The sequence below is a fragment of the Aquimarina sp. 433 genome, assembly GCF_054054605.1.
Genome location: NZ_JBSWZK010000004.1, coordinates 230687 through 346029, shown reverse-complemented (window position 1 = coordinate 346029; position 115343 = coordinate 230687). Strand labels below are relative to the sequence as shown.

103 protein-coding genes and 3 tRNA genes (1 of these 106 cut by a window edge) are annotated in these 115343 nt (G+C 32.9%); 64 read left to right on the top strand and 42 right to left on the bottom strand.

Annotated features, from left to right (window positions below; all coding sequences use genetic code 11):
- Positions 1-411 precede the first annotated feature (411 nt).
- Positions 412-4257, top strand: a complete 3846-nt coding sequence (locus tag ACWNT5_RS10935; protein WP_456517342.1) for a hypothetical protein — start codon at positions 412-414, stop codon at positions 4255-4257.
- Positions 4258-4619: 362 nt separating this feature from the next.
- Here ACWNT5_RS10935 and ACWNT5_RS10930 read toward each other — a convergent pair whose 3' ends face one another.
- Positions 4620-5228 (bottom strand): hypothetical protein, encoded by a 609-nt coding sequence (locus ACWNT5_RS10930; RefSeq protein WP_456517341.1) that lies wholly within the window; start codon positions 5226-5228, stop codon positions 4620-4622.
- A 291-nt stretch (positions 5229-5519) separates the two neighbouring features.
- On the opposite strand from ACWNT5_RS10930, the gene ACWNT5_RS10925 reads away from it, so the two are divergent.
- The 3 genes from ACWNT5_RS10925 (at position 5520) to ACWNT5_RS10915 (ending at position 8504) form a co-directional block, all read left to right on the top strand.
- Positions 5520-6341, top strand: coding sequence for a LytTR family transcriptional regulator DNA-binding domain-containing protein (locus ACWNT5_RS10925; RefSeq protein WP_456517340.1), 822 nt, complete (start codon positions 5520-5522; stop codon positions 6339-6341).
- Positions 6342-6435: 94 nt separating this feature from the next.
- Complete coding sequence (locus tag ACWNT5_RS10920; RefSeq protein WP_456517339.1) at positions 6436-7266, top strand: cupin domain-containing protein; 831 nt, start codon at positions 6436-6438, stop codon at positions 7264-7266.
- Between the two features lie 191 nt (positions 7267-7457).
- Positions 7458-8504, top strand: a complete 1047-nt coding sequence (locus ACWNT5_RS10915; RefSeq protein WP_456517338.1) for a succinylglutamate desuccinylase/aspartoacylase family protein — start codon at positions 7458-7460, stop codon at positions 8502-8504.
- A gap of 6 nt (positions 8505-8510) precedes the next feature.
- Here the strand turns inward: ACWNT5_RS10915 and ACWNT5_RS10910 are convergent, their stop codons facing one another.
- From ACWNT5_RS10910 to ACWNT5_RS10885, 6 genes are all read right to left on the bottom strand, one after another.
- Positions 8511-9857 (bottom strand): DUF3526 domain-containing protein, encoded by a 1347-nt coding sequence (locus ACWNT5_RS10910; RefSeq protein ID WP_456517337.1) that lies wholly within the window; start codon positions 9855-9857, stop codon positions 8511-8513.
- Complete coding sequence (locus tag ACWNT5_RS10905; RefSeq protein ID WP_456517336.1) at positions 9854-11305, bottom strand: DUF3526 domain-containing protein; 1452 nt, start codon at positions 11303-11305, stop codon at positions 9854-9856. The genes ACWNT5_RS10910 and ACWNT5_RS10905 overlap by 4 nt, the downstream gene beginning before the upstream one ends.
- 4 nt (positions 11306-11309) lie before the next feature.
- Positions 11310-13808: a TonB-dependent receptor domain-containing protein gene (locus ACWNT5_RS10900; RefSeq protein WP_456517335.1), complete on the bottom strand. Its 2499-nt coding sequence runs from the start codon at positions 13806-13808 to the stop codon at positions 11310-11312.
- Between the two features lie 24 nt (positions 13809-13832).
- The gene (locus ACWNT5_RS10895) at positions 13833-14528 is read right to left on the bottom strand and encodes an ABC transporter ATP-binding protein (protein ID WP_456517334.1); all 696 of its coding nucleotides are present in this window, start codon (positions 14526-14528) and stop codon (positions 13833-13835) included.
- A 247-nt stretch (positions 14529-14775) separates the two neighbouring features.
- Complete coding sequence (gene folE, locus ACWNT5_RS10890; RefSeq protein WP_299602571.1) at positions 14776-15438, bottom strand: GTP cyclohydrolase I FolE; 663 nt, start codon at positions 15436-15438, stop codon at positions 14776-14778.
- A gap of 22 nt (positions 15439-15460) precedes the next feature.
- Positions 15461-15871 carry a MerC domain-containing protein gene (locus tag ACWNT5_RS10885; RefSeq protein WP_456517333.1) on the bottom strand — a complete coding sequence of 137 codons (411 nt, stop codon included), beginning with the start codon at positions 15869-15871 and terminating at the stop codon, positions 15461-15463.
- 99 nt (positions 15872-15970) lie between these two features.
- Here ACWNT5_RS10885 and ACWNT5_RS10880 point away from each other — a divergent pair, with 99 nt between their 5' ends.
- The 5 genes from ACWNT5_RS10880 to ACWNT5_RS10860 all read left to right on the top strand — a co-directional run bounded on the left by ACWNT5_RS10880 (position 15971) and on the right by ACWNT5_RS10860 (position 20212).
- The gene (locus tag ACWNT5_RS10880; protein ID WP_456517332.1) at positions 15971-16603 is read left to right on the top strand and encodes an ABC transporter ATP-binding protein; all 633 of its coding nucleotides are present in this window, start codon (positions 15971-15973) and stop codon (positions 16601-16603) included.
- Positions 16604-16605: 2 nt separating this feature from the next.
- Entirely contained in the window at positions 16606-17997 is a 1392-nt protein-coding gene (locus ACWNT5_RS10875) for an ABC transporter permease (RefSeq protein ID WP_456517331.1), read from the top strand.
- The gene (locus tag ACWNT5_RS10870) at positions 17990-18433 is read left to right on the top strand and encodes a hypothetical protein (RefSeq protein WP_456517330.1); all 444 of its coding nucleotides are present in this window, start codon (positions 17990-17992) and stop codon (positions 18431-18433) included. Before ACWNT5_RS10875 ends, ACWNT5_RS10870 begins: the two co-directional genes overlap by 8 nt.
- A 129-nt stretch (positions 18434-18562) precedes the next feature.
- Positions 18563-19288: a 5'-nucleotidase C-terminal domain-containing protein gene (locus tag ACWNT5_RS10865; RefSeq protein WP_456517329.1), complete on the top strand. Its 726-nt coding sequence runs from the start codon at positions 18563-18565 to the stop codon at positions 19286-19288.
- 9 nt (positions 19289-19297) lie between these two features.
- Positions 19298-20212: a bifunctional metallophosphatase/5'-nucleotidase gene (locus ACWNT5_RS10860; protein ID WP_456517328.1), complete on the top strand. Its 915-nt coding sequence runs from the start codon at positions 19298-19300 to the stop codon at positions 20210-20212.
- Positions 20213-20299: 87 nt separating this feature from the next.
- On the opposite strand, the gene ACWNT5_RS10855 is transcribed toward ACWNT5_RS10860, so the two are convergent.
- The 5 genes from ACWNT5_RS10855 to ACWNT5_RS10835 form a co-directional block, all read right to left on the bottom strand.
- A complete protein-coding gene (locus ACWNT5_RS10855) occupies positions 20300-21130 on the bottom strand; it encodes a hypothetical protein (RefSeq protein WP_456517327.1) in 831 nt (276 codons plus the stop codon).
- A gap of 210 nt (positions 21131-21340) precedes the next feature.
- Positions 21341-21925: a HupE/UreJ family protein gene (locus ACWNT5_RS10850; protein ID WP_299600420.1), complete on the bottom strand. Its 585-nt coding sequence runs from the start codon at positions 21923-21925 to the stop codon at positions 21341-21343.
- A gap of 42 nt (positions 21926-21967) precedes the next feature.
- Entirely contained in the window at positions 21968-22486 is a 519-nt protein-coding gene (locus tag ACWNT5_RS10845; protein ID WP_456517326.1) for a DUF6702 family protein, read from the bottom strand.
- 12 nt (positions 22487-22498) lie between these two features.
- Positions 22499-22810, bottom strand: a complete 312-nt coding sequence (locus ACWNT5_RS10840) for a cation transporter (protein ID WP_456517325.1) — start codon at positions 22808-22810, stop codon at positions 22499-22501.
- 251 nt (positions 22811-23061) lie between these two features.
- Positions 23062-23301: a hypothetical protein gene (locus tag ACWNT5_RS10835; RefSeq protein WP_299600427.1), complete on the bottom strand. Its 240-nt coding sequence runs from the start codon at positions 23299-23301 to the stop codon at positions 23062-23064.
- A 481-nt stretch (positions 23302-23782) separates the two neighbouring features.
- Between ACWNT5_RS10835 and ACWNT5_RS10830 the strand changes: the two genes are divergently transcribed.
- Positions 23783-25051 carry a S8 family serine peptidase gene (locus tag ACWNT5_RS10830; RefSeq protein ID WP_456517324.1) on the top strand — a complete coding sequence of 423 codons (1269 nt, stop codon included), beginning with the start codon at positions 23783-23785 and terminating at the stop codon, positions 25049-25051.
- 69 nt (positions 25052-25120) lie between these two features.
- On the opposite strand, the gene ACWNT5_RS10825 is transcribed toward ACWNT5_RS10830, so the two are convergent.
- On the bottom strand, positions 25121-25510 hold the full coding sequence (locus tag ACWNT5_RS10825) for a Fur family transcriptional regulator (protein WP_456517323.1): 390 nt from the start codon (positions 25508-25510) through the stop codon (positions 25121-25123).
- 166 nt (positions 25511-25676) lie between these two features.
- On the opposite strand from ACWNT5_RS10825, the gene ACWNT5_RS10820 reads away from it, so the two are divergent.
- The gene (locus tag ACWNT5_RS10820) at positions 25677-26186 is read left to right on the top strand and encodes a hypothetical protein (RefSeq protein WP_456517322.1); all 510 of its coding nucleotides are present in this window, start codon (positions 25677-25679) and stop codon (positions 26184-26186) included.
- 102 nt (positions 26187-26288) lie between these two features.
- On the opposite strand, the gene ACWNT5_RS10815 is transcribed toward ACWNT5_RS10820, so the two are convergent.
- The 4 genes from ACWNT5_RS10815 to ACWNT5_RS10800 form a co-directional block, all read right to left on the bottom strand.
- Complete coding sequence (locus ACWNT5_RS10815; RefSeq protein ID WP_456517321.1) at positions 26289-27215, bottom strand: GTP-binding protein; 927 nt, start codon at positions 27213-27215, stop codon at positions 26289-26291.
- Between the two features lie 125 nt (positions 27216-27340).
- Positions 27341-27838: a hypothetical protein gene (locus ACWNT5_RS10810; protein WP_456517320.1), complete on the bottom strand. Its 498-nt coding sequence runs from the start codon at positions 27836-27838 to the stop codon at positions 27341-27343.
- Positions 27839-27888: 50 nt separating this feature from the next.
- A complete protein-coding gene (locus ACWNT5_RS10805) occupies positions 27889-28602 on the bottom strand; it encodes a hypothetical protein (protein WP_299600440.1) in 714 nt (237 codons plus the stop codon).
- Positions 28603-28784: 182 nt separating this feature from the next.
- Positions 28785-30011: a GTP-binding protein gene (locus tag ACWNT5_RS10800; protein ID WP_456517319.1), complete on the bottom strand. Its 1227-nt coding sequence runs from the start codon at positions 30009-30011 to the stop codon at positions 28785-28787.
- Between the two features lie 165 nt (positions 30012-30176).
- Between ACWNT5_RS10800 and mog the strand changes: the two genes are divergently transcribed.
- Together mog and ACWNT5_RS10790 are read left to right on the top strand one after the other, a co-directional pair.
- Positions 30177-30707: a molybdopterin adenylyltransferase gene (gene mog, locus ACWNT5_RS10795; protein WP_299600444.1), complete on the top strand. Its 531-nt coding sequence runs from the start codon at positions 30177-30179 to the stop codon at positions 30705-30707.
- A 212-nt stretch (positions 30708-30919) separates the two neighbouring features.
- The gene (locus ACWNT5_RS10790) at positions 30920-31138 is read left to right on the top strand and encodes a hypothetical protein (RefSeq protein ID WP_456517318.1); all 219 of its coding nucleotides are present in this window, start codon (positions 30920-30922) and stop codon (positions 31136-31138) included.
- 223 nt (positions 31139-31361) lie between these two features.
- Here the strand turns inward: ACWNT5_RS10790 and ACWNT5_RS10785 are convergent, their stop codons facing one another.
- The 4 genes from ACWNT5_RS10785 to ACWNT5_RS10770 form a co-directional block, all read right to left on the bottom strand.
- Positions 31362-31772: an arsenate reductase family protein gene (locus ACWNT5_RS10785; protein ID WP_456517317.1), complete on the bottom strand. Its 411-nt coding sequence runs from the start codon at positions 31770-31772 to the stop codon at positions 31362-31364.
- 238 nt (positions 31773-32010) lie between these two features.
- Positions 32011-32084: transfer RNA gene (locus ACWNT5_RS10780), tRNA-Arg, on the bottom strand.
- 23 nt (positions 32085-32107) lie between these two features.
- Positions 32108-32182 (bottom strand) — tRNA-Pro (locus ACWNT5_RS10775).
- Between the two features lie 29 nt (positions 32183-32211).
- Positions 32212-32295, bottom strand: a tRNA-Ser gene (locus ACWNT5_RS10770).
- A 285-nt stretch (positions 32296-32580) separates the two neighbouring features.
- Here ACWNT5_RS10770 and ACWNT5_RS10765 point away from each other — a divergent pair.
- Together ACWNT5_RS10765 and ACWNT5_RS10760 are read left to right on the top strand one after the other, a co-directional pair.
- Entirely contained in the window at positions 32581-34176 is a 1596-nt protein-coding gene (locus ACWNT5_RS10765) for a hypothetical protein (protein WP_456517316.1), read from the top strand.
- Positions 34177-34444: 268 nt separating this feature from the next.
- Complete coding sequence (locus ACWNT5_RS10760; RefSeq protein ID WP_456517315.1) at positions 34445-36139, top strand: hypothetical protein; 1695 nt, start codon at positions 34445-34447, stop codon at positions 36137-36139.
- Positions 36140-36218: 79 nt separating this feature from the next.
- Here the strand turns inward: ACWNT5_RS10760 and ACWNT5_RS10755 are convergent, their stop codons facing one another.
- Complete coding sequence (locus ACWNT5_RS10755) at positions 36219-37460, bottom strand: NAD(P)/FAD-dependent oxidoreductase (RefSeq protein ID WP_299600459.1); 1242 nt, start codon at positions 37458-37460, stop codon at positions 36219-36221.
- 102 nt (positions 37461-37562) lie between these two features.
- Between ACWNT5_RS10755 and ACWNT5_RS10750 the strand changes: the two genes are divergently transcribed.
- From ACWNT5_RS10750 to ACWNT5_RS10590, 33 genes are all read left to right on the top strand, one after another.
- On the top strand, positions 37563-39092 hold the full coding sequence (locus ACWNT5_RS10750; protein ID WP_456517314.1) for an HAL/PAL/TAL family ammonia-lyase: 1530 nt from the start codon (positions 37563-37565) through the stop codon (positions 39090-39092).
- A 100-nt stretch (positions 39093-39192) separates the two neighbouring features.
- Entirely contained in the window at positions 39193-40332 is a 1140-nt protein-coding gene (locus ACWNT5_RS10745; RefSeq protein ID WP_456517313.1) for a WG repeat-containing protein, read from the top strand.
- A gap of 141 nt (positions 40333-40473) precedes the next feature.
- Positions 40474-41205, top strand: a complete 732-nt coding sequence (fabG, locus tag ACWNT5_RS10740; RefSeq protein ID WP_299600465.1) for a 3-oxoacyl-ACP reductase FabG — start codon at positions 40474-40476, stop codon at positions 41203-41205.
- Between the two features lie 3 nt (positions 41206-41208).
- A complete protein-coding gene (locus ACWNT5_RS10735) occupies positions 41209-42432 on the top strand; it encodes a beta-ketoacyl-[acyl-carrier-protein] synthase family protein (RefSeq protein ID WP_299600466.1) in 1224 nt (407 codons plus the stop codon).
- 26 nt (positions 42433-42458) lie between these two features.
- Positions 42459-42704 (top strand): phosphopantetheine-binding protein, encoded by a 246-nt coding sequence (locus tag ACWNT5_RS10730; protein ID WP_027392758.1) that lies wholly within the window; start codon positions 42459-42461, stop codon positions 42702-42704.
- Between the two features lie 9 nt (positions 42705-42713).
- A complete protein-coding gene (locus tag ACWNT5_RS10725; protein ID WP_299600468.1) occupies positions 42714-43604 on the top strand; it encodes an LpxL/LpxP family acyltransferase in 891 nt (296 codons plus the stop codon).
- Positions 43605-43607: 3 nt separating this feature from the next.
- On the top strand, positions 43608-44531 hold the full coding sequence (locus tag ACWNT5_RS10720; protein WP_299600471.1) for an NADPH-dependent FMN reductase family protein: 924 nt from the start codon (positions 43608-43610) through the stop codon (positions 44529-44531).
- A 12-nt stretch (positions 44532-44543) separates the two neighbouring features.
- Positions 44544-45677 (top strand): beta-ketoacyl-ACP synthase III, encoded by a 1134-nt coding sequence (locus tag ACWNT5_RS10715; RefSeq protein ID WP_299600474.1) that lies wholly within the window; start codon positions 44544-44546, stop codon positions 45675-45677.
- Entirely contained in the window at positions 45677-46135 is a 459-nt protein-coding gene (locus tag ACWNT5_RS10710; RefSeq protein ID WP_299600477.1) for a hypothetical protein, read from the top strand. Before ACWNT5_RS10715 ends, ACWNT5_RS10710 begins: the two co-directional genes overlap by 1 nt.
- Positions 46136-46171: 36 nt before the next feature.
- Complete coding sequence (locus ACWNT5_RS10705; RefSeq protein ID WP_456517312.1) at positions 46172-46573, top strand: hypothetical protein; 402 nt, start codon at positions 46172-46174, stop codon at positions 46571-46573.
- Positions 46570-47568, top strand: a complete 999-nt coding sequence (locus ACWNT5_RS10700; RefSeq protein ID WP_299600483.1) for a BtrH N-terminal domain-containing protein — start codon at positions 46570-46572, stop codon at positions 47566-47568. Before ACWNT5_RS10705 ends, ACWNT5_RS10700 begins: the two co-directional genes overlap by 4 nt.
- 7 nt (positions 47569-47575) lie before the next feature.
- Entirely contained in the window at positions 47576-48334 is a 759-nt protein-coding gene (locus tag ACWNT5_RS10695; protein WP_299600485.1) for an ABC transporter ATP-binding protein, read from the top strand.
- On the top strand, positions 48327-49619 hold the full coding sequence (locus tag ACWNT5_RS10690; protein ID WP_299600488.1) for an ABC transporter permease: 1293 nt from the start codon (positions 48327-48329) through the stop codon (positions 49617-49619). Before ACWNT5_RS10695 ends, ACWNT5_RS10690 begins: the two co-directional genes overlap by 8 nt.
- The gene (locus tag ACWNT5_RS10685; RefSeq protein ID WP_299600491.1) at positions 49597-50043 is read left to right on the top strand and encodes an acyl-CoA thioesterase; all 447 of its coding nucleotides are present in this window, start codon (positions 49597-49599) and stop codon (positions 50041-50043) included. The genes ACWNT5_RS10690 and ACWNT5_RS10685 overlap by 23 nt, the downstream gene beginning before the upstream one ends.
- Positions 50040-51182 (top strand): beta-ketoacyl synthase, encoded by a 1143-nt coding sequence (locus ACWNT5_RS10680; RefSeq protein WP_456517311.1) that lies wholly within the window; start codon positions 50040-50042, stop codon positions 51180-51182. The genes ACWNT5_RS10685 and ACWNT5_RS10680 overlap by 4 nt, the downstream gene beginning before the upstream one ends.
- A gap of 5 nt (positions 51183-51187) precedes the next feature.
- The gene (locus ACWNT5_RS10675) at positions 51188-51796 is read left to right on the top strand and encodes a hypothetical protein (protein WP_456517310.1); all 609 of its coding nucleotides are present in this window, start codon (positions 51188-51190) and stop codon (positions 51794-51796) included.
- Positions 51797-51798: 2 nt separating this feature from the next.
- The gene (locus ACWNT5_RS10670) at positions 51799-52056 is read left to right on the top strand and encodes a phosphopantetheine-binding protein (protein ID WP_299600498.1); all 258 of its coding nucleotides are present in this window, start codon (positions 51799-51801) and stop codon (positions 52054-52056) included.
- 1 nt (position 52057) lies between these two features.
- Entirely contained in the window at positions 52058-53254 is a 1197-nt protein-coding gene (locus ACWNT5_RS10665) for a beta-ketoacyl-[acyl-carrier-protein] synthase family protein (RefSeq protein ID WP_299600501.1), read from the top strand.
- The gene (locus tag ACWNT5_RS10660; RefSeq protein ID WP_299901613.1) at positions 53254-54318 is read left to right on the top strand and encodes a beta-ketoacyl synthase chain length factor; all 1065 of its coding nucleotides are present in this window, start codon (positions 53254-53256) and stop codon (positions 54316-54318) included. The genes ACWNT5_RS10665 and ACWNT5_RS10660 overlap by 1 nt, the downstream gene beginning before the upstream one ends.
- Positions 54319-54362: 44 nt before the next feature.
- Positions 54363-55085 (top strand): polysaccharide deacetylase family protein, encoded by a 723-nt coding sequence (locus tag ACWNT5_RS10655; RefSeq protein ID WP_299600507.1) that lies wholly within the window; start codon positions 54363-54365, stop codon positions 55083-55085.
- A 25-nt stretch (positions 55086-55110) separates the two neighbouring features.
- On the top strand, positions 55111-55707 hold the full coding sequence (locus tag ACWNT5_RS10650) for a LolA family protein (protein WP_456517309.1): 597 nt from the start codon (positions 55111-55113) through the stop codon (positions 55705-55707).
- Complete coding sequence (locus ACWNT5_RS10645; protein ID WP_456517308.1) at positions 55688-56308, top strand: hypothetical protein; 621 nt, start codon at positions 55688-55690, stop codon at positions 56306-56308. Before ACWNT5_RS10650 ends, ACWNT5_RS10645 begins: the two co-directional genes overlap by 20 nt.
- A 1-nt stretch (position 56309) precedes the next feature.
- Positions 56310-56675 (top strand): 3-hydroxyacyl-ACP dehydratase, encoded by a 366-nt coding sequence (locus tag ACWNT5_RS10640; RefSeq protein WP_456517307.1) that lies wholly within the window; start codon positions 56310-56312, stop codon positions 56673-56675.
- Positions 56676-56685: 10 nt separating this feature from the next.
- On the top strand, positions 56686-57156 hold the full coding sequence (locus tag ACWNT5_RS10635) for a hypothetical protein (protein ID WP_456517306.1): 471 nt from the start codon (positions 56686-56688) through the stop codon (positions 57154-57156).
- An 84-nt stretch (positions 57157-57240) separates the two neighbouring features.
- Positions 57241-58449 (top strand): DUF2062 domain-containing protein, encoded by a 1209-nt coding sequence (locus tag ACWNT5_RS10630; protein WP_456517305.1) that lies wholly within the window; start codon positions 57241-57243, stop codon positions 58447-58449.
- Entirely contained in the window at positions 58442-62119 is a 3678-nt protein-coding gene (locus ACWNT5_RS10625) for a 1-acyl-sn-glycerol-3-phosphate acyltransferase (RefSeq protein WP_456517304.1), read from the top strand. The genes ACWNT5_RS10630 and ACWNT5_RS10625 overlap by 8 nt, the downstream gene beginning before the upstream one ends.
- Before the next feature lie 3 nt (positions 62120-62122).
- Complete coding sequence (locus tag ACWNT5_RS10620; RefSeq protein WP_456517303.1) at positions 62123-63664, top strand: phytoene desaturase family protein; 1542 nt, start codon at positions 62123-62125, stop codon at positions 63662-63664.
- Positions 63665-63690: 26 nt separating this feature from the next.
- Entirely contained in the window at positions 63691-65331 is a 1641-nt protein-coding gene (locus tag ACWNT5_RS10615) for a C45 family autoproteolytic acyltransferase/hydolase (protein WP_456517302.1), read from the top strand.
- Positions 65332-65335: 4 nt separating this feature from the next.
- Positions 65336-66640, top strand: a complete 1305-nt coding sequence (locus ACWNT5_RS10610) for a phenylacetate--CoA ligase family protein (protein WP_299600529.1) — start codon at positions 65336-65338, stop codon at positions 66638-66640.
- Between the two features lie 240 nt (positions 66641-66880).
- On the top strand, positions 66881-67345 hold the full coding sequence (locus ACWNT5_RS10605; protein WP_299600531.1) for a hypothetical protein: 465 nt from the start codon (positions 66881-66883) through the stop codon (positions 67343-67345).
- A gap of 58 nt (positions 67346-67403) precedes the next feature.
- Positions 67404-67829 carry a hypothetical protein gene (locus ACWNT5_RS10600; RefSeq protein ID WP_299600533.1) on the top strand — a complete coding sequence of 142 codons (426 nt, stop codon included), beginning with the start codon at positions 67404-67406 and terminating at the stop codon, positions 67827-67829.
- Between the two features lie 607 nt (positions 67830-68436).
- A complete protein-coding gene (locus tag ACWNT5_RS10595; protein WP_299600537.1) occupies positions 68437-69243 on the top strand; it encodes a sensor histidine kinase in 807 nt (268 codons plus the stop codon).
- A complete protein-coding gene (locus tag ACWNT5_RS10590; protein ID WP_299600540.1) occupies positions 69240-69908 on the top strand; it encodes a response regulator transcription factor in 669 nt (222 codons plus the stop codon). The genes ACWNT5_RS10595 and ACWNT5_RS10590 overlap by 4 nt, the downstream gene beginning before the upstream one ends.
- A 274-nt stretch (positions 69909-70182) precedes the next feature.
- On the opposite strand, the gene ACWNT5_RS10585 is transcribed toward ACWNT5_RS10590, so the two are convergent.
- From ACWNT5_RS10585 to ACWNT5_RS10570, 4 genes are all read right to left on the bottom strand, one after another.
- Positions 70183-71376 carry a THUMP-like domain-containing protein gene (locus ACWNT5_RS10585; protein WP_299600542.1) on the bottom strand — a complete coding sequence of 398 codons (1194 nt, stop codon included), beginning with the start codon at positions 71374-71376 and terminating at the stop codon, positions 70183-70185.
- A 3-nt stretch (positions 71377-71379) separates the two neighbouring features.
- Positions 71380-72468, bottom strand: coding sequence for an AI-2E family transporter (locus ACWNT5_RS10580; protein ID WP_299901579.1), 1089 nt, complete (start codon positions 72466-72468; stop codon positions 71380-71382).
- A gap of 84 nt (positions 72469-72552) precedes the next feature.
- Positions 72553-73071: a TrmH family RNA methyltransferase gene (locus ACWNT5_RS10575; protein WP_299600546.1), complete on the bottom strand. Its 519-nt coding sequence runs from the start codon at positions 73069-73071 to the stop codon at positions 72553-72555.
- 4 nt (positions 73072-73075) lie between these two features.
- The gene (locus tag ACWNT5_RS10570) at positions 73076-73723 is read right to left on the bottom strand and encodes a DUF4159 domain-containing protein (RefSeq protein ID WP_299602573.1); all 648 of its coding nucleotides are present in this window, start codon (positions 73721-73723) and stop codon (positions 73076-73078) included.
- Between the two features lie 43 nt (positions 73724-73766).
- Between ACWNT5_RS10570 and ACWNT5_RS10565 the strand changes: the two genes are divergently transcribed.
- The 3 genes from ACWNT5_RS10565 (at position 73767) to ACWNT5_RS10555 (ending at position 77068) form a co-directional block, all read left to right on the top strand.
- Entirely contained in the window at positions 73767-74486 is a 720-nt protein-coding gene (locus tag ACWNT5_RS10565; protein ID WP_299600549.1) for a DUF1223 domain-containing protein, read from the top strand.
- Positions 74487-74708: 222 nt separating this feature from the next.
- Complete coding sequence (locus ACWNT5_RS10560; RefSeq protein WP_299600551.1) at positions 74709-76577, top strand: DUF885 domain-containing protein; 1869 nt, start codon at positions 74709-74711, stop codon at positions 76575-76577.
- Positions 76578-76690: 113 nt separating this feature from the next.
- Complete coding sequence (locus ACWNT5_RS10555) at positions 76691-77068, top strand: nuclear transport factor 2 family protein (RefSeq protein ID WP_299600553.1); 378 nt, start codon at positions 76691-76693, stop codon at positions 77066-77068.
- 99 nt (positions 77069-77167) lie between these two features.
- Here ACWNT5_RS10555 and ACWNT5_RS10550 read toward each other — a convergent pair whose 3' ends face one another.
- The 3 genes from ACWNT5_RS10550 to tsaD all read right to left on the bottom strand — a co-directional run bounded on the left by ACWNT5_RS10550 (position 77168) and on the right by tsaD (position 81170).
- Positions 77168-79285, bottom strand: a complete 2118-nt coding sequence (locus ACWNT5_RS10550; RefSeq protein ID WP_299600555.1) for a T9SS type A sorting domain-containing protein — start codon at positions 79283-79285, stop codon at positions 77168-77170.
- 152 nt (positions 79286-79437) lie between these two features.
- On the bottom strand, positions 79438-80142 hold the full coding sequence (locus ACWNT5_RS10545) for a 16S rRNA (uracil(1498)-N(3))-methyltransferase (RefSeq protein WP_456517301.1): 705 nt from the start codon (positions 80140-80142) through the stop codon (positions 79438-79440).
- A gap of 5 nt (positions 80143-80147) precedes the next feature.
- A complete protein-coding gene (gene tsaD / locus ACWNT5_RS10540; RefSeq protein ID WP_456517300.1) occupies positions 80148-81170 on the bottom strand; it encodes a tRNA (adenosine(37)-N6)-threonylcarbamoyltransferase complex transferase subunit TsaD in 1023 nt (340 codons plus the stop codon).
- Between the two features lie 204 nt (positions 81171-81374).
- Between tsaD and ACWNT5_RS10535 the strand changes: the two genes are divergently transcribed.
- The 4 genes from ACWNT5_RS10535 (at position 81375) to ACWNT5_RS10520 (ending at position 89617) form a co-directional block, all read left to right on the top strand.
- The gene (locus ACWNT5_RS10535) at positions 81375-85679 is read left to right on the top strand and encodes a translocation/assembly module TamB domain-containing protein (protein ID WP_456517299.1); all 4305 of its coding nucleotides are present in this window, start codon (positions 81375-81377) and stop codon (positions 85677-85679) included.
- 25 nt (positions 85680-85704) lie between these two features.
- Positions 85705-86691 (top strand): 6-phosphofructokinase, encoded by a 987-nt coding sequence (gene pfkA, locus ACWNT5_RS10530; protein WP_299600563.1) that lies wholly within the window; start codon positions 85705-85707, stop codon positions 86689-86691.
- A gap of 7 nt (positions 86692-86698) precedes the next feature.
- Positions 86699-87061 (top strand): methylglyoxal synthase, encoded by a 363-nt coding sequence (locus ACWNT5_RS10525; RefSeq protein ID WP_299602575.1) that lies wholly within the window; start codon positions 86699-86701, stop codon positions 87059-87061.
- A 363-nt stretch (positions 87062-87424) separates the two neighbouring features.
- Complete coding sequence (locus tag ACWNT5_RS10520; protein WP_299600565.1) at positions 87425-89617, top strand: alkaline phosphatase D family protein; 2193 nt, start codon at positions 87425-87427, stop codon at positions 89615-89617.
- Between the two features lie 73 nt (positions 89618-89690).
- Here the strand turns inward: ACWNT5_RS10520 and ACWNT5_RS10515 are convergent, their stop codons facing one another.
- A complete protein-coding gene (locus ACWNT5_RS10515) occupies positions 89691-90071 on the bottom strand; it encodes a RidA family protein (RefSeq protein ID WP_299600567.1) in 381 nt (126 codons plus the stop codon).
- 117 nt (positions 90072-90188) lie between these two features.
- On the bottom strand, positions 90189-92969 hold the full coding sequence (locus ACWNT5_RS10510; protein ID WP_299600569.1) for a putative LPS assembly protein LptD: 2781 nt from the start codon (positions 92967-92969) through the stop codon (positions 90189-90191).
- A gap of 199 nt (positions 92970-93168) precedes the next feature.
- Here ACWNT5_RS10510 and ACWNT5_RS10505 point away from each other — a divergent pair, with 199 nt between their 5' ends.
- The 9 genes from ACWNT5_RS10505 (at position 93169) to ACWNT5_RS10465 (ending at position 103563) form a co-directional block, all read left to right on the top strand.
- Positions 93169-94305: an N-acetylmuramoyl-L-alanine amidase family protein gene (locus ACWNT5_RS10505; protein WP_299600571.1), complete on the top strand. Its 1137-nt coding sequence runs from the start codon at positions 93169-93171 to the stop codon at positions 94303-94305.
- Between the two features lie 86 nt (positions 94306-94391).
- Entirely contained in the window at positions 94392-95342 is a 951-nt protein-coding gene (locus ACWNT5_RS10500) for an MlaD family protein (RefSeq protein WP_299600574.1), read from the top strand.
- Positions 95343-95355: 13 nt separating this feature from the next.
- Positions 95356-96675, top strand: coding sequence for a (Fe-S)-binding protein (locus tag ACWNT5_RS10495; protein WP_299600576.1), 1320 nt, complete (start codon positions 95356-95358; stop codon positions 96673-96675).
- A 66-nt stretch (positions 96676-96741) separates the two neighbouring features.
- Positions 96742-97188 carry an LNS2 domain-containing protein gene (locus tag ACWNT5_RS10490; protein WP_299600578.1) on the top strand — a complete coding sequence of 149 codons (447 nt, stop codon included), beginning with the start codon at positions 96742-96744 and terminating at the stop codon, positions 97186-97188.
- Between the two features lie 57 nt (positions 97189-97245).
- Complete coding sequence (locus tag ACWNT5_RS10485; RefSeq protein WP_299600580.1) at positions 97246-98037, top strand: (Fe-S)-binding protein; 792 nt, start codon at positions 97246-97248, stop codon at positions 98035-98037.
- Positions 98038-98157: 120 nt separating this feature from the next.
- Positions 98158-98643, top strand: a complete 486-nt coding sequence (locus ACWNT5_RS10480) for an ABC transporter ATPase (protein ID WP_299600583.1) — start codon at positions 98158-98160, stop codon at positions 98641-98643.
- Between the two features lie 170 nt (positions 98644-98813).
- Complete coding sequence (locus tag ACWNT5_RS10475) at positions 98814-101660, top strand: glycoside hydrolase family 3 N-terminal domain-containing protein (protein WP_456517400.1); 2847 nt, start codon at positions 98814-98816, stop codon at positions 101658-101660.
- A gap of 38 nt (positions 101661-101698) precedes the next feature.
- Positions 101699-102601, top strand: a complete 903-nt coding sequence (locus ACWNT5_RS10470; protein ID WP_299600587.1) for an aldo/keto reductase — start codon at positions 101699-101701, stop codon at positions 102599-102601.
- Positions 102602-103110: 509 nt separating this feature from the next.
- Positions 103111-103563: a hypothetical protein gene (locus ACWNT5_RS10465; protein ID WP_299600590.1), complete on the top strand. Its 453-nt coding sequence runs from the start codon at positions 103111-103113 to the stop codon at positions 103561-103563.
- Positions 103564-103576: 13 nt separating this feature from the next.
- Here ACWNT5_RS10465 and ACWNT5_RS10460 read toward each other — a convergent pair whose 3' ends face one another.
- The 11 genes from ACWNT5_RS10460 to ACWNT5_RS10410 form a co-directional block, all read right to left on the bottom strand.
- The gene (locus tag ACWNT5_RS10460; RefSeq protein ID WP_299600592.1) at positions 103577-104707 is read right to left on the bottom strand and encodes a type II secretion system F family protein; all 1131 of its coding nucleotides are present in this window, start codon (positions 104705-104707) and stop codon (positions 103577-103579) included.
- Between the two features lie 2 nt (positions 104708-104709).
- Positions 104710-105174 carry a PulJ/GspJ family protein gene (locus ACWNT5_RS10455; RefSeq protein WP_299600594.1) on the bottom strand — a complete coding sequence of 155 codons (465 nt, stop codon included), beginning with the start codon at positions 105172-105174 and terminating at the stop codon, positions 104710-104712.
- A complete protein-coding gene (locus ACWNT5_RS10450) occupies positions 105171-105485 on the bottom strand; it encodes a hypothetical protein (RefSeq protein WP_299600595.1) in 315 nt (104 codons plus the stop codon). The genes ACWNT5_RS10455 and ACWNT5_RS10450 overlap by 4 nt, the downstream gene beginning before the upstream one ends.
- Entirely contained in the window at positions 105473-106741 is a 1269-nt protein-coding gene (locus ACWNT5_RS10445) for a hypothetical protein (protein ID WP_456517298.1), read from the bottom strand. Before ACWNT5_RS10445 ends, ACWNT5_RS10450 begins: the two co-directional genes overlap by 13 nt.
- On the bottom strand, positions 106738-107205 hold the full coding sequence (locus ACWNT5_RS10440) for a hypothetical protein (protein WP_299600600.1): 468 nt from the start codon (positions 107203-107205) through the stop codon (positions 106738-106740). The genes ACWNT5_RS10445 and ACWNT5_RS10440 overlap by 4 nt, the downstream gene beginning before the upstream one ends.
- 4 nt (positions 107206-107209) lie before the next feature.
- Complete coding sequence (locus ACWNT5_RS10435; protein ID WP_456517297.1) at positions 107210-108139, bottom strand: hypothetical protein; 930 nt, start codon at positions 108137-108139, stop codon at positions 107210-107212.
- Between the two features lie 79 nt (positions 108140-108218).
- Positions 108219-108953, bottom strand: coding sequence for a hypothetical protein (locus tag ACWNT5_RS10430; protein WP_299600605.1), 735 nt, complete (start codon positions 108951-108953; stop codon positions 108219-108221).
- Between the two features lie 680 nt (positions 108954-109633).
- Entirely contained in the window at positions 109634-110251 is a 618-nt protein-coding gene (locus ACWNT5_RS10425) for a hypothetical protein (RefSeq protein ID WP_299600607.1), read from the bottom strand.
- Positions 110252-110475: 224 nt separating this feature from the next.
- The gene (locus ACWNT5_RS10420; protein WP_299600610.1) at positions 110476-110898 is read right to left on the bottom strand and encodes a hypothetical protein; all 423 of its coding nucleotides are present in this window, start codon (positions 110896-110898) and stop codon (positions 110476-110478) included.
- Between the two features lie 7 nt (positions 110899-110905).
- Positions 110906-115267 carry an RHS repeat domain-containing protein gene (locus tag ACWNT5_RS10415; protein ID WP_456517296.1) on the bottom strand — a complete coding sequence of 1454 codons (4362 nt, stop codon included), beginning with the start codon at positions 115265-115267 and terminating at the stop codon, positions 110906-110908.
- Positions 115268-115293: 26 nt separating this feature from the next.
- A protein-coding gene (locus ACWNT5_RS10410; RefSeq protein WP_456517295.1) for a hypothetical protein crosses the window boundary here: on the bottom strand, positions 115294-115343 show its 3' portion. The gene runs 5497 nt beyond the window's last position; the window shows 50 of its 5547 coding nt (coding positions 5498-5547); the start codon falls outside the window, past its right edge; its stop codon occupies positions 115294-115296.

Here is a 115343-nt window from a genome sequence, read left to right as displayed (position 1 = left end):
TGTTTTGATGGTTTTTTTTCGAATAGACTGTCCAATAATAACCTTTGAGTTAGATGTTTGAGTGATATTTTTCGATGAAATGTAATCTTTTTAAGAAAAGTAAGTCTTATACTACAATTTAACACTTATTAAGAGATTTTAACATTTTATAGGAGGAATCTGTTATTCAACGTTTTTCGTTTTTTTTTCTTCTCAGACATATCATAATTTATAATATTTGCGCTGGGGATAGGGGTTAAACTTCATAATGTTATTGCTTTAGCATAACATTAAAAACTAGTGCTTAGTTTTTAGATTTTCACTGTATTTCCAATTTTCATTATTACATTTTTTTACTCTTCATTTTTTACATGTAGAGTATAATTTATGTAAAGACAAACTAACTTAAAATCATTAACAAAAACCAACCTTATGATGAAAATTACTTTAGAAAAGTACAAATCAAAAAGGCGTAATATCACTAGTGTATTACTAGCCTTGTTATGTTTTGTGTCTTTATCCACACAAGCCAAAAATGAAGAGAAGGCTTTTGAAGCTTTTGAAACGTATACGGATGTTCCTATTGGAGCAACAATCGTATTAATTGCCAATAATGGTAAATATGTTTCTTCAGAAAACGGGAAGAAACCTATTAACGCTAATAGAACTAGAATTGGTTCTTGGGAAAAATTTGTAGTAGTAGATGCTGGAAATGGTAAAATTGCTTTAAAAGGAAACAATGGGAAATACCTTTCTTCAGAAAATGGAGAAAAAAGAATGTATTGCAACGTAAATAACGTTTGGGCTTGGCAAAAGTTTAAAGTTGTTAAGTTAGGAAATGGTAGAATTGCCTTAAAAGGAAGTAATGGTAAATATGTTTCTTCTGAAAATGGTAAGAAACCGATGATCTGTAACAGATCAAGAATAGGTTCTTGGGAGAAATTTAAAGTAAAAGTTCTTCATTATAACAACTGCGAATTGAATGCTGGTAAGATCGAAAAAACACAGTGGAACTGTGGTGGTTTTACGCCACAAGAGTTTATGGGTACTGCAGTAAGTAGTGGAGATCAAAGAAATGTGAAATACCAATGGCAAATAAAAGAGAATATCGGAGGACAATGGCAAAATATCCAAGGAGCTAATGCTAAAAATTACCAACCTCCATTTAGAGATTCTGGTTCGGTTTGGTACAGAAGAGCTGTAAAAATAGAAGGATGTAATACTTACAAATATTCTAATGTAGTTGATATTCATGTAAAAGAAGTGCCAAATGTAGATGTTAGTGTAAAGAATGCTAATTGTGAAAAGAATGACGGTAGCATTACTTTCACTTTTGGAGATACTAACGGAAGAACTCATATCGAATTTTCTAAAGATGGAGGTACAACTTATAAGACAGTACCAGACGATTCTGCAATCTTTTCCTTTACAGGATTAGGAGCAGGAAGTTATGATCTTTGGGTACGTTGGGGTAATAATCAATGTCCTGTTGATTTAGGAGTAGTAACTATTGAAGATCAAACGATTACTGTAGATGCTGGAGAAGACGTAGAAATTTGTAAAGGTGAGGAAGTTACCTTAACAGCAACTGTAGAAGGGAATCAAAATTGTAGCGATTGTATTGGATACACTATTTTAGATACCGATCACTGTAATAGAAATGAAAATTATGTGATGTGGTTAACAGATGGAGCGAATCCAAGATGGTTTTCTAATGTAGACCTTCAGTGGGAAGAGTTTGCCGATGGTACTGCTAAACTTTCTGGAACAGTGTATGATCACACTTTAGAACAAAAAACATATGAAGTAGATGCCTTATTTACTGGAAAAGTAGAGAATACACCTGCTGATAGTCCAAAAGATCATATCTGTAATGATGAGGATAGTTCTGATTGGATATACTACACAGGATTAGTAGGTACAGTAAAAAGTACAGATGGTTCTTGGTCTGTTAATTTGTCCAGAAGAGGACCAGCTTTTCAAATGGGTAATGGAGCAAATCAAACAGAAGCTGAAAAAGGTAAATTTGGTGCTTGTGGATGGTTTGATACTACTGACCAAACATACGATAGAGGTGATTTCAACATTAATTTTGGTGATTGTATCGCTACAGATGAAAATGATCTAACGTATTTATGGTCAACAGGTGAAAATACATCAAGTATTACTGTGACTGAAGCTGGGGAATATTCAGTTACGGTTAAAAATTGTAACGATTGTGAAGCAACAGATGTTGTTACAGTAACCTATAAGAACGAGCTTGAAGATGGAGGAGAAATAGAAGAAACGCAAATCAACTGCGAAGCTTTTGATCCAGAAGAGTTAACAGGAACCGACCTTGCCGAAGAAACTGGTTTAACAGTGGTATATCAGTGGCAGGTAAAAAGAGAACAAGGACAAGCTTGGGAAGATATTGATGGGGCAAACGGAATAAACTATTTACCACCAAGAATTGAGTCAGGTTCTTTATGGTATAGAAGAGCGGCAAAAAGCGAAGAGTGTGGAGAATATGTATATTCTAACAGCGTAGATTTACATGTAAGACAAGCGCCTGTTGCCGAAGTAATTCTTACCAATGCAGACTGTACTAATCCAACAGGAGATATACAACTTGTTTTTGAGGATACTGTTGATCGTACACATATTCAATTTTCCATTGATGGAGGTCTTACATATACTGAAGTACCAGATGATTCAGGTTCTTATAGTTTTAATGATTTAGAAGTTGGAGATTATAACTTATGGGTACGTTGGGGTAATGAAGACTGCCCAGTTGATCTAGGGACGTTTACAATTGAAGAAGTTGAAGTATTGATTGTAGATGCAGGTACGGATGAATTTATGTGTAAAGGAGACGAAATTACATTAACGGCTGAAGTTACAGGAGAAGGTGAGTGTGAAGAATGTGTTGGATATAGTATCAAAGACACAGATTATTGTAGGGGAAGACATCATCAATTTGTAGTATTTATAAATGATCAAGGAAAGAGATTATGGTTTAGAAACGTCGATTTAGTTTGGAGTGAGAATGCAGATGGAACTGCAACCTTAAAAGGAGAAGTTTTTGAATATAATTCTACCAATACTTCTTTTATGGTGGATGCTACTTTTACAGGATTTACGACAGTACCACCAGTGGGAAGTCCAAAAGCTAGTTCTTGTCAAACAGAAGATCCAACAGGTTGGGTATATTATACAGAGTTAAGTGGTACGGTAACTCAAATTAATGGGGCTTTAAGTTATGATATCTCTAGAAGAGGAGAAGCATTTCAGCTAGGAAATGGAGCAAATACTTTCGAATATACTCCAGCAGTTTATGGAGGTTCTGGATGGTTTAATATTGAAGGAGATCCTACTTCTTTCGGAGATTTTAATATAAATATTGGAGAATGTGTTGATGTACAAACCAATGGTGTAGAATATCTATGGTCTACTGGAGAAACAACTTCTAGTATTACAGTATCGCCAACAGAAGATACTACCTATACAGTAACTGTTTCGAATTGTGCAGACTGTGTAAATACAGATGAGGTAACAGTATTTGTTAATGAAGCAAACGTAGATTTAGGAGCTGATCAGTATATCTGTGTAGAAGAAACAGTTCAGTTAGATGCGGGAATTGCAGATGCATATCTATGGTCTACCGGAGAAACTACAAGATATATTACCGTCGCTCCTTTAGTGGATACCATATATTCAGTAACAGTTACTCAAAATGGTTGTGAAGCTTCTGATGAGGTAGCAGTTATGGTAACAGAGATCTCAGTGAATGCTGGAGATGACATTACAATAGAATTTGGAACAATTCAAGTTCCGCTAACCGCAACAGTATCTGGTGATGTAGACTCATATCTTTGGTCTACAGGTGAGACTACAAATACGATCAATGTTTCGCCTTCGAAAACAACTACTTATAGTGTTACTGTAACCAAAAACGGTTGTACAGTGGAAGATACGGTAACTGTATCTGTAACATCAGATCCTTGTTTAAGTAGTGCTTTTGAGGCTACTGCATTCCCAGTACCGGTTAGCAGAACCGGACAAATGAATGTTGATATTAAAGTAGATAGAGCGCAAACTGTGACATGCGAAATTTATACCATGGAAGGTAATGCAGTAGGACCATTAATGACCGATAGTCTAGATCCTGGTTGTAATACACTTACTATAGATATGGCTTCACAAGCAAACATTCAACCAATGATGAACTATATTTTAGTACTGAAAGGTGATACTTCTGAAAATACAGAAACAATCCAATTTTCTACGATCAATTAAGTAGTGAATTGTGATCATCTAATAAGAAAACCTGTAGCATGTGCTACAGGTTTTTTTATTGATTGTTTTTTAAATAAAGATATCTTGTATCCAACTTGATTAAATTTTTTTGGAATTTTTAGATGTATTCGGAATTATATAATTGAGATTGCTATTAAAATAACAGAAGTGATAACTCAAATGTTTTAAGCCATATTTTTTTCTATGTCTGATCGCAATCGATAATCGTAATGATATTAATAATTGTAATTGAATGTATTATTTGTTCTTTTCCTTTTATCTTTTGATATCCATTAAAAACTGTAATAAAAAAAGCTGTAGTAACCTCTTACTACAGCTTTTCCTTTATGTCGAATAAATGTTTATTTCGCCTTTTTCTTGATATATTTTGCAAGTTCTTTTGCAAGTTTAGCATATCCTTCAGAAATTCTATAACCAGAGTTATAGTCATTACCAAAAGCACCTCCACCAGGAACTTTTATATAATTAGTAGAGAATAAGATTTTATCAGGATTTGCAGTTTCATAAACAATAATAGTAGCATTTAATTTTGCCGGTTGTCTAGAAACACCAACATTGTAACCTGGATATATCCAAGTTGTCTTTACCTTCATAGTATGCGTAGCACTAGAAAGGTCTTTTCCAACTTTTACTTCACCATCTTCAAAACGCTTGTTGAAAGATTCAATAAATTTTGGCTCATATCTTTCTTCTCTATCACCAAACCATGATTTTTTGAATTTTTCACCTCTTCCTTCTCCTGGATGTTTCTTTTCTCTTTTTTCCATTTTATCTTTTAGGAACTCTTCTTCAGTATCGAACTTATGAACCTTAAGGTTGTCATAGTTAAATACAAGTGTGTATTCAGAAATTCCTTTTAGATTTTTGATGCTTCCTTCTTGATCTTTTCTCTTTTGGGCAAAAGCAACAGTCGTGGCCATAAGAACAGCTACTAGTAATAGTTTTTTCATAATTAGGTTTTTTAACTGGGTTAAAGATATTTATTTTTTTAAAATAAGAACTCTAATGTTATTATTTTATAATACCACTCTGCGATATCAACTTGTATGCCAAGAATGATTTATATGTTTTGGGAGAATTATTCTCTTATTTGTTGTTATATGATTTGGCTTGTTCTTTTATAAAGAAAGGTTTTTAAAATATGCATTTTTGGAAGATTAATATATTCTTGTTTATCTTCATTGCGGCACAAAATATATTCTTAGTTGCAAAAGAAAGGAAAATGGTAAATAGCAATTCTAATGTTTAAATTATTTCGAACTCCCTTTCCAAGACCAAAAATGACTACCAGAAATATTGTTTGGGTATTTTTAATAGGATTTTTGGCCAGTGTATTCGTTATTCTCTTTAAACCATTTAATATAATTAATCAAAATGGTATTTGGTACTATAACCTTATTGCTATCAGCATGGGAGTTGTTTTTTCCTCTGCTATTTTTTTTATAGAGTTTTTGATTCCTAAGTTTTTTAATAACTTTTTCAAAAAATGGAATATTGCCAAAGCACTATTGTGGTATTCCTTGGTAATACTTTTTGTCGGAGGAGTAATGTTCTTATACAAGAGTTTTTTGGGTGGTTTTAGAGATTTTACTTTTACCGAGTATTTCCTCGTGATAGGAAGACTTTTAGGAATAGGTATTATTGTGTCCTTTTTTGTTGTTGGGATTTTTAGTTATTTCAATCGCCAGAGTATAGCCTCTATATCTTCAAAAGAAACGTATCGCATAACTTCTTCCAATGGAAAACAGTTAGATCTAAGTCTTAATGAGATTTTATACATAAGAAGTGATGATAATTATGTAGATATTCATAAAATAGAAGATGGACTTCGTAAAAAAATTGTTCTTAGGTCTAGTCTAAAGAATATAGAAGATCAAATAGTAAATCCAATATCACCAGTTTATCGTTGTCACCGAAGATATTTAGTGAACATAAATTGCTTTAGTATTAAAAATGATAAGCGAAGAAATACGATTATAAAGCTTCTGGATTACGAAGATGAAATTCCAGTTTCTGAAAAGTATTATGAGAGCATCTTAAATCTATTGCGAATTAACCCCTAAAACTTGTAGTTTCCCCACAAACCCCTATAAATACTGATTTTTGCAGTTGTTTTTGTATTCATTTGCCTTGTGTAATTTTAAAATCATTAATCAAATGAAAACATTAAAAACTTATTTATTTACCGTACTATCATTGATAGGTGTTTACAATTTACTAGCTATCGAGAATTCAATTTCTAATGGAGGACTTGGACACTCTTACAATATTACAGATAATGATGCCGAATTAATTTTGAGGTCTTTTATAGATGATTATACAAAAGATCGATATGCATCAGAACGCAGAATTGTTGGAATTGAAGTTTCCGATTATGGCTCTTGGACCGTTGAGATTACAGGTCAGAAAATCAAAGAGAAATGGGGAGTGACTCTGGAAAAAGGTTTGCCTAAAAAACCAACATATGTATACTCCATAGAATTTGAAACTTTACAAGCAATTCATAATGGTACGATCAATGCGTTAACTGCACAAGGAAAAGCATTTGCAGGAGATTATACACCAATGAGTGTACGAGAAATGGATGGATTTACGCCATCAGAAATTGATGATAGTAATCTTAATGCCTTTTCTTTTCATTTTTGGACAAAAGGGTTTCCTGAAATCATTCCCTTTAAAGAGAGTACCACTAGAAAGGCACATGGTTCTAATTTTACAATTTTTTATTATGAAAAAGGCTTAAGAACAGCTTGGTACAGAATTTTACCAGGCGAACGAGTACGAGATGATGCTAGAGAACAAGCAGCTCCGTTTCCAATGTTGGGAGTTACCATTAAAGGTACTATTGAAGGAGAAGTCGATGGAGAAAGAATAACGGTATCTGAAGGGAATACAGTATTTATTCCTGCCAATGTAAATCATAAATGGTGGAATGAAAAGGATGAGGCAGTAGAAGTAATATTAATCATGTTTGGAAAAGGAGCATAAAAAATAGACATGATACATCAATTTGGATTCGATTTTCTAATAAAGAAAGGTTCTTTTTAATAGAGAGAATCTTTCTGTTTTATTATAAGTATATAGGTCATTATCTTAACTGTTAATGTTAAAAATGAGCGCTTTTATTTCTAAGTTTTAGCCAATAAAACCAGTACCTTTAGATGCTAAAATATATCTTTATGAAAAGAGCATTTTCCATAAGTTTACTTGTAATACTACATATTCATGCTTTAGCACAAAGTCCTTTTTCTTTTCAAAATAAATCAATTGCTCCTGGAACCAAAAGTCATATTAAAGTTCCCGTAAGATCTGATAAGGATAGTACATTTGTGCCTGTTACCATATTTCATGGCATAAAATCTGGACCTGTATTAGGAATAACAGCAGGAGTACATGGATATGAATATCCTCCGATATTAGCAGCTCAAGAATTAAATAGGAAAATAGACCCTCAAAAATTGTCTGGGACAGTCATTTTAGTACAGTTAGCTAATATGCCAGCTTTTTTAGGAAGAAGTCCCTATGTAAATCCTATGGATGGAAAAAATTTAAACCGTTCTTTCCCAGGAGATCCTAATGGAACAATTACTCAACGTATCGCGCATATGATTACGACTGATATAATAGCTAAATCTGATTTTTTTGTGGATATGCATGCTGGAGATGCTCCAGAAGATTTACGCGCTTATAATGCTTGGTATCAGAGCGAAGCACTACCAGAAGTTTCTAAAAAAGGTAAAGAAATGGCGTTAGCTATGGGATTTGATTATTCTATAATTTTTAATATCAAAGAAGAGAGATTGAAAACTCCAAGTATATATTGTTCTCAAGAAGCTTTTCATCGTAAGATCCCATCAGTAGATATAGAGTGTGGTCGACTTGGTATTCCTGGTAAAGTAGAAACAAAAAGAATTGTAGATGGTATGATTTCTTTATTAAAGCATTTGCAAATGTTTGATGGCATATCCTCCGAATCTAAAATAAAACCAACAATTATTGCAAAAAGAGTAAGCCTGAAAAGCAAATCAACCGGCCTCTTTTACACAGAAAAAAAAGCCGGTGATCTTATTAAAAAAGGAGAACTTATGGGCTATACAACTGATTTTTTTGGTAATACCTTAGAAAAAATAATAGCTTCAGAAAGTGGAGTAATCCTTTATATGATTGGTACTCCACCGATTAATAAAGATGAAACACTTATGAGTGTAGGCGTGTTACCTGAATGATCTTAGCTACATTTTTTTTATCATGGGTATCGAAATTAATATCATCAATATCGATGCAATAAGCAACGGAGCAATACCTTTTATAGGACTCAATGACGTTTTTGTGGTATAATATTCAGGAACAAATTGCTTCCAATCTATAGTCTCGGCATATTTGCCTTCAAATATCTTTGGATAGAAAAATAAACGTAATTTTTCATGAAATTCATCAGTGGCATTTAAGTATCCCATTTGTTGCTTCATACTGGTTCCTGCTAATTGGTTAAATGCCAATTGCAAATGCATATTTGGAATTATAGATGCAATTTGGTCACTAGTTTGTTCGCGCAATTTAATTTTTTCATTAAAAGCATCTCTTTGTTTTTTAGAATCATCATCTCCCATTTGTTGCATAGCATAGTACCATAACCAATTAAAACCATCTGTTGGATACCCATAGTTTTTAAACTGAGGATAATGCTTGTAAAATTTCTCTATAGTTTCCTTTTTATCAGTATCCCATTTTACATGATAACCATCTCTTTGTGCTATAGCAGTACTTAACGCTTCTGGCAAAGGGTATTTAGAAGAAACATAGGCATTTATTCCTGCTGGTACAAGGATGATTAATATTAACCAAACTGATAAAAGTAATAGGGCGTTAAATCCAGAAGATTTCTTAAAACTTATGATAAAAAAACTTACAGTAAACCAAAAAACAACATAAAGCAAGGATAATCCAAACATCCAAAAAAAATGTAGATTCAAGGGTAGATCCAGAGTTAATTTTGCTACAGTAAAAAGAATGACTAACACTACTGATAATAAGATGAACCTAATCAGAAGCTTGGAAATAATAAAACCAAGTTTTGATCTAGATTGAATGGCAACAAGTCTCCAAGTTCCTGTTTCTGTTTCTTCAGAAAGCACATTAAAACTAAGAACAATTACGAGTAGCGGAAAAAGATAAATAATCACAAAAGAAAGATCTAGATTACCGGATTGCAGGTTCATAGGATTTATGAGATCGGTATCATATTTTTGTGCCTCAAAAGTTTTAATTGTAATTCGTTTTACGGTAGGATTAACATCTGATTGTCCAATGGATAATCCTGCCAACGGATCTAATGAGTTTATATAAGCAAACTTGGCATAATATAATAAGAGGCCTAAATCATCATTGTGCAACGATACCTGTCGATCGAAGTGTTGCTCTTGGTATGTTTTCACTTCATTAATAGCGTCTTGTTGTCTCTTAAGGTGTTTATCTCCAATAATAATTCCTACAACACCTAATAAAATTAGTAGTACAAGGCTTATCCAAACTTCTTTGGATCGAATACATTGCTGAAATAATAATTTATATAACGTCATATGGCTCTTGCTCTTTTAGAAGTGAATACCAATAAACCGATTGCAGCTATTGTCCAAAAAATAATGGATATTAGGGCAGGAAGCGCTTCTTTCATAGATTTAGAAAAAGTTATGGGCTCGTGTTTAAAATCTTCAAACTCTTCCCAATGCTCGTGATCTACTACATGTGTTTTTCCTTCAGAACCACTTTCTTTTTTTGGACTGATATATTCCATCTGTAATTCATTCATGGTTTGTGCCAAAGTATATCGATAGTCATCAGCTTTATCCTGAAAATCCATGTACGATGAAAAATCCGTACTAGACATGGTCATGGATACTAATTTGATTGCAGTAAACGGATTGATAAAGGATGAAAATTTCGTGACATCATTTTGACTTTTATAAATATCAACTAATCTTGCTTGATGTTTTTTGTAAAGAGCTGAAGTGATTTTCTCACCTTCACGCATGACAAAACCTGAATAGTTAAAAGGAAGATCGGTAACTTTACTAACATTATGAACGGTTAATACCGAATCCCTTAAACCATTGTAATGAAGATCATTTGGATTATGGCTATCTCCTTTTTGAATAACTTCTTTTTCAATAGCGGATTGAAAAGCTAATTTACTTGGTGTAGGAAACCAATAATTTCCCATAGCTTGTGCAGATTTTGGTAATAAAATAACCAAGAGTAACCAAATACCTAATAAACGTAATAAAGCATTTTTAGGAGAATTACTAGAAGTCGATATTGTGATAGTGATAGCAGATAAAATAAATAGGAAAGCCAAATAGCTTACCGCAATGATTATCAAGCGTAACCATCTATAATCTTGTGATATTGGACTTTCTAAAAAGAACAGAGCAATAATTACCAATAATAAGATAGGTGCAAAAAACAATAAAGAAATCATGAAAAGACCGATAGATTTCCCAAATAATATCTCTTTCCAGCGTGCTCCTTGAGATAATAGTATTTTCAAAGTTCCGTTCTGTTTATCTCTTGCAACTCCAGAAAAACCAATAAAAAATAAAATAATAGGTAATACCAATTGTAATAATAGAGCAAGACTTAACTCACCGAATCGTAACATTCCTGTAGAAAATGTAGCTTCGGAAAAATTAACACTATTCTGTCGATGCGCTTCTAAAAAAACCGTATTCCCAGTAAAACTTTCTAATCCATAATCAAATATTCCTAAGGTGGAAGGGATCCGAAAGGCAAAAGTTCCAAAATGTGCCATTCTATGCGGATGCTTATCTGGATTAGCTTCCCAACTTTGTCTCGCTTTTTCCTGATGTTCTTGTCGAATCTCATTTTGCGTGATATAGTTGTTTATACCACTAACAGCGGAATACGCTGTTAGTAGTATAAAAATTGCATACAATACATAAAAAGTTTTGGGAGTAGTCGCATTACGCCAAAAGTGAATTGCGAATAATCGAATATTAGCCCATTGCATCTTTTTAGAATTTATAGGTTGCGGTTAACAAAAAGTTTCTGGGAGCACCAGGTCCTAATCTATTTGGACTAAGACCACCTAACCAATATGTGTCATTAAAGATGTTATTAACTTTTAAAGTTAACTGCATATTTATGATATTTGGCTTGTAATAAATCGCTCCATCAAATACTGTATATTCTGGTAATAATACTCTACTGGTATTATAAGTAGGATTATACCAAGTAAATCTCTCGTCTACATATTGAGCACCGAAACCAATTCCTATTCCTTTTAATAGTGGAGTAGTGGTAAAATCATATCTACCCCAAAAATTAGCATTATGCTTAGGAGCACCTCCAATTCGTTGTCCTACAAATTCTGCAATGGCATCTTCTTCAATAGTAGCATCCGTATAACCATAAGAAGCAGTTAATTGGAAATTTGGTAATACATAACCCGAAATATCCGCCTCAAAACCTCTACTTCGTTGTTCTCCTCTTGTGGTTAAGTTATCTAAATCAAAAGTGTCTCCAAGTAAAATATTCTTTTGAGTAATGTTAAAGATGGCTAGGTTGGCAAATATTTTTCCATTTAAAAATTCTCCTTTAGCACCTAGTTCGATTAAACTACTTTCTAATGGATCGAATCTACCCGGTGATGCGGACCAAAAGAATCCTTCTGCAGAAGGGGATAACGATACTGTATTGGTATGCGGTTGGAACCCTTCTAAATAGGTGGTATAAACACTTATGTCATCAGTAACCTCATAAGTTACACCAAGTCTAGGTACAAAAGCATTAGTAGTAAACTCTTGTTCATCTCCTTCATAGTCAAAGATATCTTTAAACCATTCATATCGTAAGTTGACTAAAGCAGAAAGTCTTCCAATCTTAAATTGATTTTGAATATAAACACCGTTAGAAGTAGTTAAGTTTGCAGGAATTTCAAATTGTGAAAGCACATAATTACTGGTGTTTCTTATTCCATTAAAAGGATTTGTTAAGTCTAAATGTGGAACGGCAGGCACTAATAATCCATCTGCAGTTTGCTGAAAATCATTAGGGTCACTTGTCCCAGGTCTAAATCTAGCTGTAGATCCATCATTTAGTAAATAATCTCTAGAACTATTAGCTCCACCGGTTCTTCTTTCCCATCTGGAGGCATCATATCCTACTAAAATTTTGTTAGTGATATTTCCTTTTTCTATATCGTAATTAAAAAATCCACTGAAATTATCAGTATTCCAGTTTTGTTGTCTTTCAGCGTATCTCATGGCTACAAGATTAGGAACCACATCTCCATTAATGTCATACGCCTGACGGAATGCATCCGCTCTGTGCTCTTGTAAATCTTCATCCCAAGTTTGCTTCATATACTGAGCATTGAAACCAAAGTTTTTCGTAAACTTTTTACTAAAGCTCGTCATAAATATGAATTCTTTAGTTTTGTAGAGGTCGTTAATTGCACCAGGATTTAAGGTAATTGGTGTACTGTTTGGATCATAGTTATCATCCACAGCATCAAAAATTGGCTGACCTCGATCCAAGTTACCTTCAGCATTATTATATATCATTTCTACATTAAGCGAAGTACTTTCGTTTGGGATATAACTTAAAGATGGAGAAATTAAAATAGCATTGTTGTTTACAATGTCTCTAAAAGAATCAGCTTCCTGAATTGCTGCATTAAAACGATATAATAACGTTTTAGAATCGTTTAAAGGACCCGTAAAATCTGCAGTAGCTCTTAATGTTCCAAAACTACCTGCAGAAACAGATACTTCATTACGGTTTTCTGTTAATGGTTTCTTAGTTACCATATTTACTGTTCCTCCAGGATCAGCACTAGAAAATGTTACAGAAGAAGGTCCTTTGATTACTTCTACACGTTCTAAGTGAGAGGTGATTGGTTGTAAAAAGTAGTACTGACGCGTACGCATACCATTAAGTACTTGTCCATCATCTGCCTGTGTAATACCTCTAATGTTATAATGGTTATACAAACCAGTGATAGCAACGTTACTAACCGTTCTTACTGCCTCAGGTAATTGAAATGCCTGTCGATCGGCAATAAGTTCCTTGGTTACAGCAGCTACTACCTGTGGCAGTTCTTTATTTTTAATTGCGATTTTGGTAGCAGAAAACGAATAATCACTGTTATAATCTTTTCTAACACGCCCTACAACTTCGACAGTTTGTAGCTGTTCTGTTCCTTCTTCTAATTGGATAGTACCTATATCATATGAAGAAGAGCTACCAATTTCTATAGTATTCTTATATGCTTGAAAACCTAAATAGCGTACTTCAATTTTATAATTTCCCGAAGGAGCATCGATTTCGAATTTTCCAGAATCATCTGTTAATTTTCCAAAAGTATTTGCGTTGCTTTCTAAGGAAATAGTAGCTCCTACGATGGGTGTGTTTTGAGAATCGACGATGGTTCCTGTTACTTGTACCTGTGCAAATGCAGCACAACTACAAATCAGAAAGAATAGTTTGGGTAATAATTTAAAAAGTTTCATTGTGTGAATTGATTTGTTTTACGTTTAGATAGTTTTTAGGTATAAGTCCTGTAATTCTTCTGCTGTGATAGCATCTGTGTTTGAGGTATGTACCAGTTTTCCTTCTTTCATGATACCAATTTTAGTACCTACATTAACAGCGTTAAAGATGTCATGAGTAGCCATAAAAATTGCTTTACCTTCATTGCTTAGTTCTTTACATATTTTGGTGAATTCTAAAGTGGCTTTAGGGTCTAAACCAGAAATAGGTTCATCCATAAATATGTAATCCGCATTTTTGGAAAGAGCAATGGCGATACCAACTTTTTGGCGCATACCTTTGGAATAAGAAGCAAGCTTGTTTTGATGAGCCCTTTCCTGAAGACCAGCTTTTACTAAAAAATTAGATAGTTCAGAGTTAGAATATTTAAATCCGGCGAGTCTACTGAAAAAATTAAGATTTTCTAGACCAGATAAATTTCCGTAGAGTTGAACTACCTCAGGAATATAGGCAATCATCTGGGTAGTTTTATTGCTATTTGGAGTTACTGTCACCCCGTTTATTTGCGCTGTACCACTGGTGGCTTCAATCAAACCTAGAAATAGATTGATGGTAGTTGTTTTACCTGCACCATTCTGACCAAGTAGACAAAAAATTTCTCCTTTATCAACAGATAAATTTAAATCACTAAGAGCCTGGTGCTTACCATATGTTTTGGTGAGATTTATTGCTGTGAGCATAGTATAGAGTAGTATAGAGTTTATGAGTTGTGTGTAATTTTTTTTAAGAAGTAACCAGTAATTCTATAGAAAATATAGTTTAATTAAGCTGGAGGAGGTTTATATAGTAAACCACAAAATTCACCAGAAAGTAAGACATCTTTTTCTTGTGAATTTTGTGACTTATAAATATTAGTAGCGAATAGATACATAGCAATAATTTTATGTATTAAAATTCGCATATCTTTAGTATTCGTTTCATTATAAATTAATTATCACCTTTTGCTATAATTCCTAAAAATTCATTTCGGTATATAGGATCAGCAAACTTGCCACCAAACTCGATAGTAGTGGTAAAACTATTTTTGTCTTTGATTCCTCTAGAAGAAACACATAGATGTTTCGCATTTACAACAACAATAACATCATCGGTACCTAAGGTTTTTTGTAGATCCTTTAATATCTGCAGGCATAGTCTTTCCTGTACTTGTGGTCTATGAGAATAATAATCAACTAAACGATTGATTTTTGATAATCCTATTACCTTATCTTTTGGGATATATCCTACATGGGCATTGCCAACTATAGGAAGAAAATGGTGCTCACAAGAAGAGTCGATATTAATATTTTGCTCTACGAGCATTTTCTGATATCCGTACTTATTTTCAAAAGTTGATGTTCTCGGTCGATTAGCAGGATTAAGACCGTAAAAAAGTTCCTTTACGTACATTTTTGCAAAGCGATAAGGTGTTCCAGAAAGACTATCATCAGTTAAGTCCAGACCCAGTTCTTTCATGATTTCTGCAAAATGATGCTGTATATTCTTTATTTTTTCATCATCACTTTTGTCAAAAGCATCCACTCGCAATGGAGTTTCTGTAGCACTAGAAGCGTGCGCATCACCGATAGATTCTATTTCTTCTTTGTTCATTGTACTCATAATCCTATATTCATTAGTTTTCACAACATTTTTCATTGTCGCATTTGCAATATTTTTGATTATAAAAATGCAAAGCGACCAAAGAAAGTGTTACCACATATATTATACTTTCTCCTAAGTGAATGAGTTCGAGTTTTTCATTAAGTATACTAGCAAATAAAATACCCCATAAGCTCCAAAAAAGATATTTCATGATAGGTCTGCTAGTGGTCTGGGTAGATCGGTATACAGCTATAAATGATAATGCTAAAAAAATAAAGTCCAAACTTTTCCACCATAAAGGTTTAGAACCATGATGATCTGCTACGTGTGAAGCAGTATGCGCTAGAAATAAAAAAGGAGTAGCGATACAGTGTATCAGGCAGAGGCTACTAGCCAATATACCTAGTTTGTCTGAGTTATTTTGTATGTCTAATAATTTCAACTGAGGTGCACATTTAAATCCCGGCAAATATACTACTATTTTTATAATTGCAACGTTGTTGCGTTAATATAATTTCTCTACTTTTGACAAAATGTTTTTATGATACGAACAGCGTCTCTTCAATATGCGTATAAGCATTCTGAAGATCAAAATCTAGTTTTCCCAGACATTCACCTTTCTTCCAAAGAGAGCTTATTGATTTTAGGTGCATCTGGCGTAGGAAAGACTACTTTGTTGCATTTATTGGCTGGACTTTTACCGATTGATACGGGAGATGTTTACATTGGGAATACCCATATTAACAGATTAACTAGAGGAGAGTTAAATCATTTTAGAGGACAAAACATTGGTCTTATTTTTCAGAAATCTTATTTTATCAAATCTTTATCTGTGCTGGAAAACTTGTTGATTCGAGAAAAATTTTCGAAAAGTAAAAGTGATCGATATCGGAGAGAAGAATTATTAATGCATTTAGGATTATGTGATCAAATGCATAAAAAGGTATATCAACTTAGCGAAGGACAACAACAACGATTATCGATAGCTCTAGGAGTAATTCATAAACCTAAGATCATATTAGCAGATGAACCGACATCTAATTTGGATGATATCAATTGCGAAATAGTAGTTTCTCTTCTAAAAAAAGAAGCTAAGATCTGCAATAGCAATTTAGTAATTATAACGCATGATCAGCGAGTAAAGCCGCATTTTAATAATCATATAATCTTATAAAATTGTTATACTTAGCATACAAAAATCTTATTTCTAAACCTCTAAATACGGTATTAAGTGTTTTACTCTTGGTACTTAGTATTTCACTTGCTACGTTTATTTTGCAAGTAAAAAAACAACTTAATGAACATCTAGAGGGAAATACGAAGCATTTTGATATGGTTATTGGTGCCAAGGGAAGTCCTTTGCAATTAGTGTTATCATCTCTTTTACATATAGATAATCCGACCGGAAACATAGATCTAGAAGAAGCTATGAAAATAGCTAAAAAACCAATGGTCAAATATAAGTTTCCTGTTTCATACGGAGATAATTACAAAGGATATAGAATTTTAGGAACAACACATAAATACCTAGAGGTTTATAAAGCACAATTACAAAGAGGAAGATTATATGAAAAATCATTCGAAGCTGTCATCGGAAGTCAAGTTGCAAAGCAAATAAATCTTAAGGTTGGTAAAACTTTTGCAAGTAGTCATGGTTTGGCTGAGAGCGGTTTAGAAACTCATAAAGAAAAGCCATTTGTGATTACAGGTATTTTAAAACCGACAGGAACTATCATTGATAATCTGATTATTACAAATCTCGAAAGTATTTGGGAAGTTCATGAACACTCGGATGATGAAGGTCATGAAAATGAAGAAGTTCATCAAAAGCATCAAGACCCCGTTAAGAAAGAGAATTTTAATCTTATCACAGAAACACAATCTCATGAAGATGGTAAGCATGTTCATGAAAATAAAGAGTATCACCCTGTTGAAGAACATAATCATTCGCAAGACGATCCTAAGCACAAAGAGGAACATGATCACTCCAAAGAACACGATCACTCAGAAAGAGATGATGAAGAGAAAAAAGAAATCACTTCATTGCTAGTTAAATTCAGAAATCCAATAGGAGCGTTGCAGACATCCAGGTTTGTAAACGAAAAATCTACAATGCAAGCAGCAATTCCAAAATTTGAAATTGATCGATTAACGACGTTTTTAGGGGTAGGGTTTCAGGCAATTAATGGGATTTCTTTAGTGATACTTTTTATTGCTTCACTTAGTATTTTTATTAATGTTGTAAGATCAGTAAGAGAAAGAAAACAGGAGTTGGCTTTATTGAGAACCTATGGAATAAGTACGTTTCAGTTGATAAAACTTGTTTTTTTGGAAGCGCTAATGTTAACTTTAGTTAGTGCTATTTTTGGTTGGTTGTTTGGTAGATTAGGCGTTTGGTTGTTTTCAGTTTTCTCCGATGCTTATGGATATGATTTTCAGTTCGGTATGCCTAATAGAGAAGAGGTTTATATGTTGTTACTAGTTATGGTTACTACTTTGCCAGCAGCAATTATAGCCTCTTTGTCTTTATTAAAATTAAATGTTTCTAAAATATTAGCTGATGCGTAAGTTTTGTTTATTTATCATAGTATTATTTAGTGTTACTTCGACTTTGTTTTCTCAAAAAAAAGTATCCTGGAATGACTTGGCGCAAGTAACGTTTCGTAATGTTTATAATGTAAACTATGATGATTATTTTTTGAAACCAACATTTGATACATCTGTAGAAGCTCTTGAGGGTACCAAAATAAAGCTTACAGGATATTTTCTAGACTTTTCATCAGAAGATGATCAGTTTTTTCTACTTTCTCGAAACCCAATGTCATCTTGTTTTTTCTGCGGAGGATCTGGACCTGAATCTGTTGTAGAAGTGATATTTAAAAACAATACAAAATATAAAACTGATCAAATCGTGGAGATAATAGGTGTACTCGAACTCAATGACGATGATGTTGATCATTGTAATTATATTCTTAGGGATGCTATCGGTAGATTAATAGAATAAATTAATCACATTTGCACACTAGTTTTTAGATCGAATTACTTAAGTTTGATTTCAAATTAATAAAGAAAATATACGATTCATTATCCGATGAAACAGATACTTTTAAAAAGCTATTTTATAATAGTTTTCTTGATAATTTTTTCTTCATGTAAGAAGAATAATTACCTCACCAGCATAGAAGGTAAAAGAATTGAAATTAACGACACTATTGTTAGCAACCCTGAAGTTGATGCTTTTATTAAGCCCTATAGAACTCATGTGAATAAAATGTTAGATAGTGCTTTGGCTTACGCTCCACAAACATATTCCAAAGGTGATGGAGATTTGAATACTGCCATTGGTAATTTAATGGCAGATATAGTATTAGAACAAGCAAATCCAGTTTTTATTTCTAGAACAGGTAACAAAATAGATATGGTACTTCTAAATTATGGAGGAATACGAGCTCCTATTTCCAAAGGAAATATAAGTGCAAGAACAGCATATCAAGTAATGCCTTTTGAGAATAGCATAATCGTAGCCGAAATGAAAGGAGCTTTAATTAAAAAGTTGATTGCGTATTTACAGGAGTCTAAAAGAGCACATCCAATTTCTGGATTAAAACTTACTTTGGATCATAATTTTGAAGTTGTGAATGCATTAATTAATGATAAAGAGATTGATGATGAAACCTCTTATTTCGTGGCAACAAATGATTATCTATATAACGGAGGTAGTAATATGTCTTTTTTTAAGGAATCAACTAATTCACACATACTGAATTATAAAATTCGAAATGCGATGATTGACTATTTCAAAAAAGTAGACACAATTAATCCAGTAAGGGATGATAGGTTCATACAAATTAACAAATAAGGTACAGGAATGAAGCGTAGAGAATTTGTAAAACAAACAGCAGTAACAGCAGGAGCGGTAGTATTAGGAGGTTCAGGTTTGTCATCTTTTACAGGGAATTACACTAAAAAGATTACCATCTTACATACCAATGATCTACATAGTCATATAGATCCATTTGGTCCAGAAGATGGGCGAAATGCAAATAAAGGAGGTGTTGCAAGGAGAGCTACAATTATAGAAAATGTTCGAAAAGAAAATCCAAATACCTTATTGTTAGATGCAGGAGACATATTTCAAGGAACACCCTATTTTAATTTTTATGGAGGAGAATTAGAGTTTAAGCTAATGAGTATGCTTAAATATGATGTTGCTACTATTGGGAATCATGATTTTGATAATGGTATCGAAGGTTTGCATGCACAATTGCCTTATGCGGGATTCAAATTCGTTTCTGCGAACTATGATTTTTCCAATACGGTAATGGATACTTTTGTAAAGCCTTACGAAATTATCATAAAAGATGGTATTAAGATCGGAATATTTGGACTTGGTATTGCTTTAGAAGGATTGGTGATGAAAGATTTATATAAGGAAACGAAATATTTGGATCCGATTGAGATTGCTCAGGATATGACCTCAAAACTAAAGAATGAAGAAAAATGTGATTTGGTAATATGCTTGTCTCATTTGGGGTATGATTATAAGAAAGAACCGAATAAAGTAGGGGATATAAGTCTAGCCAAAGCGACAGAAGATATAGATCTTATTATCGGAGGACATACACATACTTTTCTTAAAGAGCCAACGATAGTACAAAACCGAAAAGAGAAAGAGGTGATGGTAAATCAGGTAGGTTGCTTTGGATTATATTTAGGTAGAATTGATTTTTATTTTGATCACCAAAAAAGTAAAATTTCTAAAGCAAGTACGATTTCTGTATAACAGGTAATTAGTAATAAGAATGGTTAAAATAAAAGTCCAGTACAAATTTGTACTGGACTTTTATTTTAAAGCCTTTCGGGATTAGTTTTATTCTTTAAGCATAACTGTACGCTTTACATTATTAAATGGTCCAGGAATTAAATTTCCTTCTGCATCTATAAGTTCTAATTGGATAGTTACTTCTCCTTTAGGTAATCCTTTCATTACATAAGGAGTCCATTCTGTAAGCATGTATACTTTATCGTTGATGGTTGCACGTACCTTATTCCCCTCTGGAGATAATTCAGTATTCAGAACAAAAAAGTCTAATAAAACCTGTTCAGTTCCTTTTCCAGAATATTCACCTTTGGGTCTGCTATAAATAAGTGTTGGAGCTTTCATATCAAGACCTATAGTATCTTTTGGATTCTCTCCAACTACTACTTTGCGAACTACTACAGAGTTTTCATTCTTTACAGACTCATGAAATGAACGGCTTAAAAAAGCAACTAAATGATGTACTCCATCAGGAATTTCTTTTTTAAAAGTAGGTTCGTAATGAGCAGAGTAAGGCTGGTTATTCAGGATAAAATGAATGTGCTGTCCTTTTCCTGAGTTTGCTAATTTTTCTGGATTTGGACCTGTAGTTTGTGCTCCTAATTCATAGTTTTCTACTTTAAACGAAAAGTCCATCTCGCCGGATGCTTTAGCAACTATTTCTTCCGGCGTATCCAATATAAGTGTTGCATCAGCATATGCAGGAGAACCTTCTAGTTTGTCTAATATGATTTCTGGTTTTGCTACTTCTTCTTTAACCTCAGTTTCTACTTGGTCCGTCGTTGTTTCTGTTTCTGATGCTTTTTTCTCCTGTTTACAGGCTGTAAAAGTAACTGCTATTAGAAGCATTTTAGCTAATAAGTGTTTTGTGTGAAATTTCATTTGTTTGGTTTTCAAGGGTTATAAATTTGTAATTAATGAAAGTACCAACTATAATTGGATTAGTTAATTCTTGACTTAAAATTATTGAATTCTTTCTTCTATAATTTTAGCTCAAAAAATACAAATTATCCTAGTATTTCCATTGTATATCTTGATGTTTTATTAGATTTTATTTATGACTTAAAAACAGATAAAGAAATATAAGGTAAACTAAGCTCCATTAATAGCATTTAGGAAAATAGTAGTTGCTATTCCAAAACCTGCTCCTGATACAAATAGATTCCATTTAAGATGTTCTCCTTTGATGAATTTCGTATATACCCACAAAGCAATCGTAAATAAAAGTACAATGAATAGTTGTCCAACCTCTATTCCAATATTAAAAGCAAATAAAGGCATAACAATACTATCCGTAAATAACATGAATTTAAAATTACTAGCAAAAGCTAATCCGTGGATTAAACCGAAAACCAACGCAATGGTGTATTTTATTTTGGTATCCGAGAATTTACCTTCTTTACCATAGTTTACAATATTAGCGATGGCAGTAATCATAATGGTAAAAGGAATTAAAGTGTCTATGAGTTTGGAATTAGCGGGTATCACATCCAAAGCACTAAGAATAAGAGTTCCACTATGTCCAATAGTAAAGGCTGTTATGATTACTAATATTTGTTTCCATTGTTCTAGTTTGAAAGCAGCACACAATGTCATTACAAATAGCAAATGGTCATAGGCATTAATATCTACAATATGCTCCCATCCATTAATAAAAAAAGAACCGAAATTATCCATTTAAAATTTACGTATTAAAAGTTTAGTTTATGTTTTGTATGGTTATAGGTTTAGAGTTATTGGTTTGTCTAATGTGGTAACCTCAAAATAATCTTCGGAGATAAAAGGGGGAATTCTCACAGTCATCCTATTGGACTGTAAAAAGTCAAAATCTTCAAAAAACAAGGTGTTTTCTATACAGATTTGATCTCCTTCTGTAATTGTAGGAATTTTTTTAGCAAACTTTATAGAGAGTACGTTGTGCTTTTCGAAGACTTCGGAAGAAGTATAGATCAGCGGGTAGACTTCATTATTAATAATAATCCTATAATAGCGCTGAAAGTATTTTTCAATAGCCTTTATATCGTCTTTTGATAAATTGCTAGCATTAAAGTTCTTTGTATACGTATCATTCATGCTAAAAGTAAAGTCATCAATAAAGACTCTACATTCTACTCGCAATAGGTTATCTTTTGGAAAGCTTTGAATTAACGAAGAGGTCAATTTTATGGGATGTGTGCTATTAAATGACGTTGATATAAGGAGTATACCTCCAAGAAGTATGATTTTAAAAAATTTCATGTTTACAATAATTTAATTATTTACAAGGGATTTGTGTGCAAGTCTTTCTATAGTTGTTTCTAAAATTCGTGGTGAAGTTTTTTCCGGAGTATAAACCACAGAAAGATTTTTCGTATGGAGATTCAAAATAGATTGTTGAACTCCAGATTCTTTAAAAATTCCTTCTTCTAATATTTTTTGGCACTTTTTACATGCAGCCTTGGGAATATTTACAACTAAAGTATTATCTCCTTCTTTTATTTGTAAAACTCTTTTTTCTTCTTCTTCGTTGGAACCACAAGACGTAAATAGTACAGCAAATAGTATAAAAAACAGGTTTTTCATAGCTAATGTTAAAATAAGTTTGAAAAGTAATATGAGAAATTTTCAATGATAGAGTCTAGAGCCTATTTAGTAGGAAAAATAGGACTTAGACTATATCAATTGTTTCTTTAAGCGAAGCTTTTAATGACTAGATGTATGCAAACACAACGGTTTATCATATAAATAAACTACTTGCGATCTTTCTGAAAACATCTTATATGTGCAGAAAGATTACAAAAAATAACATGAAAAAATAAAAACTTCGTATAAACTTAACAACTAGGAGGAGGTTTGTTGTATACCGTTTTAGGTAGCGTAATGCAATTGTTAAGTGTAGTATAGTTAAAGTTAGTGGTTTCTTTATAAGAGATAATAAAAGGTTTGTACTCATAATTTTCTACATCATGATTAGAAAAAGGAGTAAACTGATGATGAGTAATGATTATCTCACATAATTCACATTCTACTCCAATATCATCGGAGAAATGAGAAAACGCATGCAAGTCAGCCACTCTTATTAAGAGAAAACTGAAAAGAAAAAATAGAGAAATGATATTTTTTAAAGAAAGACTTCTCATCAGGTAAATATAAGAATTCTAGAGAATCTTAAAATGTATCGAGCAAATTTAACGCTCTGATTTTGTCTAGAAAGAGAATTTTAGATCATTTTGTTTGATCTATTTTCTTGTAGATTAAACATTTATTGAGCTGATTAGATGTTAAAAAGATTTTTTTATAGTTAAATTAAGTTAAATAAAAGTTAAATGTTTTTGTTGGTTTATTTTCATTTAAACTAAAATTTGGAATATTTTGTTATAAATAAAAATCTTCTCAATAGCTAAAAACACTAATGCAATATCATTGCATTAGTGTTTTTTATTTGGTTGTTTTTATCCTAAAAATGGATTTGTTAATACGTTGCCCTGCGGTTTTACCACAGTGATTTTTTCATTTGAATTTTTAATTTTGGGCACTAACACAAATTTAACTCATATGAAAACTTTTAGTAAACTAGCTGCGGGCGCTATGCTCTCAGCATTGATGATCACCTCTTGTCAAAACGAAAATTTTTCGGACGGAACGGTGGAAACAATTGTACAACCAACGAGTACAGAAGGTAAAATTATTCCAGGACAATTTATTATTACGTTCAAGGATTCTAAGGTAGAACCAGCATCAAAGGTTTTAGAAAAAAGATCTTTTACGAGTAGAGAGGACAAGGCAAGTGCCGTTCGCGATATCTCGGAGGTTTCTATTAAAAAAATGAATACAATTTTATCTGAATACAATGTAGATCAGTCCAAAGTATTAAGCTATTACACTACGAAAATTTCTGGAGTAGCAATTAATCTTGACGATAGCGAATTCGAAAAAATAGCTAAAGATGACAATATTGCTTCTATAGAATATGATAGAGTAGTGGAGTTACCAAAATTCGAAATAGAAGAAGTAATCTCTGGAGAGCAGTCTCAAAGAATGGCACAGCAGACACCTTGTGGAATTACACGTGCAGGTGGAGCTGGTAATGGCGCTAATAGAGACGAATGGATTTGGGTAATCGATACAGGTATTGATTTAGATCACCCAGATCTTAATGTAGTAACCAATACTACCTACGCAAGATCTTTTGTGGGAGGTTCTGCAAACGATTGTAACGGTCACGGAACGCATGTTGCGGGAACTGCGGGAGCAATCAATAACGGAATTGGTGTTGTAGGAGTTTCTGCAGGTGCACCAGTAGTACCGGTAAGAGTTTTTGGATGTAGTGGTGGAACTAGTACATCTACAATCTTATCAGGTATTAACCATGTAGGTCAGTACGATTTACCAGGTGATGTAGCTAATTTAAGTCTAGGAGGTTTCTTCGGATCAGGATGTGCTAATAATTCTTCTTATAGAAGTGCTTTAACGGCATTAGCTAACGGAGGAACAAGAATAGCAATCGCTGCAGGAAACAGTAGTGCGAACTCTGCAAATTATCAGCCTGCTTGTGTAAATGGAAATAATATTTATACAGTAGCTTCGATGACTTGTAACAGAGGTTTTTCATCTTTTTCTAATTATAATATGAATCCAGTAGATGTTATCGCTACAGGTAGTAGTGTGAGAAGTACATATCTAAATGGAGGGTATGCAACTTTAAGTGGAACATCAATGGCTTCACCTCACGTAGCAGGAATCATGCATGCTAGAAATAACGGACCAAGAACATCCGGTACAGTAAGTAGCCGAGGAGAAAACTATCCTATCGCTGTAAGATAAAAAGAATATCATTTTATTTTATCGTTGGGATGTGTAGTTACGAAACCATTAGCTGGAGAGCTGATGGTTTCATTTTTTGCATTTATTACAAATGCCAATCACTAAAAACTGAGTTTCTTGTATAGTAAACCCTTCTAAGGCAGGGATATGAAGTGTATTAGGTTGACACGTAACCTCGTTACATACTTGACATTCGAAATGAATATGATTATGAATTTTGTGAGACGTTCCACAGCTATTACCACACAAAGCGTAATAAGCTTTTCCATTTTTACCGGTGATGAAATGAACTTCTCCCTTTTCTGCAAAACGATCCAAAATCCTATATATCGTAGTTTTATTGACTTTTATAGGCATGGCAAGCATAATGTCATCTGCAGATAATGTATGCTCAGATTTAGATAAAATTTCTTTAACCAGGTTTTGTTTCTCTGTATTCCTAGTTTTTTTTATTTCCATAATATAATGTTCAGATTCCCGTTTATACGGTTAAAATAGTAATTTTTGATCAGAGAACAATTATTTTAGGAAGTATACATAAAGAACTTTCATCAATATTAAAAAAAATCTATCTTATATAAAGAGGGAATTTTTTATTTAACTTCGCAAAACTTAACTACATATTATGAAAACACTTAGTAAATTAACAGTATTAGTAGCTGCGATTTTGTTTGTTTCTTGCAAGCAAAACCCAGCAGAATCTCCAGAGCACAAAGCGATGGTAGAGAAACACAAAACCATGGAAACTTCTCATGAGACAATGGCTCAAGAGCACAATGCTATGAAGGATGATCATCAACAAATGGTGAATGCGCATAAAACATTAGAGAACGATTCGATCCATGTGATTACCGAAAAAAAACACACTGATGTTTTAGCAAAACATGGTGAGTTAATCGCTGCACACAAAGCATTAATAGAAAAACATGCGGAGCTTGAAGCTAAACATGTTTCTGGAGAAATTACATTAGAGCAGATGACAAAAGAGCATGAGTCTATGAGTGCAGAACATGAGACGATGGAAAAAGAGCACCAAAAATTAGCTTCTGAGCATAAACGGATTAAGGAAGAGGATGAGAAAATGATCAAAGAAGATCAGGAAAAAGAGAAAGAAGGCGAAGCTGATAAAGAATAAGAATTTATTAGTATAAATGATCAATTATAAATCGAGTTAAAGTAATTTTAGCTCGATTTTTTTATGTTGATACCAATTGCAATTGGTGTCAGATTAATTCAATTATAGTAAATGGTTTATATTTTGAATGCTGTTTTCAATTGCTTCAGTTAAAGTAGAAGGATTACTTCCTGGACCAATGGTAAGAAGTTTAGCACCTGTTATAGGTATTCCATTAAAAGGTCGTATATAAACGTCTCCGTCGGGTTTTCTTTCGAAGTAGGTGTAGTTTTTATCATTCTTTATTTTAGTACATCCTTTTATTCGCAGAATACTTTTAGGTATTGCCTCACAAATCTTGTAAATACAATCAATTTCAGGAAGATTGGGCAAATCCACAGAACTAGAAGCCCAATGAGCTTTTTGATGATTAAATTGCTGTGCTCTATTGTTGGTAGGGACTAATTCGGGAAGTGATAAAACATTTAAATTCTCTATCGTTGTGATTTTCGCAAACGGATTCAATATCTTTAATTCTTCAACTACCGTAGTTTTTCTATCTGAAGAAATAGTATGTATATGCGTTAGTACAATTAAAGAAGAAACCTGTATTTGATTTGTTTCTAATTCATTGTGTTCACCTCTATGTTGCCAGTTTTTAACATCCACCACAGATATTTGGATCGGTGGTAAAAACCGTTCATTCAGTCCAACACCTAGAAATTCCATCAATGTACATGCATCTGATGTTCCATTAGCTTCAATTAGAGTGATTCCGTTTTTTCGGGCTGGAATTCTATTAATTACATTTCTTAGTTCTACAATACCGCTGCAACAAATACAACTTCCACTTAATGGTTTAATACTATTTAATTCAATTTGTTCAGAAAATTGTTGAGCATCTAAATAGGCATTTTCATAGTCATTGAGAATGACAAATGGATCCCAATTTTTACTGATAAAACTAGTCAATAAGTGTTTTAGTAATGTAGTTTTTCCAGCTCCTAAAAAACCTACAACCGTTATGATGGCTTCTTTATTGTTAACCACTATGATATTAATTTAAAGGGTATTGTTTTTAAGCAGTAGTTTAAGATACTATCTTTTTATTGTATTAGACGAATACTTCTACTTATAATTTCCGCTGAGATTAGTTTTTAAAGGAATTTCTGAGATTAGTTTAGACAATGTTTGTCTACACAGACTAAATCGGAAAAGATGTTTTTAAAAACACCTTTCTTTTTAATATAAATCTTACCGGTTATTTTTATAGGAATCTTATATATAGTGTTCAGTGCAAGTTGTAACTCATTAATTTTTTTATTCAAATGGTATGAGAAAACTGAAAAATAAGGATGATCAGTTTGCCAAAGCATATCTGAATGTTGCTTCTGCTTATGAATTTGCTCATAAAAATCATTTAAACCTTTGATATCGATGAAATGACGATTTTTTATAGCGTCTTTAACAATACAATTGTTGTCAGATAATGCGAAGGTGATTTCTCTAATGTCATTCTTTTGTATCAACCTATTTATTTGTCCTACCATTTCTGAATCAAATGTTATAGAGTTTCCCAAAGAGTTATAATAATAGTTCTCTTCATGAAAAGTAGCATTGATAATTGACTCTAAATAGTCGGTAGGACAAAGAAAATATAGGTGTTTTTTCACTATAGTGTAAATAGTTTTATTAATTAAAAACTTGTGTCGAAGAAATAATATTATAAACTTTTAAGGTCTATTATTTCAAAGTTTTTAGCATCAAAATAATCATCTAAGCCATAATCCGTATTGATGATGATTCCTCCTAAAAGAGCAACTTTATCCACAGGAAATTCGTCCTTACATGTTTTTACATACTCATGAATTTTTTTATGAATAATTTCATAGGTTGCTTCCGTTATAGCTTTCTGTGGATTATCGCTATTAATAATGTCTTTTCTGTAAGGTAATAAGCTCTCTTCCAGCTTCATTTGCTGGTAATCATTTTCATTCAATACGGGTTGATAGTTCGAATCTTGAAGTCGACTAAGTGCTAACATTAGGGCTCCACAAGAATTTCCTGTTTCTTCTTGTCTAGGACGGTACATTTTTCCTAAATCACCATCTAAGGTTACTCCGATATGTGGTCCATAAAATATAAAGGCACTTCCTTCATCAGGAATATGGTGAGCAAAAGCGGTCATACCTGTCTGACCTACAAATGGGATTCCTCCAAGTCCTCCCATGATAAAGGGACCAAACAAAACATTAAAAAATGTTGTAGAAGGAATATTGATATCGTCTGAGCAAACGGATGTAGCCATTAAGACTTTTGAAATATCAAGTTTATGTTCATTTTGCATTTTTCCTAAATAATGTATAGAAGTGTCTTTTGCATCCTTAGCATTAGGATAATGCTGCTTTACAACTTGGTCAAATTTTCTTTGTAACATAATGATGATTTTATGATGATAATATCTAAGAGTGATAATGTTTTAATTACTCGTAAATATAAAAGATAATTTGTTAACGCAATTATATTGCATTAACAAATTATATAAAGAAATCATAAAATATTAGCGTTGTATTTTAAAGGTGTCAAGACTTTTAATAATGTCTATTGCCATTTAGGATTTTATAATGTTGGTTCTTGGTAGGTAGGGATTGGCCAATTGTCTTTTGCTAAAAACTGATTGTTTTTCCATTCGATAATTTCTTCTTCCGTAAGCAAACAAGAATCTAATAGTTCGGTTGTACCTGTAACATCTAGGTTTTGACCAATAAAAACAAGTTCAGTTTTGCGATCCCCAAAAACTGTATCCCATTCAGATTCAATCATTTCTTGGTTATTTACAAAAGCAGCGTAACCAATGCGATCAGTAAACGGCATAGAAGCCCACCAAACTCCTGCAGGATCTGTTTTTAAGGATCCTCCGGCCGAACCCCAAATAAGTGCTTGATTAGGTCTAGAAGCGAGCCAGAACAATCCTTTACTACGAATTATATTAGAAGGGAAGTGTTCCGTTGCAAAATCTAAAAATCGCTCTGGATGAAAAGGTTTACGACTTCGATATACAAAAGAACCTATTCCGTACTCTTCTGTTTCAGGAATATGTTCGTTTTCTAGTTCTTGTATCCATCCTGCAGATGCTTCTGCTTCATCGAAATCAAACAAACCAGTACCAATTACTTCGGATAAGGATATTTCTGAATTTTGAGTCGGAATAATTCGAGCCTTAGGGTTTAATTTATGAATGATGTCATATAAATTTCTTAATTCGGATTCGGTAACCAAATCAACTTTGTTTAATAAAATTACATTTGCAAATTCTACCTGATCCGTAAGAAGATTCACAATAGTTCTATCATCTCCCTCTATATTAGTAAGGTCTCTATCTGTTAAGTACTGAGGGCTAGAAAAGTCTTTTAGAAAATTAAAAGCATCTACCACTGTAACCATAGTATCAACATAACTAAATCGGCTTAAATCCAATTGTCCATCCTCACTAGCAAAACTGAAAGTTTGTGCCACTGGTATCGGTTCAGATATTCCTGTACTCTCGATAATTAAGTAGTCAAACCTATCCTCTTTAGCCAGTTTTTCAACCTCAATCATCAAATCTTCTCTTAATGTACAACAGATACAACCGTTGGACATTTCTACAAGTTTTTCTTCAGTTCTGGATAGTGTGTTTTCATTTTCTACAAGCTGTGCATCAATATTCACTTCGCTCATATCATTTACGATAACCGCAACTTTAAGACCTTCTTTGTTGTGTAAAATATGGTTTAATAAAGTGGTTTTTCCAGCTCCTAGAAACCCACTTAATACTGTAACAGGTAATTTCTTTGAAATATTCATCACTATAAAGACTAAAATTAAATATACTTGTGAGATCAAAGTTAGTAATAAAAACATAAATGCAACTATGTTGCTTTTAATGTTTTCTCTCCCCATTATTGCATCGAATTGAATAAATAGGTTAGAACGTATTGAGAAAACATTGCAAAAATCAAAATTATTTACATGAGTAAAATAAAAATCGGAATCCTTACCATATCAGATAGAGCTAGTCAGGGAGTTTATGAAGATATTTCTGGTAAAGAAATTATAAAGGTAATGAGTGAATATATTTCATCGGATTGGACTCCGTTGTATCAAGTAATTCCTGATGAACAACATCTTATCGAAGAAAAGCTAATTGCTTTCAGTGATGAGGAAGAGTGTTGTCTAATATTTACCACAGGAGGCACTGGACCAGCGCCAAGAGATGTTACGCCAGAAGCTACAGAAAATGTATGTAAAAAGATGATGCCAGGTTTTGGGGAGTTGATGCGACAAGAAAGTTTGCAATATGTTCCCACGGCAATTTTATCCAGACAAACAGCTGGAATTAGAAATAAAACATTAATTGTAAATCTTCCTGGCAAGCCTAAATCTATTAGAGAATGTGTACAAGCAGTCTTTCCTGCAATTCCTTATTGTTTAGAATTGATAGGGCATCCTTTTTTGGATACAAATGACGATCACATAAAAGTGTTTAGACCTAAAAAGTAATAACGGTTAAGATTTATGACTCCTTAATTCATATGAATATTTTCTTTTTTAATTAGGGGAAAATTCAACTTTTATATTATATTTATTTCAGAGCTTAAACATGATCCAAATCAATAATGCTAAAATCGTACTTATTGAATAGTGAATTAAAGACAATCAGGATTATTGTCTTTAAATGTTCAGAAATTAATTACTCTTAAAATAAATTTATTATGTTAAAATCACTTTTAGAATTAAAGAATGTCAGTAATCTAAGTAAGCTTGAGCAAAGATCAATAAATGGAGGTACTCCTTTGATACCTTTTCATTGTTGTGGTTTGCCTCATTATGAATGTGATCGTAATATAGGGTGTCAATGGGAAGGATCTTATTGTGGATTTAATGTTTCTCATGCCGTAGGATTGACTGGTTGTAGCGAAGAAGGTCAATAAAATAAAAATGAGACTATCTTTAAAATTGATAGTCTCATTTTATGGTAATATCATACTTGATTTACGTATTAATTATATGCTAAACCTTAACGCTAACAGGAATTCCGATACAAGAGATGACATTGTTGTTATTTCCCATAAATATAAATTTATGTGTTTACAAATTTAATGTATCTATGGAAGTTGTAAGGCATTAGTGTTTTTAAACTTTTGTTTTATAGGATTATTTTTCTGGATTCCTAGACACTCCAGCGCTGTCTGATTCCATGTGTTTTAGATAATCCGTTGGATTTTTTAAAAGATAAAATTCTTCTTTTTTAATTAAAATAGAAGGTTGTACGAGCTGAGGATTTTCTTCTAGTATTTTTAACCAATCATGAGTTTCAAGGCTAATATCTTCGCTATATAGGTTTTTAAAGTTAGGATGTTTTTTATCCACTAAATCTTGAATTTCGACATCTAATTTTTCTGCAATTTCTGTCCATTGTGTTCCTGTTATTTTTGTTTTTGATGTATCAATACTTCTTATCTCTTTTTTGGAGTTGATAGTATAAGCATACGTTTGTTTTCCAATAGATGTTTCCGAATTGTAAATTAAAGTGATTTGTTTTTTGTCAGTTGCAAATAATCCCATGATGATTTTGGTTTTTTCCAAAAGTAAGATGCATTTAATTGGCTTCTGAATCCTATTCCAATAAATATTAATTCATTTGATACATTGGAAGGAATATTTTTTACTAATCATGGACCATCTACGAATTACACTTTTTTTCTGGAACATTGATCATTAGAACTACTAAAAAGAATATAAACGAAATACATAAATAAGTAATCTAAACAAAAAAGCCTTACTAAAAAAGTAAGGCTTCTTGTGATCGCGACAGGATTCGAACCTGTGACCGTCTGCTTAGAAGGCAGATGCTCTATCCAGCTGAGCTACGCGACCAGTAAATTATGTTTTTCAAATTGTCGGGGTGGCAGGATTCGAACCTGCGACCTCCGCGTCCCAAACGCGGCGCGATAACCGGGCTACGCTACACCCCGAATTTTGAAAATAATACTCAAAATTAAAGCGGAGAGACTGGGATTCGAACCCAGGCAACACTTACGCGTTGACAGATTAGCAATCTGCTCCATTACCACTCTGGCACCTCTCCTAAATCAAATTTTGATTATGAACTCCACATTAATATTTCAAATGCGGATGCAAATGTAGCTTTTATGAATCTACAATGCAACATTTTTTTGTCATTATTTTCGTTTTATTTTCTGGATAATTTTAAAAAGTTGAAAATCAGTTTTTTTGTTTGGAATAATTTTTGAAAAATTAAGATGTTTATGATATCAAAGGATATAAATAGTGATTTCAATCTATAATCATATATTTGTGAAACACGACCCAAATACAATAACCTATGCGTTTTGATAAAAGAAAATTTACAATGAAAATAAAAGCCCTTCTAGTTTTTGTTCTACTAATTTCTGGATTTAGCTACGGTCAAAAACCTGTGCTTTCTGAAGATTTTAATTTTAAAATAGGAGAGAAGTATAAAAGGATTAAAAGTTTAAGTTCCTATTATATAGCTTCTGGAGAGCATATGGTGGCTATAAAAAAAGGAAGAAAGGATATGACCATTCAAAGATTTTCTTTGAAAGATCTCAAGGAAGATATCAAAAAAAGACAGGTAATTGAAGATAAAGGAGATTTTCAAACAGTCATGAATTTAAACGGTAAAGCAGTTGCCTTTTATACTGTTAAGGATAAAGCATTTGCACAGCGAATATCACTAACAGGGATTATTGCAGAAAAACCAATTTTAGTAGGTAGTGATAAAGATAATATTACCAATGATGTTGGATTTAAAAGTACATATGGCTTCGATGCAGGAGGAAGAATTAACAAATTCGTTTTTAAAAAGTCTTTCGATGGAACTAAATTATTAGTGCTATTTAGAGTAAAAACAGCAAATGATAAAGCGGATAAAATAGGAATTAGCGTTTATGACTCGAATTTAAAGTTGCTTTGGAGTAGAAAAGTTCGATTACCTTATACTAGTAAACGTATCGAAAATGAAGATTTTGCGATAGATAATGAAGGAAGTTTTTATATGACTGCCTCTATTTTTAATTCTGGCGCAGAAGAAAAAGATAAATTAGAAAACACCTATAGAACAGAGGTTTTTAAGATAAAGGAAAACCCCAAAGATATTATTAAAAGTAAGATAGAACTACCAGGTAAATCGATAATGGATGCTGTACTTGGTTTAGATAAGCAAGGTAAGGTCAGAGTTTCGGGTTTTTATGTAAATAATGATAATAAAATAGAAGCCTCAGGTTTATTTTCTGCAAGCTTAAATAATGAAGGAATTGTTTCTTCAATTACCAAAAGTGATATTCCAGCTGGTACTTTAGAACAGTATGCATTAAAAAGGGAAGAGCGTATTAATGAAGGAACACAAGATGAAAAAGATAAAAAGGATTTTGAAAATTTAAAAGTGAATGATGTTGTTTATAATGAAGATGGAAGCGCAGTAATACTAGGTGAACAGCGGTATGTTGAGTCCTTTACGACGTCTAGTTCTTCAGGATCCAGAACTACGTATAAATATTATTACAGAGATGTGATAGCTTCGAAAATTACTTCTGATGGTACTGTAGTTTGGTTTCATAGATTACCAAAATATCAAATTGGTGCTCGTGGAAAGAGAAGTATGTCATATCTTAATTTTAAAGATTCAGGTAAACATTATTTGTTCCATATCGATGATTTTACCAATCTTAAAAGATCTTTTGATGAGTATCCCACGAGATATTTTGATGGCAAAAAAGAATTCTTGTATCTAACATCATATACTATAGATGATGCTACTGGAGAAGTTATTAAAGAACCTATCTTAACAGGAAGTGATATTAGAAATTCCAGATTGGATAATCTAGAGGTTTATAAAGCAGCTGTTTTACCAAATCAAGATATGATTTTTGAAGCGTTTGATGGTAAAAAGAATAATTTATTGCTAAAAGTTTCGCTTGATAAATAGATTTTCGAAAACAGTTTATTGAATATTACAGGAGGGAGGAATAGATTTATTTCTCTCTTTTTTTTAAAAATAACTTCAAAATAAAATCATTTGAAATAGGTGTTTTACATGAATTTTTCAATAGCATAGTAACATTTGCTTTTGTTTTGATACTTACCATTAGAAATTTTAATAAAAACACAAAACTTCTAAAAAGTCAAGAATACGTTTCTGTAGTTTATAACGATACGCTTTCTTCTTGATTTAAAACAAATTGACAAAAATTAGTATGAAAAAAATCAACATTTTTTTATTAGTACTTATGATAAGTACATTTAATTTAATTGCACAAGATCCTAAACTATCCGAAAATTTTACCGTAGAAGTAGGTGAGGAATATGGAGAGACCGATGGTGGGATGAGAAACTTTTATAAGTATGACGGATATGTTGTGGGTATAAATAGACATAAGGATCACTTAATTATTCAGAAGTTTGATCCCAATACCTTAAAAGAGGTTGAACGAAAAGAGCATAAGAAATTCTTTAAAGAAAAGCGAAGAGAAGATTTTGAGAAAATTCTAAGACTAGGAGATAACGTACTGTTTTTTTACGCGCAATGGGATAGAAAAGCAAAAGTGGAGTCATTGGAGTATGAGGCTATATCTTTAAAGACCTTAGAAATAAGTGAATTCAAGGAGATTATTAGACAAGAAGGTAAAGTTGCTGGTGATTTTGCTTTTGTTCGTTCAGGTTTTTTTACGACTAAGGCTAAAACTTTAAATAAATATGAATATCGTACTTCTTATGACGAAGATCAATTATTACTAGAGTATCGATTAAAACCAAAATTTAGAGATGACTCTAAAAGCTATGATAGAATTTCTATCAATGTTTTTGATAAAGATCTTAATGTGATCTGGAATAACGTTGTAGAAATGCCTTACACTGAGAAAAAGATGGATAATGAAGATTTTGCGATTGATAAAGAAGGTAATTTTTTCATGTTAGCAAAAGTATATGAAGATGATACTACCAACGAAACTAAAAAGAAAAAACGGGGTAAAAAGGGAAAGAAAGATGCTAATTATCATTTAGAGATATTCAAAGTAAAAAAGGGAACAAATACTATTGTGAATAGTAAAATAGAAATTGGAGACAAATTGGTGGATGAGATTTTGTTATATGAAAATGCGCTAGGTGATATCGTTTTGTCGGGAACTTCTAAAAACCCCGATTCTGGAAAGGGGTTGCTTTTTGGAAAAAGAAGAGGGCAGGCAACAGGAATATTTACTGCTAAATTAGATAACGAAGGAGCTATTAGTGATTTTAATAGCTATGAGTTTCCTATCGAGATGTTAACCAAGTATGCAACTAAAAAGGAAAAAAAGAAGAATAAGAAAAAAGAAAATGATGAGGCTGAATCTCCAGCTTTTAATGGGCTTAAAATAAATACTATTGCAGCTAATGATGATGGTAGTTTCGTGATTTTGGGAGAACAGCGTTATATCGTAGCGAATACAAGAACTACGAGTACAGGTAGAACTAGTACTAGTTATGTACATTATTACAGAGATATTTTAGCTGCTAAAATTAATGTAGACGGTACTTTGGCTTGGATGCATAAATTACCAAAATTACAAGTAGGTAGAAGAGGAAAAAGAACTATGTCGTATACACATATGTTTGCAGGAGAGAATCATTATTTATTGTATTTAGATAATGTTAAAAACTTGAATTTACCTGAGGATAAAGTGCCTTATAAACATACAGACGGAAAAGGAGGGTATTTCACAGCGTATATTATTAATGATCAAACTGGAGAAGTGAAAAAAGAAGCAATTTTTAATACGAGAGATTTCAACGGGACAGAGTTAGAGCATTTCGAAACAGATAAAATATTTCCATTGTCTGATTCTGAAATTTTAATAGAAGGTTTTGAAGGAAGAAGTAAGGACTTTCTGGTTAAGGTGAAGGCTAAGTAGCATAACCTTATTTTATTTAAAAAATTAAAAAAGGAGGCACAATAGCCTCCTTTTTTATATATCTTAAAAAGCAGAATTGTTATTCTGCAACGTTTTCTTCCATTTCTATTAGTTTGGCAACATTTCTAACAATATGGTTGTGTTTTTTTACAAAAGGATTAGTTTGGTCCCAAACATATCCTGCTAATACCGCACATATTTGTTCTTTGAAATCTTCTCTTGGCTTATCATGGAAAATAATTTTCTGAAGATTTCCTGTGTACCATTCTTTTACGTAAGTAGAGAATACATCGACTCCACGTTTCATATGATCAACAAAATTTTCTTGCCAATCAACTTCTTCTCCGTTTAATTGTTTAATAGCTAGTTTAGCAGCTAACAAACCTGTTTCTGTAGCAAACGAAACCCCTGAAGAAAAAACAGGGTCTAAAAACTCTGCACTGTTACCAGTTAGTACAAAACCATCACCAAAAAGCTTGGTAACATTTTTAGAAATGTTCTCTACTTTATAAGGTTCAAAAAGATAGGGAACATCTTTAAACTGATCATAATAGTATGGCGAAGTTTTCATCATTTCTTGTAAAACTTCGGTCGTGTTGCCTTCAAACTTATTGATCCATTCCATCGGACCTACAAAACCAATACTAGTATTACCGTTAGAAAAAGGAATGTACCAGAACCATACTTCGGTTTCTATAATTTCAAATGTAATTGTAGTTCCTTCAACTCCTTCAGGTCTATTTACATCTTTTACTTGTGTAAAAATAGATCCGTGTTCGGCAATTTTTGGTGGTGCTTCTAATCCTAGTTGTCTGGCAATAACTCTACCAAAACCACTAGAGTCGATTATAAATTTGGCTTCAATTTCACTTTCTGAACCGTCTTTATGCTTTACAGTGGTTAAAGAATTTGTTCCGTCAAATTGGACATCAGTTACTTCGGTCTCGAAATCCACACTAACACCTTGTGAAATAGCTTCGTCTATAAGTGTTTTGTCGAAATGATCTCTAGGTACTTGCCAGGTCCAATCCCATCCTTCACCATGTTTTTTGCTAAAATCAAAAGAGCCTTTTACACCATCTTTTATAAAACGAGCACCATATTTCTTTTCGTACCCTTGTTTCATCAAACAATCGAGAAGTCCAGCTTCTTCAAAATTGTCCATACATCTGGGGATGAGACTTTCTCCCACCTGAAAACGTGGAAATTTTGTTTTTTCGACTACCTTAACGTTAATTCCATGTTTGTTAAGATATGCAGCACTTACACTGCCTGAAGGACCAGCGCCAATAACTAGTACATCTACATTTTCTTTTTTCATAATTTTCAAAGGTACATTAAATACATTACATTTGCCCTCGTAAAAATAAAGAGTAAACTTGAATTTTTTTACAAATATTGGAAAAAACTTACTAATTCGCGAATGCTAATATCAAAAGAAAGGTTAGAAATTAAAGATTTCCTTAGTGTAATTTTTAATGAAGAAAAGGTTACGATAGATGAATCCATTGTGAAAAGAGTGGAGGATAGCTATAAATTTTTAGAGAAATTTTCTGAAAATAAAGTTATTTACGGTGTTAATACTGGATTTGGTCCTATGGCTCAATATAAAATTGATGATAAAGATAGGATAGAATTACAATTTAACCTGATCAGAAGTCACTCATCAGGAACCGGAAAACCTATGGAACCTGCCTATGTTAAGGCTTTGATGTTAGCTAGACTAAACACGTTATCCTTAGGGAAATCTGGTGTAAATACTACCGTGATTAACGGGTTGAAAGATTTGATCAATCATGATGTAACGCCTTTAATTTTTGATCATGGAGGAGTTGGAGCAAGTGGAGATTTGGTGCAGTTAGCGCATTTAGCACTTGTACTGATTGGAGAAGGAGAGGTATTTTACAAAGGAGAAAGAAGAAATACAGAAGATGTGTTTAAAGAACTTGGACTGAAACCTATTGAAGTCAAGATTAGAGAGGGATTAGCACTGATGAATGGTACTTCGGCGATGACAGGTATAGGTATCGTTAATGTAATCAATGCTCAAAAATTATTGGATTGGTCTATAGTGTGTTCTTCAGCAATCAATGAAATAGTTCAAGCATACGATGATCATTTGTCAGAAGAGCTCAATCATAGTAAATTACATTTAGGACAACAGGATGTTGCTCGTATGATGAGAGAACATCTTTCGGATAGTAAACTTACAAGAGATCGTACGGAGCATTTATACTCTGGTCAGAATGGAGATACGTATTTCAAAGAGAAAGTACAAGAGTATTACTCGCTTAGATGTGTTCCGCAAATCTTAGGACCAGTTTGTGATACTATAAAACATGTTGGGAGAATTTTAATCGAAGAATTAAATTCTGCCAATGATAACCCAATTATTGATGTAGAGACAGAGCATGTGTATCATGGAGGTAATTTCCATGGAGACTATGTGTCTTTAGAGATGGATAAATTAAAACTGGTAGTAACAAAACTTTCTATGTTAGCGGAACGCCAATTAAATTATTTATTAAACTCTAAACTAAATGATATCTTACCACCTTTTGCGAATTTAGGAAAGTTAGGGTTTAATTTTGGAATGCAGGGAATTCAGTTTACGGCTGTTTCTACCACAGCAGAAAATCAAACGCTTTCTAATTCTATGTATGTGCATAGTATTCCTAACAATAATGACAATCAAGATATTGTGAGTATGGGTACAAATGCTGCTAATATGACTAAAACGGTTATAGAAAACACTTTTGAAGTACTTGCGATAGAATTGATGACTATTGTACAAGCTTTAGAATATCTGGATTTTGGTGATAAACTCTCAAGTAGAACACAAAAATTAGTGAAAGATATCAAAGCTATCGTTCCTCCGTTTGATAAAGACTATATTACATATCCTTTTGTACAGCAAGTTAAGGACTATCTAAAAGATAATAATGCGTATTAATTTATTTCATTAATATTTAATATATTTTACCATAAAGAAAAAAGCATGTTAACCTATGCTTTTTTATTTGTACTAAAAAATAAACCTTAAATATAAAATAATGAAAAAAGCATTTTTAATTACAGTAGCATTAGTATTTGGTTTACAGACAATATTCTCTCAGGAACTGGCAAAAGTTCGAGAAAATGGAAAATTCGGGTACATTAATAAAAAAGCTGAGTTCGTAATAACACCACAATTTAAAAAAGCGAATAGTTTTGCAGATGGTGTAGCTTTAGTTTTAGACGGAAAAAAATGGGGGTATATACTTCCTGATGGTAAATGGTTGTTAGAACCTCAGTTTAGTAAAGCGAAAGACTTTAATAGTGGAGTAGCTATGGTTCTTAAAGGTAAGAAGTGGGTTTATATAGATAAAGAAGGTAAGGAATTAGCTCTTTCAGATGCTGAAAAAATATATCCTTTTAAAGAAGGAGTGGCTTTTATTAAACAAGACAAGAAAGTAGGTTTAATGAACGCTAAAGGAGAAGTAATTGTAAAGCCAGAATATAAAACTATTAAAGGATTTCAGAATGGTTATGCTCGCTTTGCTAATCAGTCAGGTAAGTGGGGTATTATAGATAACAAAGGTAAAATAGTTATTAAAGCAGAGTATACTTCAATAGGAAACTACAGAAATGGTGTTGCAAGAGCCGAGAAAGGTGAAAAGAATTTTGGAATAGCATCCTCATCATCATTTAGTGCTGTTGAAGGAGCTGCTAAAATATGGGATTTTAGAGAGGGCGGAAAGTATACTATTGCCATGAAGGATGAAAAATATGGTTTCATAGATACATCAGGAAAATGGGTGTTAGAACCTCAGTTTGTAAAAGCAAAAGCTTTTCAAAATGGCTATGCGGGAGTTTTTGATGGTAACAAATGGGGCTTTATTGATACTAATGGTAAAGTAGTTGTGGAAAACAAATATGATGATGTTGATTATTTCGATAAAAACGGGATGGCTCCTGTGAAAATCGAAGAATGGGGATTTATAAATACAAAAGGTGATTTAGTGATAGAAACAAAGTACGGTATTACGGCTGGAAGTTTTGGTTTTTTATCAGGTAGAGTCCCTCAAAAAGGTTTTGTTGAAGGTTTAGCTCGAGTTAAACATGAGAAAAAATGGGGTTTTTTAACGCCAGATGGGAAGCTGTTAGGAGGTAAATGGTTTGAAAATGCAGAGCCTTTTGTAAATGTTAAGTAAAATTTCTAGTTTCCCAGCAACCTTAGACGATTGTTAAAGTTGTTGGGATTTTTTTAATATTGTTAATTATATCTTAATTTGGAATAATTGTTGTTTTTTTAGAATTTCAATAATTATTTGATCTTAAAACCAAATATGTAAATGAAATACGCCCTCGTTACTGGTGGATCCAGAGGAATTGGAAGAGCAATAGCAGTAAAACTAGCAAAAGAATTGGAGTATCCAGTTTTGATCAATTATCAGTCAAATGATGACGCTGCTAATGAAACTAAAAAGTTAATTGAAGATGAAGGAGGAAAGTGTACATTATTAAAGTTTAATGTAGCAGATAGAGAAGATACTCACAAGGTTTTAGACGCTTGGATTGCTGAAAATCCAGATGCAACAATAGAAATTATAGTAAATAATGCTGGTATAACCAGAGATGGTTTGTTTATGTGGATGAAACCAGAAGATTGGCACGATGTTTTGAACATTAGTTTAAACGGTTTCTATAACGTGACAAATCATTTGATACAGAAAATGTTGACAAACAGATATGGCCGTATTGTTAACGTGGTTTCTGTATCAGGAGTAAAAGGAACAGCCGGTCAGGCTAATTATTCGGCTGCTAAGGGAGCTTTAGTTGCAGCTACAAAAGCATTAGCGCAAGAAGTAGCCAAACGTAAAATTACTGTGAATGCTGTTGCTCCAGGTTTTATAAAAACGGATATGACAGCAGAGATGGATGAAAAAGAGTTAAAACGAATGATTCCAGTAAATCGCTTTGGTGAAGCGGAGGAAGTTGCAGATCTCGTGACTTTTTTGGCATCTAAAAAAGCGGCATATATTACAGGAGAAGTAGTAAATATTAACGGAGGAATATATTCATAGAGGATGAGTACGCGAAGAGTAGTTATTACTGGAATGGGGATTTATTCTTGTATTGGTACAAATGTTGATGAAGTAAAAGAGTCTTTGTATCAAGGAAGATCAGGTATTGTTTATGAGCCATCGCGCAAAGAATTTGGATACCGATCTGCATTAACAGGAATTGTACCAAAACCTAACCTGAAAAAAGAATTAAGTAGAAGGCAAAGAGTAAGTTTTGGTTCTGAATCTGAATATGCTTACATAGCTACAAAGCAAGCGTTTGATCAAGCAGGAGTAGATCAGGAGTTTCTAGATAATGAAGAAATTGGAGTGCTTTTTGGTAACGATAGTACTGCCGAGTCCGTAATGGAAGCAATCGATAAGATTAGAATTAAGAAAGATACGACTTTGGTAGGTTCTGGAGGAGTTTTTAAATCTATGAACTCAACAGTAACTATGAATCTTTCGACAGTTTTTAAACTAAAGGGAGTTAATTTTACCATTAGTGCGGCATGTGCTAGTGGATCGCATTCCGTTGGAATGGGGTATTTGTTGATTAAACAAGGGCTTCAGGACTATGTGCTTTGTGGCGGAGCTCAAGAAATAAATGATTATGCTTTTGGAAGTTTTGATGGGTTAGGAGTTTTTTCTGTAAACGAACAAAACCCTACAAAAGCTTCGAGACCTTTCGATAGTAGTAGAGACGGTTTGGTGCCAAGTGGAGGAGGAGCAGCTCTTTTTATGGAGACATATGAAAGCGCAATGAAAAGAGGTGCTACTATTTTAGGAGAAGTAGTTGGATATGGTTTTTCTTCCAATGGAGATCATATTTCTACTCCTAATCAAGAGGGTCCTGCAAGAGCAATGAAAAGAGCAGTTGATCAGGCAAATATAAAGCCAGAAAATATAGATTATGTAAATGCACATGCAACATCAACTCCAATTGGTGATGCTAACGAAGCAAAGGCTATTAATGAGGTTTTTGGGGAATCTAAACCTTATGTAAGTTCAACGAAATCCATGACTGGACACGAATGTTGGATGGCTGGAGCAAGTGAGATTATATACTCTTTAATTATGTTGAATAATTCGTTTATAGCACCGAATATTAATTTAGAAGAACCGGATGAGGACTCTACAAAGTTAAATTTGGTAAAAGAAACGATAGATAAAAAAATTGATGTATTTTTGTCGAATTCATTCGGATTTGGGGGCACAAATTCTGCGATCGTAATTAAAAAGATTTAGGATAGAAAAAAATTACTAGAAAGATGATGGAAACAAGTGTAATTGTCGAAAAAGTTGATGACTTTTTGATTGAAGAATTCGAGGTTGAAGCAGATGAGATAGCTCCTGAAGCAAACCTTAAAGAAACCTTAGATTTAGATAGTTTAGATTATGTTGATCTTGTTGTGGCTATAGAAGCTACTTTCGGAGTAAAGTTGGTAGGTGATGATTTTGTAGGTGTTGAGAGCTTCCAAGATTTTTATGATTTAATAGAACGTAAAGTCAATATTTAAAAGACTGCAATGGCCCAATGGGAAGGTAAGGCTAAAGGTACACCTTTAGGTTATAGAATTTTTATATTTTTTATTAAGTATCTTGGGCTTAATGCTGCATATACCATTTTGGTATTTGTAGCAGCTTACTATTTGGTCTTCTCTTTTTCTTCTACGAAATCAAGTTTTTATTTTTTTAATAAAAGACTTGGCCAATCTACTATAAAATCGATAATAAGTGTTTATAAAAACTATTTTGTTTTTGGACAAACCCTTATCGATAGGACTGCTATTTCCTATGGACTTAAAGATAAGTTTAGTTTTACATATGATGGTAGAGAAAAAATTCAGAGATTATTAGAGCGGAAAGAAGGCGGAGTTGTTTTTAGTGGTCACGTTGGAAGTTTTAATATTGCTCGTTATTTTTTTGATGAGTTTGACATGACGGATACTGGTGTGAATTTGATTGTTACGGATCAGGAAAATGAACAAATCAAACAATTCGTTGGAGCAGTTTCCACGGATACCACCATGAAGTTTATTGTGATTAAAGAGGATATGTCTCATATTTTCGAAATGAATGAGGTGTTGTCCAACGGAGAAGTTATTGTTTTCGCTGCAGATAGATATGTAGAAGGTATTCAGTTTATAGAACAAGAATTTCTTGGTAAACCAGTCAAGTTTCCTTCTGGACCTTATAAGTTAGCTGCTCGTAAAAAGAAGCCTATCCTTTATATGTATATAATGAAAGGAAAAGGTAAAGAATATAACTTATATGCCAGAGAGCCAGAATTTACTGAAGCTTCAGTAAAACCTAGTCATGTGTTAAAAGAATATATAAGATACACAGAAATCATGCTTAAGAAATACCCATTGCAGTGGTTTAATTATTACGACTATTGGGAAGATATTAATACCTAACATATGAAAAATATATTGGTATTATATTACAGTCAAAGCGGGCAACTTGGAGATATTTTATCTAATTTGATAAAACCCTTAGAAAGGGAAAAGAACTGTACCGTTACTACGCATCAAATTTGTCCAGAAGATCCTTATCAATTTCCATGGAATAAGAAAGATTTTCTTCAAGTATTTCCGGAATCATATTTGCAAATACCAAAGCCAAATATTCCTATTCCTGATGAAATTAAGAAGAAAAAATATGACCTAATCATTCTAGGGTATACTGTCTGGTATCTTTCGCCTTCTATCCCTATAAATTCATTTTTGAAGGGAGATGATGCGAAGATTTTGTTGAAAGATACACCTGTAATTACCGTGAATGCATCTAGAAACATGTGGATTTTAACTCAGGAAAAGGTAAAAAGATTATTGGTAGATTGTAAGGCTAAATTAGTAGGTAATATTGCTTTTGTAGATCGGCATTGGAACCATATCAGTGTAATCACTATTGTTCATTGGATGATGAGTGGTAAAAAAACAAAGTACCTGGGTATTTTTCCAAAACCTGGTGTTTCTGATAAAGATATTAATGAGGCGGATAAATTTGGAATTATCATAAAAAGAAATCTTTTTAAAGAAAATTATGAACAACTGCAAAAGGACTTGGTAAATGATGGTGCAATAACAATAAAACCTTTTTTAATAAGATCAGATAAATCTGGAAATCATATATTTAGTAAGTGGTCAGCTCATATATATAAGGTGGGGTTGAAATCTCCTAAAAGGAGACAAAAATGGTTAAACTTTTTCCAGTATTATCTACAATTTGCTATTTGGGTTTTTGTACCTATAGTTTTTATTATATTTTTGTTGACTTATGTGCCTTTTTATGCACGCATAAAAAAGGATATTAAATATTATCAATCAGTAAGATTAAGGTAGGTAACCACTTTTATGAAGAACGTTTACATAACAAAAACAGGGCATTTCTTGCCAAATGAGCCAGTCTCGAATGATGAAATGGAAAAGAGACTAGGTATGATTGATGATCAACCTTCCAGAGCAAGGCGAATAGTACTAAGAAATAATGGTATTAAACAAAGATATTATGCTGTAGATAAAGAAGGTAATGTAACTCATAATAATGCAGAACTTACTAAAGAAGCAATTAAAAGTTTGTGTAAAGACGGTTTTACCGAAAAACAAATAGAGTTGCTTTCTTGTGGAACTACTGGTCCCGATAATTTGTTGCCTTCGCACGCTTCTATGGTGCATGGATTATTAGATACCGAAAGTATTGAGCTTAATTCTGCTTCTGGAGTTTGTTGTTCAGGAATGAGTGCATTAAAATATGGTTTTCTTTCTGTAAAATCAGGGAACACGAATAACGCAATATGTACGGGATCCGAACGATCGTCCAGTTGGATGCAATCGCAAAAATATAATGAGGAGATAGAAAATCTTAAGAGTTTGGAAGAAACTCCAGTTATAGGTTTTAAAAAAGATTTTCTACGATGGATGTTATCTGATGGTGCAGGTGCATTTTTGTTAGAATCAGAACCAGGAGATGATCTTTCTTTAAGAATTGATTGGATGCAAGCGTATTCATATGCATATGAATTAGAGGCATGTATGTATGCTGGTGGAGAAAAACAAGAAGATGGTTCTCTAAAACCATGGACGGATTATACTCCTAAAGATTGGCTTAATGATTCTATCTTTTCTTTGAAACAAGATGTGAAAGTGCTAGACGAGCATGTTGTTAAAAAAGCTATTCTTAGCCTTAAAGATGCAATAACGAAAAATGATTTGGATATCAATGATGTAGATTATTTTTTACCGCATATGTCATCATTTTATTTTGAAGGTAAGTTAGATGATGAAATGAAGGAGCAAGGTATTGGGATTCCCAAAGAAAAATGGTTCACAAACTTAAAGGACGTTGGTAATGTAGGTTCGGCATCTATTTATTTAATGGTAGATGAATTGAAAAATTCAGGGAAGTTAAAAAAAGGTGAAAAAATATTATTACTCGTCCCAGAAAGTGGTCGTTTTTCGTATTTTCATATTCTACTAACAGTTTGCTAATGAATAATCAATTACAAGAGGAAATCACAGATATTGATTTAATCAAAAAATTAATTCCGCAAAAGGATCCTTTTGTAATGATAGACAAGTTGCTCTATTTTGATCCTGATAAAGTAGTTTCTGGTTATAAAATTTCTGAAACCAACATTCTTACCAATAACGGATATTTTACAGAAGGCGGTTTAATTGAAAACATGGCGCAGAGCATAGCGCTGCATAGAGGTTATAGAGGTTATATAAAAAGAGGAAAAGATGATAAACCTAAAACAGGTTTTATTGGGTCTATAAAACACGCTACAATCCATGAACTGCCTAAAGTTGGCACAGAATTAGTTACTACAGTAGAAATTATAGCTGAAATTATGTTAGTGTCTTTGGTGAAAATCGAAGTAAAAGATACAGAAGGTAATTTGCTAGCATCTTCTGAGATGAAGACCATTATTGTGGATTCACAATGATCTTACATTTTTAGAAACTTTTAAATCTAAATTAGGATGAAAAAAGAAGAAGTACCTCAGGATGAAAGTTGTTTCTCTCATACAAATATGAAAGAAGTTGTATATGCTGTAGATAAGGATGGTAAATACGGTAAGGCATTTAGTTCGGGTTGGGAAGCAAAGACCATTGCATTAAATGAATCTTTAGATTTAATCGAGGAACAGCTACAAGAAACAATCCAAAAAATAAAAGAAGGAGAGCTCAGTCCAATAGCTTACTATATGGAATCCCAGCGTATGGATGTAGTAGTATTATCTGGTTATGTTGGTATCTGGCAGTGGAAGGTGAAAAGACATTTGAAAGCAAAAACTTTTAAAAAATTAAGTGATAAAACACTTAAAAAATATGCTGAAGCTTTCGAAATTTCTTTAGAAGAACTTAAAAATCCAAAGATTTGAAAATAAACTTTGAACACAATCAATCCGCTCATTGTGAAAATGGGGTGGTTTCGAATTTATTAAACTATAACGGACTTAAGGTAAGTGAACCAATGGTGTTTGGGATAGCTTCAGGAGTCTTTTTTATATATATACCTTTTATTAAGGTGAATTTTGCACCAATGTTCAGTTTTAGACCTGTTCCTGGATTTATCTTTTCTAGAGTAAGTAAAAGGCTAGGCTTCAAAATTAAGCGACATAAATTTAATTCTAAAGAGAAGGCACAGCAAACATTAGATGCAGAATTATCAAAAAATAACCCAGTAGGATTACAGGTTGGAGTGTATAATCTTACTTACTTTCCTGATGAGTACCGTTTTCATTTTAATGCACATAATTTGGTCGTGTATGGAAAAGATGGAGGAGATTACTTAATAAGTGATCCAGTAATGCCTCAGGTAACGACTCTGTCTGCAAAAGAATTAGAAAAAGTGCGTTTTGCAAAGGGACCATTTGCTCCAAAAGGGCATATTTACTATCCGACAGAATTACCAAATGATGTAGATCTTAAAAAAGCGATAACAAAGGGAATTAAACAGGCGTATAGGCATATGTTAGCTCCGGTGCCGCTTGTTGGATTTCGAGGAATAAGATATGTTGCGAAGCGTATTCGTAAATGGCCTGATAAAATAGGTGTAAAGAAAACCAACCATTATCTTGGTCAGTTAGTACGTATGCAAGAAGAAATAGGAACTGGTGGAGGAGGTTTTAGATTTATTTTCGCCGCTTTTTTACAAGAGGCTTCTGTAATTATGGAGAATCCTAGATTGGCTGAGTTGTCTGTAGAAATGACTGCTATAGGAGATCAATGGAGAGATTTTGCAATTGATGCTTCCAGATTATATAAAAACAGAAGTAGAGAAACTGATGCATATAATAAAATTGCGGATAAACTGGATGCAATTGGATTGGCAGAGAGAGCTTTCTTTTTAGATCTGAAGAGAGCAATTAAATAGTTGTGAGATGGATCAAAATCCTCTTATTCAAATAAAAAATATATCCAAACAGTATAAAGGAGCTACTTTTCTTTCTTTAGATGATGTGAATCTTGAAATCGAAAGCGGAGAGGTCTATGGCTTGCTTGGACCCAATGGTGCTGGTAAAACTACATTAATATCTATTTTGTGCGGTCTTATAAAACCATCATCTGGAGACGTTTCGATTTTTGGCAAAGATTTAAAACAGGAAACCAAAGAAATTCAGAAACAAATAGGTGTTGTTCCACAAGAATATGCTTTATATCCTAAATTAACAGCTAGAGAGAATTTATTCTATTTTGGAAGTATGTTCGGAATGACGAAAGCTCAACTAAAACCAATTATTTCTTCTCATCTAGAAGCATTAGGACTGCTGCCATTTGCAGATAAAAAAATTAAAACATTTTCTGGCGGTATGAAAAGAAGGGTAAATCTAATAGCAGGGATACTTCATGATCCTAAACTTTTGTTTTTAGACGAACCTACTGTTGGTGTAGATGTACAGTCAAAGCAGGCAATTACAGCCAAATTAAAAGAACTTAATGCTACAGGCACTACGATTATTTATACCTCACATCATTTAAGAGAAGCTCAGGATTTATGCTCACTGGTAGGTATCATCGATTCTGGAAAAATCATTGCAGAGAATACCCCTGCTAAGCTTATTTCAGATACAAAAGATGCACGAAATCTAGAAGATGTTTTTATTGAATTAACAGGAAGAGAACTTAGGGATTATGCATAGGTTTTTAGCATCCATAAAAAAAGAATTTTTACTATTGCTTCGAGATCCTGGAGGGTTAGTTATCCTTTTTATTATGCCAATCATATTGGTGATCACTATAACACTAATTCAAGATGCTACATTTAAATCCGTTTCTAGTAATTCAATAGATATATTATTGGTAGACAAGGATCAAGGAAAGTTGTCTAAAGAGATTCAAAAGAGTTTTTCGGATATAGAGTTTTTAGAGCCTATTTCGGCCATTGGAGAAACTCCTTTATCTGAGGAAACTGCAAAACAACTTGTAGCTGCAGGTGAGTATCAACTGGCAATAGTAATACCTGAAGGTTTAAGTAGTGAATTACAAAAACAAATAGATAAGAATATCACCAAAATACTTGAAGAGTTCGAAGGAACAGAGGATTCTTTAAAAGTTTCTCAGGCAGATGAAAAGCTACCTTCTAATAAGGTTGTTAAACTATATTTTGATCCGATTACTCAGGAAACTTTTAGAAGCTCAGTTATATTCGCTGTGGATAAGCTGGTAGCAAGTATAGAAACTAGGTCGATTTATGAAGCTTTTGAAAAAGAATTGGGAGAATCTGAAAGCCTAAAGTCTTTTAATAGAGATAACTTTGTAAAATATGATCAAATAAATCCATCGTTATCGGGAGAAGATATTCTTCCTAACTCGGTACAGCACAATATACCCGCTTGGACATTATTTGCGATTTTTTTTATGATTTTACCTTTATCACTAAATCTTGTGCACGAAAAAGGGCAAGGTACATTTGTTAGGTTGCAGACAACTCCTGCAAAATACGGTACCATTATTGCCGGTAAAGCATTTTTGTTCTTGTTGGTTAGCTTATTGCAATTTACCTTGATTTTATTGCTAGGGATTTTTGTTTTTCCAAAATTAGGATTACCCGTTTTGGATTTAGGAGACCATTTAGCATTGTTGTATTTGGTAGCATTAAGTTCGGGTTTAGCAGCAATTGGTCTCGGAATTTTATTAGGAACAGTCTTTAATTCACATGAACAAGCGGCACCGTTTGGAGCAGTTTTAGTAGTGTTGTTGGCAGCAATAGGAGGTGTTTGGGTACCTGTTTTTGCTATGCCTGATACGATGCAAATGATCGCTAAAGTATCTCCAATGAACTGGGGATTAGAGGCTTTTTATGACTGTTTCTTAAGAAAAGGAAGTCTGGGAGATATTCTTCCAGAGATTGGTTTGCTTATTGTATTTTTTATTAGTACTATCGTAATAGCTATATTATACTATGAAAAGAAAAAAACGGTCTAAAGAGGTTGTTACAGATATAAAACACGTTCATGAGGTAAGAGTTAGATTTAATGACTGTGACCCTTTAAGTATTGTGTGGCATGGTATTTATATAACATATTTTGAAGAAGGAAGAGAAGCTTTCGGAAGGAATCATGGGATTTCTTATTTACATGTTAAAGATAATAACTATGTAACTCCAATTGTAAATTCTAATTGTGATCATAAATTACCACTCAAATATGGTGATGTGGCTACGGTAGAAACTATATATGTAGATAGTCCCGCAGCGAAAATGATTTTTAGATATAATGTCTATAACCAAAGAAAAGAGCTTGTATGCGTAGGTGAAACTACACAAGTGTTTTTGGACATGGATGGGAATATGTCTCTGAGTATTCCTGAATTTTTCCTTGATTGGAAACGAAAAGTTGGTTTGCTATGAGAAAAGTGTATCTAATCGACGATAGTATTATTTCTCCTCTTGGTTTTTCAACGCAAGAAAATTTCCAGAATCTTCAGGAAAATAATATTGGAATAAAAGAAGTTGACAATAATGATATCTGGTCTGCACCCTTTTACGGTTCGGTAGTAGATAATACTAAACTGAACGAAGCATGGAACTCGATTTCGAATGATAAGAATGGAGATTATTCGAAGTTAGAAAAAATGATGATTTTGTCTGTTTCTAAACTTTTATCCAATAATCCTTCGCTAGATATTTCTAGATGCGGGATTGTGATTTCAACAACTAAAGGAAATATAGGTGAAATTAGAAAAGAGCAAAATGATAAAGCTTATCTAGGGAGTATTGCCAAAACAATTCAAGGTTATTTTGATTTAGAACAAACACCAAAAGTGTTATCCAATGCTTGTATTTCAGGTGGTTTGGCATTAGCAATAGGAAAAAGAATGATTCAGGCGAAACTATTTGATGATGTTATTGTTATTGGAGGAGATTTGTTGTCTGAATTTACACTTTCAGGATTCTTTTCTTTTCAAGCAGTTAGTGCAGCTCCTTGTAAACCTTTTTGTAAAAACAGAACAGGTATAAGTCTTGGAGAAGCAGCAGCTTCTGCTTGGTTAAGTGCAGATAAAAATAAAATAAACGGTGAAGTAATTAGTATATCAGGTGATGCCTCTGCTAATGATGCGAATCATATTTCTGGTCCTTCAAGAACAGGTGAAGGTTTGTATATAAGCATTACCAAAGCATTAAAAGAAGCTAATTTACGTAGTGAGCAGATTGATTACATAACCGCTCACGGAACCGCAACACCTTTCAATGATGAAATGGAGGCTATTGCATTTAATCGAGCCGGCTTGCAAGAAGTTCCGCTTAATAGCCTGAAAGGATATTACGGTCATACATTGGGAGCATCTGCGCTAATAGAGAGTATCATAGCAAGACATTGTTTACTTAATAATGAATTGATAGCATCCGTTGGTTTTGAAGAGTTGGGAGTTTCACAACCTGTAAATGTGATTACAAAAAATGAATCTAAAAAGTTGACAAGGGTTTTAAAAACAGCTTCTGGTTTTGGGGGTTGTAATGTCGCTTTGATTATAGAAAAACTAGCGTAGTGGATATGGAGAAGTTTTACATATCAGATTTTTGTTCTCTACGAAATAATAGAGTTTTTAAAAATGGTGAGGAAATTTATTCAGATGTAACATCCGAGAGTATTAAAGATTTTGCAAAGGGGCTTTACAAGTCTTTAGATTTGAAATATCCTAAGTTTCATAAAATGGATGAATTGTGCAAACTAGGTTTTTTAGCTACAGAAGTACTCATAAGTCATATGGAAGCTATTGATCAGGATACTGCTTTGGTGTTGTCAAATAGGGCTTCTAGTTTGGATACTGATAGAAAACATCAAGTAAGCATCGATGATAGAGCGAATTTTTATCCTTCTCCGGCTGTTTTTGTATATACACTGCCCAATATCATTATGGGTGAGATAAGTATAAAAAATAAACTAAAAAGTGAAAATGCGTTTTTCATTTCGGAGCACTTTGATCCAGAATTTATAGCTAATTATTCTCAGGTTTTACTTCAAACAGGAAAAGCAAGCAATGTTATTTGTGGTTGGGTTGATTTGGATAATGATAAATATGACGTATTTTTGGCTTTTCTTTCAAAAAAAGGTAAAAAAGAGCTAACAAAAAAAGAATTAAATAATTTATACAATCAATAATTATGGCTGAATTACAAGAAGAGCTAAAAGAAAAGATAATAGAGCAATTAAGTCTTGAGGATGTGGAAGTAAGTGAAATTGGAGATGACGATCCTCTTTTTGGTGATGGCCTTGGTTTAGACTCGATCGATGCATTAGAATTAATTGTTTTATTAGAAAAAGATTACGGGATTAAATTAAAAGATCCTAAAGAAGGAAAAGCTATTTTCGAGTCGATTAATGTAATGGCTGATTATATTTCAAAACATCGTACAAAGTAATATGAATAAAGGCGTTGCCATAACTGGTATGGGAATTATTTCTTCTATTGGGAATAACGTAGAAGAAAATTTAAATGCTTTAAAATCTGTTTCTCACGGAATTTCTAGAATAGATCTAATCGAAACACGTCATAAAGACGATATAATGGTTGGTGAAATTAAAAAGACCAATGAAGATCTTATAAAAGAACTTGGATTAGATCCTTTAAATAGTTTTTCCAGAACAGCAATGCTTGGCGCAATTGCAGCAAAAGAAGCTTTGGTAGATGCCCAAATTTCTGATATTAACGAATACAGAACAGGTTTTATCTCTGGAACAAGTGTTGGAGGAATGGATACGACCGAAAAGTTCTATCTTCAATATCCAGAATCAGAAGAAAACAGAAGATTTATAAAAGCGCAGCATGCAGGGTATACTACACAATCCGTTTCTAATTATTTAGGGATAAATGGTTATGTGTCTACTATTAGTACAGCATGTTCATCTGCAGCGAATGCAATCATGTTGGGAGCGCGTATGATCAAAGCTGGTAAGATCGATAGAATGATTGTAGGAGGAACAGATGCTTTATCAAAGTTTACCATCAATGGTTTTGGAACGTTAATGATTTTATCAGATGAAGAGTGTACTCCATTTGATGACAATAGAAAAGGTCTTAATTTAGGAGAAGCTGCAGCATTTTTAGTGCTAGAGAGTGAAGAAATCGTGGAAAAAGAAAATAAAAAAATTCTTGGTAGAGTAGCTGGATGGGCAAATGCAAATGACGCATATCATCAAACTGCTTCCTCTTCGAATGGAGAAGGTGCTTATTTAGCCATGAAAAAAGCATTAAAGATCGCTGGTTTAGAACCGCAAGAGATAGATTATGTAAATGCGCATGGAACGGCTACACCTAATAATGATCTATCCGAAGGTGTTGCCATGACTAGAATTTTTGGAGAAGATAAGACACCTGTTTTTAGTTCTACTAAAGCATTTACAGGGCATACACTTGCAGCCGCAGGTTCTGTAGAAGCTGTATATTCGCTATTGTCTCTTCGTGAGAATTTAATTTTTCCGAATTTGAATTTCAAAACTAAAATGCAAGAGTTTGCTTTGGTTCCACAAACTGAATTGCTTTCAAAGGAATTAAACACCATTCTATCTAATTCATTTGGTTTTGGAGGAAATTGTTCTACTTTAATTTTTACTAAATAATGGGAGAATGCTATATAAACGGTATCGCTAATATTTCGGCGCAACCTACCACAGATGCGGATAGATTTTTGGAAGAAATAATTTCTCATAAAACATCGATATTTAAAGCTCACGATCCGAATTATAAGGAGTTTATAAAGCCGGCAGCAATGAGGCGTATGTCCAAGTCTGTAAAAATGGGTGTTACTGCTGCTTCTATAGCTTTAAATAATTCTGGCGTAGAAATGCCAGATGCTATTATTACAGGGACTGGAATGGGTTGTAAACAAGATTCTGAAAAGTTTCTTGAAAAAATTCTATATGATGATGAACAGTTTCTAACTCCAACATTGTTTATTCAGTCTACTCACAATACCGTTGGAGGACAGGTAGCGCTTGGTTTAGGATGTAAAGCATATAATCTAACTTACGTTCAGGGAGCTGCTTCGTTTGAGTCTTCTCTCATTGATGCGCAGCTTATGTTATTGGAAGAGCCTGAAAAGAATATATTAGTTGGAGGTATTGATGAAGTAGCGAAGAATTCTACATTATTACATAAATTAGATGGGCAGATTAAAGAAGATGATATCGATGTGATTAATCTTCTGAATTCTAAAACTGGAGGTACGGTTCATAGCGAAGGAGCTACTTTTATGATGCTGGGTAGTAAGAAAACTGATACTAGTCATGCTAAAATTGTTGATATTGAAACGATTAGTAAGGCAAGTAGTGAAGAAGCTGAGAAGCATATTGAGGCTTTCTTAGATCGTAAAGGTATTTCTATAAAGGATGTTGATGCTGTAATTCTTGGAAATAATGGAGATATCGATTATGATCATTATTATCGAAATCTTCAGGACTCTCTTTTTTCGGAAACTGAACAATTGTGTTATAAGCATTTAATAGGAGATTATCCTGTAGCTTCTAGTTTCGGTTTTTGGCTTGGATGTAAGATTTTTGAGAAGAATACTGTACCTGATATTTTAAAGGTTAATTCAACTACTGCTAAGAAGTATGATACAGTACTTCTATACAATCAATATCTTGGAAAAAACCATAGTATTGCTTTATTGCAAAGATGCTAATTAGAAATATAGTTAATATTATAAGTGTTATAGCTGGCTCGTTGATGCTAGCAGCAATAATATTTGATAAACTCCCTTGGTGGAGTTTATTTGTTTTAATACTTATTTGGTTATTAATTACAGGGTATGGTGTTGCGAATATTAGATCTGGCTATTTCTTAAAAAGTCTTAGTAATAATTCAAAAATTAATCAAAGAAAGATAGCGATTACTTTTGATGATGGTCCTGATCCCAATACATTAGAAGTTCTAAAAATATTAGATAAGTATGGTGTAAGATGTACTTTCTTTTGCATAGGTAAGCAAGTAGAGAAATATCCTGAAATCGTAAGAGAAATTACTAAAAAGAATCATGTGATTGGTAATCATACCTTTAGTCATGATAAGTTGATTGATATGTATGGTACCGAACGATTTACGAATGAGATAAAGGACGCAGATCGTATTATAGAAAAATATACGACGAGAAGACCTTTGCTATTTAGACCACCATATGGAATTACGAATCCAAATATTGCCAAAGCTGTAAAAGCTACGGGTCATACTGTAATTGGATGGAATAAAAGGTCTTTTGACACCACCATTCCTTCCGAAAAAGTGATTCTTAGAAGAATTACTAAAAACCTTAAAAATGGAGATGTAATCTTACTACATGATACAAAAACTATTACTTTGTCAGTATTGGAACAATTGTTGCTATTTTTGCAAAGGAATAACTTTACAACCGTAACTATAGATGAACTATTTTCAATACAGGCATATGCTTAGATTTTTTATATGTACTATTTTTTTTATGAGTACTTCATGGGTAATGGCTCAAGAAGTAGAATTAAGTAAGCCTGAAGCTACTTCTTTTGTAAATGCAGTAAGTGCTAGTGCAAAGAAATCTAAAACTATTGTAAATACTTTTACACAATTAAAGCATATTGATTTTCTTTCTAATGATATAGAAAGTAATGGAGATTTATATTTCAAATCGCCTAATATCATTAAATGGTCTTATTTAAAACCTTATGAATATAGCGTAATCTTTAAGGATAAGAAGTTATATATTAATGATGCAGGTAAGAAAAGCGATATTAATTTGGCTTCGAATAAAGTTTTCAAAAAATTAAATGATCTTATCGCAAAAAGTGTTAGCGGTGATATGCTCGATGAATCACAGTTTGCAATGCGTTTTTATAAAAACAAAGGGATATATATAGCTAAATTATCTCCTAAAGACCAAACATTAAAAAATATGTTTAAAGAGATTGTATTAGGTTTTCAGTCAAAGAGCTATTTGGTCTCTAGTGTAAAACTTATAGAGCCTTCAGGTGATTATACACTTATCAAATTTAAAAACACATCTGTTAACAAACCAATTCCAGATGCGGTATTTTTACATTAGCATACTTGTTCTTAGTTTTTATAGTTGTAAAGTAACCACAGTAAAAGATTATATCGAGTCTGATGTAAAAGAATCTGATACATTTGAAAATTTATATTTTGCAAGCTCCAGTATTGATTATGTTTATAAAGCAGATATAAAGATATATGGTAATGAATTTAGTGGTATTCTAATAATAAAAAAGATATCAGAAGATAAACATCGTATTGTGTTTACTTCTCAGTTTGGATCTACTTTTTTTGACATAGAATTAGAAAATGATTCTTTTAAGATTAATAGTGTTGTAGAACAGTTGAATAGAAAAATAATCTTAAACACTTTAATTAGAGATTTTTCATTAGTAGTAGATGAAAAGGGGCCCGTTATTGGAAAATATTATAATGATTCTTACAATGTTCTAAAAAATAGAAACGGAAAAAGAAGTAATTACTATTTTTACAGGATTTCTGATAAGAGATTAGATAAGATTGTACAGGCTACGAAAATGAAAGAAAAAGTAATAGTGTCTTTCAACAAAGTATCAAAGGATCAAGTAGCAAAAAATATAAAGATTGACCATAAAAATATCAAATTAAATATTGAATTAAACTTTCTGAAATAATATGCTAATAGCTGATTTATATAAAATTAATGAAGATTCTGTAAGGGATGGTGTGCAGATAACGACTATCACTTTAAATCCAGATAATGATATTTTCAAGGGTCATTTTCCTGGTAATCCTGTAACACCAGGAGTGTGTACGTTACAGATTATAAAGGAACTAACAGAAAAGAGAACAGGTTGCTTTTTGTTTATGAAAAAATCGTCTAATGTAAAGTTTATGGCGGTTATCAATCCGGAAAAGAATCCGGATTTAGAGATTACGAATGATTTTAAGGATGGCGAAGAAGAGATTAAAGTGAAAAGTACTGTAAAATATGATGATACAGTTGCCTTAAAAGTTGTAATTACTTTTGTGAAATTATAAATCTATTATTATGAAGTTTTTAGCATTATTTATTGGAGTATTCTTTTTTAGTAGCGGTATAAATACTGATATAACCGAGGTACGCAACCTATATAGATATGCTAAAGATACTAAAGAAAATACTGAGAAATTCTATAAGGTTACCCAAAACACCAATTACCAGAAGGATCCAGTGTTATCGGCTTATTATGGTTGTGCATTAACTTTGAAAGCTTCTTATGCAGATAGTAGAGGAGACAAAATATCTTTTTTTAGAAAAGGAAAAAAAATGATAGAAGAAGCTATCGAGTCAGATCCTTCTAATATAGAATTACGTATGATTAGGCTAAGTGTACAAAGCAGTGCACCTAGAATTACCAGGTATTATAAAAATAAGGAGGAAGACAAGAGTTTTCTTATTGATAATGTAGAAAAAGTATCTTCTCCTAAGTTAAAAGAATTTATTAAAGGTTTTATGTCTACCTCCGAAGCTTTTAAATAATATCTTTCCTTACTTCTATAAAAGTTAATTCCTTTACCATTAAAATTATTATTATGCTATTTTTGCATCGAAAAAAATAGCGCTGTGGCAGAAAACACTTTATTTGACTCACGTTTTGAAACACTAAATTGTTGTGTTTTTATTCCTACGTATAACAATCATAAAACTTTGGATAGGGTAATTCGAGGCGTTATGAAATATACGGATCGGATCATTATTATTAATGATGGATCTACCGATAGTACATCAAATATCTTAGAGCAATATCAAAATTCTCTTAACGTCATAACATTTCCTGAAAATAAAGGAAAAGGAATGGCACTTCGTGAAGGCTTTAAAGTAGCATCAGAATTAGGGTATGATTATATGATCACCATCGATAGTGATGGTCAGCATTTTCCTAGCGATTTACCTGTTTTTTTAAATGAGCTTGAAAAGCAAGATCCAGCGACTTCTCTATTGCTTATTGGATCACGTAATATGGATGATCCTACAGTACCAGGAAAAAGTAGTTTTGGAAATAAGTTTTCTAATTTTTGGTATTATATAGAAACAGGAATAAAACTTAAAGATACTCAATCGGGATACCGATTATATCCGATCAAAGAGATTAGTAAATTAAAACTGTTTACTACAAAATTTGAGTTAGAAATAGAAGTTATTGTAAAACTTGCCTGGAGAAATGTCGAAGTTCGAAATATACCCGTACAGGTGCTATACGATGAAACCGAAAGAGTTTCTCACTTTAGACCTTTTAAAGATTTTACCAGAATCAGCATTTTAAATACTTGGTTGGTTACCTTAACATTGTTTTTTTATCTTCCTAAACGATTAATTGGGAAAGTAAAAAAAAAAGGCTTTAAAAAATACTGGAGAGAAAATGTATTAAGAAGTAATGATTCCCCTATAAAAAAAGCCAGTGCTATAGCTTTAGGTCTTTTTATTGGTATTGCTCCATTATGGGGTTTTCAAACAATTTTGGTAATATCGCTAGCAGTTTTATTAAAACTTAATAGGGCTATTGCCTTTTTATTTTCTAATATCAGTATTCCGCCGTTGATTCCTTTTATAATTTATGGTAGCTATCAGATAGGAGCTATAGCGATGGGCAAAGAAATGGATGCTACACTTAATATAGAAGATATTAAATCTGGAACAGATGTTTTTAAAGGGTTAGGTCAATATATTTTGGGGAGCATAATTTTAGCAACACTAGTGTCATCAATTTCAGGAGTCATTGCGTATTTGTATTTTAGCTTTCGCAAATCTAAAAAAGAGGCTGTGGATGCATAATTTTTTTCTTTCCTTATATCAATATATCAGGCGAAACAAATTAATTGCCTGGCCAATAATTGTTGGGTGTGTTGCAGTTTTTGCATTTCTTGCTAGTCGAATTGGGTTCGAAGAAGATATAACTCGATTGATACCTAATAGCGATAAATCAGAGGTTACCCAAAAGGTACTAAAGACAGTTTCTTTTTCAGATAAGATAGTAGTTAATATTTCTAATAGAAGCGAGAATCCTGATAACCTAACTACATATGCAGCTTCTTATATTGACTCTATCAATAAACATTTGCCAAAATATGTTGAAAAAATACAAGGAAAAGTGGCAGATGATAATGTTATGGAATTATACGATTTTGTGTATCAGCATCTTCCTTTCTTTCTAACGGAGGAAGATTATAAAACTATCGATAGACAGATCAATCCAGATTCTATTACAAAAGTTATAGAAAACAATTATAAGTCTTTAATATCTCCAGCAGGTTTAGTAACACAAAAATATATTGTAAAAGATCCATTAACATTAACACCAAAAGGTCTTCAAAAACTAGCCCAGCTTCAACTAGGAGATAATTACGATTTGTATAATGGTTTTTTAGTTACTAAAGACAAGAAAAATCTCTTACTATTTCTAACACCTGCATTGGCCACAAATGAAACAGGTGAGAATACTCTTTTTGTTGAAGAATTAAAACGAATTACAGAAGACTTAAATACTACTTATCAGGAAACTGCAAGTGCCACTTTGTTTGGATCTACATTATACGCTGTAGCCAATGCAAAACAAATAAAGAGTGATATTCAACTTACCGTAAGTATCGCAATGACAATCTTATTGCTAATACTTATTTTCTTTTATAGAAAACTAGCGGTACCTCTTATTATTTTTACACCAACTGTATTTGGAGCTATTGTAGCTATTGCGATTCTCTATTTGATCAAAGGTAAGATATCAGCTATTTCACTTGGAATTGGTTCAGTGTTATTAGGAATCACATTGGATTATTCCTTACATATTCTTACGCATTTTAGAAATAATAATGATGTAAAAGAATTATATAAAGATGTTTCTATGCCAGTTCTTATGAGTAGTTTAACAACGGCGGTAGCATTTTTATGTTTGGTTTTTGTAAAGTCGGAAGCATTAAATGATCTAGGTATTTTTGCAGCAATTAGTGTAGTAGGAGCCTCGGTATTTGCCTTATTATTTATTCCGCAAGTATATCGCTTTTCTAAAACTGTAAAAAGTGAGCGAAAAACATTTATTGATAGAGTTTCGCAAATCAACTTTCATAAGAGCAAAGTATTAATCGGGCTGATTAGCTTGATATTTATTATTGGCTTGTTTTTATTCCATAAAGTCGGTTTTAATACAGATTTAAATACTATGAACTACCAACCAGAAGAGTTGTTGGCGGCAGAAGAAGATTTAGATCGTATTAATAATAACAAAGCCAAATCAATCTACTTGGTTTCGTATGGTTCTTCTTTAAATGAGGCATTAAATGCCAATAATAAGCTGTTTAAAACCTTAGAAAAAAAGAAAACTAATGAAGAGATCATTAACTTTAGTTCTGTAGGAGGGGTGGTTTTATCCAAAGAAGCCCAACAAGAAAAAATTAAACTCTGGAATGAATTTTGGACTCAAAAGCGTAGAGACTCTCTCACTAATTTATTGATAGAAAAAGGAAGTGTTCTTGGTTTTAAACCACAGACCTTTCATCAGTTTTATGCGATGCTTACCAATAAAATTAATCCTATAGGTTTCGAGGAGTATCAAAATATCAAAGAATTGTACCTAGAAGAGTTTGTAACTACCGAACCTAACTTCGCAACGGTAGTTTCTGCAATTAAAGTAAATCATGAAAATACAGATCAACTAAATGCATCACTAAGCAAGATTTCTAACACGGTAGTAATTGATCGGAAGCAGCTAAATGAAACGCTATTAGGGAATCTTAAAAACGATTTCAATTCGTTAATTGGATATTCTTTAATAGCGGTAGTAGCATTGCTGCTCTTGTTTTACAGGGATCCTATGCTTACTCTTATCACAGCATTACCGATTGCAATAACCTGGGTGATAACCTTAGGAGTCATGAAAATCTTAGGAATAGATTTTAATATTTTTAATGTAATTATTTCTACATTTATTTTTGGTCTGGGAGTAGATTATAGCATCTTTATTACCAATGGTTTAATAAAAGAATTTACTTATGGTGTAAAAGAACTTCCTACTTATAAAACTTCCATTCTTTTATCGGTTATTACTACAATTTTGGGAGTTGGGGTTTTAATTTTTGCAAAACATCCCGCATTAAGATCAATATCTACAGTATCATTAATAGGAATTTTATCTGCTGTTTTGGTGGCTTTTACCATTCAGCCAATGTTATTCAGAACTTTTATAACAAATAGAGTAAAGAAAGGTCTAACACCTTTAAGACTTAGACAAACACTATGGTCAATATTTAGTTTTGGGTATTTTATTATTGGAGGATTTATCGTATCACTACTAAGCAGTCTGATCATTCCTTGGTTTCCTGCAAAGATGAAAAAGAAAATGAGTGTTTTTCATAGGGTAGTTTCTAAATTAATGCGATCCGTGTTATATTCTAATCCTTTTGTAAAAAAGAGAGTGTATAATCCAGAAAATGAAGATTTCAATAAGCAATGCATTATCATAGCAAATCACTCTTCATTTTTGGATATAATTTCTATAGGAATGTTGTATCCAAAACTTATCTTTTTAGTAAAAGATTGGGTATATGATAATCCAGTTTTTGGTCGTGCTGCGAAATTGGCAGGTTTTTATCCGGTTTCTTCAGGTATAGAAGGCGGTGTAGAACATCTTAGAGAAAAAGTAAAACAAGGATATTCGTTAATTGCATTCCCTGAAGGTAGTAGAACAAATACGGCAAAAATGAGTAGATTCCACAAAGGGTCTTTTTATTTGGCGCAGGAATTAGATTTAGATATCTTACCAGTGGTTATTCATGGAAATGCACAGGTATCTCCAAAAGGAGATTTTATTATCCACGATGGCGCTATTCAATTAAAGATATTACCTAGAATCACTAATGATAATGTTGATTTTGGCGAAGGTTATACCGAAAGAACAAAAAAGATAAGCGCATATTTCAAAGATCAATATGCAGAGTTACAGAGTGACTTAGAAGGCGTAGATTACTATAAAAAAGCATTGCTGAATAATTATAGGTATAAAAGTTGTTATCGAAAAGTAGCATCGGACTATTCAGAAAACAAAGAAAGATTCTATAAAGCTACTAGTTATATTGATCATAAAGAACGAGTTTTGGTATATGATGATCAGTATGGACAGTTATTGTTATACATTTCTTTTAAAAGACCGTATGCTAAACTCAAAGGAATAGTAGCGGATAGTGAAAAATTAAGTGTTGTAAAAAATTGCTATACTACAATTAGAAACAAAATAGAATTTGTGGATAGTGAAGATTTGACATCGTCGAAATTTGATGTACTTTTGTTACATACAGCTATACCAGTACAACCACAACATTTAGAAAAAATAGTATCAGAGGATATAAAACGTATCGTTTTGTTCTCTGAAGAAAATTATCTTTCCGAGTTGTTGAAAGGAACTTTTAAAGTGTCTTCTCAAGAATTTGGATTAACAGTTTTGAATAGAATATAATACATGCAAGATAAATTTGATGTTGTTATTATCGGTAGTGGACTAGGAGGATTGGTTTCTGCGAACATTCTTGCCAAAGAAGGTAAAAAAGTATGTGTACTAGAAAAAAACAATCAGTTTGGAGGTAATCTACAGACTTTTGTAAGAGATAAAAGCATATTCGATACCGGAATTCATTATATAGGAGGTTTAGATAAAGGACAAAATTTATATCAATACTTTTCGTACTTGGATATCATGGATGATCTTAAGATCAAAAGAATGAATTTAGATGCGTATGATGTTATAACTTTTGATGGAGATGAAAAAGAATATCCGCATGCTCAAGGGTATGATAATTTTGTAAAGCAATTGGTTAAGTTCTTTCCGGAGGAAGAGGAAGGAATAAGGACGTATGTACAGAAAGTAAAAGATACGTGTTATAAATTCCCACTGTACAATTTAGAAGAAGGAGATCGCTATTATGGAGAAGATCTTTTGACACTTAAGGCAAAAGATTATATCGATAGTGTAGTAAAAGATCCAAAATTAAGAGCTGTACTTGCAGGCTCCAATTTGCTATATGCTGGCGATCCAGATAAAACACCTTTCTACGTACACGCATTGTCGATCAATTCGTATATGGAAAGTGCTTGGAGATGCATACAAGGAGGAAGTCAGATAGCAAAACTTTTGGTAAAGAGATTTAGAGCTTTGGGAGGAACAATTTATAAGTATCAAGAGGTTAATAAATTTAATTTTGAAGAAAAAGAAATAGTATCTGTTTCTACAACCAAAGGAGATACGTTCTATGGAGATAACTTTATTTCTAATGTAGATCCTAAACTCACCTTGCAAATTATTGGTAAAGAACGCTTCAGGAATTTGTATTACAAAAGGATTCAAAATACAGAAAGCATCATTTCTTCCTTCAGTATTTATATAGTTTTTGAAAAAGGAACTTTCCCTTACTTGAATAAAAACTATTATCACACTAATACAGAAGAAAAAGTATGGACTACGCAGGAATATGAGGAAGAGAACTGGCCAGAAGCGTATTTAATATCAATGAATGAGGATCTTAAAAACCCTGGTTATGCCGAAAATTTAACGTCTATTGCATACATGCGTTTTGAAGAAACTGCTCCTTGGGCAGATACATTTAATACGGTTGCACAAAAGAATGAAAGAGGTGAAGATTATGAAGAATTTAAGCAAAGAAAAATAGAAGCTTACCTCAAAGAAATTGAAAAGAAGTTTCCAAATATTCGATCATGCATAAAGTCTGTGCATACCTCTACACCCTTATCATATAGAGATTATATTGGTTGTTATGAAGGATCTATGTACGGATTTGCAAAGGATGCTGACAATCCGATGAAATCATTTCTATCTCCAAGAACTAAGATTCCTAATTTATTATTTACGGGGCAAGGATTAAACATGCATGGAGTATTAGGTGTTACCATTAGCGCTGTAGTTACTTGCGGAGAACTGGTGGGGAAAGAAAAGTTATTGAAGGACATCAAAAGTGCCTTAGCTGAAAAAGAGTTGTTAGATTCCTAATGAAGAGTTGTTTACATCATATATTTTTGGTAGTTCTATTGTTACTCGTATCTTCTTGTGGCATTAAAAAATCACTAGAAGCTAGACCTGATATTTCGGGAATAGAAACAGTAGATACCACAAGAATAAAACATAGTGATACATTCTTTACGCTTAATAATAATCTATTGCGAAAAAATAAGCAAGGTTTATGGGAGCTGTATATAGAAGGGAAACCACTAGAAAGAGGTATTGCTGCCGGAAGTCTAAGTAGAGAGTTGATAAAGATTCAGGAAGATGCTTTTATTGGAAAAGTAACAGAATTAGTGCCTTCAGAAAGTTATTTAAGATTCTTAAGTAAAGTGGTAGCATGGTATAATAGAAAGTTACATCTTAATGTTCCCGAGGAGTTTAAAACAGAGATTTACGGAGTTTCTCGTTATGCTTCCAATGATTATAATGATTTTGCAGAGCCTTATGTACGTATGCTCTATGCGCATGGAGCTCATGACATTGGTCATGCATTGCAAGATTTAATGTTGGTAGGATGTACTTCCTTTGCCGCTTGGGGCGATAAAACTGATGATGGAAAACTGTTAATAGGTCGTAATTTTGATTTCTATGCAGGTGACGATTTTTCTAAAGAGAAACTGGTTACCTTCATGAATCCTGCTGAAGGATATAAATTTATGACGTATGGCTGGGCAGGAATGATGGGAGCATTATCTGGTATGAATGAAACGGGATTAACCGTTACCATAAACGCAGGAAAATCAAAAATTCCTTTGATTGCCAAAACTCCAATTTCCATCCTTACCAGAGAAATTTTACAATATGCCTCGACTATAGAAGAAGCAGTAGCAATTGCAAAGAAAAGAGAAGTATTCGTTTCAGAATCTATTATGATTGGTAGTGCCAAAGATAAAAGAGCAGCCTTGATAGAAGTTTCTCCTGATAATTTTGGAGTGTATCATGTTCCTAATTCTAATCAATTGATTTGTTCTAATCATTTTCAGAGTGATTCTTATAAAGAAGATAAACGCAACCAAAAAGCAATAGAAGAGAGTCATTCTTTTTATAGATATCAGCGAATGACAGAACTCTTATCAGAAAATGATAAACTAAACCCAGAAAAGGCAGTTGCCATTTTAAGAAATAGAGAAGGATTAAAAGATAAGCTGATTGGTTACGGTAATGAAAAAGCACTAAATCAGATGTTAGCACATCATGGTATTGTTTTTCAACCAGAAGAAAAAAGAGTATGGGTGTCTACCAATCCTTATCAAATGGGAGAGTTTGTAGCATATGATTTGGATCAGGTTTTTGATAGTATCGCCGTGCAAAAAGAAGAAGTGGTGATTGCTTCAGAAGGAATGAATGTTCCAGAAGATCCTTTTATCCACACCAAAACATATGAGAACTATGAAGCGTTTAGAATTTTAAGTAGAAAGATAGAAAGCGCTACCGAAAATGAAATAGCTATTTCTGACGATGAGCTTACTACATTTCAGAATTTAAATGCTAATTATTGGGCTACTTATTATGTATTGGGCGAGTATTACTATACTCATAAAAAGTATAAAAAAGCATTAATAGCTTTTAAGCAAGCATTAAAAAGAGAAGTAACTACAGTTCCGGATGTGAAAAATATACAGAAGTATATTAGAAAATGCGAACGAAAAATTTAAGCTGATGACTCAGGATATAGAACGATCTACACAAGAGGAGATAATAAAAATGCAAAACGAAAAACTCACAGTATTAATTTCTTTTGTATTAAAAAACTCTCCTTACTATAAACGATTATTTGACAAACTAGGTCTTTCAGCATCTGATATTCATACTGTAGAAGATCTTAAAAAGTTACCGATTACAACTAAGGATGATTTACAAGCGTATAATGATGATTTTTTATGTGTTCCAAAATCAGAGATTGTAGATTATGTAACTACTTCGGGTACTTTAGGAAAGCCAGTTACTTTTGCTCTTACAGAAAAGGATTTGCAGCGATTGGCCTATAATGAGGCTACTTCTTTTGCTACTGCGGGAGTTACTAAAAATGATGTGGTACAGCTCACAACAACCTTGGATCGTAGATTTATGGCAGGATTAGCATATTTTCTAGGCACCAGAAAACTAGGCGCAGCTATGGTTAGAGTAGGATCTGGAATTCCGGAATTGCAATGGGATTCTATACATCGTTTTCAATCTACTTATTTGGTGGTAGTCCCTTCCTTTTTATTAAAACTGATTTCCTATGCAGAAGCTAACGGAATAGATTATAATAATTCTTCTGTAAAAGCTGCCATTTGTATTGGAGAACCATTAAGAGATCAAGATTTTAAGTTGAATACCCTTGGTAGTAAAATTAAAGAAAAGTGGGATATAGAATTGTATTCTACCTATGCATCTACCGAGATGAGTACTGCGTTTACAGAATGTTCCGCCCATCAGGGAGGACACCATCGTCCAGAATTGATTATCACCGAAATTTTAGATGATGAAGGTATTCCAGTGGAAGAAGGAGAAGTGGGAGAGTTAGCAATTACTACTTTGGGAATTGAAGCAATGCCACTAATTCGCTACACGACTGGTGATATGGTACAAGCACATACAGAACCTTGTAGCTGTGGTAGAACAACGATGCGATTAAGCCCGGTTTTGGGCAGAAAGAAACATATGATCAAATACAAGGGAACTACTTTGTATCCGCAAAGCGTTATCGAGGTATTAACTAGTTTCGAAGGATTGGGAATGTATGTTATTGAGGTGATTACAGGAGATTTAGGAACCGATAAACTATTAATTCATGTATCGGATACACTTTCTGCATTGCGACAAAAAGAACTAAAAGAACATCTTAGAGCCAATCTTAGAGTGGTGCCGGACTTGGTATTAAATTCTAAAGAGGCATTAAAAGCAAAAAAATTCCCAGAGATGAGCAGAAAACCCATTTCATTTATAGACTCCAGGGGATTAGTATCTACAGATAAGTAGTGAGATGATTTCTACTCACTATTGATTTTATGTCTTTGATTTTCAATCACAAGAAGGATGTCTGTTTAAATTGACAGAAAATTTTCTATAAAACTTTACGATTTAAGTAGGAATTATTCTAATTTTAGAAAAATCTTTATGGGTTATAATAATTTCATTATTACTACTTGTAAAATTGATATACCCTTACTCCATATTTTGTACGTTTAATCTAATTACTAATTTAAATCAAAAATTAAAATGAATCCTGATTTACAAAACACAATTCCTTGTGCAGAAGCAGCAGAATGGACAAAAGCTTGGAGAGATAAGTATCAAAATGACCAAAAACCAGTTGTGAATCCAACAAGTGCTTATTTGGTTCCTGTTGTAGATTTAATAGAAGTCCTTAATGAGATGGGAGTATTAAGTGATAAAATTGCTGAAAAAGCACAAGGACAAGCCTGTGTTAAAGGTTTGAAAATTAGAGCTTATATGGCTATTGGTTCTGAAGATGCTGATGAGAAACTAGAAGAGAAACTGTTGGTTGTTGGAACAAAATACAATAGAAAAACAAAAGTATATGAAGATATAATTAACGAAGAAGTTGATGGTAATGAAGAAGAGCTTAGTGCTTTTGGAACGCCTATTACTAGTAGTGGTATTTATGATTTTACGAGTCCTTGCCCTCCGAGTTGTGATCCTTATAGTCCATTGAATCAATAAACTTTTGACACAAATTTAGGACTTTAATTCCATAACTAATTTTAAACGAAAAAATAAAATGAATTCAAACAACGAAAATACTATTTCTAAAGATACAGGGACCCAATGGACGGCAAACTGGAGATCACAAAATCCTAATACTGTAAACGCTTTTTTAATACCAGCAGTTGATTTTGTTGAGGTGTTAAACGAAATAGGAGTATTAGATGATGCAGCCGCACAACAAGCACAAGCGAATGCAAATAATCTGAATTCTCAGATAAGAGGTTATTTAGCTATTGATGCTAGTAATATGGAAAAAATCATCTTTGTTGGAACTGAAAATGTCGATGGAGTTTATAGAGATATTATTGATGGGACTATTGACGGTACTACTCCTACTACATTAAAATCTTCAGCATCAGATCCATCCACCAGTGGAGTCTTTGATTTTACCAGTCCTTGTCCACCAAGTTGCGATCCTAATAGTCCACTGAATCAATAATTGTATTGAAAGAAGATTATTTCATTTGGTTTAATGTATTAACTATTTTGTTTTTAGTATTTAATACATTTTTATATCTTAAAAACTTTGGAAAATCTATCAAAGTTTTTAAGATATTTACCATGTATTTGGTCTTCATATGTTTAATTCAATTAATTACAATTTTTATTGGCAAAATATTACATAAACCAAATTTATTTCTATCACATTTTTATTTTATAATACAATTTGGTTTTTTATCTTTTTTCTACAAACAACTTTTAAATACCAAATTAGTAACGTATGTGTTGATTCCAGTTACATGTTTTCTCACTTATCAATATATAATTGATCAAGATCTTTTACATAGATATAATGCTATTGGTATATCGATTACTCAAGGTTTACTAATAGTGTATTCGATAATTTATTTATACAGATGTTTGCAAGGTCAAAGTCTTTTTTTAATAGTAAATGTAGGTGTGTTACTGTATTTAGTTTCTAGTACGTTGATATTTGCCTCAGGGAATTTAGTATTTAATCTAAATATTTCTGATTCAATGAATTATCTGTTAATAAATGCAAATCGTATCTTATATTTTTTATTCCAAATCTTAATCTTTATTGAATGGAGAAAGAATTATTACAAGAAGATTCACAGATCATAGTGATTATTTTAATTGCTATTATGGTGTTGCTATTAATGGCAGTATCGTTGGTACTTTTCTTTTTCTTTTCTCGTAAAAAAATAATTGCAGCAGAACTAGAAAAAGCGAATCTGGAGATCTCTTACCAAAAAGATTTACTGCATAGCACCATCGAAGTACAAGAAGAAGAGCGCAAAAGAATTGCTCAGGACTTACACGATGCTATTAGCTCTAAACTAAATGTAGTGAGTTTAAGTACCAATTTTCTAATCGATGGGAATCTACAGGATGACGAAAAAGATCGAACGCTACAACATATACTTGCTGTTACTACCAAAACGTTAGAAAGCTCTAGAAGATTAGCGCATAATTTATTACCTCCTATTCTTGAAAATTTTGGATTGCAGGCGGCAATAGAAGAACTTTGCGATGAGTTTATTTGTAGCCAAAAATTACATATCGATCACAATATTGTTTATACCAATTTATTGTCTAAGAGCAATGAATTGCATATCTTCAGGATTATTCAGGAATTACTTAATAATTCCGTGAGACATGGTAACGCTACTAAGGTCACTTTACAAATGAATGAAGAAAATGAACAAGTATTCATTAAATATTCAGACAACGGAACAGGCTTCGATGTGAAATCTGTAAATAAGAACAAAGGGATTGGTCTTAAAAATATCGAAAGTAGAGTAGACATACTCGATGGGGAACTTTCATATGATAGTAAGATTGGTAAGGGAGCAACTTTTAACATCAGCACTAATACACCTAAACAATGAAGAAAGACATTATTAAATTAGCGATAGCCGATGACGAAACATTATTTCGACAAGGAATTACATTTATCCTAAATAAAGAGCAAAATATTGATATCAACATTCAGGCAGAAAATGGTAATGATTTAATTAAGCAATTAGATAATACCAGAGACTTACCAGAGATTATTCTAATGGATTTAAAAATGCCAGATCTTAACGGTGTAGAAACTACAAAGATCGTAAAGAAGAAATTTCCAGATATCAAGATTATAGCATTAACCAGTTATTATAGTAAACCATTTATTACCAACATGATTCAGCAAGGAGCGGTAGCATATTTGGCAAAAAATGCAACACCTACCGAAGTGGTAAATACCATTAATCACGTAGCAATAAAAGGATTTTATTACGATGAGAATGTAATGACCATGCTAGAAGAAGCTTCGCTAAAGTCTGGCAAACAGTCTAGAGATGAAGAGTATTTAACGAAACGAGAACGTGAAGTCTTAAAACTTATCTGCGAACAGAAAACAACTTCTGAAATAGCCGAGCAATTATTTATCAGTCCAAGAACAGTAGAAGGACATCGAAATAATCTATTGGTAAAAACAGGTTCTAAAAATATTGCAGGTTTGGTGATTCATGCGATCGAAAACCAGATATTTGTTAGAAACGCAGAGTTATAGAGAGCTTTATTATGATTTATGGATCTTAGTGAAGGTTAAAACTATGTATCTTACTGTATTTCATTTTTAGTTTTTGAGAACTTTTTACAAAAGCATTTTGCCATTAGCCTTTTTAATTTTTTAGCTAAAAGGAAAAAATCATAGTTTAATAGTAACAACTTTCAGTCGTAGCAGAAACTATAGCAATTTCAATAACTTTTTATTGTCATTCCAGCGTAGGCTGGAATCCATTTTAATTAGGGTGTAAAATTTAATTTCCAGTTGATGAAGAATATTATTGATTATTGCCAAACTTTTTACAAACTAGTACAATCTTTTCATTATCACTATTAGTGGTAAAAAATAAATAGGTATCACCACCATCTTTTATTTTAAATTTTTTCCGAATACCTAATACGGTTTCAGGAAAGTTGCGTGTGGTAATATTCGCTTTAGTAATGTTGGCTTTTTTGATATTTTTTTTCTGATAAGGAATGATTTGAAGGATCTCAAAACTTCTTCCAGGAAATTCGATCCATGTGTCAGAAGTATATAAATGTGAGTGGGTGTGGAGTTTATCAATTTTAAAACTTTTGGATATACTCAGAAAACCTCCTGATTTCATGATCGCAGCATTCGGTTCGTACAAATACTTCTTTGGCCCAGATATCGTTGGGATACTAGTTTTTTCTTCTTGATACAAAAATGAAAATTCCTGTCTACTATCTTTGGTAAGGTTGATGGTTTTTATTGCAATATCATCGGTATGATCTTTTTCAATGACCCAAAGCAATTCTTTAACCTCATTTTGTACGGCAACAACATGGATTTCTTTTACAAATCGTAATGATTTGATACCAGCATTAATGTCGAGTAGAGGAGATGTTTTGATTAAAATATGATCGCTTTTGGATAGTAAAAAATCTAAATGTTTGGGGACATCAGGCAAACAGTCTTCCAGAAAAAATACTTTCCCTTTGCTATCATGTCTACGAGAAGGGTCGATATAAATCCAGTCAACTTTGGTAAAGTTTTCTAGAATCACTAAACCATCACCCATTTCAGTTTGAATATTAGTAGCTTCTAATACCTGGAAGTTATGATTTGCTATCTTGCTAAGTTCAGCGTTTAGTTCGCAATGGATAACTCTAGAAACTTTTTTAGAAAAATAATAATCATCAATTCCTAATCCTCCAGTGATATCGATTAAGAAATCACCAGAGACTAATTCACTTTTATACTTAGCAGTAACCTCAGATGAGGTTTGTTCTAGATTAATGGTTGGCGGATAATAAATGTCTCTCGTTTGATACCAAAGAGGAAGTTTGGTTTTTGCTTTGTTTCTTCCATTAATTTGCTGCGCAAGTTCTTTGCTGCTAATACCTTCAAAAGAACTACGGGATAGTATTAATTTTGTAATGTCAACTGGACCTTCGGATGTTTCGAAAACGTAGTCTTGAACTTCCCTATGTAAAATAAGAGCATTCAAGTATTATAACTCTTTAGTCAATTGTTTCACAATCTTATATTCTGATAAAAACTCTTTGGCAATTACTTTTATCGCAGTATAGAATGGTACGGCTACAATCAATCCTCCAATGCCAAATAATGCTCCAAAAATAAGTATGGCTAGGAATATTTCTAAAGGATGCGATTTTACACTATTACCAAAAATTAAGGGTTGATTAAGGAAATTATCTATCAATTGAATGATGATATAACCTATCAATATATAGCATAATTTTGGCAGTATCACGGATTGAAAATCTGCTCCCAAATTACTAGTTGTAGCAAGGATTAATACCAAAGCGCCTCCAAAAAGAGGGCCAACATAAGGGATTAAATTAAAGATAGCCGCAATAAGTGCAAGTGCAACAGCATTATGAACTCCAAAAACTAAAAGTAGAATGGTATACAAAACAAATAAAATCAATACCTGAAGTAACAGACCTACAAAATAACGAGACAATAAATCTTTGATTTTAGTAAAGGCAGTCATAAACCTAGTTTCATCTTCTTTTTTTGCAAAAACAAGTAAGCTTGTTTCTAGAAGTTTGCTATCCTTCAAAAGAAAAAAGGAAATAAAGAGTACAGAGAAAAGTCCAATGAGTACAGCACCGAAACCACTTAAAAAATTATTAATAGTATCAGGAATAGCTTTTAGATCAAAGAATTCCATCAAGTCTGTTTGCTTGATCAGTTCTACGAAGTTTAGTTTTTCTATGTTAAAATAGTCACTTATTTCTTGATTCAATTGATCGAGGTCATCTCCAACTTCATTAATATTGATTTCACCAATTAATTGACCTTGCTCCGCAATAATAGGAACAAATAGTAAAAAAAGACTCATAAAAAGACCGATAGAAATAAATAGCGTAAACACGACCGCTAGGGTATTGTTAAATTTCAATCTCCGTTTTAGAAATAATACCAGTGGTCTACCCATTAAAGAAAATACTGCGGCAAAAGCGATATAGATGAGAATAGATTGTATTTTATATAAAAACCAAAGTAAAATAAGTATTCCAACAATTACTCCAAGAGCTCTTAGAATACCATATGCTATTGTTTTTGAATTCATATGAATTATTTTTCTGGAGTTCCAAAGTTAGTATAAACAGCCTAACATGGATACTTTTAGGTTATTTTTTGTAATTACTTTCGATCAATCAGTAATCATCATTTGCTTCGTGATTTCGAATAACGCAATACCAGTAGCGGTTGCTACATTCATACTACTATTATTTCCATACATATTGATATGCACGCTATTTGTAAGTTTTGTGAGGATATGTTCAGAAATTCCTAAATTTTCTTCTCCTATTACCAATGCTATTTTATCGTTTGCAGAAAAGGTATAGTTTGCAATTTCAATGCTATCTTCTGTAATTTCTAAACCTACTATTTTGTATCCTTTATCTTGTAAAGTATCCAATACAGTCACAATATCTTCCTGTTCTTCATAACTCACAAAGTTATGAGTAGATCTAGCAGTACGCTGCATTCGCTTACTAATAATGGTAAGATCTTCTCCACAGAAATAGATATGTTCTACACCAAAACTATCTGCAATCCTAAAAATACTTCCAATATTAGCGGGAGCATTTACTCGATCACAAACAAGAGTAATAGGAAATTGTTTTTTGATAAAAGTAGTATTGTCGTGATGAAGCTGTGAGGACATGAATTTAGTTTTCAAAAGCGTATTTGATAATATTAGCACCCATTTTTAGTGCTTTTTGTCTTACTTCTTCAGGATCGTTATGAACTTCTGGGTTTTCCCATCCATCACCTAAATCACTTTCAAAAGTAAAAAGCAACACCAAACGGCCTTCATGGGTAATTCCTAAAGCTTGTGGTCTTTCTCCATCATGTTCATGTATTTTTGGTAAGCCATCAGGAAACTTAAATTTTGCTGAGAAAATAGGGTGAGAAGCAGGTAACTCTTCCAATTCTATGTCTGGGAAAACTTTAACTAACTCTTTACGGATATAAGGTTCCATCCCATAATTATCATCAATATGTAAAAAACCTCCACTTAATAAATAGTTACGTAGATTTTCGGCGTCTTGTTCTGTAAAAAATACATTTCCATGTCCAGTCATATGAATATAAGGATACTGAAAGATATCTACACTTTGCGGTTTTACGGTTTTAGGTTTAGCGCTCATGGCTGTGTTGATATTCTGATTGCAAAAACTGATAAGGTTAGGTAATGCCGTTGGATTACTGTACCAATCACCACCACCATTGTAGTGTAAAATAGCAATATCCTGAGCGTTTAGCATCGCACTAAAGAATAATACTCCGATAAAACTTGTAAGTTTTGTTACCATCATCGTCTAAATAAGAGATTCTAAAAGTACTAAAATAAAAAAGATGATAAGAAACCTTTTGATACTATTAACGATCACAATTTCTTCATGGGCCAATGCACAACAAGCAGATAAGTCTATTGTAGTTATGGAACTATTTACATCACAAGGATGTAGTAGTTGCCCTCCGGCAGATGAATTGCTGGATGCAATAAAAGAAAAGTATAAAGATGATAACGTTTTTGTATTGTCTTATCACGTTGATTACTGGAATCGATTAGGTTGGAAAGATCCGTTTAGTACGGAAGGATTTACGGATTACCAACGAGATTATGCACAACAATTTAATAGCAGATCTATCTATACGCCACAGTTAGTAGTTAACGGGAGTGAACATTTTACAGGTTCTAATAGCAGTAAAGCGGTTTCGGCTATTCGTAATTATTCAAAACAAACAACAAATAATACTATACAGTTAAAGGATATAAAACGAAAAGATGAAATTATTGCTATTAATTATGAAGTAGAAGGAGGTGTTTTTGAGCAAATCACATTAGCATTAGTAGTATCCGAACGAATTACAAAAATTAAAAGAGGAGAAAATCGAAATAGAACACTTAAAAACTCTAATATAGTAGCTAATAGAGTTATAAGTACTAAAGATATAGATTCTATTGAGATTACAATTCCTGATTGGGTAGAAGATAAGGATGAATTGACAATTATAGCTTATACTCAAAACAATAAATTAATCACTACAGGTGCTGCAAAAGTATCTATCTGATTAATTACTTTTTTGCATACGTTAAAGTCATAACTCGTGATACAGTTATGACTTTTTTATATTTCAATATTAATTTTTGAAATCAAAATTTCATTACAGCTACAGTGTAACAAATTAATCATAAAAACGTCTCGTAAAAAAGGTATATTAGTATTGTTTAAAATTGATTTTTAAATATTACAATGCCTGAAAATCAATCAAAAACCACATAAATCATTTATCATGAAAAAAAAACGTACCTGGAAGTTTTGGACTTCACGAACCTTGCTAGTCATTTTTGCCTTAGTTGCATTTTGGGTTGGAAATCTTATTTGGTTTCGTCCTTTTAATATCACTCATTTTTATGATAGGATATTTGCAGAGTTGGCTTTGGATAGTCCAGAATTAACTACTGCAATGGGAATTCCAGTAATATATAACTGGTCTAAAGATGAGTTAGACGATATCTCGGACAAAAAGCAATGGGAGACTTTTAATAAAATAAAGAAAGATTACGAAACCTTAAAAAGTTATGATTTCGAAAGTCAATCAGAAGCCAATAAGTTAAATACAAGAATTTTAGGGTATTATTTAAAAGGAGAATTAGAAGGAGAGCGATTTTTTTATCATGATTATCCCGTAAATCAAATGGGTGGTGTACAAAGTTCATTACCAAGTCTTATGGAAGATTCGCACAAGCTTAGAGATAAGAGTGATGCTGAAGCTTATATTACTCGTCTATCCAAATTTGAAACAAAATTTGATCAGCTTATAGAAAATCTAAAAATTAGAGAAGAAAAGGGGATTATACCTCCAAAGTTTGTAATGGATAGAGTACTCGATGAGATGAAAGGTTTTATCGGAAAGAAAGAAAATGAGATTAAGGAAACGGATGATGCAGTAACATCGAATATTTTGTACAGCAATTTTGATACGAAAATTGATAAAATAGAAGACTTATCTCAGGAAGAAAAAAATGAGCTTAAAGAACAAGTGAAGAATGAAATTGCGACTACAGTATTCGGCTCATATCAGAAGCTTATTAGTTATTTTGAGCAATTAAAACAAAAAGCAACGACAGATGCAGGCGTTTGGAAATTACCAGAGGGAGATGCATATTACAGATATCAGCTGAAACAACGTACCACTACTGATCTAGATCCAGAAGAAGTGCATACTATTGGTTTGTCAGAAGTAGCAAGAATTAAAGGCGAAATGGAGGCTATTCTTTCTTCTCAGGGATATGCTGATTCTACAAAAACTGTTGGCGCTATTATTCAGGAATTAAATAAAGAAGACCGTTTTCTTTTTCCTAATAATGATGAAGGGAGACAAATGGTGATTGATGAATATAACCGAATACTTTCCGAGATTAGTAATGGTTTGGATGATGCTTTTGATATAAGACCTAAAGCAGCACTAGAAGTAAAAAGAGTTCCAGAATTTAAGGAAGAAGGATCGGCAGGAGCCTATTATAATAGACCAGCAATGGACGGGTCTAGAGGAGGAGTGTTTTATGCGAATCTAAGAAATGTACACGAATCTGTTAAATTCGGAATGAAGACCTTGGCCTATCATGAAGGTATACCGGGACATCATTTTCAAATTGCAATTCAGTCCGAACTAGAAGGAGTTCCTATTTTTAGAACGATAGGGCTTTTTACTTCTTACATCGAAGGATGGGCTTTGTATTCGGAACAATTAGCTTGGGAACTTGGTTTTTATGAAAACGATCCTTTTGGAAATTTAGGAAGATTACAAGCAGAAATGTTTAGGGCTGTACGGTTGGTAGTGGATACTGGGATTCATCATAAAAAATGGACACTAGAGCAAGCGATCGATTATATGGTACAAAATACAGGCATGACCACCACAGAAGTAACTACGGAAATAGAAAGATATATTGTATGGCCAGGACAAGCATGTGCCTATAAAATTGGGATGCTGAAAATTTTAGAACTTAGAGAAAAGGCAAAAAAAGAATTGGGAGATCGTTTTGATCTGAGAGAATTTCATAATGCAGTTCTAAAAGATGGAGCCGTTCCCTTAGATATTTTAGAAGAAATTATTGATGCTTATATAGAGAGAACCAAAGCAAAAAGTGCTAGTTAGAACATTGGTTTTAGGACTATTTTTCTTAGGATGTCTATTTAATTTCAATTAGTTGATTTTGGGGCATAATTTTGAGAAAATAGTAGTAGTTTTAAATTACTTAAAAACAGAATATGGATTTACAACAAAATAAAGATAATGCTGTAGCTTTCTACAAAATGGCTTATGAAGGTAATCCCAGAGCAGCAGTGGAGAAATATGTTGGAGACCAATATATCCAGCATAATCCGGACGTAGCAGATGGTACTGAAGGATTTATCTCATATTTTGAAAGAATGCAAGAAGAATATGCAGATAAATCTATAGAATTTGTAAGGTGTATTGCAGAAGGAGATTTAGTGGCATTACATACGCATCAAACTTGGCCAGGAAATGATGAATATATCACCATGGATTTTTTTCGTTTTGATGACAATGGTAAAATCTGCGAACATTGGGATTCTATTCAGCAAATTCCAAAAGAGTCTGCGAACCCTAATACAATGTATTAAGAAGTAAACTATTTAAGCATACTGGAAATCAAATAACAGTTATGAATAAAAAAAAGAGTGTCTGATAAGACACTCTTTTTTGTATGTTAAATCAAAGCTTTATTCAATTACCAATTTTTTAGCAACTGCTATATTGTTTTGTTCTATTCTTATGATATAAATGCCAGCATTTAAACCTGAAACATTAAGTTGGCTATCATTTAAAGTTTCAGATATCACCTGCTTCCCTAAAACATCGAATACAACTGCTGATATATCAGTATTAGAAGATGACGTAATATTTATAAATCCAGTATTTGTTGGATTAGGGAATACTTTAAAGTTTACTGTATTTTGATCAAACGAATCAACGGATAAAGTACTTGCATTATCATTTACAGCACCAGGTGTTCCAAGATCACCACTACCAAAAGAAGAAGTAGCCTCAGCCCAATTGGCACCGTCATCATTAGCTGTACTATTTAAATCATTAATAGATAACTCCATACTAGCACCTGTTGGATCAGGAAAAGTTGCACCATTATCCCAAATAACTTCGTCGATAACAACCGAACTACACTCTATGATAATACCATCTGTACTATTACCTAGTGAAATGTCATTTGCATATGTATAGTCAGGAGTAATTCCTCCGTTTGGTGTTGCGGCATTAGCGATTACTACATACCCCATTGCTGGTACAATAACAGATGATGTGATCACATGTGTTTCTCCAGCTTGATTATCGTCTTTGATAATCCAACTTTGAATATCAATAGGACTTCCGGTGGTATTATACAGTTCGAAATATTCTCCATTAGGATCATCTCCTGCAGAAACAGGATTTTGCATTATTTCTGTGATAATAATATCTCCAACATTTCCACAAACAGCCACAGGGGAAACAATTCCATTTATAGTGATCGTTTCATCCGTCACACTTGGAGATGATACTGTTATATCACCTGTATATGAATTAGCAGTTAATCCTGAAGCCAATCTAACAAAAACTTCGGTGTTCGCTACTGTTCCCATGCTTGGCGTAATAGTTACAGAAGAAGCAAATCCAGTACCCGTCGTTAATGATACTTCAAAATTCATTGGAGCAGTAATTGTAATATCTCCAGTAAGAAATAAACCTTCTACATTGAAACTATCTTCTGAAGATGGTCCTGATCCTTCAAAATACGAGAAATCACCTATAAAACCTGAAACTGTAAATTGTGGATCATCAGGGGAAACAATACCTTCTAATGAAATGCTCTGATCCATAGCTCCGGTTGAAGATGCGGTAACATCTCCCATATAGGTGTTTGACGATAATCCGGCTGTTAAACGTACAAATATTGTTGTTGTTGTAACACTTCCTGCAGAAGGAGTGATAGCAACAGATGAAGCAAATCCAGATCCTGTGGTTAGAGAAACTTCGAAATTCATAGGAGCAGTTATAGTCAAATCAGCACTAAGATTCGTTCCAGAAACTGTGAAAGTACCTTCGTTAGAAGGACCGTTGTTTTCAAAATAATCTAATCCAGAAACTGCACCACTAACAGATATAGTAGGCGTTCCCATTGCAGATTCAATGAACGCAGTAGTATCGATTGGTAAAATAAGTTCACCATCAGTAGCTTCTGTGGTCCAATTCGCCGGGTTAGCTATTAATGGGATATAATTTGCAAAAGAGGTTTCAGATGTTCTTGATCCAGTATATTCTCCACCATCAGGACTCCCAGATGTAGCGATTGTGATAAATGTAGTTCCATCAGTCAGACCAGATCCTGTAAGATCTCCCACACTATTTGAATATTGAATACCAGCTAAAAAAGTTGTTGGAGTATTTTCATCTGTTCCTAAATACGCAAGTAATGAGTCTCCACCTCCAGCTAGATTTATAGTTCCGGATCCGACTTGTGTTAAGGTTCCTAATGAGGCGCCATAAGAAGCATTTCCATCACTATCAGTATCAGTAAAAACGACTATAGTTCCAGCAGGTATTACATTACTGGGAGTATCCCATTGAATATTTCCTTCGTTTGAATCAACAAAACTACCAGTTCCGTCAAGTTCATCATCAGAAAAATAGATTGTAGTATTTGCCGCTATATCTGCTAAAGCAACTATTGCAAAATCATCATCTCCATCTGCATTATATGCCACAAATGCGATATCGCCTACCGTTTGCCCAAATGAAGCAAAAGAAAAAGAAAGAGTTAAAAATAAAAAATAAAGTTTTTTCATAATATAAATAATTGAGTGAAAAATAGTTCAGCAATATACAAAGAAATTACTGTGGTAAATCCACAGATCTTAGAAACTCTTTATTCTTAATTATAACTTAACACTAAGAAAGAGAATTTAATAGATGAGTACAATTTATTAAAAACTATATCCTACTGATTCAGAAAAGCAACACTATGTGTAGCAACGATTGCTGCAGTTTCTGTTCGCAAACGTGTATTTCCCAAGGTTACTGGTGTGTAGCCAGTAGTTATGGCAGTTGCTATTTCCTTGCTAGAAAAATCACCTTCGGGTCCGATTAAAATGGTAGTGCGGCTTTTTGTTTTTAGAGTTTCTTGCAAGGATCTTTTATTAGTTTCTTCACAATGCGCTATCAATAGCTGATCATTATTTTCTTGTTTTATGAACTCTGTAAATGAAATAGCAGGGTTTAATATAGGTAAGTAATATTGCAGGGATTGTTTCATAGCACTTTGTAGAATACGCTCAAAACGTTCTTGTTTTATTACTTTTCGCTCACTATGATCACATATAACGGGAGTAATCTCGTCAATACCTATTTCTGTTGCCTTTTCTAAAAACCATTCGTACCGATCATTCATTTTGGTAGGAGCTACGGCTAGATGTAGTCTATAGTCTTTTCGATCATGATGATTTTTATCTTGTAGTTGTATAATACACTTGTTAGGACTGGAAAATGTGATGAGACCTTTACATAATAAACCAATTCCATTTGTAATCTGAAGAATATCACCTTCTTTTTTACGAAGTACCTTGGTTATATGTTTACTTTCTTCTCTGGAGAATTCGAATTCTTCAGTAGCGGCTGTGATATCTTTACTATAAAAAAGCTGCATAGTAATTAAAACTTAATTCTAGCTTTGGCTACAATACTCATATCTGTAAAATCTTGTTGCAAATATTTTAAGTAACCAACAATACCGATCATCGCTGCATTATCAGTTGTATATTCAAACTTTGGAACGAAAGTCTTCCATCCATATTTGAATTCGCCTTCTTTTAATGCTTTTCTAATTCCTGAATTGGCAGAAACGCCACCGCCGATAGCTATGGATTTAATTCCAGTTTCTTTAGAAGCCTTTTTTAATTTGTCTATTAAGATATTGATTATAGTATATTGAATAGATGCACATACATCATGAAGATTTTCTTCTATGAAGTTAGGGTTTTCTTTTAATTGTTTTTGAACAAAATATAAAATTCCTGTTTTGAGACCGCTAAAACTAAAATTCAAACCATCTACTCGAGGTTTGGTAAATGGAAACGCTTTTGGATTCCCTAATTGAGCATATTTATCCACAAGTGGTCCTCCTGGATACGGTAAACCTAATATTTTAGCACTTTTGTCAAAAGCCTCTCCAACAGCATCATCAATCGTTTCTCCAATAATTTCCATTTCGAAATGATTAGTAACCTTCACTACTTGTGTATGACCACCACTGATTGTTAGAGCTAAAAAAGGAAATTCTGGTTTATCGAATCCTTCTTCATCAATAAAATGCGCCAAAATATGTGCTTGCATATGATTTACATCAATCAAGGGGATATCTAATGCTAGTGCTAGTGATTTTGCAAAAGATGTTCCGACTAATAAAGATCCCATTAAACCGGGACCTCTGGTAAAAGCTATTGCGGTAAGATCATCTTTAGTAATTCCAGCCTGTTTGATAGCCTGATCAATTACAGGAACAATATTCTGCTGATGTGCTCTGGAAGCTAATTCTGGAACCACACCACCATATTGTTCATGAATTTTTTGTGAAGCAACAACATTTGATAATACACGATCGTTGCATAATATAGCGGCAGAAGTATCATCGCAAGATGATTCAATACCTAAGATGTATACATTTTGTGAACTCATTATGAGGAAAAAGGCATAGAAATTGTTAATATTGTCAGCAAAGTTAAAACAATAAAACGTATCAAAAAATTTGGGAAAATATTGAAAAGGATATTGCTTATCCTTATATCGCTATTTGTACTATTGGTGATCTTATTTTCAATTCCCGCAATTCAAACTTTTTTTGGTCGAAAAATAACCAATTATATCAATAAAGAATATAATGTGGATATTAACATTGGTAAAGTTGGTTTAACCTATTCGGGTAAAGTAAATTTAAAAGAAGTCTTTGTAAAAGACCATCATCAGGATACCTTATTATTTGCTAGGAGTATTGCAACTTCTATTTTAAATTTTAGAGAGATTTCTAAAGGGCAGCCAGAGTTAGGAGCAGTTTCGATAGATGATTTAACCTTTAGAATGAAAATGTATAAAGGTGAGAGTAGTGATAATCTCATGACTTTTATCAGAAAATTTAATACTGGGAAAACATCCTCGTCTACAACTAAATTTTTACTAACAACAGGTAATGTTACTATGGAGAATGGTAAGTTTAGTTATATCGATGAAAATCTTAATTATTCCGATATTGTCATTCTACGAGATATTATGTTGGATGCGGAGAGTCTTAAGGTTGATGGAGAAGATTTTTATATAACAACAGACCTTTTGGCATTCAAGGATCATAGAGGTTTAAATGTCTCGAATCTGAAAACAGGTTTTTCTATTACTCCGACAGAAATGCGTTTTAGAGATCTAATTCTAGAAACGAAAGATTCTAAAGTAGATGGTGAAATCGTATTCGAGTACGAAAGAGGTGGACTTGTAGATTTTGAGAATAGTGTGAATATTACAGCCGATTTTATGAAAGCGGTAATTTCTACAAATGATTTGATTCCGTTTTATGATGAATTTGGTCGTAATGAAGATCTTACGTTAAAAAATACAACGTTAAAAGGGACTTTAAATGATTTTGAAGTATTAGATTCTGATATTTCTGGATTGGACAGATCGTTAATTCAAGGAAATATACGAATTAGAAATGCAGTTACAGATGTTTCCAAATTCAGATTAGACGGAGACTTAACCAACTTGACAACCAATTATTATGATCTAGTGAATCTGCTTCCAAATATTTTAGGACAGTCACTGCCGAAACAACTATATCAGTTAGGAAGTGTAAAAGGAGTAGGTAAGACCATAGTAACCATTAAGGATGTGGATATAGACATGGATTTCTTTTCTCAGTTAGGGAAAATCAATGCTTTTGTCTTACTGGGAGATTTAGATGATGTTAAAAGTGCAACATATAATGGTAGTGTAATATCAAACAATTTTAATATAGGTCAATTATTGGGCAAACCACGATTAGGAAATGCTGCATTTGATATTAATGTAGATGGAAGCGGTTTTACCTTGGACAATCTAGATACCAAGCTAGAAGGAGATATAAAAAAATTGGAGTTTAATGGATATACCTATACCAATCTTAATGTATTTGGGAATTTAAAAGATCCGGTTTTTGATGGAAAGCTAGTGGCAGATGATCCAAACATGAAATTTAGCTTTAATGGTGTAGCGGATATTTCCGAAGCAATTAATAATTATGATTTTGTTGCCAATGTAGATCATATAGATCTTCATAAACTAAATATTTTTACTAGAGATAGCATTTCTATTTTTAATGGAGATGTGAAGATGAAGATGAAAGGAACAGGTATTAATGACGCTTTTGGTACCATTTCTTTTGAAAAAACATTATACAAAAATCAAAATGCCAGTTATTATTTTGATGATTTTGACATCACATCTAGTTTTGATGACCAAAATATCAGAACGATTACTATGAATAGTCCTGATATTATCGAAGGTAATGTAAAAGGAGTTTTTAGATTTGAAAATGTGTATGATTTATTTAGAAATTCTATCGGTAGTTTATATACTAATTTCGAGCCGACTGAGATTACAGATAATGAATTCATGGAATTTAATTTCAGAATTTACAATAAGATTGTAGATGTCTTTTTTCCCGAAATTCAGTTCGCTCCCAATACTTTTATTAAAGGAAAAGTAGAAAGCAATGATTCTGAATTTAAGTTAACTTTTAAATCACCTTCGATTAAGGCGTTTGATAATCTTATGAAAAAGGTAGATATTCAAGTTGATAATAAGAACCCTTTATTTAATACCTACGTCGCTATTGATAGCATTAATACTCGATATTATGATGTATCTAAGTTTAGCTTGATTAATGTAACTCTTAATGATACACTATTCATGCGTTCTGAATTTAAAGGAGGTAAGAATAATGTGGATAATTACAATTTAGAATTTTATCATACAATCAACGAAGACAATAACTCGGTATTAGGATTTAAAAAATCCGATTTTACTTTTAAAGGATACACATGGTATGCAAATCCATATAAAAGTAAGAGTAATAATAAGATCATTTTTGACAACGACTTTAAAAATATAGCTATACAATCTATTAAGCTTATCCATGAAGACGAAGAGATCAGCGTTTCTGGGGTTATGGAAGGCAAAGATCATAAAGATATTAAGGCTACTTTTAAAGATGTAGATTTAAATAAAATTACGCCTTATATAGAGGATCTAAAGTTATCAGGTGTAGTCGATGGAGATCTTAATATATTTCAGGAAAAAGGAGTTTATTTCCCAAGTTCTACAGTAATTATTAATGATTTAGGTGTAAACGATATCAATATGGGTGAGCTACGAGTCAATGCATCAGGAAATGAATCATTAACTCAGTATTCAATCAATACAAGACTAGTAAACAACGAAGATATAAAGACATTATCCGCCGTGGGTTCTATTAATGTTTCTAACAATAATCCAGATATGAATATCGATGTAAACTTAGATCAATTAGATATATCAGGATTTAGCAATTTAGGAGGAATCGTAATTTCTGATCTTCGTGGATTAGTTTCTGGAAAAGCCAAAATAAGCGGGAATTATGTTAATCCTTCGATTGATGGAGTCTTAACATTAGATAAAGCAGGTTTAAAAGTGCCTTACTTAAACGTGGATCTCGATTTTGATAATAATTCTCGTGTTGTTTTAGATAAGCAGCGTTTTAATTTTGATAATATCGATATCACAGATACAAAATATAAAACAAAAGGAATATTAGGAGGATATATAGGTCATCAACGGTTTTCGAAATGGGATTTAGGTCTTACCTTAAAAGCAAAAGAAAGATTGTTAGTTCTCGATACGGAAGAAGATGAAGAATCTTTATATTACGGAACAGGTTTTATCAGTGGAGATGCTACCATAGCAGGACCGACCGATGGTTTAGTAATTGATGTTAATGCTACTACAGAAAAAGGAACAGTTTTCAAAATTCCTCTAAATGAGTCTGAATCTATAGGAGATAACTCTTATATACATTTCTTAAGTCCAGAAGAGAAACAGGCGCGATTAGATGGTAAGGAGATTATCTTAGAAGAAATTAAGGGGTTAGAGTTAAATTTTGATTTGTATGTAAATAATAATGCTTTAGTAGAAGTTGTTGTTGATAAAAAAACGGGTAGTTCTCTAAAAGGTAGAGGAGCAGGAACACTATTAATAGAGATAAATACCAATGGTAAATTTAATATGTGGGGAGATTTTGTAGCATATGAAGGAAGCTATAATTTTAGATATGGAGCGCTAGTAGGTAAAGATTTTACAGTAAGATCAGGAGGAAGTATTAACTGGGATGGTAGTCCGACTAGGGCAAAACTTAATTTAAGTGCAGTATACAAAACAGAAGCAAATCCAGCTGTATTATTAGAAAATGCTACGATTAACCGAAAAATACCAGTAGAAGTAGTGGTTGATCTTAATGGAGAATTAATACAACCAGATCTTAATTTTAATATAGAATTGCCTAATTTGAGTTCAGTAGCCAAAAGTGAGTTGGAGTATCAATTGGAAGATCAAGCAACAAAGGAACTACAAGCGCTGTCTTTAGTAACACAAGGTCAATTTTATAGTGGAAATTTAGATCCTACCTTTATTACAGGGAATTTGGTAGAAAGAGCTGCAGGATTGGTAAATGGAATATTTTCTGGAGATGATGATAAGTTTAAAGTAGGAGTAAACTATGTTCAAGGTAATCGAAATATCGATCAAGAAGCTGCAGATCAATTTGGAGTTACAGTATCTACACAAATAAATAATAGAATTTTGATAAACGGTAGAGTGGGAGTTCCTATAGGAGGTGTTAGTGAATCTGTTGTAACAGGAGATGTAGAAGTAGAATATTTATTTAATGAAGAAGGAACACTAAAGGGAAAGATTTTTAATCGTCAGAACGAAATTCAATATATCGGAGAAACTCAAGGATATAAACAAGGATTGGGACTTTCCTATTCCGTAGATTTCAATAATTTCGGAGAGCTGATTGATAAAGTATTTAAATCAAAAAAAGTAAAAGATTCGGTAGCCCAAAAAAAGAAGGATACTACCAAAATAGAAACACCAGATTTTATTAATTTTACCGATAAGAATAATTAAATTCTGACAATATAACCTACGATAGATGGCTAAAGAAATTCGGACAATAGGCGTAATGACTTCAGGAGGTGATTCTCCAGGAATGAATGCAGCAATTAGAGCAGTAGCAAGAGCTTGCTCTTATTACAATGTAAAATGTATTGGCTTTTACAGAGGCTATCAAGGCATGATCGAAAATGATTTTTGTGAGATGAATGCCAGAAGTGTTCGCAATATTATAAGTACAGGAGGAACGATTCTGAAATCCGCAAGGTCTTCGGAGTTTAGAACACCAGAAGGGAGAAAAAAAGCTGCAGAAAACTTAAAAAAAGCAGGTGTAGATGCTATGGTACTCATTGGCGGTGATGGAACTTTTAAAGGTGGACAAGTTTTTAGTGAAGAATATGATATTCCGGTAATTGGAGTTCCAGGAACCATTGATAATGATATTGCAGGAACTAATTTTACCATTGGATATGATACGGCTTTAAATACCGTAGTAGAAGCTATTGATAAAATTAGAGATACGGCAAGTTCTCATGATAGACTGTTTTTTATCGAGGTAATGGGACGTGATGCTGGTTTTATAGCATTAAATAGTGGTGTAGGAGCTGGAGCAGAAGAAATCCTTATCCCAGAAGAGGATCTTGGGCTAGATAGGATGCTAGAGTCATTAAAAAGAAGTAAAAGATCTGGAAAATCTTCCAGTATTGTAGTGGTAAGTGAAGGAGATAAGATAGGAAAGAATGTATATGAACTAGCAGACTATGTTACCGAAAACATGCCTGATTATGACGTAAGAGTAACCGTTTTAGGTCATATGCAGCGTGGAGGATCTCCAACTTGTTTTGATAGAACTTTAGCCAGTAGACTCTGTGTTAAGGCAGTCGAGTTATTACTTGATGGAGAAAAGAACGTAATGGTAGGATTGATTAACAACGAGATTGTAGCCACTAATTTTGATGATGGTCTGAAAGAAGATCACAGCATTAACAAGGAATTATTACGAATTTCGGATATACTTTCTGTATAAATTTATGATGACAATAGCTATAATCGCTCACGATGGTAAGAAAGCCGATATGGTACAGTTTCTTAACGAACATCGAGAAATATTAGATTCTAAAAAAATTAAACTTGTTTCTACTGGAACAACAGGAGAAAAAGCAAAAAAAGCTGGTTTTAATGTAGAAGCATTACTTTCTGGTCCTCTTGGTGGAGATGCGCAGATTGCAGCAGGTGTTGCCGAGAAGAATATACATATGGTCATTTTTTTTAGGGATCCTTTAGCCAAACACCCTCACGAACCAGATATTTTTATGTTAATGAGACTTTGTGATGTATATGATGTTCCGTTAGCTACAAACCCATCTACTGCAGAATTATTACTTAAAGGGTTGTAAAGATAAGTGATAGATACATTGTTCTTGTAATTCTCATATCTTCTAGAATGCAAAGTAGATTCTTTTCAAATATTAGTTAGTTTTAGTAAGATTAATAAAAGCTCTACAGGATTTTTTCTTTTTTCTTTAAAAGTACTATGGAAATACAAATTTTAAATTTTATAGAATAGAAGTGTTTTGTTGATTATTATTATAAAATAGTATTTTGTTTAGAGAATGATTTAAAATCATAGTTAATTAATAAGCGTTAAATTAAAATATTCATTATCCATTTTAAGGTTTGATTAAAAAAGAATCACGTTGATTTTTTGTTTGCTCATTCGCATATTTTCGCGAAAAACTAACAACTAAATATAGCTTTACATGAAATCAAATCTTAAAAACCTAATCTTTTTATTTTTATGTACACATTGCTTTTACGCTCAACAAATAAATACGGTTCTTACTAAAATAGAGCGAACTGTAAATGTAGGCGATGTGTCTGATTATTTTAATCCTTCGTTAGCACCATTTTATCACGGTGTTGCATCAGGTGACCCTTTAGAAAACTCTGTTATTATTTGGACAAGAGTTACTACCAATGAGAATAATGTACAAGTAGATTGGAAAATAGCCAAAGATCCTCAGATGAATCAAATTGTACAACAGGGTTCTACAAATACCAGTCAATCAAAAGATTATACGGTGAAAGTTGATGCGATCGGTTTGGAGCCATATATGACGTATTATTATCAGTTCGAATCTTTAGGTGCAAAATCTATTATAGGAAAAACCAGAACTGCTCCCGCACAAGAGGATTTAGTTGATAACTTAAGATTTGCTGTAGTATCGTGTTCAAATTATCAAAATGGATATTTTAATGCATACAATCAAATTGCAAGTAGAACAGATTTAGATGCTGTAATACATCTAGGAGACTATATTTATGAATATGAATCAGGAGGATATGGTTATAGTAATGAAATTAACCGAGGTCATGTGCCCGAAAATGAAATAATTACTTTAGATGATTATAGAGTACGTCACTCTTATTACAAATTAGATCCAATGTTACGTAATGTACATCAACAACATGCATTTATAAATATATGGGATGATCATGAGTTTGCGAATGATGCAAATAAATTTGGAGCGGAAAATCATTCCTCATCTTCAGAAGGTGATTGGGAAGCAAGAAAAAATAATGCTTTCAAAGCATATTTTGAATGGATGCCAGTAAGAGCTAATTCCATTGAAGAATACAGACTGTACAGAAAGATATCTTATGGTAAGTTAATGGATTTAATTATGTTAGACACTAGAATAGAAGGAAGAGATACGCAAGTAAATTCTTCTAAAAACCTTATTAGTGCTGCCGCTTCTAACGATGCATTTAAAACTTTTGCACAAAATGTAATTGCTAAAAAGGATCTTACCAAAGAAGAGGAATTAAAAGAAGTATTAAAAGAAGTGTTACCAATGATCTTGAATGTTTCTTTAGATAGCGGTGAGAAATCTAAAAATGAAAAAGCTCTAAATGCCGAGGAGTTCGAGCAGGTAATTGATGGTTTCGTGAATCAAGTTTTGCAAAAAGGAAGTTTAGATAAGAAATCAACCTTTGCTTTAGAGCAATTACTACAGAAAGGAACAAAATATAGAGAAAATGAACTATCAAAGTCTAATAAAGAGTCTTATAAATCCATATTAGGATCAGAACAATTTCTGTGGTTAAAAAATCAATTACAAAGCTCTTCTGCAAAATGGAGAATTATTGGTAATCAGGTAATGGTTATGCCTTGGAATGGTGTTCCTTCTAACGATGCTTGGGATGGATATCAGGAGGAGAGAGAACAACTTTTAGAATTTATTAATACTAACAACATTAACAATGTAATTGTACTAACAGGAGATATACATAGTACTTTTGTTGGTGAAGTACGTTATAAGGGCAATTGCGAAATGTGCGAGTTTGTAGTTCCTAGTGTTACTTCTACTAATTTGGATTTTATTGGTGGAGTTGCTTCGGGATTATCAGAATTTTATGTACGGTTGTTAAACAGACATATAAAAGATGTTGATTTAGATAATCATGGATATTATGTGCTTGATGTAAGAGAAAATAGAGTACAGGCTGATTGGTTTGATACGAATGATGTTTCAAGACCAATAGCACAAGAAAATAGATCTCGTAGCTGGTATGTAAATTCTAATGATTGTAAAGTAAGAAGAACTTCTCAGGCTGCGATAGCACTAAATACCAGAGAAACGCAAAAGGAAACTACTACAAAGCATGAATTGCCTTCAGGAAGTATTAATGAAAAATTCGTTGTCATGGGAGTATACCCAAACCCCATTTTTGATAGAGGGAATGTTCATTATATTATGAATTCCGAGGGTAAGGTGATTATTAATTTGTTTGATATTCAGGGGAGATTGGTTCAAAAGTTACAGGAACAGGAACTTCAAAAAGGGATTTATAATCTATCATTTGATGTTGACGGATTGAAAACCGGTAGCTATATACTTTCTATAGAAAGTGATAATACAAAAGCTACTCGAAATGTTATAATAAAATAAACCACGTATCTCTTATAAATTAAAAGCCTAAGTTGAATAAACTTAGGCTTTTATATTTGATTCAATTGAGGTCTTATTTTACAGCAATTACAGAAATTTCAACATTTACGAATTTTGGTAGTGCAGCTACAGCCACTGTTTCTCTAGCTGGAGCAGTATCTTCGTTAAAATAACTTCCGTATACCTCATTTACTTTCGAAAAGTTATTCATATCACTTAAAAAAATTGTTGTCTTAATAACATTTTCAAAAGTCATATCCACCTCATCCAAAATGGCTTTAAGGTTTTGCATTACCTGTTCTGCTTCTTTTTTGATATCATTCGTAACCAATTCTCCAGAAGTAGGATTAATAGCTATCTGACCAGAAGTATATAAGGTATTTCCGTTTAGAATAGCTTGACTGTAAGGTCCAATGGGAGCAGGTGCTTTGGAAGTCGTGATGATTTTTTTCATGATATGTAAAGTGTTATTGTTTATTTTGATTTTGTAATATTTTCAAATAATTTCCTCAAACCTCAAACCTCAAACCTCAAACCTCAAACCTCAAACCTCAAACCTCAAACCTCAAACCTAAAGCTGCCTGTCTGGTTCTCTACGTTTATCGTATTTGATATCACTTAGAACAGAAGAAGAAATTCCTATGAAAAAGTTCCAAGAAGTTCTTTCACTAAACGGAATCCAATTGAAACTAAGATTCCAACTATCCAAATCTCTCTGAAATCTTAAGTTAGTAAAAGTAAAACCAGGATTTTTTAGATCATACCCAGATGAAACTCCAACGGTCCATTTAGGAGCTAACTCTACATCTCCAGAAAACATAATCGAGTGGGAGGATATCTCATTTTGTCGAGCATTATTACTATAGTTGACAGTGTAAGATAGTCGTAAAGACCAGGGAATTTTGTAATTATAATTTTGTACATCCTTTTTCTCAGTATCCTTACTTTTTTGACGATAACTTTGTTCTTCTCTAAAATCTGTTCCTCCTCCAAACAAATTATCTGGTCGCCCACCATTTTGTAAGGTCTGGTTTGTGAGCGGATCTTCATTCGTTTGGCCTTTTTCAAAATCTTTACTAGAAAAAGAATATCCAAAATTTGCACTAGCTCTGGTTAATCTAAAAAGACTACCTCCATTATCAATATTCCAAACATCAATTTTACGATTATTATTATCTAATGCATATGGATCCAGTTCTGCACTAAAGTTAATGTCTAACTTATTCTGAATTATAGGAATGTTTCCAGTAATTGATAGGGGACTTAATTGTAAAGAGTCACCAGCAATATTGTATGCGGTTCTAAAGTTTAAGTTATTAAGCAAAACCACTTTCTTAGGTTCGAGATCTGTAGTGTCTTTACTCCGCACTTTGGCTTCTAAGTTATTACTTAAAGAAAAACCAATACTACTTGAAAAAGTATTACTAGGTGCACCAAAGAATCCACCTTCGAATCTAGAGTACTCTACTACTTCTTCCTCATCAATATCCAAAGTTGCAGGATTATCTGTAATCGTATATTCGTCATAAAATTGATCAAAGGCTGGATTAATACTATAGCTAACACTTGGCCTCATAGTATGACGAATAGCTTGTATCTTTTTGTCTTTCTTAAAATTAAATGTTCCGTAAATCGTAGTTCCTAAACTAGCAGAGAAGTTGTAGGTTCTAAAAGCATCAAAACCTGCAATAGTATCTCTAACCACCTCTCCAGCGCCGTCATTAGCATCTGGATCGTAACTTTGCTCTATGGTTTCGAACACCCAATTTTCTTGGAAACTTGTACCCATAGTAGCACTTAAATACTTAAAGATTTTAAAGTTGGTACTAATCGGAATAGAATGTTGCATTCCAATTCTAGCATCGTTAAACATATCTCCAGTAAACAAATCATCATCATTGGTAGTAATACGGTTCTCACCTCTAAAATTATACTGGGTGTTGATATTTTGAATAATACCTTTTTTTACACCAACTTTTGGAGCAAAAGGAAATATCCTTGAAACACTTGCATTAACATTAGGTAGCGATAGGTTAACTTCTTGTGTATTTGTATTAGAGTTGTGATTTGCTGCAACATTTAAATTTACCTGAGGATCTCCCTGAAAAGTTTTGGAATAGGAGATGGATGAACTCAACTGGTTATTCAAGAAATTTCCTGTATTTAACTGATTGGTGGACTGTTGGAAGAAGTCACTACTACCAAAATTTACAGATGCCGAAAATCTAGAGTTCGGATTGGATTTGGCATCCTGCGAATGTGTCCATTGGATGTTATAGGTAGTTCTCTGGGCAAAGTCAGGAAAACCTCGTTCGCTAGTTAGGTTATTCTCAAACCGAAATCTCAGATTACCTCTATACTTGTAGCGAACAGCATACGATGTTTCGGCTAATAATGTATAACTTCCATTTGTATAATAATCACCGGTGACCGTAAGATCTGCATAATCACTTATCGCAAAATAATATCCACCATTTTGTAGAAAATATCCTCTGTTATTTTCTTCACCATAACTTGGAATAATAAATCCTGAAGTTCTTTTTTCTTGTAAAGGGAAATAACCAAAAGGTAATCCTAAAGGAGTTGGTACATCTGCGATAAACATATTTACCAATCCTGTTACAATTTTCTTTTTTGGTACAAGTTTGATTCTTCTGGCATAGAAGTAATAATCTGCATTATCTACATCTTCTGCAGTAGTAAATTTTACGTTACTCATGTATATAACAGAATCATTAACTCTTTTAGAAACTTCACCTTTTACGTTCATTTCACCTTGTTTGGTCCTAGAATTGTAAATAAGTGCTTTTTCTGTATCAAAATTAAATCGAATAGAATCAGGTTCAACTACATTTTGTGCTTGCTTAAAAACTGGGGTTTGTGTATAATCTCCTACAGAATCCTTAATGCCATAGGCATATACCTCGTTTTTGGAATTGTCTACGATGATCAATCCAGCATTTATTTGCATTTCTCCATAGATAATTTCTGCTTCGTTGTAGAGATACATTTTGTTTTCTCTACGACTTAGTCTCATATAATCTTTGGATTTGTAAGTAACTTTATCGGTTAACAATTGCGGAGGTTCCACAACGCTATCTTTCTTTACGGTATCCTGATCTTTTTCATTTTCAAGGAGTTCTGTCTTGGGTTCGATATCTTTTTTAGATAGGGCAATAGAATCCTTTGGAGATTGAATAGGTTTCTTTGTCGTTTTATCAAACTCTTGTGCAGTTGTATAACAAATACAAAATAGTGAAAAACTTAGTGAATAAAGTATGTTACGTACCGTTGTTTGCAATGGTTTATATCCTATTTTTGTAAAACTATGGCTTAGTTTTTGAAGTGCCAAAATTACATATATTTTTTATGTAGAGATTGTAATTGAGAAAAAAATAAATATTTCTATCAAATACGATACTCTAATGTTATTTTTTAAGAAACTATGTCGATTAAATTCCAAGATCATTAACCTTGTGATTTTAGAATTATTATACTAAATACGGAAACAATTTGGGAATGTTTCAAGCTAAGGGATAATTTTGATAATTATGAAAAAGAAAATTATATATAGCATTGTATCTGTAGCACTAATTATGGTGTCCTCTGGATTTGCTTTGATGTCCAGAACTTCTGATTCGAATACAGAAAAGTTTATCGTGGCTTTAGATGCTGGTCATGGAGGTGATGATCCAGGAAATAGAGGGAATGGATATAAGGAAAAAGATATTGCATTAAAAGTGGTCTTAGCTGTAGGAGCTGCATTAGAAAAAGACGATCGTTTTAAAGTAGTATACACAAGAAAGACAGACAAATTTATCGAACTTCATGAAAGAGGAAGGATTGCTAATAAAGCAAAAGCTGATCTTTTTGTTTCTATTCACTGCAATTCTCATAGGTCTCAAGCATATGGGACAGAAACTTTTGTTTTGGGGTTGCATGCCAATGATGAAAATTTTAACGTAGCCAAAAAAGAGAACTCCGTTATTTTGATGGAAGACAATTATGAGGCGAATTACGATGGTTTTGATCCTAATTCTCCTGAATCCATTATAGGGCTTACGCTTATGCAAGAAGAATATCTGGATCAAAGTTTAATTTTGGCGAGTTATATAGAAAAAAGATTTACGAATACTTTAAAAAGAAAGAGTAGAGGAGTAAAACAAGCTGGTTTTGTAGTATTACATCAGACATATATGCCAAGTGTATTAGTGGAGCTAGGTTTTTTAACAAATGATAAAGAAGGCAAATATCTAAATTCTAAAAAAGGACAAGATGATATGGCAAAATCGATCATTAAGTCTATAGTTGATTACAAGGATAGTCTGGATGAAACCTATTATGTTCCAGAACCAAAAACTCCAGAGGTAGTCACCAATGATACTATAGTAAAAGCAGTTGATGAAGAATTATATGATGGAATAACATTTAAAGTGCAAATTGAAGCAGGCTCAAACGATGTAGTTTTAGATCCAAAAAATTTCAATGGACTGGATCAGTTATCAAAAATTCAATTTGGAGAGGTTTATAAATATTACTTTGGAAATACACCTAATTATAATTTAATCAAGGAGTTAAAAGATGTAGCTGTTGCTAAGGGATATACCTCTTGTTTTGTTGTTGCATTTAAGGATAACGAGATAATTCCGTTAAGTGAAGCCCTGAAAACTAATACTTCATCGAATTAATCTAAATAAATACTGATAAATCGTTCGTTAATAATCTTTGGAAGTATATTTTTTATTCTAAATTTGTGTCCTAAATATATGCTATTTTGAAATTTACTCGAGAAGTTAAAACTGGAATTTTAGCATTATCTGCTATAGCCCTTCTGATTTTTGGATATAGTTTTTTAAAAGGAAAGAACCTTTTAGAATCTGATCGAACATTTTACGCGGTATATGATAATGTGGAGGGACTAATACCTTCCTCTCCAGTAACCATCAATGGATTAGTTGTAGGAAAGGTTGTTTCTATCAATTTCGCAGATACCAAAGGTAACCTTATTGTAGAATTTAATGTAAGTAGCGATTTTTCTTTTTCCAGAAATAGTGAAGCTATGGTATATGGTGGCGATCTAATTGGAGGTAAGTCTTTAGCTATTAACCCAATTTACGAAGTAGGAAAAGAAGCAAAAGATAGAGATACCTTGCCAGGAAGAGTAAAAGCTGGTTTACTAGAATTGGTAAATGAGCAACTTACTCCTTTACAATTAAAGCTTGAATCAGCAATTAAAGACGCAGATACGTTATTAACTTCTGTAAATGGAATTTTATCTGTAGATAATAAAAACAATCTAAATTCTATATTTAAAGATTTAAGTATTACTGTTCGAAACTTCAAGGGAGCTTCAGGATCCTTAAATAATATTTTATCTGGTAATGAAGATAAGTTAAATACTACCCTTTCTAATCTAGATAAGATGTCTACTAATTTAAATCAATTCTCAGATTCATTATCAAAAGTAAATATTGGTAAATTGGTGAATGATTTAGATGCGGTATTAGCAAATTTTGATAAAATTTCTAAAGATTTAGAAGTTGGAAAAGGAACAGCAGGGAAGCTACTAAAGGATGATCAGCTTTATAACAATTTAGATAGAGCTAGTAAAGAACTAGAATTACTACTTCAAGATCTTAGATTAAATCCTACTAGATATGTAAATATTTCGGTTTTTGGTAAAAAGAATAAACCTTATGTAAAACCGGCAGATTCAATAAACTAACTATCACTAAACTATGCAATATATTCCAAATATCGTTTTTGTAATCATCCTAATCGCTGGAATAGGATATTTTGCAAAAAACGTTCGTAAACTTATTCGTAATATAAAATTGGGTAAGGATGTAGATCGAACGGATAATAAAAAAGAACGTTTTAATAATATGGCTCGTATCGCTTTGGGACAATCCAAAATGGTAAGGAGGCCAATTGCTGGTATTCTACACATCATTGTGTATCTAGGTTTTATCATTATTAATATCGAAGTTCTGGAAATTATTATAGATGGTGTTTTTGGAACACACAGAATTTTTGCATTTCTAGGAGGTTTATATGACTTTTTAATTGGTTCATTCGAGGTGTTAGCCCTATTAGTATTGGTAAGTGTATTTATATTCTGGATTAGAAGAAATGTTATCAATATTCGAAGATTTAAAACGCTAAAAGGATGGCCTAAAAATGATGGTAATATAATTCTGTATTTCGAGGTTGTTCTAATGACCCTGTTTTTAACAATGAATGCTGCAGATTTACAATTACAAAACTTAGGAGCTGATCATTACGTAAAAGCAGGAGCATATCCAATAAGTCAATTTATATCACCATTATTTGATGGAATGTCTGAAGGTTCCTTAATTCTTTTAGAAAGAGGAGCATGGTGGATGCATATTATTGGGATTTTAATTTTCCTTAATTATCTATACTTTTCTAAACATCTACATATTCTTTTAGCATTTCCTAATACGTATTATGGAGATTTAAATCCTAAAGGACAAATGGATAACCTTGAAGCGGTAACGAACGAGGTAATGTTAATGATGGATCCAAATGCAGATCCCTTTGCAGCTCCAGCGGGTGACGAACCAGAAGGGGAGCCTGAAAAATTTGGTGCCTCCGATGTAACAGACTTAAATTGGGTACAATTGTTAAATTCTTACACTTGTACGGAGTGTGGGCGTTGTACCAGTGAATGTCCTGCAAATCAGACTGGCAAGAAGTTATCACCTAGAAAGATTATGATGGACACCAGAGATCGACTTCAGGAAGTAGGAGATAATATCGATAAGAACGGTAGCTTTGTAGACGATGGGAAGCAATTATTAAATGACTACATCACGACGGAAGAATTGTGGGCCTGCACTAGTTGTAATGCTTGTGTAGAAGCTTGTCCTGTAAGTATAAGTCCATTGTCTATTATTTTAGATATGAGAAGATATTTGGTAATGGAGCAAAGTGCTGCGCCTTCAGACCTAAATAATATGATGTCTAATATCGAAAATAACGGAGCACCATGGCCATTCAACCAAATGGACAGGTTAAATTGGAGTCAAGAGTAAAAATTAAATATTATTAACCATAACTATTAACCGAAAACTTTTAAAAATTAAGAGAATCTAGAAATTATGAAGAAGGAAGAAGTAGAGAAATTATTGCATGAAAAGATTGAAGCTGGAGAACATATAAGTCCAGTTTTACCAGAAGGTATTAAAAATTATCTCATCGATATTGATGGGACAATTACAGAAGATGTTCCTAACGAAGAACCAGAGCGTATGGTTACTTGTGAGCCTTTTCCAGATGCTTTAGCAACCTTAAATAAGTGGTATGATGAAGGACATATTATTTGTTTCTTTACTTCTAGAACAGAAGAGCATAGAGAGGTTACAGAAACTTGGTTGAATAAGCATGGATTTAAATACCATAGCTTATTAATGGGTAAACCAAGAGGTGGGAACTATCATTGGATAGATAATCATTTAGTAAAAGCTACTCGATATACAGGTAAATTTACAGAGCTAGTAGAGAGAGTAGTTACCATCGAGGTTTTTGATGATGGAAAACACGATTAATAAATTTTTGTAAGACATCTTTTCTAACAAAAACGATGTATATAAATAATAAAACATATGAGTGAAGCAGTAAAGGTGCCAACAATGGCAGAGTATATGGCCGAAGGTAAAATGCCTGAGGTTTTATTTTGGGTAGGATGTGCTGGAAGTTTTGATGATAGAGCTAAGAAGATTACAAAAGCTTTTGTAAAATTACTTCACAGTTCCAAAGTAGACTTTGCTGTATTAGGAACTGAAGAAAGCTGTACTGGAGATCCTGCAAAAAGATCTGGTAATGAGTTTTTATTTCAAATGCAGGCAGTTACTAATATAGAAGTAATGAATGCTTATGAAATAAAGAAAGTGGTTACTGCTTGTCCTCATTGTTTTAATACCTTGAAAAATGAATACCCAGCGTTGGGAGGAAATTATGAGGTAATGCATCATACGCAGTTTCTTAAGTCTCTTTTAGATGAAGGACGATTAACGGTTGAAGGTGGAAAGTTTAAAGGTAAAAGAATAACTTTTCACGATCCATGTTACTTGGGTAGGGCTAATAATGTATATGAAGCTCCAAGAGATTTACTTAAGAAATTAGAAGTAGAACTTACAGAAATGAAACGAAGCAGACGCAATGGTTTGTGTTGTGGAGCTGGTGGAGCACAGATGTTTAAAGAGCCTGAACAGGGTAATAAAGATGTAAATATCGAAAGAACAGAAGATGCTTTAGAAACAAAACCAGATATTATCGCTGCGGGATGTCCTTTTTGTAATACTATGATGACTGATGGGGTTAAGAATAAAGAAAAAGAGGATAGTATAGAGGTGTTGGATGTAGCAGAGTTAATTGCAAATGCTCAAGATTTATAGAAAGAATTTTAAAGATTTCTAAAAATAAGTAAAGAGTTGATATGTTTGTTCATATTAACTCTTTTTTGTTGCAACAATTAGGAATACTTTTTGTTATTTTATAAAATAAAAAGAAAGTAGATGTTAGTAGATTTTAATGAATTGCCAGATACGTCGAGAGTTTGGATATATCAGGCCAATAGATCTTTTACAAAAGAAGAATTAGAAGAAATACAAGAAAAGCTAGAGGTTTTTATAAATCAATGGACTGCCCATGGGGCAGACCTTAAAGCTGGCTTTGATATAAAATACAAGCGTTTTATTACCATTGCCTTAGATCAAGATCTAAATCAAGCGACAGGATGTTCTATCGATGCTTCTGTTCACTTTATTCAAAAGTTAGAAAACGATTATAAGGTAGATTTAATGGATAAAATGAATGTTTCTTATAAACAGGGAGAGTTTGTTGCCTATAAATCTCTTACAGATTTTAGAAAAATGGCAAAAAATCGCTCTGTATCTCCTAATACAATTGTATTTAACAATCTGGTTACAAACTTAGCAGAATATAAAACAGATTGGGAAGTACCAGCAAAAGATAGTTGGCATAACCGTTTTTTAAATTAGTATTAGTGAGTTGTATTTTTAGAAGATATTTTTCTGTTTTAGTTTTTGTTTTCTCAGTATCCGTTTTTTCGCAACAACCTGATACTCTCAATGTATCGGATATATTAGATGAGAAGAAAACCGATTCTTTACAAGTAGAAGAGGTTGTTGGAAATACTACGGTTAGTCCATTGGTTGTAAAGGATGAACAGGATCGGCAGCGATTTTGGGTAGATAGTATCTACAATAAAATGACGTTGAAAGAAAAAGTTGGCCAGCTTTTTATGGTGGATGTCTTTTCTTCTAAACCAAAGAAAGAAACTGATAAGATCAAAAGGTTAATCCAAGAATTTCATATTGGTGGAATTATATTTTCTAAAGGAGGTCCTCAACGTCAGGCAAAACTAAATAACGAGTATCAAGAGCTTTCTAAAACACCCTTAATGATTGGAATGGATGCTGAGTGGGGATTAGCAATGCGATTGGATTCTACAAAAGCATTTCCCTGGAATATGACTTTGGGGGCTATTCAGGATAACAACTTAATTGAAGAAACTGGTCAGCAAATTGCCAAGCATTGTAAGCGATTAGGAGTGCACATAAATTTTGCTCCTGTGGTAGATATGAATACCAATCCCAAAAATCCTATTATCGGAAATCGTTCTTTTGGAGAAGAAAAAGGTAATGTAACCGAAAAGGCATTAGCTTTTATGAAAGGGATGCAAAAAGAGGGCGTGTTGGCAAGTGCAAAGCATTTCCCTGGTCACGGCGATACCGATAGCGATTCTCATAAAACACTCCCGACAATCAATTTTGATGAAAAAAGAATAGATAGTATAGAACTATACCCCTATCGTAAACTAATAAAAGAAGGATTGTCTAGTGTGATGGTAGCACATTTAAATATTCCAAGTTTAGAACATAGATCTGGATACCCATCTTCTATTTCTGAGAATGTAGTAACCAATATATTACAAGATAGTCTTAATTTTGAAGGGTTGGTGATAACCGACGCTCTTAATATGAAAGGAGCTTCGGACTTTAAAGCGCCCGGAGATATCGATCTAGCAGCTTTCAAAGCAGGGAATGACATCTTGTTAATATCCGAAGATGTTCCTTTGGCATCACAGAAAATTATTTCAGCGTACTATGCTGGAGAAATTTCCGAGAAACGATTATCACGTTCGGTTAAGAAGATTTTGATGGCTAAGTATAAAGTTGGTTTACATTCTTATAAACCAATCCAATCAGAATATCTTATCGAAGAGTTGAATAGTATTGCTAATGAGGTATTACATCATAAACTGGTCGAGAATTCTTTGACTTTATTAAAAAATGAGCGCGCTATTTTACCAGTAAAAAATTTAGACCTGAAAAAAATTGCGTATGTTTCTTTAGGTGATGATTCGGGTGAAGTTTTTTTAGAAGAATTAAATAAATATACCAAAGTAGATTGGGTAAAGGGAAATCAATTACCAGAGATATTAGAACAGCTTAAGAACTATAATTATGTAATTGTAGGGCTACATAAATCAAATGCTAATCCTTGGAAAGATTACAAGTTTAAAGATAAAGAGCTTGTGTGGTTGTACGAAATAGCTAGACTTAATAATACTGTGCTTAGTGTTTTTTCTAGACCCTATGCGATGTTAGATCTACAGACAACTACAAATTTTGAGGGTATTTTGATGTCATATCAAAACAGTAAAGTTGCTCAAGAAAAGGCAGCACAACTACTTTTTGGGGCTATCGAAGCAAAAGGAAAACTTCCGGTTAGTTTGGGGGTGGATTTTCCTTTGGGAACAGGTTTGGAAACAAGGTCTTTAAAACGACTTGCTTATGGAATTCCTGAAACGGTTGGAATGAATAGCCATAAATTGCAGCGTATCGATTCTGTTGTGAATATAGCGCTTAGAGAAAATATGACTCCAGGAGTGCAATTGATGGTAGCTAGAAAAGGGAAAGTAATCTTTAATAAGAACTATGGTTACCACACCTATGCGAAATCTAGAAAAGTCAAAGGATCTGATATTTATGATCTGGCTTCTTTGACAAAGATTCTTGCTACGCTACCGTTAACTATGGAATTAAAAGATAAAGGTATTCTATCATTGGATAGTAGAGTAGGTGAATTATTACCTTCTTTTCAAGATTCGAATAAGAAAGATATCACAGTACGATCTATGTTGTCGCATTATGCTCGTTTAAGAGCATGGATTCCATTTTTTCTAAAGACCTTGGATAGCGTTACTACTAAACCTGATAAAAAGTACTATAGAAATAAACGCTCTGACGATTTTAACATTAGAGTTACAGGTAATTTGTATTTAAGAAGTGATATGAAAGATTCTTTGATGTTACGTATCAAAGACAGTGAACTTCGAAAAAGACTGAGTTATAAGTATAGTGATCTTCCTTATTATATGATGAAATCTTTTATCGAAGATCATTATGGAAATAATTTAGATGCATTAACTCAGCAACATTTTTACAGAGGAATAGGAGCGAGTAATATGGGATATCTTCCTATTAATAGATTCAATAAAAAGCGTATTGTTCCTACCGAAAATGATCAGGCGTATCGCAAAGAAATAATTCATGGATATGTGCATGATCAAGGTGCGGCAATGTTTGGAGGAATTGGTGGACATGCAGGTTTATTTGCCAATGCTAATGATGTTACTAAAATAATGCAGATGTATTTAAATGGAGGGTATTATGGAGGAAAACAATACATTTCTCCAGAAACGATTGCAGAGTTTAATACCTGTTCCTACTGTCATAAAAAAGTAAGACGTGGAGTGGGGTTCGATAAACCACAGTTAGGAGATATAGGGCCTACTTGCGGTTGTATATCTATGAATAGTTATGGTCATAGTGGCTTTACCGGAACATTTACCTGGGCGGATCCTGATGAAGAAATAATTTATGTGTTCCTGAGTAATAGAACATTTCCCGATTCTGCCAATCGAAAATTAATCTCTAATGATATTCGATCCGAGATTCAGCGGTTGATTTATGAGGCAATAAATTATTAAAATTAACCACTAACCAAATATTTAAAATTAATAGTATTATGAAAACAAAGGTTTCAGGATATGGACCTGAATTTTCCAGAATAGTTGCGGGATGCATGAATTGGGGAACTTGGGGCGCAAATCTTAGTGCAGAACAGTCGTTACAGTTAATAGAAGACTGTATTTCTGTTGGAGTAACTACTTTTGATCATGCAGATATTTATGGGCATTATACTACAGAAGCTTTGTTCGGAGAGGCTTTGGCCAACAATAAATCATTACGAGAAAAAATACAGATTGTTACCAAATGCGGAATTAGGTTGGTAACTCCCAATAGACCAGATAATCTTATTAAGTCTTATAAAACTACAAAAGATTATATTATAAAATCCGTAGAACAGTCGCTAAAAAACTTACAAACGGATTATATAGATATGCTATTGATTCATAGACCTAGTCCTATAATGAATCCAGCAGAAATTGCAGAAGCTTTCGAGCAGCTAAAATCTGAAGGCAAAGTATTGCATTTTGGAGTTTCTAATTTTACAACATCACAGTTTAAAATGTTACATGGTTTTTTTCCTTTGCAAACAAATCAGATAGAAATTTCACCATTGCATCTAACACCTTTTGTTGATGGTTCTTTAGATCAATGTATACAATATGGAATAAAACCTATGGCGTATTCTACATTAGCAGGAGGAAAGTTTTTTGCTAAAAACCCTGAGGATAGTGTGGTAAGAATCAATACTGTTGTTAGTGATTTATCTAATAAACATAACGTTTCAGCGGATCAGATATTAACTGCTTGGTTATTAAAACATCCTTCAGGAATACTTCCTATAATAGGATCTACTAAAATAAATCGAATCCGATCTGCTGTAGATTCCTTACATGTTCAGATTTCTGATGAAGAATGGTTTCGAATTTGGGAAGCTTCTACTGGACAAGAAGTGGCATAGTCATCTTATTTTATTGTTTTCTAGATAATTTTGTTGCCAATTTTGATGCTCACAAAAATATTTTAAAGAAAAATTAAAAAAAAACGAAAAATCGGGGTAACATTTTTGTTTCAAATGATACTTACTTATAGCAAACATTGATTTTGATGAATAAAGGTAGGCATTTAATCAAATAAACAATTTTGCTTATAAATCAATGACTACGGTTTCATAGGGGTATGTGTGCCGTAGTCAGATTTTTTTATAAAACATTGATATATAGTTACTTGATTTCTATTTGTACCATAAAACTCTTCTCGAAAGTCAAGCTTTCTATTTTTTTATGATTGTGAATAACTATGCATGCATTGTTAATAAATTTTCGATAAAATACTTTTTTAATATTTTTTTATGTACATTTATCGAGCTTAACATTGGATCTTTATATGATATCATTCTGAAAATGAATACATCATACGGTATAAATAAAAGTCACAAATCGTCATTAATTTAAACTGCTTACCCCTATAATGAACAACTACAAGCTTACGATTATTGGATTGGCAATATCTGTTTTCGTTTATTTCACTTCCGTTTTCTTAGAATTAGATATTTTTCAATATATATTAATAGCACTTTCAAAAATTGAGCAATTAAAATTTGATGAATTCATTCTGCCTTTCTTGATTTTTGGTGTTTTCTTGGCCTTAGATGCTAGAAGGCGTATTAAAAAAATAAAATTGGAAAATGCCAAGCTTCAAATTTATAAAGCTATGCTATCTTCTAGTCATCATATCTTAAATAATTTTATCTATCAAATGGATATTTTTAAAATAACGGCTGAAGATACTCCTGGTTTTGATGCTAAGACATTGGCTTATTATGAAGATATTATTAGTAATACTTCGGATCAAATACATTCACTAAGCAATCTATCAAGTATAGATGAATACTCTATTAGAACAAGTGTAATGTCGGCTTAAATTGTTGATAATCTTATCCGATTACACTACTCAACCTAAACATTGGTAAATACATAGCTATTAGAATTACACCAACTATAATTCCCACAAAAATCGTTAGTATCGGGTTTAAGACATTGGATATGACCTGTGATTGATGTTTTACCTGTTGATTATATTGTTCGTTTAGTTTTTGAAATATAAATTCTGTTTGATTCGTCTCTTCCGCAACGCGAATCATTGCAATCAACTTTTTGTCGAAAATACTGCTTTTCGCAAAGGAATCACTTAGTTTAGCACCAGCAATTACTTCTTGATTTGTTTTATGAAGCCCTTGTTGAAGCGGATAAAAGTTGATCATATTTTTTACGAGATCTATACTATCTACCATCGGGACTTTGGCATACGTTAACAACGATAATGCTTGTGTAAATTGTGCCATATAAATTCGTTTCACGTAATTTCCCAATATTGGAATTTTAAGTTGTATGGTTCCAATAATTTTTCGATACCATTTCTTATTAGATATGAGCGATATAATGATAGGAATAGCGATCATAATTCCTAAGATAATCCAGCCGTTTTTTCCTGCAAAATTGGAAAAACCAATAATCGATTCTGTAATACTAGGAAGATCTACTTTATTTTGTTTAAATATGTCCATAAACATTGGAACAACATATCGCAACATAAAAAATATGACTACCAAAGCGGTAAGCAATACAATTACAGGGTAGGTTAGTGCAGAAATAATTTCTCTTCGGAGATCATTTTTTCTTTTATAAAAATCACTTAATTCTAAAGTAATCTGAGCTAATTCGCCTGTTTGCTCTCCAATTTTTACGGCATAGTATTCATAATCGGTAAAGTTTTTATCAGCTTTTAATATTTCAGAAAAAGATGTTCCATCGATTAATTTCGATAGCATAGTACTCATTAGTTTTTTGTCCTTTTCTTTATTTTGAGTTTCTGATAATAATTCTAAACCGCTTTTTAGATCAATTCCTGACTTTAATAAAACACTTAATTCTGAGTACCATTGTTCTTTTTTCTTATTATTAAATGAGTTTCCAAAAAGCGTGATCTCTTTGGTTAATATTTCTGAAATATCAAAAGAACCTTCTTTTGATGTTACTTTATCGGTATTTTGTATTTTGATTCCCATATTCAGAAATATATTGTTGGATCATTATATTTATATACAAATGTACTATGTACATCAGAAGCTTTCATGTATTTTAATTTGACAGCATCAATGGATCCCGAATTCACTTTCTTACCTTCAAAAAAATACTGAATGTCTTTTATTTGCAATCGAAATGTATCTTGATTATTGTAGACACTATCTTTTGTGAAAATATAGCGATTCTCTTTATTGGGTGAGGATAACGATAGTATATTTTCTTTAGCATTCCAATGAATCGATGTATATTTATTAAAATCTATAGTCAATGCCACTTCTAAGGATCGTATTTGCGATTGGTATTCATAATTATTTTCAATACTTCTCATATTTTTCTGAACTAAACTCAACACAGAAAATGCTAAACCCACCACAATAGCGGTGATCACTAATACCACCATCATTTCGGTTAGTGTAAAAGCCTTTATTTTATGAGCAGAAGTATTCAAGGGATGATTAACTGTTTTTCATATGTTTTTTCTTGTTTGCTATAGCGTAGGATGCCGATATTGTTTTTTGTGATAATTTCAATTTCCCAAGCATCAAAATCTTCGGTGTAGGGTATTGTTATATTTTCATGTAAGATTTTGTATTCTAGTTCTTTAATTCTGTTTTCAATAGCACTATGATCACTGCGTAGATGATTGCTAAAGATATTATTGAAACTCAGACTAGCGATCATAAAAACAATAATGATGAGTACAGAGGCCGTTAAGGTCTCAATAAGTGTAGCAGCTCTTATTTTTTTTAATATAACCATTTTGCTACTGTTTTTTTAGTATCCTTAAAGGGAATCCCTGCATATTTGACAATAGGATTTTTAAGAATTTTACCATTATACACATGATTTAGATATATAGATCCAGATGCTTTGGTCACAAACTGCTGGGTATACAATGAACCTTTTACAGTACCAGAAAATTCTATATTTCCGTTACAATAAATCTCTCCTGTTATTAGAACATGATCATCAATTTTCATGTGAGACTTTATCCGATTTTGTAATTCTCCTTTTGGTCTTATATATAGTACTGCACCTTCAATCTCTGTGTTTTTATGAATAATAAAATCCGAGTTACGATTATTTTGGGAGTTGTTTTGTCCAGTAGGTATAACGTTTTTATCAAATAGTGTAACTGAAGAAGGATAGGAGAGTAGACACCGTTCTCCTATGGTTATTTTTTTTGTAGCAATCGCCTGAATACTGCCTTTAAAATTATTTTGTACCACTATTTCTGGAGCAATCAATATGACATCTGTTAATGTAGCAGCACTACTAACCACAATTTTAGAAGCTGATTGTATGATAATATTTCCAGTAATATTTTCATTCCCTAAAAAGATCGGGGTTGGGTCATATAGTAACATTGGTTGGTTGTCAAAGGAGTTCTTTATTTCTTTTTCCAATGGAACCATTAATTCTTCGTCTATAAACACTCCATTTGTAAATGACTCTATATATGAAATCCACTTATCATCTAGTGGTGGAATGGTTTCTTTACTTTGATATACATTGCCATAATATAAAGAAGATCCCTGATAATAATTACCAGAAATATTTCCTGCTTTTATACCTTGTGTTGGTACATAGCTATTTCCTTCTAAACGGGTGTAACCCACAATAACTAAAGGAGCATTTTTATCTGCTATATATACATTTGGAGTCTTCAGACCTATTGCCGTACCAGAAAAAGCAACTTTTCTAATTTTTCTATTGTTTGTAATAACATCAGATACAGTCTTTGTCCAGATACCATGGTACGTGGCTATTAGTTTAGTGGTTTTTGAATCTACACTATTTTGGATTGTATCTTCTGATATTACGGGTGTTTGTAGCGAAACTAATAATTGATGATTTGCCAATTCTACGGCTGTAATTAATTCTTGAGATTTTATTTTAAAAAAGGACTGTACGTGCGTAAGTAATAAAAAAGCACTAAGTAATATGGCAATGATTACCGAAACTAGCAATGCGAATTGCATTGCTTGTGCTTTTATTTTATGAAATATTTTCAATTCAAAATTTGAAATTGTTTGCTCTTGCCCTTATACCTTAATTTCACCATTGTGGATGATCCTTTAATTAATTTAACATCAGCAAAAGAATCATTAATTTTTAACAGTTGTTCTGATCCATTGATCTCGATTAAAAAGATGGTAGCAGATTTGTTTTGCGTAGCAACATACCCTTTATATTGTATAGATGGCCAAACAACTTCCTGTTTTTTTCTAATGGAGGTAGGTTTTGCTACTACTTTTTTAGGTTTGTATATGGTACCTAAAAAAGGATCCCTTTCTACATTGCTAATTTCAAACTTTTCTCGTTCTTTAGCCTCTATCTTGGCAAACGATACTGTTGTGATATCAGTAATTTCTGGATCATCATCTGAAAAGGCGTCTACTACCTGAAAAATAATTGCTCCCCAGATAAACACCACCAATGGTAACAATACATATATGCCTTTTTTTCCTTTTAACATGCTATTAATTTATAGTAAAACTAAAGGTGTCACTGGCTTCACTTTGATTACCTGCTTCATCAAATGCTTTTATAAACCAATAATAAGTAGTACTAGCGTCTAATGTAATATCCGCAGGAGAGGTTACTTGATCTTTCGTTACTAAATCGGTTAGTTGTTGATTTCTATAGATATAGATACTATCAAATTCTGTTGTTCCTTCTACAGCGTCTCTTGTCCAAGTAAATGACACTGCAGTATCTGTTAGTGTCGCTTGATCGACAGGAGCAGTGGTAACAGGTTTTAGAGGATTCATACTGTCAATAGTCAATGTTCTGCTAAAATACAAGGTGTTCTGAGTATCGTTTTCTGCACGGACTTGCCAAGTAGTTACTCCTTCCGGAAAGGTGATTTGGATAGAGGTGTTAGCAGTAGTCTCTTCTGTTAGTACCTGATCGTTATCATCTATTAATTGCACTCTATAAGCGGTGGCATCTGATACTGTTTCCCATTGTAAATTCACAGCAGTGTTATTAGAAATTGTATTATCGGCAGGAGAGGACAATAGTACTTCTCTAGCAGAAAAATCTTCACTTTCTATGATACTAAAACTTGCGGTAGTGTATGCTGTTTGCGATCCAGTATTTTGAGCTCTTACACGCCATTGATAGTTGTTTTTAGTTAAAGTAGTACTAAAACTTGCAGTGGTTACCGTAGTGTCTTCTACAATTTGTGTGGCATTTTCGAAGGTTGGTCTAGCGATTTGTAATCGGTAGGAAGTAGCATGATCTACGGTATTCCAACTAAAGGTTAGCAAAGTGCTTTCTACTTCGGTACCATCTGATGGAGCGATCAATGAAACGACATCATCGGTGATATCTTCTTCGAATAAAATCTCTTCACAGCTATAAAGTGAGAGTAGTAGTATCGTGATATATAATATCTGTTTTTTCATGTGCTTTTCTAAAATTTTAAAAGGCCTTCACTTTCATTTTGAATTGAAAAGTACCTCAATTCAGCTACTAGATGGACTTTTAAAGTTTGAAATAATTTATGTTTTCTTTCGCTTTATCTGCATTTTTATAAGTATTCTTTGGACATTGGTCATTCTCATCTACAATATCGAATAAGGATACTCTTCTTTTTTCATTTTCGCCCCAGCAGAAATAGGATAGTCGATACCCAAATAAAGTAGTATTACCAAAATCTATATATTTATGTGGTTTGCCATCTTTTACCAAGGCTAGTTCATATTGCTTGTACTTTTTATTTACTAAAAAAACAGCTTCTGCCTGTTGTATTTCCAAAAGAATCTGCTGATTAACTGCCATGGATACCGAGGCAATGATCTCAGCATCTTTTTGTCTTTTTAGATAACTAATCGTTTGTTGGTTATAGTCCTGCTCTAATTCTGAGATAAGACCTACCCAATCGATGATTTCCAGTTTTAGAAATTTAGGTTTCTTTTCTAAAGAATCAACGTATTTTATTTGTTGTTTATTTTGTGTAGACGCTTGTAGGTATGCTTTGTAGGTTGTGTTATCAAAATGAACCGGAGTAACTCCTACGCGAATGTTTTGTTGATAGTTGGGTATTGCCGTTACTTGAAAATCAGTGTTACGCATTTGATTTTCATGAATTCCAATAACTCCTAATGCTACTGGAGTAGTGGTAGCTGTGTGCATAGCAGATTTGTTTACAGAAATGCTACGACAGCTGATCATGGTTACTACACTAATTACTATAACAATTAACGTTTTATACTTCATAAATTAAGTTTTGTATCTACCACAAAATGAGCCGCCAAAGATAAGAGAAGCCAGCAAATTATACTAAAAAGGCATCAATTATTATAATGGTTACTCTTTTACAAATGGTTTTCTACTATATAGTGTCTTTTACACCAAAAATGTTACCACGAAATTGTAATTTTTTTATTAGGTGTGGGAAGTTAGGTACATGGAGTTGGATGTCAGATGTTTGATGTGGGGTGTTTGATGTTTGAATGCTTTTAAGTTACAATTCTTATTTCCAGCTTCATTCCTCTGTCTTTGAGCTTCGGACTTCTAGCATCGCACCTCGATCTTCCAGATTTGGTTTGATGTCGGGTGTTTGATGTTTGAATACTTTTAAGTTACAATTCTTATTTTCAGCTTCAAGCTTCTGTCTTCGATCTTCGGACTTCTAGCATCGCACCTCGATCTTCCAGCTTTGGTTTGATGTCGGATGTCAGATGTTTGAAGGCTTTTAGTTGCAGTTTCTATTTACAGCTTTAAGCCTTTGTCTTCGGTCTTCGAACTCCTAGCATCGGACCTCGATCTTCCAGCTTTGGTTTGATGTCGGATGTCAGATGTTTGAAGACTTTTAGTTGCAGTTTCTATTTACAGCTTTAAGCCTTTGTCTTCGAACTTCGGACTTCTAGCATTGCACCTCGATCTTCCGTCTTTCTTTAATGACAATCATTGTTATAATATTCTACCACTTCTCGGATATGTCTTTTCTTGAATTCTTTGTTCTGTATTTTTTCGACTAAAGAAGTACAATCCTTAAAATAGGTAGAAGCAGCTTTTTTAAAGTTTTTACTGAATAGATGAGTGGATCCTAAATGTGTTACTTCTTCTTCATTCTCTCTTTTTACATAGTAACTATTCATAGAATAATAATTTCCTCCACCGAAACCTACTCCTGTACCACCAAATCCTCCAGCACCTATATTTGGGGTTCCATAATATCCTTCTGTATGGATTTTATATAAAGTTACTTTCCCTTCAGTGATTAGTTGTAAAACTTTTGGAAATTCACTGTCTTTAATGGATTTATATACATAGGTGTTTAATTCACCACCTTCATAAATTTTCACGCTGTGGAGCTCATCAAACTTATATTTTTTGGCTTTGTCTTTTTTTGTTTTTCGAAATTTTACTTTTCCAAAACTCTTGATTTTTCCAAATCCTTTTAGTTCTGTACCATCTTTAAAAATGAGTATAGCACTACTTTTTTGAGCTTGTAGACTACAAGAATAAAATATAGCGAATACTAAAGATAGTAGGAGTGTAGTATGTTTCATATGTTAGTTTACTTTAAGATATATAGATAAGTGTCAAAAGAGAGATAAATGTTACCATTTTAGATTTACTTTTTTACATCTTATGATACAGATATTGAATATTGAAAAAGAAAAACCACAACCTATTATAAAATAGATCGTGGCTGTTGTTAATTTCTTCCTAATGTCTTACCTAGCGTTAACTGGTACAAACTTCTCACAAGAGGTTTGGAGTAGTTTCAATGTTAATTGAAATTTTTTAAAATTCTATTTTCAAATTCATCAAGAATGTTTTTGTTATTTAAATTGTCAAAATCTTTATTGATCATTTTCCATTTACTATTTTCAGAATATTTTTTTATTCCAACAAAAGCAAAAATTGTTTTAGCTTTTGATTTAGATCTAATCCAAGTTTTTACTACAATGTTTTTTTCTTTATAATAAAAATAAACATGAAACCAATGATCATTTTCAGTTCTTTTTCCATCGGTAATCCTAAACTCCTTTGGGACATGATATTCAGGATTTTTTATTTTAAAATCATTGATTTTTTGAATTATATCAGTTTCTGTTAAGTTAATTTCATATCTCTCAGCATAAGGATAACTTCCTGGTGCTACATTACAGGATAACAAAAGAAAAAGAAAAAAGAGAAGAGAAAATTTCATAAGTTTATTATCTTATCGGTTTATCTGGAGCATTCGTTACACCATGACTACTGAGATGGTAATAAATTTCTATTTCCATCATTCCAACTCCATTTGGTTCGGCTAATTTAACTAAAGTTTTTGGTAAAGCTGCTAATCCTAAACCAACTCCTAAAGTACCAGCATATAATCTTGTTTTTAATGGTAAAACTGGATTTCCAGCTATTTCTAATTCTTCTGAAACGAATTTCCAGTCTGCACCAATTGCTCTAGTATCAGTAAATAATCCAGATGCACCCGCGATATTAAGATTGTCATATCTCCGATCATGACCAATTGCTGGATACCCCGATAAATCTTTGGGGATTGCAGTGTATGTATAATCTCCATTATAAGTTAAAGGGTTATTTCCTCCAGGATATGTTAGATAAAAAATATTATGTCCTACGGTCGATGGGTCTAGTTGATCCCTACTTTCAATTCTGTCTAACAAGCCTAAATAAACTTCATCTAATTGAATGAAATCATCTTTTAGATAGGTAAAAGGATTTCCAGTTGTTCGATAAGAAACGAATTCATTAATGCCCCTTAATGTTTCAAATGATAGACAGGAAGTACACCCGCCATCTGGATCAATTATTCTGATAGGATTGTTAGCCATACCAAGATAGGGCGAAGAGAACTCTCCATACGGATCTGTAGTCAACCATCTTCCTATACGACTATCCCATAATCTAAGTTGGAAGGCTTCCTTCCCGGTTTCGGTATCTTTTTCCTGTCCTTGGTATGCATATCTATATTGCTCACTACCATTTTGTATTCGCCCTGGCATTGGCATACCAAAAGGATAATAATCTGTGGCCGTTGTCATTGCAATAGGATTATTATCTTTATCTCTACCTACCACCGCACGTACATTTCCTAAATGGTCTGTAAGTTCATAATAGCTGTTACCTTCGCCAAACAATCCTCTTTTATAAACACCTAATCGGCTAGCGCCATAAATAGTATGCTCTGCAATTTGAGGACTAGCCCCTCCACCAGGCACATTTGCGTCTAGTTTATTATAAATAGCCATTACGGTTCCCGCAGCATCTCTTACGTAATACGTTATGCTTACTGCACTGCTATTGGGATTATAAGATTCTTTGCGAACTCTATGGTTTTTATCATTGTAAAAGAACTTAACTAAAGTTACATTTTTTTTAGATACTTCTGTAACCAATCCACTGGCATTGTATGAATAACGTATGACATTTTCAGGATCTTCCGGAGTTACATACTCCCAATCTTCTATTAATTGTCCAATTTTGTTATATTTATAATTTTCTAGAGTAATCTGATCTCCTATATCATCTGCTCCATCAACTTCTCCCGCAGCATCATCTACTCTGAGTAGTTGATTCGGTTTGTCCGTTTTATAAGTATAAGATAGTTGATCCATAGCATTACTTCCCTGATACGTATCTTTATTACGATTTAGGGATTGGATATTTCCATTAGCATCATAGGTAATGTTTGATACATTATAGTCTCCGTTTCCTTGCACAGTTCCATCGGTAGCAATGCGGGCACTAAAAGTTTTAGAGCTAGAGGCTACGATGTTAAATCCTGGTTTTAGTAGTACCGTAGCTCTGGCTTCTACATCTTCGGTTTCTGTTACAGTTTGACTTCTGGTTTCTTCGATTTGGATAGATGGATCTGCTTCATTTACTTGTGTATTAAAACTAGCCCCTGTTAACCAATTATTTTTGTTGTAGGTGTAGTAATACGTATCCGGATTGTTATCATCTATATTTGTGGTTTTCCAGGTGATGGCTTTGATATTTCCATTGTATTGTTCAATACCATTAGCAGTAGAAGGAATAGTTCTTGGGGTTCCTGTTCTCTTGTAATCATCTTTATAATAATGAATATTCATCCCGAAAAGATCATTGTTATCCCCACCAGGATCCGATGTAGCCGTAAGATTTGGGCTATTGATACTTTTTAGCGCACCGTTTAAATTATATACATAATCAATTCCTTGCAATCCTTGTGCTAAATTTAAACGTTTTAGAGCTCCTGTTTCATTATAGCTATATTCCGCATGCTCTTTGTATGTGGATCCATCGGTAGAGGTTTCCACTTTGGTTAAACTATAATCATCTTTATCATAGGTATATCTATGGATAAACAAGTCTGTTGTACCATATTTTTGATAGAGCACACGGCTTACCTGACTGGTAATAGGGTCATATTCGTAATCAATCGTCTTATCTCCTAAATCTTTAATGTCTTGTACTATCCATTGTACCCTTCCATAAATATCATAGCTATAGTAGGTAGTGGTATTCTCGTTATAAGTTTTTGCTACATTACCACTTAAAAAAGAAGGATTGGCATAACTGCTGTGTATATTAGCGAGATAATCTAAATCATCTGATGATAATACGTCATAGGTAGTAGTATGTACTTCGGATCTTATTCCAAGAATTGATAAATCCTCGTTAGGATCGATATTAGAAAAAACGTCACTAACCGGTTTTGGATAAAAGACTCCACTTTCTACAGGTCTACCTAATTGATCATAGTTGGTATAGGAAAATGAATGCGAATCTTTTTGTTTACTATTTTGCGAAAATCGTATTTGCCCGTCATCTTTATACTTAAACCAAGCATCACCTTCATCTGGACTATGAGAAAACACTAGTTGCCCTAACGTATTGTATTGAAAAGTGCTTTCTAGTTGCTGTAAGGGTTGCTTACTACTGATTAGTCTACCCACTTTGTCATATTCGTTCAGGCTATAATCATAGTAGTTTTCTGGATAGGTTACTTGTATTGTAGGAGTACCAGAAGCTACATAGGATATTCTATAAAATCCGCTAGGTAAACTTCCAAAAGCTGTAGTGATTTTTTGTTCTGAGACTAAATCATAAACTTCGAACCAATGGTTATTCGATAAATTTCCGAAGTTTTCATTGGTCACTGTTATACCTTGCAAGCCTACAGGAATATGGATATCTACAAATTTTTGTTCTCCAATAGTAACTGTAGATGTTCTGGAATTATCAATTCCGCCTTTTTCATTACCACTTCTTGCAGCTGCTAGTGTACGACCATCTGTATCTGTAAATACTACACTTTCTACCCCATGTACATCTCTGGAAACTGTTTTTATAATTTTGTAATCATTGTATTTAGTTTCTCCAAAGGCGTTCGGTTGAGAGAGTTCATTCCCAGCAGGCATAGAAAACACATATCCTTGTTTCCATTCGTCTCCCATTTTGTTTCCACCAATCGTTTTTAAAGCTGTCCCAGGATTAAGTTCACTATAAATAGTTCTGGAATAGGGACGATCTGTTACATCTTGATATGGGTCACTATTATTACTATTGCTATAGTACCACCCAAGCGTATTTTCCTCATTAGTAACAGGGGTCGGGTTTTCTATATCTTCTTTTTCATAATCAGAAATATTGAAATTGGCATTTCCTTCTTTTTTGATAAAACCATCTTTGTGACTAAAGCTTCCAGCATTCCCAATAGGAGCTGTTAGCGTACTGACAGCAGGTCTTCCTTGATGGTCGTACCTAATTTCACTAGCCCAAGTTTTCTTTCCTTTTTTATCAAAGACTTGAGATTGAGTAGTTTTACCAATATCATCATAATAGGTAACACTTGCACCAGTTAAATTTCCTATTTGATTTTCGGTAATACCATAGGTATTTACGGAAACCCAATTTTTGTCGGTATCGGTCACCGAAAAAGGACCATAACTATTGTCTGTAATGCTAAATCCTTGTTGGCTATAAATACAGGATAATACTCTAGGTGGAAAAACATCGGCACTCAGATTACCTGCATATCCAGCACGAAGCCAAGATAGGTTTGAATCGGTAACGGTTCCTAATACTTGCGAATTATAAGAGAAACGTATTTGTGTAGCATTGATTTTTTCTATTCGTAATCGATCTGATGTTTGTGGGGCTATATTGGTTAGTGTCCCAATAATCGATCCATCGGGTTTTTTGGCAACGACTTTGTAAGATGATGAAAAAGGATCATCGCTTCTACCTTCGTTAAGAATTTTAATAGAATATGCATTTCGATCGTCTAAGGTTGTAATCGAAGTTTGCGAAAGGAATATAGTAACATCAGAATATCTAGTTTCTAAGAAACCAGCGATATTGTTTCCATCAATTTTAAAATTAGTGATTTCGAAGTATCCTGTTGACGTTCCTTCTGGTAAGACTTCTAAAGACAATACTTGTGCATTACCTGTAAGTGTATTGTTTGTACCAGTTTCTATTCCTGAATTTTTATACCAATTTAAATCCTGTGCTGTACCCACAAAGGATAACATTAGTAAGAAAAGACAGCTAATGTATTTATGAAAATGTATCATTTTTTCTTTTAATTTAAATTGATTGATTATTGTTGTATTGGATTCCCATCAGGATCATTTGGATCATCATCATCAT

What these genes read in the sequence shown, in the direction of transcription:
- ACWNT5_RS10440 (WP_299600600.1), bottom strand. Translation starts at nt 107,205, where the DNA reads ATGTTAAAAGGAAAAAAAGGCATATATGTATTGTTACCATTGGTGGTG.
- ACWNT5_RS10570 (WP_299602573.1), bottom strand. Translation starts at nt 73,723, where the DNA reads ATGGTAACAAAACTTACAAGTTTTATCGGAGTATTATTCTTTAGTGCG.
- ACWNT5_RS10790 (WP_456517318.1), top strand. Translation starts at nt 30,920, where the DNA reads ATGTTAAAATCACTTTTAGAATTAAAGAATGTCAGTAATCTAAGTAAG.
- pfkA (WP_299600563.1), top strand. Translation starts at nt 85,705, where the DNA reads ATGGCTAAAGAAATTCGGACAATAGGCGTAATGACTTCAGGAGGTGAT.
- ACWNT5_RS10480 (WP_299600583.1), top strand. Translation starts at nt 98,158, where the DNA reads ATGTTAGTAGATTTTAATGAATTGCCAGATACGTCGAGAGTTTGGATA.
- ACWNT5_RS10690 (WP_299600488.1), top strand. Translation starts at nt 48,327, where the DNA reads ATGCATAGGTTTTTAGCATCCATAAAAAAAGAATTTTTACTATTGCTT.
- ACWNT5_RS10695 (WP_299600485.1), top strand. Translation starts at nt 47,576, where the DNA reads ATGGATCAAAATCCTCTTATTCAAATAAAAAATATATCCAAACAGTAT.
- ACWNT5_RS10620 (WP_456517303.1), top strand. Translation starts at nt 62,123, where the DNA reads ATGCAAGATAAATTTGATGTTGTTATTATCGGTAGTGGACTAGGAGGA.
- ACWNT5_RS10665 (WP_299600501.1), top strand. Translation starts at nt 52,058, where the DNA reads ATGAATAAAGGCGTTGCCATAACTGGTATGGGAATTATTTCTTCTATT.
- ACWNT5_RS10495 (WP_299600576.1), top strand. Translation starts at nt 95,356, where the DNA reads ATGCAATATATTCCAAATATCGTTTTTGTAATCATCCTAATCGCTGGA.
- ACWNT5_RS10515 (WP_299600567.1), bottom strand. Translation starts at nt 90,071, where the DNA reads ATGAAAAAAATCATCACGACTTCCAAAGCACCTGCTCCCATTGGACCT.
- ACWNT5_RS10555 (WP_299600553.1), top strand. Translation starts at nt 76,691, where the DNA reads ATGGATTTACAACAAAATAAAGATAATGCTGTAGCTTTCTACAAAATG.
- ACWNT5_RS10705 (WP_456517312.1), top strand. Translation starts at nt 46,172, where the DNA reads ATGAAAAAAGAAGAAGTACCTCAGGATGAAAGTTGTTTCTCTCATACA.
- ACWNT5_RS10605 (WP_299600531.1), top strand. Translation starts at nt 66,881, where the DNA reads ATGAATCCTGATTTACAAAACACAATTCCTTGTGCAGAAGCAGCAGAA.
- folE (WP_299602571.1), bottom strand. Translation starts at nt 15,438, where the DNA reads ATGAACAAAGAAGAAATAGAATCTATCGGTGATGCGCACGCTTCTAGT.
- ACWNT5_RS10805 (WP_299600440.1), bottom strand. Translation starts at nt 28,602, where the DNA reads ATGTTACAAAGAAAATTTGACCAAGTTGTAAAGCAGCATTATCCTAAT.
- ACWNT5_RS10905 (WP_456517336.1), bottom strand. Translation starts at nt 11,305, where the DNA reads ATGCAATGGGCTAATATTCGATTATTCGCAATTCACTTTTGGCGTAAT.
- ACWNT5_RS10720 (WP_299600471.1), top strand. Translation starts at nt 43,608, where the DNA reads ATGAAAAATATATTGGTATTATATTACAGTCAAAGCGGGCAACTTGGA.
- ACWNT5_RS10920 (WP_456517339.1), top strand. Translation starts at nt 6,436, where the DNA reads ATGAAAACATTAAAAACTTATTTATTTACCGTACTATCATTGATAGGT.
- ACWNT5_RS10435 (WP_456517297.1), bottom strand. Translation starts at nt 108,139, where the DNA reads ATGAAAAAACAGATATTATATATCACGATACTACTACTCTCACTTTAT.
- ACWNT5_RS10560 (WP_299600551.1), top strand. Translation starts at nt 74,709, where the DNA reads ATGAAAAAAAAACGTACCTGGAAGTTTTGGACTTCACGAACCTTGCTA.
- ACWNT5_RS10635 (WP_456517306.1), top strand. Translation starts at nt 56,686, where the DNA reads ATGAAGTTTTTAGCATTATTTATTGGAGTATTCTTTTTTAGTAGCGGT.
- ACWNT5_RS10840 (WP_456517325.1), bottom strand. Translation starts at nt 22,810, where the DNA reads ATGAAAAACCTGTTTTTTATACTATTTGCTGTACTATTTACGTCTTGT.
- ACWNT5_RS10425 (WP_299600607.1), bottom strand. Translation starts at nt 110,251, where the DNA reads ATGAAACATACTACACTCCTACTATCTTTAGTATTCGCTATATTTTAT.
- ACWNT5_RS10785 (WP_456517317.1), bottom strand. Translation starts at nt 31,772, where the DNA reads ATGGGATTATTTGCAACTGACAAAAAACAAATCACTTTAATTTACAAT.
- ACWNT5_RS10550 (WP_299600555.1), bottom strand. Translation starts at nt 79,285, where the DNA reads ATGAAAAAACTTTATTTTTTATTTTTAACTCTTTCTTTTTCTTTTGCT.
- ACWNT5_RS10680 (WP_456517311.1), top strand. Translation starts at nt 50,040, where the DNA reads ATGAGAAAAGTGTATCTAATCGACGATAGTATTATTTCTCCTCTTGGT.
- ACWNT5_RS10575 (WP_299600546.1), bottom strand. Translation starts at nt 73,071, where the DNA reads ATGTCCTCACAGCTTCATCACGACAATACTACTTTTATCAAAAAACAA.
- ACWNT5_RS10830 (WP_456517324.1), top strand. Translation starts at nt 23,783, where the DNA reads ATGAAAACTTTTAGTAAACTAGCTGCGGGCGCTATGCTCTCAGCATTG.
- ACWNT5_RS10820 (WP_456517322.1), top strand. Translation starts at nt 25,677, where the DNA reads ATGAAAACACTTAGTAAATTAACAGTATTAGTAGCTGCGATTTTGTTT.
- ACWNT5_RS10600 (WP_299600533.1), top strand. Translation starts at nt 67,404, where the DNA reads ATGAATTCAAACAACGAAAATACTATTTCTAAAGATACAGGGACCCAA.
- ACWNT5_RS10525 (WP_299602575.1), top strand. Translation starts at nt 86,699, where the DNA reads ATGACAATAGCTATAATCGCTCACGATGGTAAGAAAGCCGATATGGTA.
- ACWNT5_RS10915 (WP_456517338.1), top strand. Translation starts at nt 7,458, where the DNA reads ATGAAAAGAGCATTTTCCATAAGTTTACTTGTAATACTACATATTCAT.
- ACWNT5_RS10825 (WP_456517323.1), bottom strand. Translation starts at nt 25,510, where the DNA reads ATGGAAATAAAAAAAACTAGGAATACAGAGAAACAAAACCTGGTTAAA.
- ACWNT5_RS10610 (WP_299600529.1), top strand. Translation starts at nt 65,336, where the DNA reads ATGACTCAGGATATAGAACGATCTACACAAGAGGAGATAATAAAAATG.
- ACWNT5_RS10715 (WP_299600474.1), top strand. Translation starts at nt 44,544, where the DNA reads ATGAAGAACGTTTACATAACAAAAACAGGGCATTTCTTGCCAAATGAG.
- ACWNT5_RS10900 (WP_456517335.1), bottom strand. Translation starts at nt 13,808, where the DNA reads ATGAAACTTTTTAAATTATTACCCAAACTATTCTTTCTGATTTGTAGT.
- ACWNT5_RS10675 (WP_456517310.1), top strand. Translation starts at nt 51,188, where the DNA reads ATGGAGAAGTTTTACATATCAGATTTTTGTTCTCTACGAAATAATAGA.
- ACWNT5_RS10415 (WP_456517296.1), bottom strand. Translation starts at nt 115,267, where the DNA reads ATGATACATTTTCATAAATACATTAGCTGTCTTTTCTTACTAATGTTA.
- ACWNT5_RS10660 (WP_299901613.1), top strand. Translation starts at nt 53,254, where the DNA reads ATGGGAGAATGCTATATAAACGGTATCGCTAATATTTCGGCGCAACCT.
- ACWNT5_RS10670 (WP_299600498.1), top strand. Translation starts at nt 51,799, where the DNA reads ATGGCTGAATTACAAGAAGAGCTAAAAGAAAAGATAATAGAGCAATTA.
- ACWNT5_RS10935 (WP_456517342.1), top strand. Translation starts at nt 412, where the DNA reads ATGATGAAAATTACTTTAGAAAAGTACAAATCAAAAAGGCGTAATATC.
- ACWNT5_RS10855 (WP_456517327.1), bottom strand. Translation starts at nt 21,130, where the DNA reads ATGAAATTTCACACAAAACACTTATTAGCTAAAATGCTTCTAATAGCA.
- ACWNT5_RS10925 (WP_456517340.1), top strand. Translation starts at nt 5,520, where the DNA reads ATGTTTAAATTATTTCGAACTCCCTTTCCAAGACCAAAAATGACTACC.
- ACWNT5_RS10545 (WP_456517301.1), bottom strand. Translation starts at nt 80,142, where the DNA reads ATGCAGCTTTTTTATAGTAAAGATATCACAGCCGCTACTGAAGAATTC.
- ACWNT5_RS10860 (WP_456517328.1), top strand. Translation starts at nt 19,298, where the DNA reads ATGAAGCGTAGAGAATTTGTAAAACAAACAGCAGTAACAGCAGGAGCG.
- ACWNT5_RS10490 (WP_299600578.1), top strand. Translation starts at nt 96,742, where the DNA reads ATGAAGAAGGAAGAAGTAGAGAAATTATTGCATGAAAAGATTGAAGCT.
- ACWNT5_RS10640 (WP_456517307.1), top strand. Translation starts at nt 56,310, where the DNA reads ATGCTAATAGCTGATTTATATAAAATTAATGAAGATTCTGTAAGGGAT.
- ACWNT5_RS10895 (WP_456517334.1), bottom strand. Translation starts at nt 14,528, where the DNA reads ATGCTCACAGCAATAAATCTCACCAAAACATATGGTAAGCACCAGGCT.
- ACWNT5_RS10745 (WP_456517313.1), top strand. Translation starts at nt 39,193, where the DNA reads ATGAAAAAAGCATTTTTAATTACAGTAGCATTAGTATTTGGTTTACAG.
- fabG (WP_299600465.1), top strand. Translation starts at nt 40,474, where the DNA reads ATGAAATACGCCCTCGTTACTGGTGGATCCAGAGGAATTGGAAGAGCA.
- ACWNT5_RS10725 (WP_299600468.1), top strand. Translation starts at nt 42,714, where the DNA reads ATGGCCCAATGGGAAGGTAAGGCTAAAGGTACACCTTTAGGTTATAGA.
- ACWNT5_RS10565 (WP_299600549.1), top strand. Translation starts at nt 73,767, where the DNA reads ATGATAAGAAACCTTTTGATACTATTAACGATCACAATTTCTTCATGG.
- ACWNT5_RS10710 (WP_299600477.1), top strand. Translation starts at nt 45,677, where the DNA reads ATGAATAATCAATTACAAGAGGAAATCACAGATATTGATTTAATCAAA.
- ACWNT5_RS10845 (WP_456517326.1), bottom strand. Translation starts at nt 22,486, where the DNA reads ATGAAATTTTTTAAAATCATACTTCTTGGAGGTATACTCCTTATATCA.
- ACWNT5_RS10850 (WP_299600420.1), bottom strand. Translation starts at nt 21,925, where the DNA reads ATGGATAATTTCGGTTCTTTTTTTATTAATGGATGGGAGCATATTGTA.
- ACWNT5_RS10765 (WP_456517316.1), top strand. Translation starts at nt 32,581, where the DNA reads ATGAAAATAAAAGCCCTTCTAGTTTTTGTTCTACTAATTTCTGGATTT.
- ACWNT5_RS10685 (WP_299600491.1), top strand. Translation starts at nt 49,597, where the DNA reads ATGAAAAGAAAAAAACGGTCTAAAGAGGTTGTTACAGATATAAAACAC.
- ACWNT5_RS10430 (WP_299600605.1), bottom strand. Translation starts at nt 108,953, where the DNA reads ATGAAGTATAAAACGTTAATTGTTATAGTAATTAGTGTAGTAACCATG.
- ACWNT5_RS10735 (WP_299600466.1), top strand. Translation starts at nt 41,209, where the DNA reads ATGAGTACGCGAAGAGTAGTTATTACTGGAATGGGGATTTATTCTTGT.
- ACWNT5_RS10880 (WP_456517332.1), top strand. Translation starts at nt 15,971, where the DNA reads ATGATACGAACAGCGTCTCTTCAATATGCGTATAAGCATTCTGAAGAT.
- ACWNT5_RS10595 (WP_299600537.1), top strand. Translation starts at nt 68,437, where the DNA reads ATGGAGAAAGAATTATTACAAGAAGATTCACAGATCATAGTGATTATT.
- ACWNT5_RS10505 (WP_299600571.1), top strand. Translation starts at nt 93,169, where the DNA reads ATGAAAAAGAAAATTATATATAGCATTGTATCTGTAGCACTAATTATG.
- ACWNT5_RS10760 (WP_456517315.1), top strand. Translation starts at nt 34,445, where the DNA reads ATGAAAAAAATCAACATTTTTTTATTAGTACTTATGATAAGTACATTT.
- ACWNT5_RS10520 (WP_299600565.1), top strand. Translation starts at nt 87,425, where the DNA reads ATGAAATCAAATCTTAAAAACCTAATCTTTTTATTTTTATGTACACAT.
- ACWNT5_RS10650 (WP_456517309.1), top strand. Translation starts at nt 55,111, where the DNA reads ATGAGTACTTCATGGGTAATGGCTCAAGAAGTAGAATTAAGTAAGCCT.
- mog (WP_299600444.1), top strand. Translation starts at nt 30,177, where the DNA reads ATGAGTAAAATAAAAATCGGAATCCTTACCATATCAGATAGAGCTAGT.
- ACWNT5_RS10870 (WP_456517330.1), top strand. Translation starts at nt 17,990, where the DNA reads ATGCGTAAGTTTTGTTTATTTATCATAGTATTATTTAGTGTTACTTCG.
- tsaD (WP_456517300.1), bottom strand. Translation starts at nt 81,170, where the DNA reads ATGAGTTCACAAAATGTATACATCTTAGGTATTGAATCATCTTGCGAT.
- ACWNT5_RS10645 (WP_456517308.1), top strand. Translation starts at nt 55,688, where the DNA reads ATGCGGTATTTTTACATTAGCATACTTGTTCTTAGTTTTTATAGTTGT.
- ACWNT5_RS10655 (WP_299600507.1), top strand. Translation starts at nt 54,363, where the DNA reads ATGCTAGCAGCAATAATATTTGATAAACTCCCTTGGTGGAGTTTATTT.
- ACWNT5_RS10450 (WP_299600595.1), bottom strand. Translation starts at nt 105,485, where the DNA reads ATGGTTATATTAAAAAAAATAAGAGCTGCTACACTTATTGAGACCTTA.
- ACWNT5_RS10930 (WP_456517341.1), bottom strand. Translation starts at nt 5,228, where the DNA reads ATGAAAAAACTATTACTAGTAGCTGTTCTTATGGCCACGACTGTTGCT.
- ACWNT5_RS10730 (WP_027392758.1), top strand. Translation starts at nt 42,459, where the DNA reads ATGGAAACAAGTGTAATTGTCGAAAAAGTTGATGACTTTTTGATTGAA.
- ACWNT5_RS10465 (WP_299600590.1), top strand. Translation starts at nt 103,111, where the DNA reads ATGAACAACTACAAGCTTACGATTATTGGATTGGCAATATCTGTTTTC.
- ACWNT5_RS10625 (WP_456517304.1), top strand. Translation starts at nt 58,442, where the DNA reads ATGCATAATTTTTTTCTTTCCTTATATCAATATATCAGGCGAAACAAA.
- ACWNT5_RS10485 (WP_299600580.1), top strand. Translation starts at nt 97,246, where the DNA reads ATGAGTGAAGCAGTAAAGGTGCCAACAATGGCAGAGTATATGGCCGAA.
- ACWNT5_RS10470 (WP_299600587.1), top strand. Translation starts at nt 101,699, where the DNA reads ATGAAAACAAAGGTTTCAGGATATGGACCTGAATTTTCCAGAATAGTT.
- ACWNT5_RS10910 (WP_456517337.1), bottom strand. Translation starts at nt 9,857, where the DNA reads ATGACGTTATATAAATTATTATTTCAGCAATGTATTCGATCCAAAGAA.
- ACWNT5_RS10800 (WP_456517319.1), bottom strand. Translation starts at nt 30,011, where the DNA reads ATGAATATTTCAAAGAAATTACCTGTTACAGTATTAAGTGGGTTTCTA.
- ACWNT5_RS10755 (WP_299600459.1), bottom strand. Translation starts at nt 37,460, where the DNA reads ATGAAAAAAGAAAATGTAGATGTACTAGTTATTGGCGCTGGTCCTTCA.
- ACWNT5_RS10580 (WP_299901579.1), bottom strand. Translation starts at nt 72,468, where the DNA reads ATGAATTCAAAAACAATAGCATATGGTATTCTAAGAGCTCTTGGAGTA.
- ACWNT5_RS10420 (WP_299600610.1), bottom strand. Translation starts at nt 110,898, where the DNA reads ATGAAATTTTCTCTTCTCTTTTTTCTTTTTCTTTTGTTATCCTGTAAT.
- ACWNT5_RS10460 (WP_299600592.1), bottom strand. Translation starts at nt 104,707, where the DNA reads ATGGGAATCAAAATACAAAATACCGATAAAGTAACATCAAAAGAAGGT.
- ACWNT5_RS10750 (WP_456517314.1), top strand. Translation starts at nt 37,563, where the DNA reads ATGCTAATATCAAAAGAAAGGTTAGAAATTAAAGATTTCCTTAGTGTA.
- ACWNT5_RS10590 (WP_299600540.1), top strand. Translation starts at nt 69,240, where the DNA reads ATGAAGAAAGACATTATTAAATTAGCGATAGCCGATGACGAAACATTA.